We start from the raw sequence: 113,993 nt of genomic DNA, 5'->3' as shown, positions 1-113,993 counted from the left end.
GGTCAGCCAGGCGTGGTCGCGATCGCCGAACGCCTCCTCGGCGAAGCGTTCGGCCGCCCGGCTCAGTGCTGTCCACGGCGGCTCGCTGGCGGGCCGCTCGCGGATCAGCTGCAACAGCCTGTGCAGGCGCGTGGTGTCGCCGTGGAAGAGGGCCTCTTCCTTGTTGGAGAAGTAGTTGGAGAACGTCCGCCGGGAGACGTTCGCCGCGTCGGCGATCGCTTCGACTGTCACGGCGTCGGGCCCCTGTTCGGCGGCGAGGCGCAGGGCGGCCTCGTGCAGGGCGAGGCGGGTGGCCGCCTTCTTGCGCTCCCGTAGCCCGGTGGTCTCGTCCATCGCCCTCAGCGTACGTGGGGTGACGCGCTTCTCAATGGGCAAACTTGCCTGTTGTGCAAGATCGGTAGATGCTTGCTTGGGGCAACCAACAACCGGGGGTGGGAGCAGACGTGGACAACGCCGTTCGTGAGTTCGGCCTTCGACTGCACGGCCTGGTGCGGACTGTCCGGTTGCTGAGACAGCGTCGGGCTGACGAGCGGCCGGCCGTTCCACTGGGCCTGGTCGGGATTCTCCGGCATATCGACCAGCTGTCCAGCGGCTGCCACGCCCATGAACTGGCTCAGCGCACCCGGCTCGACCCGTCGACGGTCAGCCGCTCCGTCGCCGCGCTCGTCGCGCACGACCTGATCGAACGGCGGCCCGATCCGACCGACAAGCGGGCGAGCCTCCTGGCGATCACCCCCGCCGGCCGGATCGCCCTGGCCGACACCCACAGCTGGTACGGCGAGCTGCTCGAGCGGGCACTCGCCGACTGGACTCCCGGCGAGGTGGAGGCGCTGAGCGCCGCACTCGACCGGTTCACCCGCGACATCGAGGTCGCACTCGCAAACCACGACAAGCTGGAGGCCGCGCGATGAGCGCACCCACCACCATGACCGGCGCTGAGCCGATGACCCATCGGCGGACGCTCGAGGCGCTCAGCGGCCTGCTGTTGGTGCTGTTCGTCGCGATGTTGAGCAGCACCGTCGTCTCGACCGCTCTACCGAAGATCATCGGAGCGCTGAACGGCTCGCAGAACCAGTACACCTGGGTGGTCACCGCGACCCTGCTCACCGCGACCGCGACCACCCCGATCTGGGGCAAGCTGGCCGACCTGTTCAACAAGAAGATCCTCATCCAGGTCGCCATCGTGGTCTTCCTGCTCGGCTCCGTCGTTGCGGGCTTCTCGCAGAGCGCCGGCCAGCTCATCGCCGCCCGCGCGTTCCAGGGCATCGGGGTTGGCGGTCTGCAGGCCCTCGTCCAGGTGGCGATCGCCGCCATGATCCCGCCGCGCGAGCGGGGGCGCTACAACGGCTACCTCGGCGGCGTCATGGCGGTCGCGACGGTCGGCGGCCCACTGCTCGGCGGCCTCATCGTCGACACGTCCTGGCTCGGCTGGCGCTGGTGCTTCTTCGTCGGCGTGCCCGTCGCCATCATCGCGCTGATCCTGCTCCAGGCCACCCTGCACCTGCCCACCCTGCGGCGGGAAAACGTCAAGATTGACTATCTGGGTGCCAGCCTGATCGCCGCCGGCGTCAGCGTGCTGCTGATCTGGATCTCCTTCGTCGACGGTTCGTTCGCCTGGTTCTCCTGGCAGACCGTGGCCATGGTCGGCGGCGCGCTCATCCTGCTCGCCCTGGCGGTCTGGGTCGAGTCGCGGGCGGCCGAGCCGGTCGTCCCGCTCAGTATCGTGCGCCAGCACACCACCGCGCTGGCCATCCTCGGCAGCCTCGCGGTCGGCATGGCCATGTTCGGCGGCGCCGTCTTCCTCGGCCAGTACTTCCAGATCGGCCGCGGCTACAGCCCGACCGAGGCAGGCCTGCTCACCATCCCGATGATGGCGGGGGTCCTAGGCTCCTCGATCATCGCCGGCCGGTTGATCACCAAGACCGGGAGGATCAAGCCGTACATCGTCGCCGGTTCGATCATTCTGGTCGCCGGGTTCGCGCTGCTCGGCACCATCGACCACGAGACGTCGCTCGTCCTGGTCGGCGCCGCCATGTTCATCGTCGGCACCGGCGTCGGCATGACCATGCAGAACCTGGTTCTCGCCGTCCAGAACACGGTTTCCCTCAAGGACATCGGCGCGGCGAGCTCCAGCGTCGCCTTCTTCCGGTCGCTCGGCGGCACCATCGGCGTCTCGGTGCTCGGCGCCGTCCTCGCCCACCGGGTCACCGACCAGATCACCCGCGACCTCACCGCCGCCGGGATCCCCGCCTCCGACAGCGCCGGTGGCAGCAGCAATCTCAACATCACCGCTCTGCCCGAGGGGATCCAGCACATCGTCCGGGCCGCGTACGGCGACGCCACAGGACACATCTTCCTCATCTCCGCCGCCATCGCGGTGGTCGGCGTCATCGCCGCGCTCCTGCTCAAGCCGGTCACCCTGCGGACCAGCCTGGACCTGCCGGACAGCGCCACGTCGGCGGCCGTCGCCGCCGACGCGGTCGACGGCGCACCGGCCTTCGACCAGGTGTCCGTCGACGCCGCACGGAACGGAACGACCGACCGGCGCTGACGTCGGGCCGTACCACCCGGGGCCGCTGCCGTCCAAGGACGGCGGCGGCCCCGCCGCCATCTGGTCGTACCGGACGGGCAGACGAACACCGAGCTGACCGGCGAGCCGCGACACCGCCGACTCTCGACGACGGCGTGGCCTCCGACAGTGCCGCTCAGCGGGTCTTCTTCGTCGCCCGCTTGCGAGGGGGCGTCAGCAGTTCCGCGATCGTCGCGATCGCGGACGGCACCAGGCGGTAGTACGCCCAGACGCCGCGCTTCTCGCGCTCGAGCAGGCCGGCCTCGGTGAGGATCCTGAGGTGATGACTCACGGTCGGCTGGGAGAGCCCCAGCGGCGCGGTGAGGTCACTCACGGACGCCTCGCCCTCCGGCGCGGACTGGATCAGACTGAGCAGTCGCAGCCGGGCTGGATCGGCGAATGCCTTCAGCACCCCCGCGAGCCGCTCGGCATCGGCACGCTTGATCGGCTCGCCAGCCAGTGGCGAGATAGCAGGCATCGCAGTTTTCGCAGCTCCCACGCGTCCCATCGTTTCATCAACACCATCGACAGGTCGATGAATCGGGACGAAAACCCCGATGGCTACCCGAACTGACCAGAGGTCCGAGGGCGGTAAACCATCCATCTCACCAACCGTGACTGTCTGATTGCTGATCGCGCTGATCGGGCGCCCGGCCCTAACGTGATCGTCGCACCGCGCCCCGACCCACCTGCCAGGAGACACGATCGCAATGAGCCCGACCAGGCAGGCCGCCGGCGGCGGCGTCGAGGAGGATCTCGTCCGCCTGGCCATCCGGGCGGTGGCTCCGCAGGAGGAGCCGCTGCTGGTGTTTCTGCAACCGGCGTACCAGCGTCGGCCGTCGCGGTGGCGGGACGACCCGCGCGATCTTCTGCGGGTGGGGGGCGGCGAGGCCGGCGGCGGGGGCTTCCCGGAGGTCGTTGAGCCGCTGCTGCCGTACGTGATGGTGCTGACCGGCGTCGCGCTCGCCGGGTTGCGCGACGCGGTGCAGGCGCAGGCCACGGACGCGGTGCGCGGAGGGTTGCGCCGGCTCGGCCGGCGGTGGCGTGCCAGCCGCCCGGGCGAGGCGCCGCCGCGGACGGTGCGGCTGCGCCCCGGTCAGGTGCTGCGTATCGAGGAGGCGGTCACGGCCGCAGCGCGCGACCCGCGCTGGGCGCTCACCGAGGACCAGGTCGCGGTGCTGCGCGACGCGGTGCGCGAGGCGTTCGTCGCCCGGTTCGGGGTGGACGGCGGGAACATCGACGGTGAGTGACACGACAGCCGGCCCCGCCCTGGCCGGGGTGCCCCCTCCGCTGCCGTCACCGGCCCTCGGCCGGTTCGTCGCCGTGGTGACCGCGGTCGTCGGTACGAGCGTGTTCGGTTGGCAGACGGTGCTCATCGACGCGGCGCTCACCCGCCAGCGGGCCGAGTGCATCGACGGACTGCGCGGGCTGCCGGCCGCCGATCGACGTGCGGGCCGGCACGGTCAACGAGGAGTCGGTGGCGGCGGTGCGAAACTGTCTCGGCACGCTGCACGCCGACGCGGTCCGTCAGATGCTCGTCGGGATGGCCGTGCTGGCGGTGGTGACAGCCGCGATCTACCTGGCTGCGCCGTAGTGCGAACGCCGGCTGCGCGACCTGCGCCGCCTGGACCGGACGCCGGGCACGGAAGCGCTGCGGGCGGACCTGTCCGATCTGGTACGCGAGGCGGGGCTGCGCCGCGCGCCGACGTTCGTGGTGTCGCGTTCCGCACGGGTCAGCGGCAACACCTTCGGCGCGTTCCCCGTCCGCTACGTCCGGCTCGACCTGGGACTCGTGCACGCCCACCGGGTGGCCCCGGGCGTGTTCCGGGCGGTCGTACTGCACGAACTGGCCCACCTACGCAACGCGGACGTGACCCTGACCCGGCTGACCATCGCGCTGGCCTGGGCCTTCCCGCTGGCCGTGCTCGTGCCCGTCGCGGTCAACTACGCGGGCGCCGTGCCCGCCACGCACCTGCTTGGTGACGCCTGGCGGTTGGCGGCGTTCGCGCTGGTGGTGCAGGTCTCGGCCTGGTCCGTGCTGCGGGCCCGGGAGTTCGCCGCGGACGCCCGGCTGACCGGGGCCGACGCGGCGACCATCCGGGCGTTGCTCGCGACCAAACCCGTCCGCGACGGACGCTGGTCCCGCCTCGCCGCCATGTTCCGGTTCCAGCCGCTGGCCCGGGCGCGCGCCGACGAACTGGACCGACCGGTGCGTCGGGTCTCTGCCCGCCCTGTCGAGGCGTTGGGCGCCGGCCTGGCCGCCGGGATCGCCGCGCCACCGCTGACGGACCTGATGTCGCAACTGCCACGCACCCTCGGCGGTCCTGATCCGCTCACCGGTGGCGCGTTCCTGGTGGGGCTGCTGCTCGGCGTGCCGCTGGCCCTGGTCACCACCGGCGCGCTGTGGCGGTCGGCCTGGTGGGCGCGGCACGGTGGCGGCACGGCGGCCGGGGGCGGTCTGTTCGGCGCCGCACTGGCCGCCGGGCTGCTCGTGGGCCGCCGGCTGGCCTGGTCGGCGCGGTACGCCAGCGACCGGCCGGCCTGGTGGGTCGAGCTGGCGTGGGCCGTGCTCGGGATCGCCGGTGGGGTCCTGCTCGGCCGCTGGGTGGCCCTCGGCGCTCGGGCGCACCTGCGGCGGCTCCCGGTGACCGACGCGGGCCGTACCCGTCTGGCGTGGGCCGGCGCCGCCACGGCCACGGCCGTGCTCATCGCCGCGTTCGTGGCGTCGATCCTGGTTCTGGACGCGTGGTCGGTGGACGCCGAGGTGAGCATGCTCCGGGTGCTCGCCGCACGCGAGGGTCATCCCGAACACGTCACGGTACTCACCCTGGTGGACACCCTCGGCTGGTACGTGCGCATGCTGGCCGACCACGCCCCGTACCTGCTCGCGCTGCCACTGGCCGCCGCGCTGCATCCGGTCCTGGCCGACCGGCACGCGACCCGGCGGGCGTTGCGGCTCGGCATCGTCGCGGGGGCCGTCGGCGCGGCGGCGCTGCCTCTGGTGGTGGTCGGCATCGCGGTCGGGGCCCGGGACCCGGGGCTCGGGCCGGCGGCGCTGCGGAGTCTGGTCGACGGCCACACGCTGCTGCCGGTCACGCTGGTCGAGGCGACGGTCGCGACGGTCGCGGTGGCCAATCGGCGGCTGTCGATGTGGCACGTGCTACTCGCCGCCGGCGCGGCGGGGCTGCTTCTGCTACCGGTGCTGGTGGCCGTCACGGCGGCGCTGCCCTGCCTGGGCACCGCCGCGGGGCCCGGCTGCGTCCGCCCTACCGAGCAGGTCCTCGTGGTGCGGGCGATCAGTCACGCCCTGCTTGTCGCGCCGGTGTTCGCGACCGTCGCGGCGGCGCTCGGCGCCGCGGTGGCGGCGCTGTCCGCGGTCGGGCGCGCCCGACACCGCCGGTGGCTGATCTCCGGGGCCGCCGTCCTGACGCTGCTCGGCGCCTCCGCCGCCGTACACCGGAATCCTGGGCGGGCGGCAGCGACCGGACAAGATGGCTGCCTCGTCGGGGTGTGGCGGCTTGCCTCCGGTCGCTACCACCTGCCGGTCCCCGCCGACTCACCGCTGGGCACGATGGCCGGGCTGCGGCAGGACGCCAGCGTGGACCTCACCAGCGGTCCGGAGACCGGCTTCGCCAGCGCCTACCGGACGGACGGCACCGCTACGGACCTGTTCGACCTGGCCGTCGCCGAGGGCTCCCTCAACGGCCACACCGTGCGCAACGTCCGGCGGGGCATACAGACGTATCGGTGGACGGCCGAAGACGGTCGGTACCGGCAGCGTGACGGCGTGACGGCAGGTGACGTCAACGTGGTACGGGTCGGCGCCAGGGAGCTGGACATCAGCTCGGTGATGGCGGATTCGGAGGGGTCGTACCGCTGCGCCAGCGACCGGCTGATCATCCGGCTGGACGCTGACGACGGATCATGGGGCGAGGAGACCTTCGTGCGAAGCAGCGCCTGACAGCACGGAGTGCTCGCGGCCGGTGAGCTTTTCGAGGCGTCGGTTCGAGGACCCGCCGGAGCGTAGTCACTCGTCCGCGACCTGAATGATCGTCTTGCCGGGCATGCGGCGGTGGCGCGCGAACACGGACGCCGTTTCGGAGAGCGGTCGCACGCCGCCGACGATGGGGTTGAGCCGTCCGGTACGGAGGCGTTGGGCGAGGTCGGTCAGCCGGGCGCGATCCGGTTCGACGACGAAGAAGATGGCTCGCCCGTCCTTGGGCTGCACCGTGGGTGGCACGGCGATCGTGACGATGGTGCCGCCCGGACGCACCAGCTCGGTCGATCGCACGAGGATGTCGCCGCCGATGACGTCGAACACCACGTCCACCTCGCCGACGCGCCGCAGATCGTCGGCGTGCAGGTCGAGGAAGGTCTGCGCGCCGAGGCCGAGCGCGACGTCACGGTCGTCGGCTCGGCCGGTGCCGATCACGCGGGCGCCCACCTCCCGCGCAAGTTGAACGGCGATCGAGCCCACGCCGCCCGCGGCGCCGTGAATGAGGACGGTCTGGCCGGTCGTGAGATGGGCGTGGTCGAACAGTCCCTGCCATGCGGTCAGTCCGGAAATGGGCAGCGCGGCGGCCACGGTGTGGTCGATGTCGGCCGCGAGGGGAGCGAGGTTGCGAGCCTCCACCGCGGTGTATTCGGCCAGCGATCCGTTGCGGGCCCAGTCGGTCAGTCCGAACACCCGCTGGCCCACGGTGAGGCCGGTGGTTCCGTAGCCGAGCTCGACCACGACTCCGGACAGTTCGTGCCCGGGGATGGTGGGTGTCCGGTCCCGACCGGCCCGATCGGACCACGTTGCAGGCCAGTCGAGCTCTCCGGGTGTGAAGCCTGCGGCGTGCACGCGCACGATGACGTCGTTCTCCGCAGCGTGCGGGTAGGGCATGTCGGTCAGGGTGAGGCCGCCGACACCCGCGTCACGGTCTCTCACGGTGATCGCTCGCATGCTCGATTCCTTTCCAGGAAGGTTCGTCGGTATGGAGTGGTTGTGGGGGGCTCGGCTTGCTGATCGCCCGTCGTCGGTGCGCTGGTGAGCCGGTGTCCAATCAGCTCGGCCAGGGCGATCCGACGATTCGCTCGACCGTCGTCACGCGCTGAAAGCCGGGGATGAAGTGTTCGAGCACGTCGGAGTTCACGGTGCCGTTCGTGGTTTCGGGGCGGTTCTTCAGCCCGTCGACGTAGGCTCGCAGAAACTCGTTCTTGAAGTCCCCTCGCGGATGGACGGCGAGGATTTCGCCCAGCTGATCGTGTTCCAGTCCGTCCAGGCCCAGGCCGAGCACGTCGGTCAGGACACCGAGGTACGTGGTCGCGATTTCCGGGGCCATCCGGTCGGGGATGCCCGGCGTGGTGTGCAGCGCGATCGCCGTCCACACGGTCTCGGCCGCGGCCGTCGAGAAACCCCGTTCCAGGAGGAACGTGCGCGCGTGGTCGGCGCCATCGACTTCGAAGCGCTGCTCGACGTCGGAAAAGGGAGTCAGCAGGCCGGTGTCGTGGAACATGGCCGCCAGATAGAGCAGTTCCGGGTCCGGTTTCACGCCAAGCCGGTCAGCGTGAATCAGGCCGAAGAAGAAGACCCGTCGGGAGTGGTGGTAGATGAGGGGGCTGGTCGTCTCCTGGATACGCCTGGTCGCTTCGGCGACCGCCGCTGTCTCAGGAATCTCCAACCCCGCGATGACCTCTGACATGATCTCTGACCTTCCGCGGTATGTGTGCGGACCGTGTGTCTGACCTCCATGCTGCCCACCGATCGTCGTCGTCGCCGCCCTCGTCCGGCCAGGAATCACTCATATCCGGACCGGAATGCCGGGTTGGGAGCATGGGTCAACCGGGCATCGGTTGCGGGACGAGATTCCGCGGAGTTTGTTACCGGCAATAGTCGTGACGTGAGTTACCCCGCCCACGAGGATCCCCGTCATCTCCGGTAGGAGCGTGCTACCAATAGACGGTGCCCGGGCCTTCTGTTCCGCCGACCGGACTGAGGCCAGTGCCGCGGGAACGGATCGCTGACCCCGCGGATCCGGCTACAAAGGGACCGGAGCGGTGAACGCTGGCCCCCATCGCGTCGCGATCCTCGTCTACGACGGAGTGACGCTGCTGGACGTTGCCGGTCCCGCGCAGGTGTTCAAGGAGGCGAACCGGTTCGGCGCCGACTACCGGATCGTGCTGCTGTCGCCGGCCGGCGCGGACGTCACATCGAACCTCGGGGTCCGGATCGCGGTCGAGGGCGCCGTCTCCTCGGAACCGGCCTTCGACACGCTCTTCGCCAGGAGGATGTCGATCAGCCCCGCCGCCTACCAACGCCGGTTCAGCACGGCCCGTCGCGTCACCATGTGAAAACCGTTCCCGGTCCCGCCGAATGAGACCCGGATTCCACCGGCAACGCGCTGAACGCCGGATCCTTCGTGGTGAGCTCTGGGCCGGCGGTCGACGGCCGTCCGTACAACCTGATCTTCGTGCTTCGATGTTCGGCGATTCGGCTCCTGTCGAGAGCCCGGCGGATGACCAAGACTGAAGCGATGTCGCACGATGTCGGGAGTGTGCCGCGCACCCAGGTGGCAATCACGGTCCTGCTCGTCGTCGCCGGCGTGCTCATTCTCTTCGTTCCCGCCGGTGACGAGGGTCGAGTCCTCGTGCCGATCAGCGAGGGTCACGGACTGTCCGCGGTGGACGGGGTGGGCGCGGCACTGCTAGCGGTGGGCGGCACCTGGCTGGAAGTGCTCGTGGTGCGGCGCCTGCCGTACCTCGCGCTGCCCCCACGGGCCTTGTTCGGACTCGGCCTGCTGGCCGGCCTCGGCATTGGCCTTCTGATCGCCTCGGTCTTTTCGGGATTCTTCTGGTGGTGGGCTGTCGGAGCCGCCATGTTCGGCGTTGCCGTCCTCGTCCTCGTCACCCTGACGGCACGCCGTGGAGGTCGCTGACGGAACGTCCGCTTCTGGCTCCCCTCTGTGTCAAGCCATCGCGGGGAGCGGGGTTCTATCCTGGGTGGCGGCGGGTCCGGGAAGTGACTTCTCCGAAGAGCCGGCATGGGGATGTGAGCTGGTCACGCTGGAGTCAGTAGTCGTCTCCCGTTGTCCTTCCGGGCCCGCCGCCGTAGCCGTCGTGGCGTCGTTGATCATCTGTCGGTAGACGATGTCGGACAGGCGTCGTTTCAACGCGCGCATCGCTTCCATTGATGTCTTCCCGGAGGCTTTCTTCCGATCGAAGTAGGCGCGGCCTTCGGTGGGGTTGTGTAGCTGGACCGTGGCCATGATGTGCAGTACCCGGTTGATCTGTCGGTTCCCGGCGCGGGAGAGGCGGTGGCGTACTTGCTCGCCGGATGACGCGTCGATGGGGGCGGTGCCGTTCCAGGAGGCGAAGTGGGCTCGGTTCGGGAACCGGGTGATGTCGCTGATTTCGGCCAGCAGCCGGGCGGCGCCGGAGGGTCCGATGCCGTGCAGGTCCATGGTGTGGCTCAACAGAGGCGTGCTCAAGGACTTCTTCAAGTCAGGCTGCCCGCCACGGCGTTGTTCCTCATTCGCCTGGTGGAAGGAACCCCGGCCCTCCGTGCAGCCTCCTTGTCGACCAGCCGCTTGTCCCGCCGTGCTAAGTAAGACGCGTAGGCTGCTGGCCCTGAACGCATCGGGTGCTGCGGCTGGCCTACTTTCCCGAAGGGCTGGTGGTACCAGGTGAGAGCAGTCGTGTACGACCGGTACGGGCCTCCGGATGGGTTGCGAATCGAGAATCTCCCCAAGCCCTCCCCCGCTGCCCGACAGGTGCTCGTCAAGATTGCGGCGACCTCGGTGAATTTGAGCGATTGGGAGACTCTGCGAGGTTCGCCACTGTATTCGCGCATCGGTGGGCTGCGCTCCCCGGCACGCCGGACCCTCGGCTCGGACATCGCCGGATGGGTCGACGCGGTGGGCTCCGCCGTCACTCGGTTCCGACCCGGTGACGAGGTGTATGGCGACAACCTCATGCTCAAGGGCGGTTTCGCCGAGTACGCGATCGCGCCCGAATCGGTCCTGGCCCGCAAGCCCGCCGCCCTGACCTTCGCCGAGGCGTCGGCGATCCCACAGGCGGGCGTGATCGCACAGCAGGGCACCGCGGGCGCCGCAGCCGGCAACCGGGTCCTGATCAACGGCGCCGGCGGAGGATCCGGCGCATTCGCGATCCAGCTAGCCAAACGACTCGGCGCCCAGGTAACCGGCGTCGACAGCGCGGGCAAGCTCGACTTCATGCGGTCCGTCGGCGCGGACGAGGTGATCGACTACCGCAGCCGGGACTTCACCCGCAGCGGCCCGTACGATCTCATCCTCGATCTGGTCGCGCACCGATCGGTGTTCGCCTACCGCCGGGCACTGGCCCCCGGCGGCCGCTACCGGTGCGTCGGCGGATCGGTCTCGGCGCTGCTGCGCGTCCTGACGATCGGCGCGGTGGCCGGCCGGCTCACCCACCGCCGGCTGGGCGTGCTCGCCGTCCGGGAAGGGCCGACCCACTTCGAACCGGTGGCCGATCTCTGCGTGGCGGGTGACCTCGTCATCCACATCGACCGGGCCTTCACGCTCGACGAGACGCCCGAGGCGTTGGCCCACGTGGGTAAGGGACGCGCCCTTGGAAAGGTCGTCGTGAGCGTCAACTGACCAGCGACCGCAGATTTTCCGCGATCGGCGCCGCGAACAACCGGATCTGTCGATGAGCGGACGGACGCCTGCCGCCGCTGGCCGGTTCAGTTGTCCGCGGATCGGTGCGACGGGTGGGGCTGCGACGGCTCCGGCGTGGCCAGCTCGGCCCAGGCGTCCGCGTGGTCGGCTTCGGCGAGAAGCTGGGCGAGCCGGGCGTAGCTGTCGCCGCCATAGCCCGCCGCGGCGGCCCGGCCGATGATCCGTTGTACGGCTTGCAGCGGTGTGGTGTCGATGCCGCGAGCGGCGGCGGCGTCGATGACGTGGGCCACAGCGGAGCCTGCCGACGCGATACTGGAGACGTCGGCGGGAAAACCGCCGGCAGCAAGCTGATCGGCAAACCGGTCGGCCATGTCGGGCAGCAGGCCGCCGATCCCCTTGGCGAAGCGGGCGAACGCGGCAGGCTCGATGCCCTCGGCGATGGCCAGGGCGAAGGCGTGCGCGAGTCCGCCGACGGACATGGTGAACAGGTCGAGCAAGGCCATCTCGTACGCCGACGCGATACCAATGTCGTCGCCGAGGTAGACGCTGGTGCCGCCGAAGCTCTCCAGAAGGGCGCGGCTGCGATCGAACGGGGAGTGCGGGCCGCTGTAGAGGATCGTTGCCGCGGGTGTACCGATCGTGGGGGCCGGCGTCAGGATGGCGCCATCCAGGTAGTTGATGCCGCGCTGTGCGGCCCAGCCCGCCATGGCGCGTGCTTCTCCGGCGTGGCCACTGCTGAGGTTGACGAGCGTGCCCGTGGGCCACTCGGCGAGGTCGGCCACGCTCGCGCGGACGGCGCCATAGTTGATCATGCACGCGATGGTGATCGATGCCCCACGCGCTGCATCGGCTACCGTGGGCGCGAGCACGGCACCATGGGCCACGAGTGCTTCCGCCTTGTCCGGCGTGCGGTTCCAGACCACCGTGGGGTGGCCGGCGGCGAGCGCCGAGGCGGCGAGCGCCCGGCCCATCGGGCCAAGCCCCAGGATGGCAATAGCGGGGCGCTGTTCGTGCTCAACGTTGTTGTCTGTCACAGCGGTGACGGTAAACCTTCACGTTGACGTGAAGGTCAAGTCCTGATGTGCTCTGGACATGCGGATCAGCGAACTGGCCCGACAGACCGGCGCCACCCCCCGCGCCCTGCGCTACTACGAGGAGCAGGGCCTGTTGAAGCCCGCCCGTCGCGCGAGCGGCTACCGGGACTACGACGGGCAAGCCGTGCGCACGGTGCGGCACATCCAACTGCTGCTCTCCGCCGGCTTGGGCACCACCGCGATCGCCGAGATCCTGCCCTGCGTCCCCGACGACACGACGGTGCTCGCACCCACCTGCCCCGAACTCCTCGACGCCCTGGCCGAGGAGCGCACCCGAATCACCAGGTCCATCGAGACGCTCGCTGCGGCCCGTGACATCCTGGACCGCCTCATCCGAGGCACGCCCGACCCTTGCTGACCGAACCCGGGCAACCTGAACCTTCCGTGCTCATGCCATGAACCGGAGGGAGAGTCAGCCCAACCTGGCCAAGATCAGGTGCGCGCATCTGCCGCTGATAGCTCGCATGACCCGCGGCCCGGGGCTCTTCCTCGGTCATCCGACCGGCTCAGAACAAACCCCAACTGCGCTGAGCACTCACCCCTACCGGCGGCTTCCTGCTTTTGCGGGTACTAGTCTTCGCCGCATGGCCTTGCGACCGGACGAGTTCTATGACCACGCCGTCGCCGTCGCGGACGCCGAGCGTCGGCTCCCGTTGGCACGCATGACGGGTTGGGAGATCAGTCCGTTCGAACCGGATGGGCTCCGCGTTGCGCCGTTGCGCCCGCCGGTGCTCCCGGAACCCGCGCGGCACGGCGAGGATCCGTCGGACTGCAGCGCCTGTCGTGACCGGGACGAGGGGATCTGGTTCAACGATCACTGGCGGCTGGCGCGGATTTCGGGCGTGGGCGTTCCGCTGGTGCTCATGCTGTATCCGCGCGATCACTACGACATGGCGGATCTGCCCGACGAACTGGCCGCCGAGCTGGGGCTGTTGAGCACTCGCATCGTTCGCCACGTGCAGGCACTGCCGCACATCTCGCGGGCACACGTGTACCGCATCGGAGATGGTGGCGCCCATCTGCACGTCTGGTTCTTCGCCCGGCCCGAGGGGCAGGCCCAGTTGTACGGGTCGTGGCTGGTCGTCTGGGACGACCTGCTGCCGGAGTACCCGGCGGACGTCGCGGAGGCTGACGCTGACATCGTGGCGGACGCGTTGGTCGCGTGCCACGGCGGCCAGCGGTCGTCCACCAGGGAACCGGCCGTCTGACCGGCCTGATCCACGATCGGGTGTCACCATGGCGGCTGGAGGTGCGTCCTACCTGTCGTGCTGGCGGCGCATCATCTCGTTGATCCAGATGGGCGCGAACGGGGACGTGCAGCCCGGGGAAGTCGGGTAGTCCTTGAGCACCTCCAAGCGCTCACCGATGCCGATTGCACGGGCGCGGTGCTCGGCGTGCTCGATCCCGATCTGAGCCAGGCAGTGGTTCATGGCCCACTGGAGGCGATCCGGGGCGTCCTTCATCTCCGCCTCGATGACGTCGAGCAGCCCCGGTAGGTCGAGGGCTTCGGGCTTCTTCGTCACGCGTTCGGTGGTCAGCGCCCAGCCGGCACTCGCGACCACTGGATCCGGATCGGCGGACCAGGCCAGGCGCAGCTCTTCGGAGTGCGGATTCTTCTTCACCACATAGTTCACGAGCCAGTCGTGCACCTTGGGTGTGCGCGCCTCGCGCAACATGACGTCCAACTCGCCACGTCCGAACGCCTTCGGTCGGCAGATCAGAATCGCCAGCAGTCTCGCCGCGGTGTCACCCGTCGCCCAGAGCTGGCACGCGAGTTCCTGCTGCGTCTTCAGTCGCTTCGCGAGCGCGCGCAGACTGCCGAGGTGCACACCGTGATCGTCACCGTGTCTCTCGTTCACCTCGCGAGTCTTCGGGTCCTCGAGCTCGGCCAGCTCGGCCCTCACCTCGGCCACCATCGTCTCGGTCGGCGTCGTCTCGGCCACCGCAGCCTCCTGCTCGTCACATGCGAGATGCAGCGTACGACGGTAGTCGACCACTCGTTGCTGCCGCTCGTACTCGCGGGCGAACGCCAGGACATGATCCACACTATCCTCCGGGTCATGACTTCGATCTCATCCGACGGACGCGGCGTCGACTCCGCCCTGGACCCCTCGGCGGAGCAGATCCGGGACATGGGTGGCCGCGCCGTCGAGTGGATCGCCGCCCACCACGACTCGATCGGGGATCTGCCGATCAGCCCGCGAACCTCCGCAGCCGTGCTGAAGGAGCTACTCGCCGAGCCGCTGCCCGCCGAGGGCCGCGACTTCGCCGACCTGCTGAGGGTCTTCCGGGACGTGGTCGTGCCCGGCAGCCGGCACAACGGGCATCCCCGCTTCTTCGGGTACGTCTCGGCGCCGGGTACCGCCGTCGCCGTGGTGGCCGACCTCCTCGCGTCGGCGCTGAATGCGAATCTCCCCGCATGGCGCTCCGCACCGGCTCCCGTCGAGCTGGAGCACGTGGCCATCGACTGGATCAAGGAGGCCATCGGCTGCGATCCGAGCGCCGGAGGCCTGTTCATGAGTGGCGGCTCGATGGCCAACCTCACCGCGCTGGCCGCCGCCCGACACCGCCATTGCGGCGACACGGTCGCCACCCAGGGTATGGCCGCCCACCCGGCGCAACTGCGCGTCTACGCCTCCACCGACACCCACCACTCGATCCACAAGGCCGCCGCGCTGCTCGGCATAGGGCGGATGAACGTCCGCGAGATTCCAGTGGACGCCCGTTTCCGAATGGACGTCGGCGCACTAGTCCGTGCCATCGAGGAGGATCGGGCCGCCGGGGCGGAACCGTTCTGCGTGGTGGCGAACGCCGGCACCGTCGTCACCGGCGCGGTCGACCCGCTCGCCGACATCGCGGTGGTCGCGCGTGAGTACGGGCTCTGGATGCACGTCGACGCGTGCTACGGCGGCTTCGCGCGGCTCGCCCCGTCGGCCCGTGCGCTCTTCGACGGCTTGGCGGAGGCCGACTCCATCTCCCTCGACCCACACAAGTGGCTCTACCTGCCCGCAGACTGCGGCTGCCTCATCTACCGGGACCCCGAGGCGGTACGGCCCGCCTTCAGCCTGGACGCCGACTACATCCGGGTCATGCGGGCCGAGCCGGCCGAGGCCTTCGCGTTCTGGGACTACGGCCCCGACCTGTCCCGGCGATTCCGGGCGCTCAAGGTCTGGATGACGCTGGCGCACGCCGGGTCGCAAGCTGTCAGCGATGCGATCGAGAGCAACCTCGACTGCGCCCGCCACTTGGCCGAGCTCATCGACGACAGCGTCGACTTCGAGCTGCTCGCCCCGGTCGAACTCTCCATCTTCTGCTTCCGCTACCTGCCGCCGAGCGCGCAGGCCGGCTCGCGGTCGCAGACCGATGAGGAGCAACTCGACCGACTCAACGAACGAATCATGGTGTTACTGCAGCAGGCCGGCAGCTCGTACCTGTCGAACGCGACCATCAACGGCCGCTTCGCGCTGCGCGGCTGCGTGGTCAACTACCGCACCACCCGACGCGACATGCGGATCCTGCTCGACGACGTACGCCGTGCTGCCGAGCAGGCGACCGAGGAGACGCGCTGAAGAGCAGCGTGGCACCGAAGGCGTGTCGCACCCCGACCGACTGACGTAGGCCCCACCCGGGGAGATAGTGGGGCCCGACGATGGTGACCAGCTGAGCGGGGAACCGCGGGTCAGAGTTCCTTCAGGAGGTGGTAGTAGGAGCCCGCCCGGCTGCACAGGTAGTTTCTACCCGTCTGTGAGCGCAGGAAGCTCGCGTGGAATGCGCAGGCGGCCAACCCCATGGAGTTGCCCGGGTAGGAAGCGACGAAGGCCCAGCTCTGAGCCACCATGTCGCCCTCGGCGACGGCACTGACGGACGATCCTCCCGATGTCGTAGCGGCTGCCGCCGGGGATGCGATCCCCAGGACGCTGGCGCACGTCACCGTTGCCATCGCCGCGGCGGCGAAGCTGCGCCTCCGGCTTCTCGTTCCAGGTGACATTTCCAGGCTCCGTTCTGACGTGAATCGGTCTGCGTGAGCGCGCCGGCGCCCTCGGGCCTGGCCGCGCACCCCCGTTTGGCTCGTACAGATGTCACGGTCTCCCTCCCGGCGAGCCTTGGCTGACTACTGATGGCGCAGTCTTCCAGCAGAATGTTGGCTCGATGTTGGCCAGACCGCGGAGACGCCAACGGCGCCGGATGCGCCGGCGAGGGTGCGAAACACGCCCTCAAGCCTGCGGCGGTGACTGCCCGGCGGTGTCGTCGGAGAGCAACTCGGACAGCCGGGTGCGCATCTCGTCGAGGCGACGATCGCCCAGGGGTTCGAGGATCGTGACGGCTTCATGCAGGGCTGCGACGGCGGCCGGAAGGTCTCGTCGGGCCGCGGAGATGTCGGAGCATCCGTGCAGTGCCCATGCTCCCCGCATGCGGTCGCCGGTGCTCCGGGCGAGCCGGACCGCTGTGTCGTAGTGGTGTCCGGCCTGATCGAGGTTGCCCTGAAGGAGATGCAGGCGGCCGAGATTCGTGTGGACGCTCGCCGACAACCAGTCACGGTTGCTGGACCGCTCCGCGGCCGACAACGCCGACGTGTAGGCGTCGAGTGCCTCCTGCTGGCGGTCGGCCCGTCGATGCAGGTAGCCAAGGTTGAGTTCGACCTTGAAGATGAGATCGGGGTCGTTCAGCAGGGTCGCGAGATGCCGCGCCCGCAGCAGTGGTGGGAGTGCCTCGTCAAGTGCCCCGCTGTCAGCCAGCATCGCACCTAGGCTCGCCTCGACGTCGGCCTTGCCGGCATGGTCGCCGCTCTGCCCGAAGAGTGCGCTGGCGCGCTGGTACGCGGCCCGGGCCTCGGTACGTTGCAGCAGGAGGCAGTGTGCGACGCCCAGGCTTCCACGCAGGGTGGCCTCGCCGGTGCTGCTGCCGACCAGGGCGGCGGATCGGATGCCCTGCTCGATCACGGCGATCCAGGTGTCGCGGGGGGCCCGGCGTTGCAGCCAGCCGCGTATGTTGACGGCGAGGGGCCAGACGAGATCAGGGTGGATCCGGACGTGCTGGTCGATCAGCCCGATGATCGTTTCCGCCGCGGTGTCGACCCAGCTCACCGCTGCGACGGTTCCGGTCAGGTCAGGCAGGAAGAGGTGCTGCGCGTCAGGGACGGCACCACCGCCGGCTCCGCCTGCGGTCGGCCTGATGCTGTGCTGTGCTTGGCGGGTTGCGTGCCCATACCAGCGGAGCAGCTGCCGTTCGGCGGCTGCGCGATCGGCCGAGGTGTCGTCGAGCTGGCCCTGGCTGATGGGCGAACATGCGCGTCAGCTGATGGAGGCTGACCAGGCTGTCCGCTTCGACGGTGACGAGATTGGCCGCGGCGAGCGTGTCGACCAGGTCCGTCAGGACGGTGCCGCAGGAGATGCCGGCCAGTGCGGCCATGGCGCCGAGCGGGATCGCACCGGCGTCCAACAGGCCGAGGCGGCGTAACAGCCGACGTGCCGGTGCGTCCAGCCGGCGGTACGACACCGCGATGACGGCGCGCACACTCGCGTCGCCATCGGTGGTGGTGAGCCGGGCGAGTCGGGTGCGCTCATCGTGCAGGGCGTCGACCAGGGCGTCCGGCCGGGCTCCCAGCCGCAGGTGGGCGCCCACGATCCGGATGGCCAACGGCATCCCGTGGCACAGCGCCACCAGGGTACGGACGTCGTCGGTCGCGGAGTGGGACATCTCGGCGATCGCCCGGAGCAGACGGGTGGCCGGCTCGCCGTGCAGCGGGTTCAGCACCAGGAGGTGAGCGCCTTCGCGGGCGATGAGCCCGTCAAGCCGGTTCCGACTGATGATCACCAGCATGCTGTCACCGGCGCCGGGGAAGAACGGCCGGGCCTGCTGGGCGCTGCTCACGTTGTCCAGGACCATCAGCACCGTGCGGCTGGACAGCAGCGAGCGCAGCTGCGCGGCGCGTGTCTCTGCCTGCTGTGGCACGTCGTCGGGCGCGATGCCGAGATCGACGAGGGCCCTGGCCAGTGCCACCGTCGCCGGGATGTCATTGTCGAGATCGAGGTAGAGCTGCCCGCCAGGAAAGCTCTGCCGGTTCTGATCGGCCCAGTGCGTCACCAGAGCCGTCTTGCCCATGCCACCGGATCCCGTGACGACCACTGAGCCACTGGGACGCTGACCGGATCGGGATTTCGCGTGCACGGCGTCGAGGACCCCGAGCTCGTCGTAACGCCCGACGAAATCGCTGGGTGGAACGGGCAGCTGCGCCGGCCGGACCGCGGCAGCGGCGACGGATGGCACAACCGCTGGCGTGGGCCGCGCAGGATCGCGGTGTAGAGCTGCTGCAGGCGCGTACCCGGGTCCGCTCCAAGCTCGTCGGCGAGAATGCGCCTGGTCCGTTCGTAGACGGTCAGCGCCTCCGCCCGACGGTCACTGCGGACGAGCGCAAGCATCAGTTGCGCCTGGAGGCGCTCGCGCAGCGCGTTCTCCGTGGCCACGGCCGACAGCTCGGGGCACAGTTCGCGGTGGAGTCCGAGGCTGAGTTCGATGTCGACGCAGCGTTCGTAGGCGGTCATCCGCTGCTCGCCCAGGTGGTTTGCTGCCACCCGCACATGATCGGTATCGGCGGTGCCGTGGTAGGCGTCCGTTCCCCGCCACAGCCGCAGCGCCGCCTGGTAGCGCTGACGCGCCTCGGCGAGCCGGCCCTGCGCCTCGTCGTGCGCGGCCGCGTCGACCAGAGCGATGAATTCGTCGGCATCAAGCTGGTGGCCGGCCAGCGTGATGCGGTAGCCACCATCCGCGCGAATGATCGATCCAATGCCGAGGTTGCGGCGCAGATGATGGACGAGGACCCGCAGCGCCCCGTGCTTGTTGTTGCTCGGGTCGCGACCCCACAGGGCTTCCATCAACGTGCTGTCGGCGACCGTCTGGCCGCGGGCGGCAACGAGGCAGGCGAGTACGACCTGATGTTGACCTCTGCCGGCCGGCACCACTGACCCCGATGTGTTGACGGCTCGCAGTGGCCCCAGGACTTCGAACCGCATGATTTCTTCCTCGGGCGTGGCGTAACCGGTATGGGACCCGCCGATCGTGGCACGACGAACGTCGATCAGCGACACCCCGGTCGGTTGCGAAGGTCGGATTTCGGCCGGCCATCCGACGATAGGCTCCGGGCGTATGCGGACGAAGCCGGAGCTGAGCGAGGCCATCCGATGGGAGCGGCGCGCGGCGCTCGTGGTCAACACCCACTCCCGTCGCGGTCGTCGGCTCTACGAGCGGGCGCGGGATCGGCTCACGTCGGCCGGCTTCAAGCTGCTGGCCGCGTACCCGGTCGACGTGCCCGCCGAACTGGAGCAGAGCCTCGCCGCTGCCGCCGACCTCGGACCGGACCTGCTGATAGCCGGCGGCGGCGACGGCACGATCAGCACCGCCGCACGCCTGCTCGCGCACCGCGACATCGCGCTCGGTCTGCTGCCGCTGGGCACCACCAACAACTTCGCGCGCACCGTGGGCGTCCCCCTTCACCTCGACGCGGCCGTGGCGGTCCTCGCCGACGGCAAGGTGATCGACGTCGACCTCGGGCTCGTGGGCAGCCGGTGGTTCACCAACCACGTCGGTATCGGCCTGTCCGCCGACGTGATGCTCAGGACGCCGGCGCGCCTCAAGCGGGCCACCGGCCGGCTCGCGTATCCGGTCACCGCGCTGACGCTGCTGACCCGGCACCGCCCGCTGCGCGCCGTGGTGCGCGCCGAGGGACGGGAGCGCGAGGTGGTCACCCACCAGCTGTACGTGGCGAACGGCGGCTTCCACGCCGGGCGGCCGATCACCGCGGACGCGGACGCCGACGACCGGCTCCTGGTCGCCTATCCGGTGGGCGGCGCGCCCCGCCGTGAGCTGCTGCGGCACACGGCCCGTAACGCGGCGACCGGGCATCGCCGCACGCTCGGCGAGGAGCCGTTCCTCGCCGTCCACCAACTCTGGCTGGAGACCGACCGACCCGCGCCCGTGGAGGTCGACGGCGAGCTGTACGGCGAGACCCCGATCCGGATCGGCCTGGATCCCAACGCGCTCCGCATCATGGCTCCCGCCGACAGCCCGGATCGTTAGGCGTCAGCGCGTGCGGCGAGGGCGTCCACCAGTCGACGGGCGGAGCCGGCCAGGTTCCACGTGCCGGCCAGTTCGAGCAGCCGGTCCGGGTCGGCGGGGGCGGTCGGCAGGGCGGTGGGCAGCTCCGGCAGCGGCACGTCCAGCGCGACCCGGACCACCGTCGGCGCGACGGCCAGGTAGTCGCGGGCGGCGGCCAGCTTGGCCCGCAGGCCCGGTGCGAAGGACGAGTCCGAATCGTCCAGGGCGGCCAGGATGCCGGCGATGCTCCCGTACCGCTCGATGAGTCGGGCGGCGGTCTTCTCGCCGACGCCCGGCACCCCGGGCAGCCCGTCGCTGGGGTCGCCGCGCAACGCGGCGAAGTCGGCGTACCGGTCGGCCGGCACGCCGTAGCGGGCCCGCACGGCGGCGTCGTCGCAGTCGTCGAGCTTGGCCACGCCGCGCCCGACGTAGAGCAGCCGGACCGGCCGGACGTCGTCAACGAGCTGGAACAGGTCGCGGTCGCCGGAGACCACCTCGACCGGGCCCGGCTGGGTCACCGAGAGTGTGCCGAGCACGTCGTCGGCCTCGTAGCCGGTGGCGCCGACGGCGGTGATGCCGACCGCGGCCAGCACCTCCAGGATCTTCGGCACCTGCGGGGAGAGCGTGTCGGGCACGACCTCGCCGCCCTGCGGAGCCACCCGGTGCGCCTTGTACGACGGGAGCAGGTCGACGCGCCACGCCGGGCGCCAGTCGTAGTCCAGCGCGCAGACCATCCGGTCCGCGCCGCGCCCACGGATCAGGGTGGCGAGCATGTCGAGGAAGCCGCGCACGGCGTTGACCGGGGTGCCGTCCTCGGCGCGGGCGGCGGATTCCGGAATGCCGAAGTAGGCCCGGAAGTAGAGGCTGGGTGCGTCGATCAGCAGGATCGGGGATCGGTGTGCCACGCCCGACAGCCTGGCACAGCCCTCCGACGATCAGGGGTACGCCCGGCCGTCGTCCGCGTCAGCGCCGCTCGTCGTGCCGGTAGACGGTTGCCCTGCGGGCCAGGTACTGCACGACGTAGCTGGCCACCAGCAGCAGGATCGCGACGAGCACCTCGACCCAGGCCGCGACGCCGTCGGCCACGGTGAGGCCGATGATCAGCAGGACCAGGCCGACGAGGGCGAGGACCCCGGCCCACAGCTGCCGGCGACGGCGCGTCGCCGCCCGGTCCGCCTCGTTCGCTGCCACGTCGGTCCTCCCGGTCGCGGTGCCCGTACGGTAACCCTCTGTCCAGGCTATGACCCACGGCGCCGTCCGACCCGGGAAACCGCGGTGCGGCTGGGGCCCGACCGGCGCAGACTGCCGGTGTGGCGTTCCTTCCCGGTCTGACGCTCGCCCGCCGCTACCACGACGAGGTGGTCGCACCGGTCCTGCACCGTCGCTTCCCGGGTCTGCGGTACGCGGCCGGCCTGCTGGACGGCGGCTCGGAGTTGCTGGGCCTGGACACCGCGCGGTCCACCGACCACGACTGGGGGCCGCGCGTGCAGGTCTTCGTCACGGCCACCGACGCCGACCGGATCCTGGGGCTGCGTGCCGGGCTGGACGCCGACCTGCCGGCCGAGTTTCTGGGCTGGCCGACCCGCTTCGCCGGTGACGACGGGCGGCTGGGCGTCGCCGACCCGGCGGGCGGCCGGCTCGGCGTCCGCGTGGACGAGATGGCCGGTTGGTGGCGCGATCGGCTGGGCTTCGACCCCGCCGCCGGTGTCGCCGTGGCGGACTGGCTGGCCACCCCGACCCAGCGGCTGGCCGAGGTGACCGGCGGCGCGATCTTCCACGACGGCCTCGACGGCGCACTGACGGCCCGCCGGACGGCGTTGGCCTGGTATCCGCCGGACGTGTGGCGACACGTGCTCGCCGCGGCGTGGACCAGGATCGCGCAGGCGGAGCACCTGCCCGGCCGGTGCGCCGAGGTCGGCGACGAGTTGGGCAGCCGGGTCGTCGCCGCCGGCCTGGCCCGGGACCTGATGCGGCTCGGTCTGCTGCTGCGCCGGCGCTGGCCGCCGTACGACAAGTGGCTCGGTACGGTCTTCGGCGGGCTGCCCGACGCGGCGCCGGTGGTCGCGGCATTGAACGACGCGCTCGGCCCGGGCGACTGGACCCGACGCCAGGCCGGGCTGGTCCAGGCGTTGGAGGCGGTGGCCCGGTGGACCGACGAGACCGGGCTGGCGGCGCCGGTGCGCGCTCGCGTCCGGCCGTTTCACCACCGCCCGTTCCTGGTGCTGCACGCCGAGCGGATCGCCGCCGCGCTGCGCGCCGGCGTGCGTGACCCCGCGCTGCGCGACCGGCCGCCGCTGGGGGCGGTCGACCAGTACGTGCACAGCGTCGACGTGCTCACCCACGCCGACCGGGTCCGCCGGTTGGCCGACAGCCTCTGGCCGGGCGGCGTCGTCACCGACCTGCGACGGTGAGCGCCGGCGCGGCGGGGCCGGGCGGGTCGTCCCGGTCGTGGTCGGTGAGGTCACGCAGGTGCCGGACGGGGGAGAACAGCAGCGCCAGCGGCGCGCACACCACCGCCGTCGCGAAGACGAACAGGGTGGCCCGCGCGCCGAGGGGGCCGGCCAGCGCGCCGGCGACCAGCCCGCCGACCGGGATCGCGCCCCACGAGACGAACCGGACGGTCGCCATCACCCGGGAGAGCAGGTCGGGCGGGCTGGCGATCTGCCGGTACGTCCGGGTGGTCACGCTGAGCACCACCGTCCCGAGGGCGAAGACGACGTTGCCGGCGGCGAAGGCGGCGTACGCCGGCCAGCCGGTGCCCCAGGGGATCAGGAACGCCCCGGCGACCGTGGTGAACCCGGCGGCGATCAGGGCGCGGGCGGTGCCGATCCGTGCGGTGATCCGTGTGGTGAGCGCCGCCCCGACCAGCGCGCCGATCCCCTCGACGGCGAGCAGCACGCCGACCAGGCCGGCCGGGGCGTGCAGTTCGCGGACCAGGTAGAGCGGGTACAGCGCGTACTGCGCGCCGCAGACGAAGTTGATGGCCGTGGCGGCCCACATGCCGGGCCCCATCACGGGGTGGTGCGCGACGAAGCGCCAGCCCTCCCGGATCAGTTCGCCGACCGGCGGCCAGCGGTCCGGAGCGTCGTCGCGGCGGGCGGGCAGCGTGCGCAGCAGTGCCGCGGAGACGAGGTAGCTGGCCGAGTCCACGAGCAGGGTGGGCACCGCGCCCAGGGCCTGCACGGCGAGCCCGCCGAGGGAGGGGCCGCTGAGTTGGGTGGCGGCGTGCGTTGCCGAGGTCAGGCTGTTGCGGGACTGCAACTGCTCGCGGTCCACGATGCTGGGCAGGAACGTCGAGTTGGCCACGTCGAAGAGCACGTTGGCGAAGCTGACCACGAGCGCGGTGATGACGAGATGGGCGACGGTGAGGTGACCCCACCACCAGGCCAGCGGGATCGACGCGACGGCGACCGCGCGGGCCAGGTCGGCGCCCACCTGGGCGCCGCGCAGCGGCAGGCGTTGCACGATGACGCCGGCTGGTAGGCCGATCACGATCCAGGCGACGTAGCTGGCGGCGGCGATCAGGCCCATCTCGAACGCGGTGGCGTCGAGCACGGTGAGCGCGGTCAGCGGCAGGGCCACCGCGCCGACCGCCGACCCGACCATGCTGGTCGTGCCGGCGGTCCACCATCGCCAGAACACCCCGGCCCGATCGTCGACGTGCATGTCGTCCGCCCCCGTTCGCCGTGCCAGTGCGTTCCAATCTGAAACGGACTATAGTCGAGGGCGGAGCGGAGGGAGGTGACGGGTGCGGCGGGAAGATCTTGCCGACGCGGACTGCGGCATCGCGCAGGCGCTCGGCGTCCTGGGGGACTGGTGGACCTTCCTCATCGTGCGCGACGTCGCCGGCGGGACGACCCGCTTCGACGCCCTCCAACGCGAGCTGGGGGTGAGCCGGCGGGCGCTGGCCGAACGTCTCGCCGCGCTGGTCGAGCACGGCGTGCTCGAGCGCCGGCCCTACTCGCACCATCCGCCGCGCTTCGACTACCTGCTGACCGCCAAGGGCGAGGGGCTGCTTCCTGTGCTGATCGCACTGCAGGACTGGGGTACGAGACACCTGATGGGCGACGGTGACCTGACCGCGACCGCCGACCCCGACTCGGCCGAGGCACGCCGCGTGCACGAGCTGATCGGGCGGCGGCTGCCCGACGTCGTCCTGCCCGGGCCGGACGGCCAGCCGGTCGCGCTGACGGACGGCGATGCGTGGAGCGTCCTCTACTTCTTCCCCGGGGCGTACGCGCCGGGGACGCAGGGCTACCCGCCGGGGTGGGCCGACATTCCCGGCGCCCGCGGCTGCACCCTGGAGTCGAAAACCTACGCCGACCGGTACGCGGACTTCCAGGCTTCCGGCGCACGGGTGTGGGGGGTCAGCACGCAGCGGCCGGACCAGCTCGGCGACTTCGCCGCGTACGCCCGGCTGCCGTTCCCGCTCCTGTCCGACCAGGACGGTCGGCTCGCCGCCGGGCTGCTGCTGCCCACCTTCCGGGCCGGTGGGATCGCCCGGTTCAAGCGGTTGACGCTGCTGGTCGACCCGACCGCGGTGGTCCGCGCGGTGCAGTTCCCGGTCACCGATCCGGCCGGCTCGGTGGACGAGATGCTCGACGTGGTCCGCAAGCACCGCGCCGCCTGACCTGGGTGTAAGGAAGGGCCCCTTATTAACGCCGAGCGTTAATAAGGGGGCCCTTCCTTACACGTCAGGCCGGGAGGGTCCAGCGCTGGTTGGCGCCGGCGAAGCAGTCCCAGATCTGCAGCCGGGTGCCGTCGGCGGAGCTGTTGCCGGTGGCGTCCAGGCACTTGTTCGACTGCGGGTTGCGCAGCGTGCCGTTGGACTGGGCCTGCCAGACCTGGGCGCCGCTGCCGTTGCAGTCCCATAGCTGCACCTTGGCGCCGTTGGCGGTGGAGCCGCTGGCGACGTCGGCGCACTTGCCGAGGGCGCGCAGCGTGCCGTTGCTGGCCACGGTCCAGGTCTGCGCGTTGGTGCCGTTGCAGCCCCACAGCTGAACGGCCGTGCCGTTGGCGCTGCTCGCCGAGGCCACGTCGACGCACTTGCCGCCGATTCCGGTGATCTGTCCGGTGCGGCCGGTCGGCGGCGGGGTGGTGCCGCCCATGATGGTGTCGTACATGGCGCTGACCAGCGATGTCGAGCCGGTCATGTCCTGCGACAGCTCCCAGTTCATCACCCCGCCGGCGTTGGCCAGGGCCCACTGCGTCTTGCGCGTGACCGTCGGGACGCCGTTGTAGCACTGCTGGGCGCCGGCGACGGTGGTGCAGTCCCGGTTGGCGTTGGCCGGGTCCATCCCGACCAGCGCCGAGTAGGTGTAGTAGCCGGGGCGGCTGTAGAAGGGGATCCCGAGGACCGCCTTGCTGGCCGGCAGGCCGCGCGACTTCCACAGGTTGATGCTGGCGATCGACCAGTCGTAGTTGGCGTGCGGGCTGCCGCCGTCGTACGCCATGATGTTGAGCCAGTCGACCTGGCCGAACACGGCCGTCTGCACGCCCTGGACGCTGCCGCCCTCGGAGACCACGGCGGCGGTGAGCAGCTTGCCGCGGCTGTGCATGGCGCTGCCGAGCTGCGTCATGAGCTGGGTGTAGTTGTTCGCCGAGGCGCCCGGGTCCGGGTACTCCCAGTCCATGTCGACACCGTCGAGGTTGTACTGGTTGACGAAGTTGACCAGGTTGTTGACGAAGTTGGTCCGGCTGCCGGCGTTGGCCGCGAGGGCCTCGAAGGCGGAGTCGTTGCCGTCGTTCCAGCCGCCGACCGCGATCGACACCCTGACGTTGTTGGCGTGCCCGAGCGAGACCAGCGAGGAGAGCTTGCTCGGGTTCTCCACGGGGCGGAGGCTGCCGTCGTTGTTGGGCAGCACGAAGGCGTAGTTGATGTGGGTGAGCTTGTTGTACTGGATGGTGTTGACGTTGCCGGCCCAGGAGGGCATGTAGCCGACGCTCTTGAAGTTGTTCGGCAGCACCACGGCCTGCGCGGCGGTGGGCACGAGGGTGAGGGTGGCGCCGGCCGTGGCCAGCGCGAGCAGGCCGGCGGCGAGGGCGCGGCGCAGTGGTGAGGACATCGGGGGCCTTCCCGTGGGCGGGGGACGACAGCCGCCCGTGCAGGGTCGTCGCGGGCGGGGGTGCGGTTGCGGTACGCAGGGACGGGTGGCCTCGAGGCAGCCAAATCTTAAAGAGTGTTAACTGTCCGCGTCAATCAACGTCGGTGAATTTCCGGGCTGGCGCGCTGTTAAGAAGGGGCCCGTGCTCTACACCAGGCGTTAATGAGGTGCCCTTCCTTCGAGCAGTGCGCTGGCTGCCGGCGATCCCCAAACGACCGTTAAGCTGACCGGGTGGGAATCGACGAGTTGTACCCGCCCGACCGGCTGATCGCCGCGCAGCGCGCCACCGCGGCCGCCGGCCTGGACGCCCTGCTGCTCACCCCCGGCTCCGACCTGCGCTACCTGACCGGGTACGACGCCCGCGCGGGGGAGCGGCTGACCTGCCTGGTGCTGCCGGCCGAGGGCGAGCCGACGCTGATCGTGCCGACGCTGGAGCGACCGGCCGCGGAGGCGTCCCCAGCGCCGGCCACCGGGGTCCGCATCGTCGATCACGCCGACGGCACCGACCCGTACCCCCTGGTCGTCGCGGCCCTCGACGGCGCGCCAGCGGCGGTCGGGCTGGCCGACCGGATGTGGGCCGAGCAGGTCCTCGCACTGCGTGCCGCCCTGCCGGCCGCGGCGCAGCGGCTCGCCGGCGAGGTGCTGCGCGAGCTACGGATCCGCAAGTCCCCGGCGGAGGTCGCGGCCCTCGCCGAGGCGGGCGCGGCGATCGACGAGGTGCACCTGCGGATGGGGGAGTGGCTCCGCCCTGGGCGCACCGAGGCCGAGGTGGCCGCCGACATCGCCACTGCGATCCGGGCCGCCGGGCACGTCAGCGTGGACTTCGTGATCGTGGCGGCCGGGCCGAACGGGGCCAGCCCGCACCACGGCACCTCGGACCGGCCGATCGGCGCCGGCGAGCCGGTGGTGGTGGACATCGGCGGCACCATGACGTCGGGGTACCGCTCGGACTGCACCCGCACGTACGTCGCCGGCGGGCCGGCGCCGGCAGAGTTCCAGGCCTACTACGCGGTGCTGCGCGACGCGCAGCGCGCCGCGGTGGCGGCGGTACGGCCCGGGATCAGCGGCGCCGCGGCCGACGCCGCCGCCCGGGAGCCGATCGCCGCCGCCGGCTACGGCCCCGCGTTCCTGCACCGCACCGGCCACGGCATCGGCCTGGACGGTCACGAGGAGCCCTACCTGGTGGCCGGCAACGACCGGCCGCTGGAGGCCGGGATGGCGTTCTCCATCGAACCGGGCATCTATCTGGCGGGCCGGCACGGCGCCCGCATCGAGGACATCGTCGTCTGCACCACGGACGGCGTGCAGCGGCTCAACACCACCCCCACGGAGCTCATCGCGCTATGACTGTCGACCGGATCCTGCCCACCGACGAGGCCCACGACCTGCTGGACCTCGCCACCGAACTCGCCGATCGTGAGCTCGCGCCGAAGGCCGTCGGCTTCGAGGAACGCGCCGAGTTTCCCCGCGAGCTGCTGCGGACCCTCGGCCGGGCCGGCCTGCTCGGCCTGCCGTACCCGGAGGAGCACGGCGGCGCCGCACAGCCGTACGAGGTGTACCTGCAGGTGCTGGAGATCCTGGCCAGCCGCTGGCTCGCGGTCGCCGAGGCGGTCAGCGTGCACACCCTGTCCTGCTACCCGGTGGCCGCGTTCGGCAGCGACGAGCAGCGCAAGCTGCTGCCGGACATGCTCGGCGGCGAACTGCTCGGCGCGTACTGCCTCTCCGAGCCGCAGGGCGGCTCCGACGCGGCGGCGCTGAGCACCCGGGCGGTCCGCGACGGCGACGCGTACCTCGTCTCCGGCACCAAGGCGTGGATCACCCATGCCCGGACCGCCGACTTCTACAACGTCTTCTGCCGTACCGGCGGGCCCGGCCCGAAGGGCATCTCCTGCCTGCTCGCCGACGCCGGCACCGCCGGCATCACCCCGCAGGCGGCCGAGCGGACCATGGGGCTGCGCTCCTCGCCGGTGGCGCAGATCGCCTTCGACGAGGCGCGGGTGCCGGCCGAGCGGCTCATCGGCGGCGAGGGTGCGGGCTTCACCATCGCGATGTCCGCGCTGGACTCGGGTCGGCTGGGCATCGCGGCCTGTGCGGTCGGGCTGGCCCAGGCCGCACTGGACTACGCGATCGGGTACGCCCGGGAGCGGCAGCAGTTCGGTCGGGCGATCGTCGACTTCCAAGGGTTGGGCTTCATGCTCGCCGACGCGGCGACCCAGATCTCCGCCGCCCGCGCGCTGACCCTCGCCGCGGCCCGGCTGCGCGACGCCGGGCGTCCGTACTCGATCGAGGCGGCCAAGGCGAAGCTCTTCGCCACCGACATGGCGATGCGGGTGACGACCGACGCGGTGCAGGTGCTCGGCGGCGCCGGCTACGTGGCCGACCACCCGGTGGAGCGGTACATGCGCGAGGCCAAGGTGCTGCAGATCGTGGAGGGCACCAACCAGATCCAGCGGCTGGTCATCTCCCGGGCTCTGGCCAAGGGCTGAGCCCGGGTCGACGACGCGTGGTGGCGCGGCCGCGGTGGGTCCACCGTGGCCGCCGTCCGCACCCTGCGGTGGGAGCCTCGTCGCCGTCCGGCGTTTTTCCCGGTAGGTTGCTCGCCGTGGAGGAGATCGACCGCGCCATCGTCGCAGCGTTGACCGCTGACGGCCGCCTGTCGTACACCGACCTAGCCGACAGGGTCGGGCTGTCGGTGTCCGCCGTGCACCAGCGGGTGCGCCGGCTCGAGCAGCGTGGGGTGATCAAGGGGTACGCCGCCCGGGTCTCCTTCGAGGCGCTGGAACTGCCGCTGACCGCGTTCGTGGCGATCCGGCCGTTCGACCCGTCGCAGCCGGATGACGCGCCGGAGCGGCTGGCCCACCTGCCCGAGATCGACTCCTGCTACTCGGTGGCGGGGGAGGACTTCTACATGCTGCTGGTGCGGGTTGCCAGCCCGACCGACCTGGAGCGGGTGCTCCAGGAGATCCGTACGTCGGCGAACGTGACCACCCGGACCACGGTGGTGCTGTCCACCCCGTACGAGAACCGGCCGCCGAAGATCAGTGCCGGGCCACCGAGTCGGTCGCGGTCCCGGGTGCCGGAGGAGCCGGCTGGTTCCACCGCAGGATGACCTGCCGATCGTGCTCGTGACCGAGCACGCTGACCGTGGCGGTGTCCAACCGGAGCCGGCCGCCGGCGGACGGGGGCAGGCCGATCCAGCGGGCGCCGAGCACCCGCAGGCTGTGCGCGTGGCCCACCAGCGCCACGGTGCCCCTGTCCAGCAGTGGGGCGACCCGGGTCAGCACCCGGTCGAGGCGGGCCCCCACCTGCTCGGGTGACTCGCCGCCAGGGCAGCCGTCGGTCCAGATGTTCCAGTGCGGTTGGTCTTCGTGGATGTCGACGGTGGTGCGTCCCTCGTACTCGCCGTAGTTCCACTCGCTGAGGTCCTCGTCGACGGCGTCGACGGTGAGCCCGGCCAGCTGCGCGGTGCGCAGCGCCCGGGAGCGGGGGCTGGCCAGCACGGTGACGAATCGCCGGCCGGCCAGGAACGCGGCGAGGGTGCGGGCCTGCCGCTCGCCGTCGGGGGTCAGCTCCAGATCGGTGTACGACGTGTGCCGTCGGGTGGCGCTCCAGGTGGTTTCGCCGTGCCGGATCAGCAGGAGCTCTCCCATGCGGCCAGTTAACCATCGCGGACCCGGCGGCACCGGGTGGCCTCCGATGCCGCGCCCCCGGACACTCAACCTATCTTCCTAGGATGCCTTACCGGATGTGCCGACCGGCACCACCGGTTTCGGCACCCGGAGAGCGGGCAAGCGAGCCGGGAGAGACGCCAGACGGAGGAGGCGCGATGAGCTTCACCGACAAGGCACGAAACAAGGTCGAGCAGATGGCTGGTGCCGCGAAGGAGCGGATCGGCGACAAGACCGACAACGAGCAGATGCGGGCCGAGGGCGCCAGCCAGAAGAGCGACGCGCGCGCCAAGCAGGCCGGTCAGAACATGAAGGAAGCCGGTAGCAACGTGAAGGACGCCTTCACGAAGTGATCTGAGCGGTCCGACGGGTCCCCGGGCGACTGTGCGCCCGGGGACCCGTCGTGTGCTGCGGCTAGGGTCGCGGGGTGACCGTGCTCCGCTCCCTGGTGTTGTTCGCAGTGGCCGCGCTGGCCGAGATCGGCGGCGCCTGGCTGGTGTGGCAGGGCTGGCGCGAGCAGCGTGGCCTGTGGTGGATCGCCGCGGGCGTGATCGCGCTGGGCTGCTACGGCTTTGTCGCCACCTTCCAGCCGGACGCGCACTTCGGCCGGATCCTCGCGGCGTACGGCGGGGTGTTCGTGGCGGGCTCGTTGGCCTGGGCGATGCTCGTGGACGGCTTCCGCCCGGACCGCTGGGACCTGGCCGGGGCGGCGCTCTGCCTGCTCGGCGTCGCGGTCATCATGTACGCGCCGCGCGGCGCTACTGCCTAGCGCGGCGCGACTTCCCTACGCGCCGTCAGCGGTCGTCGTTCAGGCGGCGGAACGCTCCGGGACCGGTCGGCGGCGCAGGCCCACGCTCGAGATGGCCGGCGGTACGTAGGCCACGTCGTTGGGGCCGGCGTCGGTGCCGGGCGGGGCGATCTCGTCGATCCGGTCGAGGATTTGGTCGCTCAGGGTGACGTCGGCGCCGGCCAGGAGGTCGTCGAGCTGTGCCATGGTGCGCGGCCCGATGATCGCCGAGGTGACGCCCGGGTGCGCGATCGCGAACGCCATCGCGAGGTGGGTCATCGGCAGGCCGGCCTGCTCGGCGAGCGGGATGAGCTGCTCCACGACGTCGAGCTTGCGCTCGTCGCTGAAGTGCTGTGGGGTGTGGCCCGACCGGTGGCTGTCGAACTGCTGGCCCTTGCGGTACCGGCCGGTGAGCAGGCCCTGGCCCAGCGGGCTCCACACCAGCGCGCCCATTCCGTAGCGCTGACAGACCGGCAGCACCTCGCGTTCGATGCTCCGGTTGATGATCGAATACGGCGGTTGTTCGGTGCGGAAGCGTTCGAGGCCGCGTCGCTCGGCGACCCACTGTGCTTCGACGATCTCCGAGGTGGGGAAGGACGACGCGCCGATCGCGCGTACCTTGCCGCTGTGGATCAGGTCGGACAGGGCGGACAGCGTCTCCTCCAGGTCGACCGACGGGTCGGGGCGGTGGACCTGGTAGAGGTCGAGGTGGTCGGTCTGTAGGCGGCGCAGGGAGTTCTCGACGGCAGTGGTGATCCAGCGCCGTGAGTTTCCGCGGTGGTTCGGGTCGTCGCCCATCGGATAGTGCAGCTTGCTGGCGAGTACGACGTTGTCGCGGCGGCCCTTGAGCGCCTTGCCGAGGATCACCTCGGATTCGCCGGCGGAGTACACGTCGGCGGTGTCGACGAAGTTGATTCCTGCGTCGAGTGCTTTGTGGATGATGCGGATGGAGTCGTCGTGATCGGGGTTTCCCATGGCGCCGAACATCATGGCGCCCAGGCAGTACGGGCTGACTTCGATTCCGGTCCGGCCCAGGTTGCGGTATTTCACTGTTGTCCTTCGGAGTGGTTCGGTGATTGGTGGGCTATTCGGAGTGCGTCGAGGACGTGGTGCGCAGTTCCTCGTCGTCGAAGACGATTTCGACGAGCGGGCTGTGCGGGAACCAGTCGTCGAACGTCTGGCGCCGGCTGACCCGCGCAGCGATTTCGGGTCGGTTCTGCAGGTCGAGGACCGCGGTGATCACCCGCCGTCGTGTCGGCTCGTCGACCGGCACCGCGGTCGCGGGCAGGTCGGCCGTGACCCCGTGCTTGAGGTGCACCGTGAACCGTGGGTGGGCGCGCACGTTCGCGTACCAACTGCGGGGTCCGGGCATACCGGTCAGGTACCAGCGACCGTCGACGCGGTGGAACCAGATCTCGATGCGGCGGGGGACGCCGGTGCGTGCGCCCAGTGTGGTGATGTCTATGGTGCGCGCGGCCGCGGAGGAGTCCGGTCCGATGGCGAGGGCTCGTGCGATGGCGTCGTCCATTTCACCGGCCTTTCCCGCTTTTGTTCCGATGAGTCCATGAAAGCAGCGCCGGAGAGGCGGAACTAGCGGAATCGTCTCGTGTGGTTGCACAATCCTCTTCCCCGGAGTCAGGGGAGCGCGGCGCCGGCATTTCCGGCTCCGGCACGTATGCGCAGCGCGTCGATGCTGGGCGGAGCACCGAACAGCCGTCGGTACTCGCGGCTGAATTGGGACGGGCTGTCGTATCCGACGCGATGGGCGACGCGGGTGATGTCGTTGGGGCTGTTCGCCAGCAGCAGTCTCGCGGTCTGTAGGCGGATGTGCTTCTGGAACTGGATGGGGCTCATCGCCGTCACCGCCTGGAAGTTCCGGTGGAACGCGGAGACGCTCATCGCGGAAAGCTGTGCCACCTCGTCGACGCGGAAGGGCCGTGTGTAGTTTTCCCGGATCCACTGGACAGCCCGGGCGATGTGGCTCAGGCTGCTGTCCGCGAGGCCGATCTGCCGGACGACGTCGCCCTGTTCGCCGGTCATCAACCGCCAGAGGATCTCGCGCTTGAACAGGGGGGCCAGTGCCCGGCGATCCTGTGGCCGGTCGAGCAGCCGCAACAGCCGCACGATGGCGTCGAGCAGTTCGTCCGGGGCGTCACTGACCGCGATTCCGGGCCGCGCGGTGCCGGGGGAACGCGGCAGATCGCCCGGCCCGGCCTGGAGCAGCAGCTCCGCGATCGTGGCAGGGTCCAGGGTCATTCCGAAGCCGAGTACGGGGTGGCCCGGGGCGACGTTGATGACGTCCCCCGTCACCGGGAGGTCGACCGAGGCGACGAGGTACTGACCGGGGTGGTACTCGTAGACCTGGTCGCCGAGGGCGAGTCGCTTGCCGCCCCGGGCAATGACCGCCAGCACCTTGCCGGACATCGAGGAGACCGGGGAGGCGGTGTGCTCGATCCGGCAGACCCGTACGCCCTCGATTGCGGTGGCCAGGTCGCGGCGCACGTGTCGTTCCAACAGGTCGCGAAGCTCGTCCAGGGGCATGCCCCGAGTGCAACACGAGACCCGCGGTGACCGCTGGTCAGCGGCAGGATCGTGCAAGGACTCGCCAGTTTCATGAGAGCGTCCACTGGTACCACGGTGTGGGTCGGGGTGTGTCGGGCTGGCCGGCGAGTGGTTCGTGCAGGCCGCGTAGGTGCAGGGCCTGGATGATGCGTCCGACGAGGCCGTCGGCGCGGGGTGTGGTGTCTGGTTGGCGCGCTGGTCGAGGACGGTGTCAACCCAGGTTGTCATTCTGCGGGTGCCGGCTCGGTGGCCCGTGGCGCGAAGAAGCGGACGAGGTCGTCGGCTGCGGTGGGGGAGAGCATCATGGCCTGGACTCGTGCGGACATCTCGGCGATCGGGTGGGTTCTGGCGAACATCGCCTCCTCGTACGCCTGGATCGCCGGGTCGGGGTCGGCGGGGTTGGTGGCGAGGGCGGCGGCGAGTTCGGCGGCGTCGAGCATGGCCTGGTTGGCGCCCTCGCCGACCGGTGGCATGAGGTGCGCGGCGTCACCGATGAGGGTGATGCCCGGACGGTGGGCCCAGCGTGTGCCGGTGGGCATCGCCTCGATCCTGCGTGGGGTCGGTGGGCTGTCGGCGGCTTCGATGAGCGCGGTGAGGCTGGGGTTCCAGCCATCGAACATGTCCAGCAGGGCGCGCTTGCTGCGGTAGGTGTCCAGGTCGCGATCGTCCGCGCGCAGGGAGATCCCGACCCGGATGCTGCCGTCGCCGAGGCGTTGCGCGGCCAGGATCTGGTTGACGCCGACGCACCAGAGGTTTCCGGGGCCGACCAGCTCGGCGACGTCCGGGTGGCGCCGGTCGGCGTCGCTGATGTTCAGCTCGATCAGGGTGGCCACGTAGGAGAGTGTCGTGTCGGTCAGCAGCGACCGGACGACCGAGCGTGCGCCGTCCGCGCCGATGAGGACGTCGCAGTCGGCGCGGTGGCCGCCATCGAACGTCAGCCCGAACCCTCCGTCGGGTCGTGGCGTCGCGGCGACGAGCCGGTGCTGCCACGCGACCGTGTCGCCGGGGAGTGAATCAAGCAGGAGGTCACGCAGTGCGCTGCGGTCGATCTCGGGGCGTCCGGAGAATGAGCCGGGTTGGGGCGTGTGGTGCACGAGGGTGCGGCCGGCCGGGTCGAGGATGCGGTGTTCCTCGCCCTGTGGTCGTGCCTCGGATCGGAATCGGTCGGTGAGGCCCGCGTCGGCCAGGGCCTGTTGCCCGGACTCCGGGTGCAGGTCGAGCATTCCGCCCTGTGCTCGCGCGGATCGGCTTGCCTCGCGTTCGTACACCACCGTGTCGATGTCGTGCCGGTGCAGGATTCGGGCCAGGGTCAGGCCGCCGAGGCCGCCGCCGGCGATCGCGATTCGCATCGTCATGCCCCTTACCGTACGCTGTATCTTATGGAGACGCCGTACGGTAGCGTACCGCTGCCCGTCTGGGAACGGCCCGAGCCGCAGCCGCGGGCGGCGCCGGTGCCGCTGAGCCGCGCGAAGATCGCCGCCACGGCGATCCGGATCGCCGACGCGCACGGCCTCGACGGACTGTCGGTACGCAAGATCGCCAAAGAGCTCGGTGTCGGTCCGATGCGGCTCTACGACTACGTGATCAACAGATCGGAACTGCTCGATCTGATGGTCGACGCCGTCTATGCCCAGATCGCCGAGGCCGGCCAGCAATCCGGGTGGCGCGACACAGTGCTGGCCATCGTTCACCGGACCCGCGACGCCGCTCTCGACCACGAGTGGTTCGTCGACCTGCTCGGCGCAAGGCCACACCTGGGACCGCACGCGCTCGCCGTGGGCGAGTCGACCGCGGCGGCGCTCAGCCAGGCCCCTGGCGTTCGCGGTGTCGACGATCTCCAGCGGGCCCTGGGCGCCCTCAACGCGTTCATCGTCGGAGCGCTCCGCAGGGAGATCACCGAGCGACGCACCGCCCGTTCCACCGGCACCGACGTGTCCGTCTGGCAGGCCGCCCTCGGGCCCTACCTGACACGCATGCTCGAAACGGGCCGCTATCCCACCGTCGCCCGGCTCGTCATCGACGGCGCCCACCTCAACGCCGAGGAAACCTTCCAGGACAACCTGATCACCATCCTGGACGGCATCACCAGGGGACAGTGAGCCGCCCTCGCGTCTGGAATGATTGCCGGCGTGATCCGACCACGGCCGCGTTCGCTGCTCGGTGTGCTGGTCGCGGCGGCCGCGATCGGCGTCGCCGCGTCCGCCATCGTGCTCTCCACGACACCGGCGCCGCCCAGGTCGACGGCCGTCGCCGCGCCAGCCGGACCAGCCACGTCAGCCGGTCCCACCGCTGCCACGGAGCCGTCGGGTGAGGCCACTCCCGCTCCCACGCCGAGCGGGTCGGGTGGCGCCACTCCGACGCCGAGCGGGCCGGCAGCCACCGTTCCCGGGGCGACGCGGGTGGGGACCCGACCACCGGTGGTGGATCACGGACCGCGTACCGGTAACCGGGTGGCGTTGACCTTCGACGCGGACATGACCGACGGGATGCTGCAGAACCTGCGCACCGGCAAGGTCAGGTCCTACGCGAACCTGCGCGTCCTGGACCTGTTGGAGCGGGAGCGGATTCCGGCGACCTTCTTCCTGACCGGCAAGTGGGTCGAGCGGTATCCGCAGGTGACTCGGCGGCTCGCCGGCAACCCGCGCTTCGAGTTGGCCAACCACACGTACGGGCATGCGGCGTTCACCGGGGACTGTTACGACCTGCCCCGGGTGCGGGCGAGCGGGATGACCGACGACGTGGCGAAGACCTTCCGGGTGATCGAGCCGTACGGGGGCCGGCAGACCCGGTACTTCCGTTTTCCAGGGCTGTGTCACGACGCGGCGGCGCTGGCCGCGCTCGCGCCACTCGGCGTGACGGTGGTCGACGGGGACGTGGTGAGCGGCGATCCCTTCGCCACCGCGTGGGAGCCGCTGGTGCGGGCGGTGTTGGACAACGTCCGCCCCGGGTCTGTGGTGATCATGCATGTGACCGAGGCGAACGCCGCGATGACCGATGAGGCGTTGCCGCACATCCTGGCCGGGTTGCGCGAGCGGGGGCTGGTGCCGGCGCCGTTGTCTGAGGTGTTGGCCAGCGCCTGAGTGTCGGCCGAGGGGCCGGCATGAGGTCGGTGAGCGTTATACCGCAGAGTCATATCTATACCTGGGAGTCATAACGCTCCTGCGGGACCGACCGACCGACGCCCTGCCCTGGCGGTCGAGGTGCCGGTGAGGGACGCCGCAATGGGCGACACCCCCGGCAAGGGGATCCGCCGGGGGTGTCGTGGGTGGTGGGTCAGTCGTCGCGGTGGTCGGTCCACCACTGCTGCCCGCCCTCGGGCAGGGTGTCGATCGGGTCGTAGTAGGCGTAGCGCTTGTTGAGCGCCTCCAGGTCGGCCGACTCGATGGAGGTGCGGTAGTTCTTGGTCCAGTAGGAGATGCCGCGGTCACGGTCGTAGTCGGTGAGCATGTGCACCCACCGCTTGCCGACGAAGGGGACGTCGCAGACGATCCGCGGGGTGGCGTAGCCGGGCAGGTAGCCCATGATGTCGTGCTGGAGCTGCTGGGCGTGCCAGACCGGCACCCGCCAGTGTTCGGCGTTGGGGATCATGTCGCACATGTAGAAGTAGTACGGCAAAATGCCCGCCTCTCCCTGCAGGGCGAAGCAGAGGTCCAGCAGGTCGGGGGTGGTGGCGTTCACCCCGCGCATGAGCACGCCCTGGTTGCGCACGTCGCGGACGCCGACGTCGAGGGCGGTCTGGGCGGCCTTGGCGACCAGCGGGGTGAGCGACTGGGCGTGGTTGACGTGGGTGTGGATGGCGAGGTTCACGCCCCGGCGGGCGGCGGTGCGCGCGACGCGCTCGAGGCCCTCGACGACGTCGGGCTGCAGCCAGTGCTGGGGCAGGCCCATGAGGGCCTTGGTGGCGAGCCGGATGTCGCGGACCGTCTCCAGCTCCAGCAGGCGCATCAGGTACGACTCGAGGTTGCGCCACGGCACGTTGGCCACGTCACCACCGGAGACGACGACGTCGCGGACGCCGGGGTGCGCCTTGAGGTAGCTGATGTGGGCGTCGTAGCGCTCGACGGGCTTGAGGGTGAGTTTGAGCTTGTCGACGGCGGGGGTGGAGTTGCCGACGAGGTCCATCCGGGTGCAGTGCCCGCAGTACTGGGGGCAGGTGGACAGCAGCTCGGCGAGGACCTTGGTGGGGTAGCGATGGGTGAGCCCCTCGGCGACCCACATGTCGTGCTCGTGCAGCGAGTCGCGGCTGGCGTACGGGTGCGACGGCCAGTCGGTGCGTCGGTCGGAGGCGACCGGGATCATGTAGCGGCGGATGGGGTCGGCGAGCAGCGCCTCGGTGGTGAGGGGCGCGAACGGCACCATCGTGTTGATCATCTGGGGCGGCACCAGCATCGACATGGTGGCCAGGGCCTTCTGGTCGGCCTCGAGGTCGGCGTAGAAGCTCTCGTCGATGAGGTCGCCGAAGACGGTCCGCAGCTGCTTGATGTTCTTGACGCAGTTGACGCGCTGCCACTGGGCGGATTCCCACTGGTCTCGGGTGACGTGGCGCCAGCCGGGGAAGCGGGTCCAGTCGGGCTCGACCAGGGGCTGGCGGCGGTATTCGTACGGCTGCCCGGCGGTCGGTACGGCGACCGGGGCGTGACGGGGTTGAGCGATGGTCTCAACCGGTTGCGTCTGGGTCACGGCCCCTCCTCAGTGCTGCGGCTGATCAACGAAACCCGAAGGCTACTGGAAAATATCCGGTACAGAAACTAGTCTGCCGTAAGTTTTCCCGTTACGCGATCCCCCGACCGGGGCTTCGGGCGGATGGACAGGGGGAGGTCGGCGTGACGTCACCGGTGGGACTGCACCGCGTCGTGGAACCGGCGGGGGTGCTGCCGCAGGCGGCCTGGCGGTTGGACGCGTCCGCCGCGATCGCCCCGAACGAGGTGCGGATCCGGGTGCAGCGGCTGAACCTGGACGCGGCGAGCTTCCGGCAGTTGTCGGAGAAGCACGGCGGGAACGGCGACGCGGTCCGCGCCGAGGTCCTGGAGATCATTTCCACCCGGGGGAAGATGCAGAACCCGGTGACCGGGTCCGGCGGGATGCTGATCGGCACGGTCGAGGAGGCCGGCCGGCGCTCCCCGCTGGGCCTCAAGCCGGGCGAGCGGGTCGCCACCCTGGTGTCGCTGACCCTGACCCCGCTGGTGGTGACCGACGGGCTGGCCCGCTGGGACGGGCGCAGCGAGCAGGTGCCCTGCGACGGCTGGGCGATCCTGTTCGCCCGCTCCATCGCCGCGGTGCTGCCGGACGATGAGGACCCGCAGCTGTCCCTGGCGGTGCTGGACGTGTGCGGGGCGCCCGCGCTGACCGCGCGGGTGGTGTCGCGCTACGTCGAGGACCGGCACCGTGCGGGCGACCCGACGCCGGTGCGCGTCGCGGTGATCGGCGGCGCGGGCAAGAGCGGGTCGCTGTCGCTGGCCGCGGCGCGGCGGGCGGGCGCCGCGCGTACCGTCGGGGTGGTGCCGGTGGCGGCGGAGCGCGACGCGCTGACGGCCGCCGGCCTGGCCTCGGTGGTGGCGATGGCCGACGCCCGGGACCCGGTGGCGCTGTCCACGGCGGTGACCACCGCGCTGGGCAGCCCGGCGGACGTCACCGTGGTCTGCGTGGACGTGCCGGGCTGCGAGCACGGGGCGGTGCTGGCCACCGCCGACGGCGGCACGGTGATCTTCTTCTCGATGGCGACGAGCTTCTCCGCCGCGGCGCTGGGCGCCGAGGGGCTGGCCGCGGACGTGACGATGCTGGTGGGCAACGGGTACGTGCCGGGGCACGCGGAGCTGGCGTTGGGGCTGCTGCGCGCCGAGCCGGGGGTGCGTCGGCTGTTCGCGGCGCGGGTCGCGGCAGACTGAGGTCATGACGAACCCCTCGACCCTGTACCGCGGCGGCGTGCTGCACTGTCCCGCCGACCCGAGCGCGACGGCGCTGCTGGTCTCCGGTGGGCGGATCGCCTGGCTGGGGACCGACCGTGACGCGCCGCCCGCCGACCGGGTGGTGGACCTCGACGGCGCGTTGGTGACGCCGGCGTTCGTCGACGCGCACGTGCACGCCACGGACACCGGGTTGACGTTGTCCGGGCTGGAGTTGTCCGGGGTGCGCTCGGCGGCTGAACTGCTGGACGCGGTGGCCGCGTTCGCGGCCGGCCAGCCGGCGGACGCGGTGGTGCTGGGGCACGGCTGGGACGAGTCGGGCTGGCCGGACCCGACGCTGCCGGACGCGGCGGCGCTGCACCGGGCGGCGGGCGGCCGGCGGGTGTACCTGTCGCAGGCGTCCATCCACTCGGCGTTGGTGTCGACGGCGCTGCTGGCGGCGTGCCCGCAGGCGGCGGCCGAGGCCGGGTACGACGCGTCGGGGTGGTTGCGTCGTGACGCGCATCACGTGGTGCGGGCGGCCGCGCAGGGATCGGTCAGTCGGGCGCAGCGGGTCGCCGCGCAGCGGGTGGCGCTCGCGCACGCGGCGTCGCTGGGCATCGCCGCGGTGCACGAGTGCGGCGGACCGGACATCTCCGACGAGGAGGACTTCACCGGCCTGCTGGGCATCTCCGGCGCGGGGTTGCCGGAGGTGTACGGGTACTGGGGTGAGCTGGGTGGCGCGGCGCGGGCCCGGGAGCTCGGCGCGGTGGGCGCCGGCGGGGACCTGTTCGCCGACGGGGCGTTGGGTTCGCGTACGGCGCACGTGTCGCAGCCGTACGGCGACGGCGACGGCTGCGGGCACGGGTACCTGTCGGCCGAGCAGGTGCGCGACCACCTGCTGGACTGCGCGGCGCACGGCATGCAGGGCGGGTTCCACGCGATCGGTGACGCGGCGATCGGCACGGTGCTGGAGGGCTTCGCGGCGGCGGCGCGGACGCTGGGCGTGGAGCGGCTGCGCGCCGCCCGGCACCGCATCGAGCACGCGGAGATCATGAACAAGCGGATGATCGCCGGTTTCGTGGAGTACGGGGTCGTGGCGAGCATGCAGCCGGCGTTCGACCGGCTGTGGGGTGGCGCGGGCCGGATGTACGAGTCGCGGCTGGGTCTGGACCGGTCGTTGGAGTCCAACCCGATGGGCGCGATGCACGGGGTGGGGGTGGCGCTGGCGTTCGGGTCGGATTCGCCGGTGACGCCGCTGGACCCGTGGGGGTCGGTGCGGGCGGCGGCGGCGCACCACAACCCGGCGCAGCGGATGAGCGTGCGGGCGGCGTTCGCCGCGCACACCCGCGGCGGGTGGCGGGCGGTGCACCTGGACGTCGAGGGGGTCCTCGCGCTGGGCGCGCCGGCGACGTTCGCGGTGTGGTCGACGCCGGCCGGCGCGCAGCGGGGCCTGCCGGTGCTGCTGGCCGAGGACCCGGAGCTGCGGGGTCCGGACGACCCGACGCCGCTGCCGGTGTGCCGAAGCCTGGTGCTGCGCGGTGAGGTCATCTATCAGGAAGGGTCGTCGTGACCGGGAAGCTTGATCTAGATCCGGCGTTGGTGGCCAGGGCGCGGGAGTTGGCGCGCCGGGCCGGGCAGCCGGTGGTGGACCTGGCGCGCAGCCACACCACCGTGTCCGTGGAGCGGGCGGTGCTGCGCCTGGCCGGGGTGACCGGCGCCGACCCGGACGGCATTCCGTGGGTGAACCGGCTCGTCGACGCCGTCGTCGCGGACGTGGGGCTGGGCCACGGCGTGGCCGTGCCGGTGTTCGACGCCCTCGCGCGTGAGGGCGTCACGGACGTGACGCTGCTGGCGCAGAAGGCCGCCGCCGGTTCGGTGCGCTTCACCGTGCCCACCGGGCGGGCCGCCACGGCCGCCCGGTCGGCGGCGCGCAGGGCCGTCGGCGCGGGCATCCGCCGTATCGACCGGCGGCGCGCCGAACGCGACCGTCTCGTCAAGCGGCACGGGGACCCGGCGCAGCGGCCGTGGATCTACCTGATCGTGGCGACCGGGGACATCTACGAGGACATCCCGCAGGCGCAGGCCGCGGCCCGCGCGGGCGCGGACGTCATCGCGGTGATCCGCTCCACCGGGCAGTCGCTGCTGGACTACGTGCCCGAGGGCGCGACCCGGGAGGGTTTCGCCGGCACGTACGCCACGCAGGAGAACTTCCGGCTGATGCGCGCGGCGCTGGACGAGTCGTCGAAGGAGTTGGGCCGCTACGTGCGGCTGACCAACTACGCGTCCGGGCTGTGCATGCCGGAGATGGCGACCCTCGCCGGGTTGGAACGCCTCGACATGATGCTGAACGACTCGATGTACGGAATCCTGTTCCGCGACATCAACCCGATCCGCACCTTCGTCGACCAGCGGTTCTCCCGGCAGGTCCACGCCCGCGCCGGCATCATCATCAACACCGGTGAGGACAACTACCTGACCACCGCCGACGCCGTCGACGAGGCGCACACGGTGACCGTGTCGCAGCTGCTCAACGAGTTCTTCGCCCACGAGGCGGGGCTGGCGGACTGGCAGCTGGGCCTGGGCCACGCGTTCGAGATCAACCCGGAGGTGCCGGAGTCGTTCCGGTTGGAGCTGGCGCACGCGCTGCTGGCCCGCGAGCTGTTCCCGGACGCCCCGCTCAAGTGGATGCCGCCGACCAAGCACATGACCGGCGACGTGTTCCGGGGCAACCTGCTCGACGGGTTCTTCAACCTGGCGGGCGCGCTGACCGGTCAGGGCATCCTGCTGGTGGGGATGATGACCGAGGCCGTGGTGACGCCGTGGCTGTCCGACCGGGACATCGCCCTGCAGAACGTGCGGTACGTGCTGGGCGCGGCCGGTGGACTGCACGAGGACTTCGTGCCCGCGCCGGGCGGGTTCATCCGGCGGCGCGCCAACCAGGTCCTCGGTGAGGCGCTGGACCTGCTGGAGCGCATCGGGGAGCAGACGCTGCTGACCGCGATCGCCGAGGGCACGTTCGGGATCATGAAGCGGCCCGCGGACCGCGGCAAGGGCCTCGCCGGGGTCGCCGCGCACGAGGCCGACTACTGCAACCCGGCCACCGACATCCTGGAGGCGGCGGCGTGAGCAAGCAGATCGTGCGGCCGTACGGGGACACCACCGGCGACGGGATGGTGCAGGTGTCGTTCACCCTGCCGGTGTCACATGACAAGCGGGCCGAGGGCGCGGCGGTGCAGCTGGCCAACCGGATGGGCATCGACCCGGCGATGGTGGTGCACGCCAAGCCGATGGGCGACGGGTTCACCTTCTTCGTCGTCTACGGGCGGGTGAACCACCTGGTCGACCTGGACGCGGTGCAGGTGGTGGAGCGGGACTTCGCGCTGCTGTCGGCCAAGGAGGTCAACACGGTGGTCAAGCAGCGGCTGCGGCGCAAGCTGTCCGTGGTCGGCGCGTGCATCGGCACCGACGCGCACACCGTGGGCATCGACGCGATCCTCAACGTCAAGGGCATCGCGGGGGAGAAGGGCCTGGAGTACTACCGGGAGCTCAAGGTCACCAACCTGGGCGCGCAGGTCAGCGTGCCCGAGCTGGTGGAGGCCGCCCGGGCGGAGAAGGCCGACGCGGTGCTCGTGTCGCAGGTCGTCACCCAACGCGACGCGCACCTGCACAACACCCGGGAGATGTCCGCGGCGTTCCGTGAGGCGATGCCCGCCGGGCGGCGGCCGCTGCTGATCGTCGGCGGCCCCCGGTTCGACGAGACGATGACCGACGAGTTGGGCGTGGACCGGATCTTCGGTCGGGGCACCACGCCCGGCGAGGTGGCCAGCTACCTCGTGCACGCCCTGATCACCCAGCGGAAGGCGACGGCATGACGGACTCCAGGCTCGGGTTGACGGTGACGCACCGGCGGTACGTGCCGTACTCGCACGCCCACTACGCCGGCAACCTCGTCGACGGGGCGTACGCCCTCGGACTGTTCGGCGACGTCGCCACGGAGGTGTGCATCCGCACCGACGGCGACGAGGGCCTGTTCGCCGGGTACTCCGATGTGCGGTTCCTCGCGCCGATTCGCGCCGGTGACGTCGTCGAGGTGAGGGCGCAGGTGTCCAGGGTGGGCAGCCGCAGCCGCACCCTGGAGCTGAGCTGCGCGGTGGTGTGCCGGGGCCGACCGGACCGCTCCGAGTCCGCCGCCGAGGTCCTCGACCCGCCGATCGTGGCGGTCACCGCGACCGGCACCGTGGTCGTTCCCGCCGCGCCGTGACCCTGGCGGTCTGCGCGGACGTCGGCTCCACGTACACCAAGGCGGCCGTGGTGGACCTGGCCGCCGGCGTGCTGGTGGGCGCTGCCGCGGCGCCCACCACGGTGGGCAGCGACGTGCTGCACGGCCTGGACGCCGCGGTCGCGGCGGCCACCGCCGGGCTCGGCGCGCGAAACGTCCCGTGGTACGTGTGCTCGTCGGCGGGCGGTGGGCTGCGGCTGGCCGTGATCGGCTACGAGCCGCTGGTCACCGCGCAGGCGGGCCGGCGGGTCGGGTTGTCCGCCGGCGCGCACGTGGTGCACGTGGCGGCCGGGCGGCTCGGCGCGGCGGACCTGGCGGCGCTGCGGGCCGCCCGCCCGGACGTGGTGCTGCTGGTCGGCGGCACCGACGGCGGTGACACCGACACGATCACCCACAACGCCACCCGGCTGGCCCGGGCCCGCTGGCGGGTGCCGGTGGTGCTCGCCGGCAACGGCGACGTACGCGCGGAGCTGACCGGGCTGCTGGAGTCCGCCGGGGTGCCGGTGACGGCGGCGCAGAACGTGCTGCCCCGCATCGGGGTGCTCGCCCCCGCGTCGGCGCGGGCGGCGATCCGCGCGGTGTTCCTGCGCCACGTCATCGGCGGCAAGCGGCTGTCGCGGGGCACCCGGTTCGCCCGGCTGGTGCGCGCGGCCACCCCCGACGCGGTCCTCACCGGCGTGGAGGTGCTCGCCGACACCATCGGCGGGGACCTCGCCGTGGTCGACGTGGGCGGGGCCACCACCGACGTGTACTCGGTGCTCACCCCCGATGAACGGGCCACCGGGCCGGGCCGGGAGGTCGCCGGCAGCCTGTGGCGGGCCCGCACCGTGGAGGGGGACCTGGGCATGCGGTGGAGCGCCCCCGGTGTCGTCCGCGCCGCCGCCGGCGAGCGGCTCCTGGCCCCGGGTGAACAGGACGACCTGGCGGCGGCCGCGGCGCTGCGCGCCGCCGACCCGGCGTTCCTGGCCGCCGACGACGCCGAGCGGGCCGTGGACGCCCGGATCGCCACCCTCGCGGCGACGGTGGCGCTGCGCCGGCACGCCCGCGGCGCCTCCACCGGCGAACGCGCCGGCCGGGACCTGCGCGACGTTCGGCTGATGGTGGGCTCCGGCGGGGTGCTGCGGCACGCGCCGGCGCACACGGCGGGGCAGGTGCTGGCGGCGGTGCTCGGCGACCACGCCGGGGGATGGGCGCTGCCGCGCGCCGCCCGGCCGGTGGTGGACACCGACTACGTGCTGGCCGCCGGTGGGCTCCTCGCCGAGGAGCACCGGGCGGCCTCGGGGGCGCTGCTGCGCCACCATCTGACCACGCATTGAGACACGCCGACCCGACACGCCGTGGTGCAGCACACGACAGGCCGGGGGTGGGTTGACAGGGGGCGGGGTGCAACACGTACCGTCTTTGAGTCCTACCACGGGAAGCGGCTGTTGTTCGCTTCGTCCCTTCGTCCGCTGGCCGAGCGACAGTTTCAGCGTCATCGTCGCGGCGGCCAGGTCCAGCGGGCGGGGGTCGGCGGGGCGGCGCGAACCGGTCGCGGTTACCGGTGTACGGGCAGGGTGAGGTGCACGGCCAGTAGACAACGGCCCGGCGGGGGCAGCCAGTCCGCGTCCGGTCGGTCCGAAGGTCGGCGTGCCTCGTCCTCGCCGCACCGGCCGGGGAGGGCCTGGGAGCATCGGGGCGCGGCGCGAGCCGCGCCCCGATTTCATGTCCGCCGGGTGGTTCGTCCCCGGCGGCCCGATGCGGCCGACACACCCGCCGGCCAGGTAGCCTTCGCCCCGTGATCGAGGAACCGCGGTGACGACCCTGGACCGGGACGAGACGCGCGCCCCGGCGGCGCCGCCCCCGCCGGTCGTCGTCGGCCGCCCGCTGCCGCTGAAGGCCGCCGCGCCGATGGCCGTGGCCGCCGGGCTGGCCCTGCTGGTCGCGTTCCCGCCGTACGGGCTGTGGCCGCTCGCGCCCGTCGGGGTGGCGTTGCTGGCCGCCGCGGCGCACCGGCGCCGGTTGCGCGCCGGCGCCGGCCTGGGCTTCCTCACCGGGGTGGCGCTGTTCGCGCCGCTGCTGGCCTGGACGAACCTGCACACCGGCTACCTGCCGTGGGTGCTGCTGTCGCTGTTGCAGGCCGGCTACCTGGCGCTGCTCGGCGCCGCCACCGCCTGGGTGTCGCCGCTGGCCGACCGCAGCCGGTGGGCGTGGCCGGCGCTGACCGGGCTGCTCTGGGTGGGGCAGGAGGCGCTGCGCGACCGCACCCCGTTCGGGGGGTTCCCGTGGGGGCGCCTCGCGTTCAGCCAGGACTCCTCGCCGCTGCTGCGCCTGGCCGCGCTGGGCGGCGCGCCACTGGTCACCTTCGCGGTGGCCCTCATCGGTGGGCTGCTCGTCACCGCCGCGTGGCGGGGCTTCACCGCGCTCCGGGAGACAGCCCCGGGCGGCACGCCCGCGCGGCGCTGGCAGCCGGTGGCCGTACCGGCCGCCGCCGCCGTGGCGCTGGGCGCGGCGGGTCTGCTGGTGCCGGTCGCGTCCGCCGGATCGGGTGCCCCGGTGACCGTGGCGATCGTTCAGGGCAACGTGCCACGCCTGGGGTTGGACTTCAACGCCCAGCGGCAGGCGGTGCTGAACAACCACGTCGACGCCACCCTGGAGCTGGCCGCGCGGGTCGCCGCCGGCACGCAGCGCCAACCCGACCTGGTGGTGTGGCCGGAGAACTCCAGCGACATCGACCCGCTGCGCAACCCCACCGCCGGGGCCCGCATCGCCCAGGCCGCCGACACGATCCGCGCGCCCATCCTGGTCGGCGCGGTGCTGCTCGGCCCCGGCCCCGGCGAGGTCCGCAACGCGGGCATCCTGTGGCGGCCCGACACCGGCGCGGACCTGAGCCAGCTCTACACCAAGCGGCACCCCGTGCCGTTCGCCGAGTACGTGCCGCTGCGCGACGTCGCCCGGATGGTCAGCAAGCAGGTCGACCTGATCCGCAACGACTTCGTTCCCGGCAGCACCCCGGGCGTGGTACGCGCCGGCCCGGCGGTGCTCGGCGACGTGATCTGCTTCGAGGTCGCCTACGACGAGGTGGTCCGCGACACCGTCACCGGCGGCGCGCAACTGCTGGTGGTGCAGACCAACAACGCCACCTTCGACGTGGCCGAGGCCCGCCAGCAGCTGGCCATGGTGCGCCTGCGGGCGGTGGAGCACGGCCGTCCGGCGTTGATGGCCTCCACGGTCGGGGTGTCCGGGTTCGTCTCCCCCGATGGGCGGGTAAGCAACGCCACCGGGTTCAACACCCGGGAGGTCGTGGTGCGGGAGATGCGGCTCGACGACGGGCGCACCCTCGCCACCCGGCTCGGCTGGTGGCCGGAGTTGGCGCTCGCCGGGCTGGCCGCGGCCGCCCTGCTCGGCGCGGCGGTGCTGCGCCGACGGCAACGGGTCCTGGCCGGATAGCAACAGCCGGTACGCCGGCGGGAGCGGAGGCACCGTGATCCAGGCGACCGACACCATCCGACGTCCCGACGAGGTACCCGGCGTGGGCCGGGTGCTGGTGGTGATCCCCACCTACAACGAGGCCGACAACATCGCCGCGATCGTGGCCCGGGTCCGCCGGGCCGCCCCGGCGGTGCAGATCCTGATCGCCGACGACAACAGCCCCGACGGCACCGGCGCCATCGCCGACGCCCTCGCCGACTCCGACGCGCACGTGCAGGTCCTGCACCGCGAGGGCAAGCAGGGCCTCGGGGCGGCGTACCTGGCCGGGTTCGACTGGGCGCGCGAGCGCGGCTACCAGGCGGTGGTCGAGATGGACGCCGACGGCTCGCACGCCCCGGAGGACCTGCCGGCGCTGCTGCGGGCCGCCCTCGACGCGGACGTGGTGATCGGGTCGCGGTGGACCAACGGCGCGCGGGTGGTGAACTGGCCGCTGCGGCGGCTGCTGCTGTCGCGCTTCGGCAACCTGTACGCGCGCCTCGCGCTGGGCATGCCGGTCTCCGACGCGACCGGCGGCTACCGGGTGTACCGGGTCAGCGCGCTGGACGCCATCGACCTGGAGTCGGTGTGCTCACAGGGCTACTCGTTCCAGGTGGAGCTGTCCCGGCTCGCGCACCAGGCCGGGGTGCGGATCGTGGAGGTGCCGATCACCTTCGCCGAACGGGAGCGCGGGGACAGCAAGATGAGCCCGCGGATCGTTGCCGAGGCGCTGTGGCGGATCACCACGTGGGGGGTGCAGGACCGCCGGCAGGCGGTGCGTCGGGGCCTGCACGGCACCCCCACCGGTCAGGTGCGGTGGCCGTGAGCGCGGCCGTGTCATGCTGGATGGGCGGGACACGTTTCCGGTGTCGCGGGATGGCGATGAGGTGAGATGCGCCGAGGACTGAGGTTCGTACCGTTGGCCCTGTTGCTGGCGGTGGTGGTGGAGCTTGCGGTGTTCGTCCTGGTGGGGCGGGCGCTCGGGTTCGGTGCGGCGGTGCTGCTGGTGTTCGCGGCCTCGCTGCTCGGGCTGGCGCTGCTGCGCCGCGAGGGGATGCGCGCCTGGCGTGGCTTCCGCTCCGCCGCCTCGTCCGGGCAGCCGCCGGGGCGGCAGGTGACCGACGGGCTCGTCGGGTTGGGCGGTGCGCTGCTGCTGGCGGTGCCCGGTCTGGTCAGCGGGCTGGTGGGGTTGCTGCTGCTCGTGCCGCCGGTGCGGCGACTGGCCCGATCCGGGGTGCAACGCACCGCCGAGCGGCGGGTGTCGTCGATGGTCGCCGGTGACCTGTTCGGGCCGCGTACGGTGCGCGTGCGCCAGGGTGCGCCGCAACCGACACCGCGTCCGCAGACGGAGCAGCCGGTGGTGGTCGACGGCGGCCGGGCCATCGAGGGCGAGATCATCGAGCCTGGCCGCAACTGACCGCGCACGACAACACGACGGCGCCCTCGGGATTTTCCCGGGGGCGCCGTGTCGTGCGGGTTGCGGCTCAGGCGCGGCCGCGGCGGGTCCGAACCTCCTGGAGCCGTTCGGCGAGGATGTCCTCGAGCTCGGCGATCGAGCGCCGCTCCAGCAGCATGTCCCAGTGGGTACGCGGCGGCTTGGCCTTCTTCTGCTCCGGCTCGGTGCCGTCGACGAGTCGAGCGACGCTGCCGTCGAACTTGCACTCCCAGGTCGTCGGGACCTCGGCGTCGACGGCGAACGGCACCTCGAACTGGTGGCCCTTGGCGCAGAGGTACTCGCGGGTCTGGCGCGGCGCGAGCTCCGTGTTGCGGTCGGATTCATAGCTGACCGCGCCCAGGCGGCTTCCGCGCAGCATACGCTCGCCCATGATCGACTTCCCCTCGTTCGTGGTGCTGGTCTTCTGGGTGTAACGGTGGGTTCCCGTCGAGCCATTCCCGCCCGAGGGCGTGAGGCGTCCACGGGTGGGCCGGGACCAAGGGTAGCCGGCCGGGACGGTCACCCGGCCAGGTGATCCCCGGCCGGGTCGGAACGGTGGAGTGTTTCGGCCGCCACCGGGGATGTTAACCGCCCGAGTGCTGCGGAGGTTGCGATGGCCCATGACGTCCCGGTCGAGCGTCGCGCCCCCACCGGGCGGACGTTCTTCGGTCATCCCCGGGCACTGGCCACCCTCTTCCTCACCGAGATGTGGGAGCGGTTCAGCTTCTACGGCATGCGGGCGATCCTCGTGCTGTACCTCACGGCCGAGGCCGCCGACGACGGGCTGGGCCTGAGCGAGTCCGGCGCCAACGCCGTCTACGGCACGTACAACGCGATGGTGTACCTGATGGCGCTGCCCGGCGGCTGGGTGGCGGACCGCCTGATCGGTGCCCGGCGCAGCGTGCTGTGGGGCGGGGTGGTGATCGCCGCCGGGCACTACGTGATGGCGGTGCCCACGCGGTGGAGCGTCTTCGCCGGGATGACCCTCATCGTCCTGGGCACCGGCCTGCTGAAACCCAACATCTCCACCATGGTCGGCGCCCTGTACGACCGGGATTCGCCGCGCCGCGACGCCGGCTTCTCGATCTTCTACATGGGCATCAACCTGGGCGCGTTCATCGCCCCACTGATCACCGGCCTGCTCGGCGAGAAGATCAACTGGCATCTGGGGTTCGCCGTCGCCGCGATCGGGATGACCTTCGGCGTGATCCAGTACGTGCTGGGCCGGCGCAACCTGGGCGACGCCGGGGACCGCCCCGCCGACCCGCTGCTGGGCGCCGACCGCCGCCGGGCGCTCACCCGCGCCGGCGTGCTGGTCGCGGTGCTCCTCGTGCTCGTCGCAGTACTCGCGCTGGCCGGGCTGTTCACCGTCAACACGGTCGTGAACGCGCTCACCGCCGTCACCGTGCTGGTCACCATCGGCTACTTCACCCGGATCATGACCGACCGGGAACTGAGCGCGACCGAACGCAGCCGGATGAAGGCGTACCTGTGGCTGTTCGTGTTCGCCGCCGCGTTCTGGCTGATCTACGACCAGGCCGGGTCGGTGCTGAACCTCTTCGCGGCCGAGCGCACCGACCGGGACGTGGCCGGCTTCACGTTCCCGGCGTCCTGGCTCCAGTCGGTCAACCCCATCCTGGTCATCATCGGCGCACCGCTGTTCGCGCTGCTCTGGCTGCGGGTGGGCAACCGGGTGTCCACGCCGGTGAAGTTCGCCGTCGGCCTGGTGCTCAACGGCCTGTCGTTCGTGCTGATGGCCGCCGCCGCGCAGGCCGCCGTCGGCGGTGACCTGGTGTCTCCGTGGTGGCTGGTGGCGGTCTTCGCCGTCCAGGTCGCCGGTGAGCTGTCGCTGAGCCCGGTCGGCCTGTCCGCCACCACCAAGCTGGCGCCGGTGAAGTACGCCAGTCAGATGCTGGGGCTGTGGTTCCTCGCCACGGCCGTCGGCGACGCGATCGGTGGGCAGGTGGCGCGGCTCGCCGACACCTGGTCCGAGTCGACCTACTTCCTCACCTTCGGTCTGGCGTCGGTGGCGTTCGGCCTGGCCGCGGTGATGTTCGCCCGGCAGATCCGCGCCCTGATGGCCGGCATCCACTGACCGCCGCGTCAGCGGGTGCCGTCGTCGGGCGTGGCGGCGCCGAGCCGCGCCAACGCCAGGGCCAGGTCGCTGACCTGGTCGCCGAGCTGCGCCACCCGCCGCTGGGCCAGGTCACGGTCGGTCTCGGCGGCCTCCAGCCGTACCGTCAGGGCGGTGAGCCGGCCCTCGGCGGTGGCCGCGGCCTGCCGGGTGGCGGCCAGTTCGGCGGCGAGCGTGTCGCGCTGGGCGGCGGTGGCGGTCAGCTCCGCGCGTAGCCGCGCGGCCAGCTCGGCGGCCTCCTGCCGGGCGTTGTCGGCCTCGCGCGCGTCGGCCTGCGCGCGGTCGCGGGCCCGGTCGGCCTGCTCCCGGGCGCGGGCCGCGTCGGCGGCCTCCGTGCGGGTGCGGGCGGCGTCCGCGCGGGCCTGGTCGATCTGGCGCCGTACGTCCTGCACCTCGGCCTGCCACCGCCCGGCCCGCTCGGTCGCCTCGGCGGCGGCCCGGGTGGCCCGTTCGGCGTCCGCGCGCAGCGCGTCGCGCTCGACGGTCAGGTCGGCCACCCGCTGCCGCTCGGTGTCGCGGTCAGCGCGCAGGTCGCGCAGCTCGTGGCGGGCCTGATCACGGTCTCGCTCGGCCTGGGCCCGCAGGGCCTCGGCGGCGCTGGCGTCGTGCCGGGCCTCGTCGCGGGCGGCCTCGGCGCGCTGGGCGCGCTCGTCGGCCGCGGTGGCCTGCTGAGCGGCCCGCTCGGCGCGCTGGCGGGCTTCCTCGGCGGCGGCCACCGCCTCGCGGGCCTGCTCGCGGGAGCGCGCCGCGTCGGCCGCCGCGTCCTCGGCGTCACCGCGGGCCTCGTCGCGTTCGGTCTGCGCGGCCGCGATCTCGGTGGCGGCCTCGGCGCGGGCCTGGGCGAGCTGCCGCTGCACACCCACCGGGGACAGCTCGGCGTGCAGCGCCTCGGTCAACGTCTCGACGACCTGGTCGAGGCGGTCCACCGCCTCCCACGTGCGGGCCACCTGACCCGGCAGGCCGGGGGCGTTGCGGTGGCGCATCCGGCTGTTGCGGGAGGCGCGCTGGCAGGCGCCGTCGTTGTCCCGGCAGTAGCGGAACGGCCGGCCCGCGCCGACACGTTGCGGCACCGGCCGTCCACAGTGGGCACACGGACGGGTCTCGGCGGGGGCGGGCTGGGCGTCCATCGAGCGCGAAGTCTAGTGCCGGACGCCGGGCCGCGTCGCCGCGCCGTCAGCTGGCCGCGCGGGCGGTCGCGTCCAGGGTGTAGCGGCGTTGCAGCAGCAGCGCCGCGAGCATCGCCACCGCGGGCAGTAGCCCGAAGCCCCAGCGGACCGCCGCGAGCGCCGCGTCCGGCTGGACCGGCGTGTCACCGGCCGTCGAGGCCACGAACCCGCCGACGGTCAGGCACAGGGCGTACGCGTACGGGCCCAGGGCCGCGCCGGTGGCCTCGGTGGCCGTCCACACCCCGGTGTAGGTGCCCGCGCCGGTCGTGCCGGAAGCGCGGATCACGTCGGGCAGCATCGAGAACGGCAGCAGCTGCATGCCGGCGAACGCCACCCCGAGCACCGCCACCGCCCCGATCAGCACCGGCAGGCCGGCCGGTCGGCCCACCGCCAGCACCAGCGAGCCGACCGCGAACGCGCCCTGCGCGCCGAGCAGCGCCCGCTGCTTGCCGACGCGCCGGGCCGCCACCAGCCAGGCCGGAGTGACCAGCAGCGCCGGCGCGACAAACGCCGCCACCAGCACCGTGGTCAGGCCGGGTGCGCGCAGCTCGTACTCGGCGTAGTAGGGCACCCCGGCCAGCACCAGATGGGTGGTGGTGGACATGGCCAGGTAGGCGGCGACCAGCCAGCGGAACTGCGCATCGCGCAGCGCGGTGCGCAGCGCCCGCCACCCGCCGTGCCCGGCGGGACCGGTGGCCGCCGCCGAGCCGCGCAGCCGGGCGATGCCGGCGACGCCCACCAGCATGGCGGCCAGCATCCCCACGGCCAGGACCACGCCCATCCGCTGGTAGCCGGCGCGGGTCGCGTCGTCGCCGCCGGTGAGCAGCGGGGCCAGCAGCCCGGAGACGAGGATGCCCAAGGTCAGCACGACCATCCGGAACGCCATCAGCCGGGTGCGTTCGTGATACCCGATCCGCAGATCGGCCGGGGTGGCCAGGTAGGGGACCTGGTAGGTGGCGAAGAGCAGGTTGCCGGCGACGAAGAACACCGCCACCCACGCGGCGGCCGGTGCGCCCGTCAGCCCGCCCGGCACCGCGAAAAGCGCGGCGAACGCGAGCGGCAGGGCGCAGCCGAGCAGCAGCAGCCGTCGCCGGTCGCCCCTGCGGGTCTGCTCGACGTCGGCGCGGTGCCCGACCCACGGGTGCAGCAGCACGTCGGCGACCTTCGGCAGCAGCAGCGCGAGGCCGGCCAGCCACGGCGCGACGGCCAGCACGTCGGTGAGGAAGTAGAGCAGCAGCAGGCCGGGCACGGTCACCCAGACACCCATGCCGAGCGAGCCGGCGGCGAAGCCGGCCAGCGGGCCTCGGGGCAGCATCGCTTCCGTGGCGGCAGCGGGCCGCCGGTCGAGCCCGGTCATCGCCGCATCCTCTCCGCAATCCAACGGTTGCTGAATTCTAGGGGCAGAATGGCGGCCATGACCATGCCCCGACGCCGTCCGGGTCGGCCCCGCCGCGACGAGAGCCGGCCGACCCGCGAGGTGGTGCTCACCGCGGCCACCGCGCTGTTCGCCGAGCGCGGCTTCGACGCCGTCGGGCTGCGGGAGGTCGCCGCCGCCGCCGGCGTCGACGTCGCCACGGTCGCCCACCACACGGGTACGAAGACCGCGCTCTACGACGCCTGCTTCGCCCGGGTCTTCGCCGCCGAGCGGGACGTGCTGACCGAGGCCGCCGCGCAGGCCCGCTCGGCTCTCGACGCGGGGCCGGACGCGGCGCGACGCGCCCTGCACGACCTGGTCGACGTGTTCGTCGACTTCCTGGAGGACCGCCCGGAGACCACCGCGCTGTGGCTGCGTCGCTGGCTGGAACCGCAGCGGCACGCCGAGCTCGACCAGCGCTACGCCGAGCCGCTGTACCGGTTGGTGGCGGAGCTGCTCACCGCCGCGGCGGCGACCGGCGCGCTGGTCGAACCGACCCCGCACATCACCGTACGGAGCCTGGTCTGGGCCGCGCACGGGCACGTGGTGGCGCTGGCCGCGGGTGCGCCGGGCGCCCGGGAGCGGCGCGAGTTCCGAGTGTTCGTGCACCGCCTCCTGCACGGCCTGTACGGACCGCCGGGCCCTTGACGGGCCGGCTGCTCACGACAATTATCCATCAGACGTTGGATTAAGTGGGGGCAGCGATGGGCGTACCACCCAGGGCGGCGGTGATCGGCGCCGGCGCGGCCGGGCTCGCCGCGGTCAAGGCACTGCTCGACGCCGGCGTGCCGACGGTCTGCTTCGAGGCCACCGACCAGGTCGGCGGCCTCTGGGTGTACGGGGCGCCGGACTCGCCCGCGTACCGGACGCTGCACCTGAACACCAGCCGCGGCCGCACCCAGTTCGCCGACCACCCGATGCCCACCGACTGGCCCGACTACCCCGACCACCGACGGATCGCCGGCTACCTCGCCGACTACGCCGACCGTTTCGGGCTACGGGACACCATCCGCCTGCGCCACACCGTCGAGCAGGTCACCCAGGATCCCGCCGGCACCTGGACCGTCCGAGCGAACGGACCGGACGGGCCGGTCGAGGTCACCGTCGAGGCCGTGGTCGTCGCCAACGGCCACAACCGGGCGCCCCGGCTGCCTGACCCGCCGTACCCCGGCACCTGCACCGCCGAGCAGCTGCACAGCCACGACTACCGGGGCCCGGAACAGCTGGCCGGCAAGCGGGTCCTGGTCGTCGGGGGCGGCAACTCCGCGATGGACATCGCGGTGGACGCCTCCTACGCGTCCACCCGCACCCTGCTGTCGCTGCGCCGGGGCGTCTGGGTGGTGCCGAAGTACCTGCTGGGCCGCCCCTCGGACACCCTCAACGGGGCGCTGGCCCGCCGGCTGCCGTGGCGACTGCGCCAACGCATCAGCCAGGCGATGCTCAGCACCACCGTCGGCGGTCCCGCCCGCTACGGGCTGCCCGCGCCGACCCACGGCTTCCTGCAGGACCACCCGACGCTCTCCGACGGGCTGCTGTCCCGGCTGACCCATGGCGACATCGAGGCCCGACCCGGCGTCGCCGCCCTGCACGGCGACCGGGTCGAGTTCACCGACGGCCGCGCCGACAGCGTCGATCTGGTCATCTGGTGCACCGGCTACCGGGTGGAGATCCCGTTCCTCGACCCGGCGTTGCTCAGCGGGGGCGCGGACACCCTGCCGCTGTACCGGCACGTGTTTCACCCCGACGCTCCCGGCCTGACCTTCGTGGGGCTGATGCAGTCCACCGGGTCGGCGTTCCCGCTGGTGGAGGCGCAGGCCAAGCTGATCGCGGCGCAGCTCGCCGGCCGGTACGCGCTACCGGACCCGGACCGGCAGCGGGCCGTCTGCCGGGCCGAGCTGCGGGCCGCGACCGCCCGCTGGGGCCAGCGCCGCCCGGCGATGCGGGTCGACTTCGACGCCTACCTGGCCGAGCTGACCCGGGAGCTGACCGTCGGCGCCCGCCGCCGCCCCCGCGCGGGCACGCCGGTCGGAGCGGGGCAGTGAGGGGCCGGACGGTGAGCGGGCTGACCGGCCGCCGGGTGCTGGTGACCGGGGCGAGCGGCACCTTCGGCCGTCACCTCGGCGCCGCGCTGACCGCCGCCGGCGCCCGGGTGGTGGGGCTCGACCTGCACGCGCGGCCCGACGACGAGCTGCCGGTGCTCGGCTGCGACCTGACCGACCCGGCCGCCGTGCCGCCGGCGGTGCGGGCCGCCGTCGACCGGCTCGGCGGCCTCGACCTGCTGATCAACAACGCCGGAGTCGGTGGCCCCGCCCCGGCCGAGCTGCCGCCGGACGAGGTGGTCCGCCGGCAGCTCGAGGTCAACCTGCTGGCGGCCTGGCGGACCACCGCCGCGGCGCTGCCCGCACTGCTCGCCGCGCGCGGACGGGTGATCTTCGTGTCGAGCAGGATGGCGGTGCTGCCGCTGCCGCTCGCCGCCGCGTACGGGGTCAGCAAACGGGCACTGGTCGCCTACGCCGACGCGCTGCGCCATGAGGTGGGCACCCACGTCGGGGTGAGCGTCGTCTACCCGAGCATGGTGGCCTCACCGATCCACGACAGCACCGCCGAGGCTGGCCTGTCCCTGCGGGGCGTGTCCCGTCCGGAGCCCGTCGAGGGCGTCGTCGCGGCGATCCTGCGCGCCGCCACCGCCCGACGGGCACCTCGGGACGTGGCCACCACCACGCGCGGGCGGCTGGAGATGGCCGTCGGCCGGCACGCGCCCGCGCTGGCCGACCGGCTGGTGCGTCGTACCCTCACCGCCCGGCTCGCCGCCGGCGACCTGGACGCCGCGCCGCTGGCCGCCGGGATGGTCCGCCGCCACCGGGGACAGTGAGCGTCGGATCAGGGTGTGGCGATCGCGGCGCGGGAGCGGTCGGTGGCGATCCGGACGGCCAGCGCGGCGAGGGCCGTGCCGGTCACCCACTGCTGCACCCGCAGCCAGACCGGCCGGCGGGCGAAGAATCCGGCCAGCGCGCCGGCGCTGAGCACGATCAGCGCGTTCACGCTCAGCGCGACGGCGATCTGGGTCAGGCCGAGCAGCAGGCTCTGCGCCGCCACATGCCCGCGCCCCGGATCGACGAACTGCGGCAGCAGCGAGACGTAGAGGATGGCGATCTTCGGGTTGAGCAGGTTGGTGACCAGGCCCATGGTGAACAGCCGTCGCGGCCGGTCCGGCGGCAGCGGCGCGGGCGTGAACGGGGAGTGCCCACCCGGGCGCAGCGTCCGCCAGGCCAGCCAGAGCAGGTAACCGGCGCCGGCCAGCTTCACCACCGCGTACAGCGTCGGCACCAGGACGAAGACGGCGGCCAGGCCGGCGACCGCCGCGGCCAGGTAGACGCCGAACCCGGCGGCCACCCCGAGTAGCGAGACCATCCCGGCGCGGCGGCCCTGCGCCACCGAGCGGGAGACCAGGTAGACCATGTTCGGGCCGGGCGTGAGCACCAGCCCCAACGCCACCAGCGCGATACCCAGCAGCGCACCCGCACCCACCATGACGAACCCCCCCGTTCACTCCGACACCCGCACCGACCGTAGGCCGGGCGGCCATACCGGCCCAGGGCCACCTGCCAGGCCGTGGCCTGCTGCTGCGGAACCGGACGTCCCGACGGAAACCACCCCCCGCCGGGCGGCGACGGGAATGGCAGCCGGCCCGGGCGCGCTGACCCGTTGCGGTGCGCACCGCCGGCCGGAGGCGGCGCGTTACGGTGGCCAGGGAGGTGCCGCAGGGTGACCGAAGCGTGGGAAGCGGCCGTGGAGTCGCAGATCCGGAGCGCCGCACAACGCGGCGAGTTCGACAACCTGCCCGGCATGGGCAAGCCGATCCCCGGCCGCGGCGCGCCCTACGACGAATCGTGGTGGATCAAGAGCTTCCTGGAGCGCGAGGCGCTCCCCAGCGACCTGCTGCTGCCCACTCCGCTGCAACTGCGCCGGCGCATCGAGCAGGTTCCCGCCGAGGTCCGTGGCCTGCCCACCGAGCAGTCCGTGCGGGACTTCGTGGGTCAGCTGAACGCGCAGATCGTGGCCTGGCTGCGTAGCCCCGAGGGCCCCCGGGTGGTGGTGCGGCCGGTGAACGCCGACGAGGTTGTCCGCCGCTGGCGCGCGGAGCGCGCCTCCGCCGGATCCCGGACGTCCACCGACTCGCTGGCGCCCACCGGCGGGCCGGCGCCCGCCGTCGCACCGGTACGCCGGTCCTGGTGGGCGTGGCTGCCGTGGCGCCGCCGCCAGGCGACCTGATCCGCCCGGCGGCGGCGGTGAGCTGACCGGCCCCGGTCACTCGTTGTGCAGCACCTCCGCGATCGTCAGCCGCGCCGCCGACCGGGCCGGCAGGAGCGCGCCGAGGACGGTGATCGCGAGACCGGCGACGGCCAGCAACACGAGGCCGCCGGGCTGCCACACCTGAAGCATCGCCTTCGCGAGGCTCAGGTTCGCCGCATCCGCCGTGACGGGCACCACGACGCGGTGGGCGAGCACTCCCAGCGGTACGCCGAGCAGCCCGCCGACCACCCCCAGCGCCGCCATCGACGTCACCATCATCACGACCACCTGCCGGGGCGTCATCCCGATCGACTTGAGCATGCCCAGGTCCCGACGGCGGTCACGGGTGTTGAGCACCACGGTGTTGAAGACGCCGAGCGCCGCGACGAGCCCGAGCAGCAGCGTGAGCACCGTGGACAGCGCCACGACTGCCGTGGTGTACGAGTTCGAGCCGCTGTTGTCCCACGCGTCGAGCCCGGGATCGGCGGTGCGGATCGCGGCGAGGTACTGCCCGGTGTCGGTGCCCGGCGCCACGGCCAGCGCGTAGTACATCTCGTGCGGGAGGATCCGGTAGTCCGGCGCGAGGCGTTCGAACGTGTCCCAGCCGGCGACCAGCCTCGGCCAGCCGGGCGCGGTGGACATGATCTCACCGACGACGGTCACGGACCGCTGCCCGGCGCCGAATCGGATGGTGGCCCGATCACCGACGGACAGGCCGTGGTCGTGCAGGACGGTCGAGGGCGCGACGATCTCGTCCGGGCCGCGCAGCCAGCGCCCGGCGACGATCTGGTCCTGGAAGCCCATGGCCGGCACATCGCCCCGGACGAAGTAGACGGTGGCCGGCTCACGGTCCCCGACGATCGACACCTCCAGGTCCAGTCCGCCGGCCACCCGCGTCGTGCCCGGCACCGAGCGCAGCAGCTGCTCCACGTCCGGCACCGACCGCTGCGTCACCGGCTGATCCCCGTCCGGGCGTAATGGCCGTACCGCGATGGGGGTGTCGTTCAGATCGGTGAGATCGGAGTAGCGGCGCGCCGTCTCCGACATGCCTGTCGCGAACGTCACGGTGACCACACCGAGCACGACCGCCGCCATGGTCAGCGCCGTCCGGGCCGGGCGCGCGAACGGCAGGCCGAGGCCGAGGCTGACGGCGCGGGGCAGCCGGGTGCCGCCGAGCGCCCGCTGCACCCGCAGCGCGCGGCCGGGCCGCGGTGCGCTGCCGGCGCTGATCGCCTCCGCCGCCGACAGCCGGTACGCGCGCAGCGCCGGCACGAGCGCGGCCAGCAGGACGACCGCCGGTGCTCCCACCAGCGCGGCGACGTCGATCCACGGCGCGACGCCGACCTCGGCGCCGAAACCCAGCCCCAGGAACGCGGACCGCAGCAGCGGGCGGGTACCCAGATCGCCCAGCACCGTGCCGAGGACGCAGCCGACGACGGCCGGCACGGACACCATCGCGAGGTACACCGCCACGACCTGCCGTGGCGTGAACCCCATCGCCTTGAGAACGCCGATGTGCCGGTAGCCGGAGACCACCGCACCGCTGACGACGTTGCCGACGATGAGGACCGCCACGATCAGCCCCAGGACGCCGAAGGCGACGAGGAACGGCACGTACGCGCCAGGCCCGGCGGCGATGGCCTCCTTGACCACGAGGTGCGACTGGGCGGCGATCAGCGCGTCCGGCGGCAGCCCGGCCCGCAGCGCGGCGACGTGGCCGTCGACCTCGGTCGTGGTGCGGGCGTCGGCGAAGCGGTACAACATCTGGGTCGTCGTCGGGCGCAGCGCGGCGATCCGGTCCGGCGCCACCCAGGCGTCGGCGGTCCGGCTGATGCTGTAGGCCCGGCCAACCACGGTGAACGTCGTGCCGTCGGCCAGGGTGACCCGTTCGTCCTCGGGCCGGAACTGTGCCCGGTAGCCGGCGGCCGGCGGCGCCTCGTTCAGCACGATCTCACCCGGCCCGGTGGCCCAGCGCCCGTGCCAGACGTCCACGGTGTCGACCGGACCGCCCGGGTCGGCGCGTCCGACGACGGTGAGGGGGCGGCCCTGCAGGCGAGGTACGTTCCCGTCGCGGGACGTGTCGACGGTGGCCTGCCGGAACGGGCCGGCGACCGCCGTAACGTCCGGCCGGTGCTCGGCGAGCTGCGCGTCGGTGACAGCCGCCGCGTCGTACGTCGCGACGACGTGCGCGCCCCGGCGCTCCGCGAACGCCCGGTCGAACGGCGCCGACGAGGCGTCCAGCAGCGCCAGGGCGACCACGATGGACGCGGTGGAGAGCAGCACGACGAGGCCGATCACGAACGTCTGCAGCCGGCGGCGGCGTACCGCCGCGCGGGACGCCCGCCACACCGCGCTCATGCCTTCTCCAGGGTGCGCTCGCGGGCGATCCGACCGTCGGCGAGTTCCACCACGCGGCTCGCGCACCGGGTGGCGAGCCGCTCGTCGTGCGTGACGATCAGCAGCGTCTGCCCGATCTGGTTGAGGTCCAGCAGCAGGTCCATCACCTGCTCGCCGGCCCGACTGTCCAGCGCGCCGGTCGGCTCGTCGGCCAGCAGGAGCGCCGGCCGGTTCATCAGGGCCCGGGCGACCGCGACCCGCTGCCGCTCGCCGCCGCTCAGCGCTGCCGGGTACACGTTGCGCCGGTCGGCGATGCCCAACTCGTCGAGCAGTTCCAGGGCCCGCTTGCGCGCCGGTCCCGCCTTGCTGCCGGTCAGTTGGGCGGCGAGGGCGACGTTGTCCAGCGCCGGCAGGTCGTCGAGCAGGTTGAAGAACTGAAAAATCATGCCGATCCGGTGCCGGCGGAACAGCGCCAAGCCCGTCTCGTTCTTGCTTCCCAGGTCCTCGCCCTGGACGACGACCGTGCCGGTGGTGGGCCGGTCCAGCCCGGCGATCATGTTGAGCAGCGTCGACTTCCCGCAGCCGGACGGGCCCATCACGGCGACCGCCTCACCGGCCCGGACCGACAGCGACACGCCGTCGAGGGCGGTGGTGTCGCCGTACTCCTTGCGGACTCCGTCGAGCTGTACGACGGTCGCGTCTTTCGTCATGACAGGAAGCTACGGTCGGCGGCACCGGCCGGGCATCCCTCCCGGGATGCAACCCGCCGGGGTCGTCATCCGCGGGATGTACGGCGCTGGACATGGAGGATGATGCGGCACGCCACGGTGGTCTGCGAGGGTAACGGGGTGCGCACATCCGGGACGACGTGGCTGGCTGTCGCCCTCGTGCTGGTCTGCGCGGGCGCGGGATGGCTGTGGTTCGCGTTGGTTCGCGCGCGGCGGCTGCACCGGCGCGCTGTCGAGCGTCAGGGCTGGCTCCTGGAACGGGACCGGGAGGGGGTCGCCCGCGCCGCCGTCGACGTCGAACGCGCCCGGATCGCTCGCGAGCTGCACGACATCGTCAGCCACAACGTCAGCATCATGGTGGTGCAGACGGCCGCGGCGCGCGAGATCCTCACGACCATGCCGGGAGAGGCAGCCGCGGCCCTCGAAGCGGTCGAGGGCGCCGGGCGGGGTGCGATGACCGAGCTGCGACACCTGCTCGGCCTGCTCGCGCCGTCGGCCGACGGTCGGGAAGGCGCCGACGGTCCGGACGGTCGGGTGGGCGGTGGCACGCGGCTGGAGCCACAACCGAGCCTCAGCCGGCTCGGCGTGCTCGTCGATCGGATCGCGTTCGCCGGGCTGCCGGTGGAGGTGCGGATCTCCGGCGAGCCGCGTCCCCTGTTGCCGGGCATCGACGTGACCGCGTACCGGATCGTGCAGGAGGCGCTCACCAACGCGCTCAAGCACGGTGACGGCGGCAGGGCCGAGGTGACGATCCGGTACGCCGACCGTTCCCTGCGGGTCGAGGTGCTCAACGTCGGTCCGAGCGTCCTGGCCGGCACCGTGCCACGGGAGCGGCGTGGCGGTGACGGCGCCGGGCGCGGCCTGCTCGGGCTCCGGGAGCGGGTCGCGGTCTACGGTGGCGACCTCGACGCGCGCCGGCGCCTCGGCGGCGGCTACCGGGTCCGCGCGCGCATCCCGCTGGACCAGCCGTGACAGCACCCGAGACCACCGCCGCGCCCCGTGTCCTCATCGCCGACGACCAGGAGCTGATCCGCACCGGCTTCCGGCTGATCCTGACCGCGCGTGGCATCGACGTGGTCGGCGAGGCGTCCGACGGCGCCGAGGCGGTGGCCGCCGAACGCCGGCTGCGGCCCGACGTCGTGCTCATGGACATCCGGATGCCGGTCATGGACGGGTTGGAGGCCACCCGCCACATCCTGGCGCGGAGCCCGCATTGCCGGGTGCTCATGCTGACGACGTTCGACCTCGACCGGTACGTGTACACGGCACTCTCCCTCGGCGCGAGCGGCTTCCTGCTCAAGGACGTCACCGCCGAGCATCTCGCCAACGCTGTCCGGCTCGTCGACACCGGCGACGCGCTGCTCGCCCCAACTATCACGCGGCGGCTCGTGGAGCGTTTCGCCGCCGCCGAGCGGCGCCCGACCGAAGAGCCGGGACCCCGCCGCGAACTCGACGCGCTGACGCCCCGCGAACGTGAGGTGCTCACCCTGCTCGGCCGGGGCCTGTCCAACACCGAGCTGGCGCGGGTCCTGACCCTGAGCGAGGCGACGGTGAAAACGCACGTCGCCCGCATCTTCGCCAAGCTGTCGCTGCGCCACCGGGCGCAGGCGGTGGTCGTGGCCTACGAGGCGGGCCTGGTCACCCCCGGCGGGACATAGGCGTGCAGGCAGAATGTGCCCATGTCGATCGAGCTGCGAGCGATGGCCACCCCGTCGGCACCGGGCCTGGTCCTGCGGCCCTGGCGTGACGACGACCTGGAAGCGCTGCTGGAGGCGTACCGGGATCCGGTGCTGCACCGGTGGACGCAACACCCGTTGACCACCCCGGACGAGGGGCGTCAGTGGCTGGAGAAGGTACGGCAGGACTGGGACGACGGCCGGCGGTTCACCTTCGCCGTGCTGGAGGACGCCGCGGACGATCCACTGCTCGTGGCGTGCGTGGTGCTCAAGCGGGTCGCGCCCGGGCGCCCGGCGGCCGAGGTCGGGTACTGGACGGCGGCGTGGGCGCGCGGTCGGGGCGTCGCCCCGCGCGCGGTCACCGCGCTCAGCCGCTGGGCGTTCGCGCAGTTCACCGGGCTGGAGCGCCTCGACCTGCTGCACCAGGTGGACAACCCGGCCTCCTGTCGGGTGGCGGAGAAGAGCGGGTACGTCTTCCAGGAGGTGCTGCCCGCGTACCCGCCGTTCCCGCGCGACGGCCACCGGCACGCGCTCACCGCCCCCTCGATCGGCTGAGGGCCGGTCAGTCCAGCGCGGCGCGCCAGGTCCACGAGATGCGCCGTGCCCGGCCGGGCAGCTCACCGCGCCCGGTCAGCCACAGCAGCACCTCGGGCGCCGCGCCGGGCGGGGCGTCCGGGAACAGTCGTCGCAGCACCCGTGCGCTCAGCCGGTGCGGCGGCTGCCACGGCACGCCGAGGCCGAGGGTGATGTCGTGGGTGTGCAGCAGGGTCTCCGCCACCCCCATCGCGGCGAAGCCGGCCGGGTCGCACGGGCCGAAGTGCCAGGCCCGGGTCTCCGGCGGCGCCGTGTCGACCGCGGCGGCGAGCAGCCCGGCGCACGCCCGGACCACCGTGAGGACCTGCGCCGGCGTCGCGGTGGGGGAGACCCGCAGGTCGTACGGCAGGTAGGCGTCGTCCGGTCGGCCGGTGACCTGACCGGCGTATGCGAGCAGGTCGTGCGCGACGTGCGCGGCGGTGGTCCAGCAGCTCCAGCGCAACGTGCCGGCGGGCACCGCCCAGTCGTGGTCCCGGTGCGGGTCCAGGACCCGGGTCATCTCCTCGCCCGCGTCGCGCACGTCGGCGCCATCCATTGCTGGCATCCGTCGACCCTCGCAGTGCCCGCCGGCCTCCGCAACGCGATTCGACGCGAGGCCGTCCGTTCGCTTCGGGGCCGGCCGCCGCCAGTGCGTCCGGCCCCGGGCGAGCGGCTCAGGTGCGTGCGGGTGACCATCCGTCGGTGACGAGCCGGGAGGCATCGGCGCCCTCGCCGCGGAAGAGCACGCCGTACCGGTCCGTCGCGGCGATCCGGTCGACGTAGACGCCACGCCCCTGGCCCGAGCCGTCGGTGCTGCTGCTCCACCTCAGGTGCGTGGCCTGGTCGGGCAGCTCCACGGAGACCTGCCACCACACCCGGCCTCCGTAGCCGGTGACCGTGCCGTCGGCGCTCCACCGCCGGCCGGCCTCGCGCAGCTGCATGGTCGCCGGCGCCCAGGTCTGCCCACCGTCGGTGGAGACCTCGAATCGTGCGCTGTCGTAGCGGGGTTCGGTGTCGTACCAGAGCAGAAAACTCGCCGTGGCGCCCCGCGCGGGCCGGCGCAGCGGCGCCGTGAGCGTGCTCGTCGCGGAGTCACGTGGATCGGCTCGCCAGGCGCTGGCCGAGCGCGGCCGTACCGGCATCGCTTCGGCGAGGTCCCGCGCCACGGCGCGTCGGGCCACGTTGTTGCTGCCCCAGCCACGGTCAGGGTGCACCCGGTTGCTGAGCATGACGACGAACGAGTGCGACAGCGGGTCGATGACGATCGACGTCCCGGTGAAGCCCGTGTGCCCGAAGGCCACCGGCGAGGAGAGCCCCATCATGTACCAGTGCTTGTTCAGCTCGAAGCCGAGGCCGCGGTCGCTCTCCGGGTAGGCCGACTCCAGCGGCGCGTTGTAGTTGACCAGCATCGCGCGCACCGTCTCCGAGCGCAGGATCCGCCGGCCGCGGTACTCGCCGCCGTTGAGCAGTGACTGGCAGAGCACGGCCAGGTCGGCGGCGGTGGAGAAGACCCCCGCGTGCCCGGCCACCCCACCGAGCGACCAGGCGTTCTCGTCGTGCACCTCGCCCCAGACCATGCCGCGCCCGGCGTACGGCTGGTATTCGGTCGCGGCGATCCGCGACCGCCGCTCCGGGCCGGGGTTGTAGCCGGTGTCGGTCATGCCCAGCGGCCCGGTCACGCCGTCGCGGACCAGGTCGGCCAGCGGCCGGCCGGTGACCCGTTCCAGCAGCACGCCCAGCGCGATCAGCCCGAGGTCGGAGTAGACGTACTGGGAGCCGGGTGTGGCACCGGCCGCCAGTGGCGTGGCGAGGGCGGCGGCGAACCGCTCGGCCGGCGTCGGGTACCTGCTCCACAGTGGCACGAACGCGGGCAGACCCGACGTGTGGGTGAGCAGCATCCGGACGGTGACCGTCGCCTTGCCGCCAGCGGCGAACTCCGGGACGTACCGGGCGACCGGCGCGTCCAGCTCCACCCGACGCCGCTCCACCTGCTGCATGGCGACGATCGTGGTGAACAGCTTCGACACCGACGCCAGGTCGAAGATGGTGTCCGGCCGGGTCGCGATCTGCTGGTCGGCGGGGAGTTCCACGCCGACCAGGCCGGGCGGTGGCCCGACGGCGGAGTAGCGCACCGCGCTGCCGACGGCGGCGTGCTGAACGATCACGCCGTCCTTGGCGGCCAGGACCACCGCGCCGGCGTACGCCGGGTAGCCGGGATGGTCCGGCGTCGGCTGGAGATACGCGGCCAGGTCGGCGGGGAGGCGGTCCACGTGCTCCGGGAGCAGGCCGACCTGGCGGGCGTCGCCACGGCGCAGCGTGTCGTGCCGGAACTGGATGTCGGCGGGGGTGACGGTCGGCGGACCGGCCGGGGGCGACGCTGCCACCGGGCTGGCTGGCAGCGTCGTGCCCACGACCGCCAGGGCCAGGCCGATCGCGAGTGAGCGGAGCGGACGACGGGTCGACCTGGTCATGACCGCACTCCTCAGTAGAGCAGGTAGGGCCGGCGTTGCCGGTTGAAGGTGGCCAGCTCGTCGGCCCAGGCGCCGACGACGTCGTCCACGTCGGCTCCGGCGTCGATCTGGGTCCGCAGCCGGGGCGAGCCGGTGAGCTTGTCGATCCAGTACGGGCGGGCGGTGTCCCACGAGTCCTGCCGCCAGGCGAACGCCGGGTACTTGTGCGCCTCCACCAGCATCGCCACCCCGGTGCGGATCGGGTCGTACGCCGCCGGGTCGACGACCTTGACCTCCACGCCGGCGCAGAGCTTGTTGAGCAGCGCCGGCTTCTGCCCGGCGGAGGTCGGCGAGAAGTACGCCTCGCGGAACTCGACTCCGGGCAGGTTCCGGGCGTTGAGCCGGTCACCCCAGTGGTGGTCGAAGTCGGTCGCCAGCCCGCCGATCAGCTCGAACGGGCGGCACGTGCCGCGCCCCTCAGTGATCGACGCGACGCCCTCGAACAGGCCGGTGCCCGGGTAGACGAGCGCGGTGTCCGGGGTGGGCATGTTCGGGCTGGGCATCACCCACGGCACGCCCGTGTCGGCGGCGAGGTCGTCGCGCTTCCAGTGCCGGCACCGCACCACGTGCAGGTCGACCGGTCGCCCCGCCTCGGCCGGTAGGAAGGTGGGGTTGAAGTACCGGGCGAGCTCGCCGACGGTCATCCCGTGCTGCTGGATGATCTCCTTCAGACCCACCCCCGAGGTGTACGGCGAGGTCATCAGCGGCCCGTAGGCCCGCCCGCCGATCGGGTTGGGTCGGTCCAGTACGACGTAGCGTCTGCCGACCCGGGCCGCGGCGACCATCGAGGTGTACATCGTCCAGATGTAGGTGTAGAAGCGGACCCCGACGTCCTGGATGTCGAAGACGACCGTGTCCACCCCCGCCTCGGTGAACATGGCTTCCCACCGGGCCTGCGAGGCGCCGTACGCGTCGTAGACCGGGATTCCGGTGCGCGCGTCGACGCCGGTGCCCTCGCTGCCGCCGGCCTGCGCGGAGCCGCGGAAGCCGTGCTCGGGGCCGAACGCCGCGACCAGCTGCACTCGACCGGAGCCGTGCATCAGGTCGACGAGGTGCCGGTAGGCCGAGTCGACACCGGTCGGGTTGGAGACGACCCCCACCCGCTGGCCGGCGAGCTCGGCGAACCTGGAGGACACCAGCTCGTCCAGGCCGGTGCGGACCCGCCGGCCACCGGGGCTGGCGGCCGCGGGCGTCACGGCCGCGCCGACGCCGAGCGCTCCCGCGCCCAGTGCGCCCGTGCCGACCAGGAAATTCCTCCGCTGCATTGGTTGCCTCCTACCAGCTCAGGCCGTGGCCGTAGGGATAGAGCACGGAGCCCGCGCCCTCGGCCGTGGGGATCGTGACGGGCAGCCGCCCGCTCGGGGACAGCTCGCCGTGCAGCGCGCGGACGAGCGCGTCCATCGCCGCCCGGGTGTACGAGTAGGTCGCCAGGTAGGTGGTCACGCCCGGCAGGTACGCGATGTCGTAGGGATCGCGGACCGCCACGACGACCACCGGTTTGCCGGTGCCGACCAGCGCCGCGACGAGGCGCTGCTGGGTGGCGCGCGGGTCGGTGACCGTGGTGTCCCACGCCTTGTTCACCAGCACGACGGTGAGGTCGTGCTCGGCGGCCTGGGCGGCCGTCGCGGCGATCACCGCGTCCGAGGGCAGCGTCGCCGGTCGGGCGGTGGCTCGGGCGCCACGGGCCGTGAAGCCGGCGGCGACCGTCGCGACCGGGGCGAAGGCGGCGCTGTCCCAGCCGGTGACCAGGACCGACCGGTCGGCGCGGGGCAGTGGCAGCAGGCTGGCGTCGTTGCGGACGGCGGTGAGCGTCGGGTCGGTGACCCGGGTGACGGCGGCGAGGTGCTCCGGTGCGCCGACCGTCCGTACCGCCCGCTCGACGTCGACCAGCGGCGAGCGGGCCAGTCCCTGGCGGTACTTCATGCCGAGGATGCGCCGGACCGACTCGTCGATCCGCCGCTCGGTGAGCTCGCCGGTGGCGACGGCGCGCAGCACCGCGTCCCGGGCCAGCGCGAGGTCCGGTGGCATCAGGAGCTGGTCGGCGCCGGCCTTGAGGGCCAGTACGGGCACCCGCTCGTCGCCGTACTTTGCCCGCACGCCGGCCATGTTGAGCGCGTCGGTGACGATGACGCCCCGGAAGCCGAGTTCACCGCGCAGCACGCCGGTGAGGATCGTCGGCGACAACGTCGCCGGGTCGCCGGAGGGGTCGAGCGCGGGAACCACGATGTGCGCGGTCATGATCGATTCGACGCCGGCGCTGATCGCCCGCCGGAACGGTGGCGCGTCGACGCGGTCCCACTCGGCGCGGCTGTGGTTGATCACCGGGAGGCCGGTGTGGCTGTCGGTGGCCGTGTCGCCGTGCCCGGGGAAGTGCTTCGCCACGGCGGTCACCCGGGCGTCGTGCTGGAAGCCGGTGACCTGGGCGGCGGTGAGGTCGGCCACCAGGCGGGGGTCGGCGCCGAAGGACCGGACGCCGATCACCGGGTTGCCCGCGTTGACGTTGACGTCGGCGATCGGCGCGTACGGCTGGCGGATGCCGACGGCACGCAGCTCTCGCCCGGTGACGTCCGCCGCCGTCCGGGCGAGCCCGGGTGAGCGTGCCGCGCCCAGGGCCATCGCCCCCGGGAACTGGGCGGCGGGGGAGGGCATCCGCAGGACGGTGCCCTGCTCCTGGTCGGTGGAGACGAGCAGGGGCACCCGGCCCTTCGCGCCGTCGCTGAGGGCGGCCCGCTGGAGTCCGTTGGAGAGGGTGGCGATCTGGCGGGGACTGTCCAGGTTGTGCGACCAGGAGAAGTAGCAGACGCCGCCGAGGTGGTACCGCTGGATCACCTCGGCCGGCGTCTCCACGCCGAACGCGGCGAGGTTCGCGGCCCGGTCGGCGGCCGTCGGTTCGGTGGCATCACCACCGTAGACGTAGGTGGAGAAAAGCTGGCCCACCTTCTGTTCCAGGCTCATGTGCCGCAGCGTCGATGTGACCCAGCCGTGCTCGGCCGACGGGGGGTGGGCCGAGGTGGCTGCCTGGGCGGGGATGGGGGCGAGGGTGGCCGCCAGTGTGGCCACCCAGGCGGTCGCGGTAACGAGTCGGGTCTGCATAGACGCCTCTCAGTCCGGGTGACTGAAACTTAGCTACGCCATGACCGCCAGTCAAGAAGGTTACCTACAAACTGTGGTTTTCGGCGATGGGCCGAGATTCGAGGCGCTACTTGGTACTACCGAATACCGGTAGTCGGTGGTACGTTATAGCGGTACTCAGTGCTACGAGGTACCAGGGGGACCGAAGAGGAGCCGCCATGGAGGATCTGACGGAGATGTTGAAGGGCACGCTGGAGGGCTGCGTGCTCGAAATCATCGGCGGCGAGGAGACCTACGGGTACGCCGTCACGCGTCGGTTGAACGAGCTCGGCTTCGTCGACGTCATCGAGGGGACGGTGTACACCATCCTGCTGCGACTGGAGCGGAACGGACTTGTCCAGGTGACGAAACGACCATCCGAGGTGGGACCTCCGCGCAAGTTCTACACGCTCAACGACGCCGGGCGCGAGGAACTCGCACGGTTCTGGGCGAAATGGCAGTACGTCTCATCACGCATCGACAAGCTCAGGGAGGGGGCGAGATGAGCTTCTGGGAGACCATCACGGGCAGCGATCTCACCAGGGAATGGAAGGTGTTCGAAGCCCGGGCGGAGGCATTGCCGGCCGACTACCAGGCGGCGTGGGAACAGATCAAGGGCAACCTCTTCCCCTACGGGGGCTTCACGGGTCGCAACCTGATGCCGATCCTCGACGCCGCCCTGGGGCTGCTCGAAGAAGCATCGGCGGACGGGCAGAGCATCCACGAGGTGCTCGGCGACGACATCCCCGGCTTCTGCACGGCGTTGGTCGGCGGAGAGGGAGCCCGGACCTATCGCGACCGGTGGCGCGAGCAGTTGAACAGGACCGTCGCAAGGAAACTGGCCCGGCTAGGAGGCTGACGTGGGAGTCCAGGACATCATCGAGGGCAAGAAGCAGTGGCGGGCGCACGTGGCTCGGGTCAAGACACTCCCGCCGGATTACCAGATCGTCTACAAGGAGATGCAGAAGTACCTGTTCAAGGTCGGACCGGTCGACCTGGCTGACGGGCTCCTGCTCTCCGGGATCGTCGACTTCTTCGAGGAGGGCGCCGCGGCCGGCAAGGGGGTTCTGGAACTCACCGGCACCGACGTCGCCACCTTCTGCGACGACCTGATCAAGGACTCGCGCACCTACGCGGACGTCTATCAGGAGTCCATCCGCACGAACCCCGACACGGACAAGAAGTAACACCTGTCGGCACCATGCCAGCGGGCGTCAGCCCAACAGGTAGCTCTCTCACGTAGGTGAGCCGCATGGCCGAGGGCCTGGTCGGACAGTCCTTCGGCCATGCGGCGGCCGCTCCCGCTACTCCCGCACCGACTCCAAGGCTTCGGTGGCGTTGCGGATGCCGGCGCGGATCATCTCGCCGTACGGGTCGTCCGGCAACCGCCCGACGAAGCGCTCGGCCAGTGCCAGATGCTCCCGGGCCAGGGCGGTGTTGCCCAGGCGCCGGTGGTCGTCGGCGAGGTTGAGGTGCAGCGACGGAAGGAATCCCTGGACCTGCATCGAGTGGTGGTACTGCTGGGCGCGCTCGTCGGTGAGGTCGGCGACGGCGGCCAGTGCTCGCTCGTCCCAGCTGAGTTCAGCTTCGGTGCTCCCCTGAAGGTCGGCCAGATAATGCGCGAGAGTGCAGCGGTGGAAGGCGTCGCCGTCGGCGCCGATCTCGTCCCAGAGCGCGGTGAGGGTGTCGCGGGCCAGCGCCTGCTGTCCTGATCGACCGAGCTGTACGGCGTTGACGATGCGGGTCATGGTCGGGTCGGGCGCGGGTTGGTCGTCGTGGTCGTCCATGCCGCAGATGGTCGAGGCTCAACCTCGTCGAGGGTCAACGTCGCTTCTCGTGGATCGCCTCGCCCGTGCACCGATCCGGTTGATGCTGACAGACTGATCGCATGACAGGTCTGACCGCCGAACTCGTGGTCGATGGTCGTGACCCACAGACCCCGGCGCTTGCCCCGAACGGGCGCCTGCTCTGCTACGTCCTCGCTCCCGTCAGCCGGACCGATGACCACCTCGACACCGAACTCTGGCTCGTCGACACCGATGGCGCCGTCGCGTCGCGTCGGGCGACCGCCGACACCGCAACCGAGTCCCGGCCACGCTGGTCGGCCGACTCGGAGACGCTGTTCTTTCTGTCCGACCGCGCCGACCGTGGTACCCCGCAGCTGCACGGGCTCACGCTCGCCACCGGCACGATGACCACGTTGACCACCTGGCGCGCCGGGGTCATCGACCACCTGCCGCTCGCCGACCCCGACCTGGTCGCTCTGCTCGCCGAGGACGAACCCACCGAGCAGGACGCGCGCCGCGCCCGGGACCGGGAGGACGCCATTGTCGTCGGCGAGCGCGAACCGCGTGCCCGGTTGCGCCTGCTCGACCTGCGCACCGGGCGGGTCACCACCCCGGATGTGCTCGGTGACCGGCACGTCGTGGAACTGCGGCAACGTCCCGACGGCGGCCCACTTGCCGTGCTGACCGGGGCCAGCGCCGACAACGACTACGGCCCGCGCACCGGCCAACTGCACCTGTTCGACCCCACGAACGGGACTGCGGAGAACCTCGGACCGGTCGGGGTAGACGCACGATCCCTGGCCTGGTGGCCGGGCGAGGACGGTTGGCACCTCGGTTACATCGCGCTCACCCCACCGGTTCTGCAGGCCGGCACTGCCGTGTTCGACCTGGCCGTGGACAGCCGCGTCCCGCGCAACCGCACCGCTGGTCTCTCGATGTGCCCCACCACCCTCTGCCAGACCGATGCCGCCCCGCTGGTTGTGTTCGCCGACGGCCTGAACACCACCCTGGCCCGGCTCGACCCCAAAGACCTCACGACCCTGTCGCATCACCCTGGACGCCTCGACAACCTCACCACCACCCCTGCTGGCGAAGAGATCGCGGTACTTACCGGTACCCGCTATCAGCCCCCGAACGTTCACATCGGACCGCCAACCGGCCCGCTGCGAAGACTCACCAACACCCGCCCGGAACTGGACGGCACCGCGCTCGGCACGCAACAACCGCTGGCCTACCGCGCCGCCGACGGCCTCGACCTGGACGGCTTGCTCGTACTGCCGGTTGGAAAAACCGCATCGGATGGCCCGTTCCCGCTGGTCACGATCGTGCACGGAGGCCCGTACGATCGCTACGCCGATCGTTGCCAGTTGTTCTGGTTTCCCAGCGCGCAGTGGCTGGCCGCCGCCGGCTACGCGGTCCTGCTGCCCAACCCGCGCGGCGGCCAGGGCCATGGCCACCGGTTCGCCGCCAGCGTCGCCGGCCGGGTCGGGCAGCAGGAGTGGACCGACATCCTGACCGGCATCGACCTGCTGATCGACGAGGGCGTCGCCGACCCCGACCGGCTGGGCATCGCTGGCTGGAGCCACGGCGGCTTCATGTCCGCCTGCGCCATCGGCCAGACCGACCGCTTCCGCGCCGCGCTGGTCGGCGCCGGCATCATCGACTGGGGCATGCTCGCCGCGACCGGGGAGAACGGCCAGTTCGAAGCCGCGCTCGGTGGCAGCACTGGCTGGTCCGGCGTCGGCCCACACCCGCATGACGCGGTCAGCCCGATCTCCTTCGCCAGCCACATCCGTACTCCAGTGCTCATCATGCACGGCGCCGAGGACACCAACGTTCCCCTCGGACAGGCCGTGTACCTCCACCGGGCGCTGCGCCACTTCGACGTCGAGCACGAGTTCGTGATCTACCCGAGAGAGGGCCACTCGATCCGGGAACGCAACCACCAACTCGACGTCCTGCGCCGGACCCGCGCCTGGTTTGATCGCTGGCTCCGGCCCTGACCGGGGCGCGTGGACCAGATGTCGTTGCCCTCCAACCGGTCGTTACTGACCTGAGCTGACGTCAAGACCCCAGGCAGCCCTGGCCGAGTACGGGCGGATCGCCAAGACCCTGCACCTGCTGGCCATGGTCGACCCGGTCGACGAAACCTACCGGCGTACCGTGACCCGGCAACTGAACATCGGCGAGTCCCGACACTCCCTGGCCCGCAAGATCCTGTACGGACACCGCGGCGACATCATGCAGCCCTACCGCGCCAGACAGGAAGACCAGCTCGGCGCGCTCGGACTCGTCCTCAACGCGGTCGTGCTCTTCAACACCCGCTACATCGACCTGGCCGTCACCGCGCTCCGCGCCCAGGGCTACCAGGTCCGCGACGAGGACGCCGCCCGCTTGTCACCGCTCGGGTACGCGCACATCAACGTGCTGGGGCGTTACACCTTCCCCGCCCCGTCAAGCGCACAGCAGCTCAGGTCCCTGCGCGACCCGGATGCCGGTGTCGGCTGATGCCATGACGCAGGCGATCCGCGCCCGGCCTTAAGGGGGCGCCCGTCTGAGTGCGTGGCAGCGGTGTGTAACGGGGCGATAAGGCGCGGGTTCGGTGTCCGCGTCGCGGGCCGCGAGCGGAGGTGCTGTCCGGCCCCGAGGGTGGATGCGTTGCTCGCGAGGCGGGAGTAGTCGCTCAGGCGAGATGTCGCGGACAGCCAAGCGGAGGTCTTTGAAAGCACGGGATTCGCACGCAGGCATGTCCGTGCGGGCGAAGGCCGGCACATTCAAGTGAGCCGCCGCACGCTGGGCCGGCCCGCCGACCGCGACGGCCGGCGGGCCGGAAGGTACGGGCCGCCCCACGGCGCAGGTCATCGCGCCGTGGGGTGGCACCCTATGCCCGCTCAGGTGACAGCGGTGGGGCGGTGACGACCAGGAAGGTGAAGTCCTCGCGGGCCTTGGCGTCGATGGGCAGGGGCAGGCGGATGCGCCCGGAGTCGACCATGCCTCGCACGGCGGGACGGCTCAGGCCGAACCCGGCGGTGAGCAGCTTCTCGACCCGGATGGGTGCCGGGAGCTCGAACCTGATGATGACCTCGAGTGGCGCAGCATCCTCGCGCTGGAGGTCGTAGAACGGTATGTCGGTGTCCAGCTGCCAGGTGCCGGTCCAGTCAAGCTGGTAGGCGGCCTTGTGGGCGAGCGTCGCGTCCATGGTCAGCTGTCGCACCATGGCCGGATCGTTGTTCTCGAACATCAGTAGCCGCTCGTTGTCCAGCGCCCGCACGTTGATGCGCTCGTGGACGGGGATTTTCGATGTGCGGCCGCACAGGTCGCAGCAGATCAGCAGCCACACGTCGAGCAGCTTGTGGTTCGCGTTGACCCGGATCTTGCCGGTGGGACGGTGCCGCGTGGACCTGCATGACACGCAGGTTTTGACGATGGCGGGCAGTCCGAGCTCGCTGACCACCCACAGCGCTTTGCGGTCGATGCCGGGTCCGCGACCGTGGGCCGGCACACGGATATGGCGGGAACTATTCATGGCTTCAGCGATTCCAAGGTCTAGGCAGGAGGCGCCCGGCAGCGCGATGGCGTGCCGGGGGGTGCCTCCCGGATCCAGTGGCGGGCAGCCGGCGTCTCGGCGGGGAGCACGCCGGCTGGCGCGACGTCGCAGATCACGTCGCGTGAAGGAAGCCCGCACCGGTCACGCGGTGCGGGCTTCGAGTGGCACGGCGGACGGAGACGAGGAGGTGACTCGAACCCGTCTTCATCGCGCACGTGCGCCACTGGTCACTGATCCATGCGCGTCAGCATGGTCAACCCGTGGCCCGCCGAGCAACGGATTTTCCGCGTGGCCCCGCCGCCGGGGGTGGGGAAATCCGCTGTCGGTTGTCGGAGGGGGTGGTACAAAGCCGCGGTGGAAAAGACTCTGGAGTTCGCTGACCTGTTGCGGCTGATGGACGAACGATCGACCGCTTTCCGGGCGGCGGTCGCCGCGGCACCCAGCCTCGACGTGCGGGTGCCGACCTGCCCCGAGTGGACGTTGTTCGACCTGGTGCAGCACCTGGGCGAGGGGCGCCGCAAGTGGGCCGCCATCGTGGCCGCGGGGCCCGCCGACGCTCCGCCGGCGATGTCCGCCCCGGCGGCGCCCCGGGAGCGCGAGGCCCTGCTGGCCTGGTTCGCCGCGTCGACGGGGGAGCTGCTGGACGCGCTGCGGGAGGCCGGCCCGGATCGTGGTTGCTGGACGTGGTGGGGTCCGTCGCAGTCACCGCAGACGACTGGTGCCGTCGCCCGGCACCAGCTCCAGCAGGTCGCCGTGCACACCTACGACGCCCAGGTCGCCGTGGGCGCCCCGCAGCCGCTGCCGGACGAGGTGGCCCTCGACGGTGTCGACGAGTTCCTGACCACCTGCGTCGCGACGACGGCCGCGTGGCCGCACAAGCCCGCGGTCATCGACTACCACGCCACCGAGGGCCGTTCCTGGCGGCTCTGGTTCTCCGCCGACGGCGCCCGGACCGCCCGCCTCCCCACGCCGGTCGCCGGCGAGGGCCCGGAGGCGGCCTATGTCTCCGCCCGGGGCACGGCCAATGAGCTGGTCATGTTCTGCTACGGCCGCATTCCGATGGACTCGCTGCGGCTCGACGGCGACCGGCGCGTCTTCGACCAGCTGATCGCCTGGGAGCCGGAGGAATAGGACGCGACGACGGACCCACCGCCCTGCGCCGACCTCGGCCTCAGCGCACGGCGGTGGGTCCGCGGCCCGTCACTCGTAGCGGTATTTCAGCGAGTCCGCCTCCACCTGTTCGATGTCGGCGATCGTCAGCGCCGGCATCCGCAGCTGGGCCAGCGTCACCTCGGCCGAGGTCGGCTGGGCGTCCGCCGGCAGCCACTGCTCCGGCTTCCAGGCCCCGCCGCGCAGCAGCGCCTTGGGGCAGTGCGGGTAGACCTCCTCAATGCCCAGCACCAGCGCACTGGCCGGTGGCTTGCCCACGGCGGTCAGCTGCGACAGCAGCTCGGGGCGAGTGGAGACGCAGGCCCGGCCGTTCACCCTGAGTGTCGTGGTGCGCCCCGGGATGACGAACAGCAGCCCGGCCCGCCCGGTGGCGACGATGTTCTGCAGGCTGTCCAGGCGCTTGTTGCCCGTCGCGTCCGGTGTCGCCACCGTCCGCGCGTCCAGGACGGCGACGAACCCGGCGGGGCCGCCGCGCGGGGAGACGTCGCAGTTGCCCTCGGCGTCCACGCTGGCGACCAGGACCAGCGACGAGCAGCTGATCAACTGCCGGGTCTGCTCGGTGAGTTCGGTCATCTGCTTACGCACGGCGTCGCGGCTTGCGGCTGTGGTGACGGCGGCCGCCGAGCGGCACGGCAGCTACGGGTACGGCAACCCAGTGATGCTGGTGCACGCCGTCACCGCACCGAACGCGGTCATGCGCGTCCTGCCGGTTCTTCCCGAGGCGATGTGGCCGGCAAGTCTCGCCGCGGCCTGGGCGGCAACGGCTGCGGTCACTGCCGTATACGCACCGGCCGAACCGCGCCTGCTACCGCAGCCTCGCCCCGACCTCACCATCGCGGAGCTGGCCGACCGGGCGGTGGCGATCGGCGATCCGCACGCGATCAAATACGCCGACGCGGTCGCCGACGTACTCGCCGCCGCGCCCGACCCGGCGTTGCTCTCGGCGGCAGTACGCAGCGTTGATGAGCTGGCCGATTGACCGTGTCACCCCGAGTCCCGCGTGAGGTCTCGTAGCCGAATCTTCATGGTGATGACGTCCACGGCGGCCCGGTACATGTAATCACGTTCGTCGTACCGGGAGCTGCGGCCGCGGGCGGGCCGCTGCGCCACGCCGGGGGGCGGGAGACGTTGAGGATGCCGTCGACGTCGAGCAGCCAGCCCGGCCGGTTCACCGGGGCCCGCCTCTCGGTGCGGCGGTAGACGCGGTCGCCGTGGTGGGCCGCTCCGCGGTGTCAGTGCGGATGTTGCGGTAGATGGTCATGGGGGTGACGCCGCAGGAAGCGGCGATCTCGGCCATCGTGAACTGCTTCGAGCCGTACATGCGCTGCGCCTTGTTGATCAGGGCGGGGTCATCTTAGGTTTGCGACCGCCAGTGCGGCCGCGGGCACGGGCAGCGGCCAGGCCAGCGAGGGTGCGTTGCCCGAGTTTGACGCTAGATTGTCGGTTTACCAGTAACGATAATGCGATAATGCATCGCCACATAAGGGGCATAGCGCGCATGCATCATAATGACAGTTCTTGTGCGTAAGACTTCAGGATGGTGTCTGGGGTGCAGCACCGCGACTGTGCAGGAGTGCGCCTCTGACCTGCGGCGAAATCCGATCGCCCCGCCGGCGTGAGTCGTGCGATCGTCGCCGTATGCCGCAACCGATCTTGCGTACCGACCGTCTGCTGCTGGTTCCGCTCGCCGACCGGCATCTCGAGCTGGAGATCCAGCTCGATTCCGATCCGGAGGTGCTTCGCTACCTCAGCGGCCGGGCGCGGTCCAGGGACGAGGTGCTCGCGTCCCATGCGCAGAGGATGGCCCTGGCGCGCGTGGTGGACGGCCTGGGCTACTGGATGGCGTTCGGGTCTGCTGGCGGCGCGCGTGGCTCGACGTCGCCAGCACGTGAGGACGAGGGCGAGTTCGTCGGGCTCATGATGCTTCCGCCGGCGCATGGCCCCGACCAACCTGACGACCCCACCGTCACGGACCTGGGTTACCGCCTCGTTCGCCGGTACTGGCGCCAAGGCCTGGCCAGCGAGGCCTCCCGCGTCCTGCTGCGACATGCCTTCGACACCGTCGGGCAGAGCCGGGTGATCGCGCAGACCATGGCTGTCAACGCCGGGTCCCGGGGTGTGATGGAGGCCATCGGCATGCGGTACGTGCGCACGTGGGTTTCGGTCTGGGACGACCCGCTGCCGGGGGCGGACCTGGGTGAGGTCGAGTACGAGATGACCCGCGGGATGTGGGAGGCGTGTCGTGGTGCTCAGCCGAGACCGTCAGGCGCCGAACGGGCGTAATTCCCCTGCATTACGTACGGGTGAGGCTTAGCCTGCACGCCATGTTCCCTCCAGTGAAGATCACCTCCGACCGGTTGGAAATCCGCGAGTTCGGGCCGCAGGACACCGCGGCTGTGGCGGCGTTTGTGGCGGCGGGGGATCGAACGGCACTGCCACCCGGCTTCCCCGAGGCGGTCGCTGACGTGGACGCGTGGCTGGCGGATGCGGTGCATCAGCGGCGCTTGGGCGGCGAGGGCGTACACCTGGTGATCCTGGAGCGGGCCACCGGCGAGATCGTCGGCAGCACCGGGTTGCGGGACACCGACTGGGAGGCCGGTCGCACCGAGATCGGCTACGGCGTACACGCCAGTCAGCGAGGTCGCGGTTTCGCGAGCGAGGCAGCTCGGGCGGTGGGACGGTGGGCGCTCGCCGACGGCGGGATGCGACGGGTTCAGTTGCACTGCCGGGTCGACAACGTGGCTTCCCTACGGGTGGCCGAGAAGGCCGGGTACCAGCGCGAGGGCACACTACGGATGGCCGGGCAGGACGGGCGCGAGCCTCATGACCTGGCCGTCTTCGCGATGATCGCCGAGCGGGCCAGCGCCACCTCGGCGGCCTGACGCTCTCGCCAACGGCGCTGACTGTCCCGGTTGCAGGCGCGGCACGTCCGCCGGTACCGCCCCGTCGATTCGTCGACCTCGCGGTCGTGCCCGTTGCGGCAGGTCGACGGCTGCGCCCGGGTACGGCAGATCTCCGCGTGAGTGACCTGCCGCAGATGAGTGGGCTCCACGCAGTCCCGGGCGTCGCAGAGGTGGTCGACGTCCAGGTCGGGGTCGTAGCCCCCGACGAAGGCGGCGTAGGCGGCGATGTGTGCCCAGGCCCGGCCCGCGACCTTCTGGTACACGCCGCGCTGGGTGCCGTACCCGCGGATGATCAGGCAGCCGTCGGCCTGCCGGACCGAACGCTCCAGGAGATATCGGCGGAGGCTGTCCTCAGTGAAGTGGCGGGACAAGCCGTTGACCCTGCTGAGCACACGTCACTCTATCCGGGGGCTCGCACGTCAGGCGTCCGCCGTACCCCGGGTGAGCCGGTAGGCGGCGGCCCTTGAGACTGGTGAGACCGCCTATTCAACTGTCGCGGATTCTCGCCCCAGGGACGAGAAACTGCCACCTAGTGGTTGCCCTGCCTAGCCGAGACCGATAGTGGCGGGAAGTTTGGGGTTGGGCAGCATGTCGCGGCCGGCGCGCAGGATCTCGAGGTTGATGATCGTGGGCCGGCCGCCGATAGGGCCCTTGAGGAACATCGGAACGAGAAGTAACGCTAGCGATGATCTTGGCTGGAACAGCTTGCCCGGCTGCTACCGCTTTCGCAGAAACGGTCCATTTTGGGAACAGATCAGCATCCGGTCAGGAATCGCTGATCCGGACCCGGATCCGTTCTCACGCAAAAGTGTCGCTGTGATGTTCTGAGCAACGTTTGTGCGAGCATGCTGGGCATGGCTGGTGAAGAAGACCGCGATCCGGAGACCCGAGACGCCGATGATGTCGAGCGCACCCGTGCCCGCGCTGTCAGGCGCAGCCCGGCTCGCCGTGCCGATCGCGGTCCGGCGTGGTGGCCACCTCGTACCACACCGGCCGGTTGACCAAGGTCCGCCGACTGAGCAAGGCTCTGCGGGTGCTGACCCCGGCCGACCGCGGCCCCGGGCAGCTGCGGCGCCCGGGCACCCCGCCGCCGGCACCGCTGCCCGCCGACGCCCCGGCCGCGGACATCCGGATCGGGTACGCCCGATGCAGCACCCTGACCCAGGAACTCCAGTCACAGCTGGACGCCCTCGCCGCGCACGGCATCCCCCGCGACAAGATCTTCGCCGAGAAGATCTCCACCCGGGTCCGGATGCGACCGCAGTTCGAGGCGGCACTCGCGCTGGCCCGGCAGATCAAGGCCCACGCCTCGCACTGCCGGGTCATCCTGACCGTCAACGAGATGAAACGCCTTGGCCGTGACGCCGCCGAACTCACTGCGCTGGCCGATCATCTCAGCGCGCACGGCCTGGTCCTGGAGATGCTCGCCGGCCCGCTGCCCGGCCTCTACGACCCGGCCGGCTCCGGGCGCATGCTGTTCGCCTTCTTCGCCGCGATGGGCGACACCGAACGGGAAAACATTCGCGAGGCCACCCTCGAAGGCCTCGACGCCGCCGCCCGCAAAGGCAAACACGGCGGCCGCCCGGCCGTCATCACCGAGGACATGCTGCATACCGTGCTGCGCCGGCGTGCCAACGGTGAGACCGTCGAGCAGATCCGCCCTGACCTGTTCATCGCGACCGGTAAGCGCAAGGGCCGCAACCCGAGCGTGGCCAGCATCTACCGCGCGCTCGCCGCCCACGAGAAAACCCAGGCGTACCCAGCCGCCGTCGAGCAAGCCCGTATCCAGCATGCGCAGCGCACCGGCGCCGACCTTCCGGCGATCGTGCGCCCCCGGCCCGCCCGTGTCCTCGACCCGATCGACGCCGAGCTGGCGCCGAAAAACAACGCTTAGCCGTGCTGGCCCCACCTCGACATCGAGGGCGTGCCCGACACCGGAGCACGTCCCCTGGATCGACCCGACCCATCCGGCCTGGCGAACGACCCGGTGTCAGCGGCTTCACCGATCAGAAATCCTCCGCCACGTCGTCAGTTCTGTTAGCCCTCTCGCACCGGTGGAAGGATTAATGACCATGACCGACGCCAGACGGCTGGGCGCCGACGAGGCCACGTTCATCGCGGCGGTCCGCACGGAGGATTCCGGGCGGTTCGCGCTCCTGACCGAGCGCCACCGGCGTGAGCTGCAGGTGCACTGCTACCGGATGCTCGCGAACTACGAGGACGCTCAGGACATGACGCAGGAAACGTTCCTGCGAGCGTGGAACAAGCGGGAGTCGTTCAAGGGCCACGCGGCCCTGCGGACCTGGCTGTACCGGATCGCGACGAACGCCTGCCTCGACTTCCTGGAGAAGCGCACCAACCGCACACCCGTACCGTCCGAGCTGCCGGACCCCGACTCCGAGGTGCTGTACCTGCAGCCGTACCCCGACCGGATGCTCCCCGAGGACCCGCAGGAATCGGTGGTGGCACGGGAGACGATCGAGCTGGCGTTCATCGTCGCCGTCCAGCACCTGCCGCCGCGGCAGCGGGCGGTGTTCATCCTGCGCGACGTCCTCGGCTGGCCGGCGTCGAAAGCCGCCGACGCCCTCGATCTGACCGTCGCATCGGTGACCAGCGCACTGCAGCGGGCCCGTGTGACGATGCGCGAGCAGCTGCCCGACCGCCGCCTCGACTGGCGGAGCCCCGCCACCCACGAGCTGTCGAATGACGAGCGCGGCGCGGTGAAGTCGTACATCGAGGCCCATGAGCGCAACGACCTCGACGGGCTGACGTCCCTACTGCGCGACGACCTGCGCTTCGCGATGCTGCCCGATCCGGGCACCGTGACCACGACGGCCAAGGACGCGGTGGACGGCTGGGTCTCCGGTGGGCTCTTCCAGCGCGGCTACGACGACTGGCGCGGTATCACCACGACGGTCAACCGCATGCCTGCCGCCGTGCTGTACCTCCGCACCCCCGACGACCCGGAGTACCGGCTATTCGCCATCGCGGTCCTGCACATCGTCGACGGGAAGATCGCCGAGCTCACAGGATTCGACGCCGCCGACAAACCATGGCTGGACCTGCCACCGACACTGTGATCACACATGTCACCATCGTCGACGAGTACAGCGCACGCCGCCGTCACCGAAGTCGCCAGGGAATGAGCACCCCGACCGCCTGAACACCAAACGCGACAATGCGAACACCACCGCCCCGCCGGCGTTGCCGGCGGGGAATCTTGATGCCAGAAGATCATCGTTCGGAGCGCAGGGAAGGGCCCGGGGAAGGTTCCCTCAAGGCCGAGGGGTCACGGTGAGCACGCCAGGAAGGGATTTCGTCCTGGCGTCACGAGCCCAGGACCTGGCCCGTGCTCATCGCCTCGTCTCGTATCGGGTCAGTACCACGCCGCCGGGAAACGTCCGCGTCTCCACCAGGTTCAGGTTCACCCAGCTGTCCAGGGCCGTGAAGAACGGCGTGCCGCCGCCCAGCAAGGCCGGTGCGGTGAGCAGCACGTACTCGTCGATCAGCCCGGCCCGCATGGCCGCTGCGGCAAGTGTGGCGCCGCCGATGTCCATGGGGCCGCCGTCTTCGGCCTTGAGCCGGGTGATCTCGGTGACCGCGTCGCCGGTGACCAGGCGGGTGTTCCAGTCGACCGTGCGGGTCGTCGAGGAGAACACCACCTTCGGCATGTCCCGCCAGCGGCGGGCGTACTCGATCTCCGCCGGTGTGGCGCCGGGCTGCTGGTCGGCGGTCGGCCAGTGGGAGCTCATCGTCTCCCACAGTTTGCGCCCGTACAGCGCCAGGCCGGTCGCCCCCACCCGGTCGGACCACCACTGGAACAGCTCGTCGCTCGGTACGCTCCAGCCGAGGTCGTTGCCGGGCGCGGCGATGTAGCCGTCCAGGCTCAGGTTCATGCCGAAGATCAGTTTCCGCATCGTGCCAGCCTCTCGTAGTCGATCTCACACGTACAGACGGGCACGGCGCGCAAACCTAATCGGTGCGCGATCTGCGTCCGCAAATAGTCCTCGCGTTCCGGACTCGGCACGGCGTACTCGGGTGGGCTCGAGCACTACCCACCGAATCTCGACTTCACCCTCGTACGGGCAGCGGCGCACCCATGGCCCAGCTCTCTCCGGCCGCTACTGCCGACTGCCCGGACGGGAAGGCCTTCCACGGCCACCTGCAACAGAGGCTGTCTACTTTCGCAGAGGCGTTGCGGTAGCGCTCGACGCGCTCGCTGCGCGAGCGGGAGTGTGAGCGATCTGGGCCCCCGAACGCCTGATCACACAGCTAGAGCGCCAGCCAGGCCCCCTCACCGCGCTGGAGATCGCCAACCCGTTCCCGACGCTTGGGCATCTCGCTCGGCGACCAGCGGCCGCACGTGCCCGGCAAGATCCGCGAGTACCTACCTCTCCCAGCGCCGACGCAGCTAAGCGTTGTCTTTTCGGCGCCTACTACTGAAGGGACCCCTGAGGGGCAATGCCCCCGACGGCGAGTGCGCCCCGTGAGGGAAAAGAGGCCGGATGCTCCACGGGGGAAGAGCATCCGGCGCGATCACTATAAGGGTGGCAGCACCCGCTACTCGTCGTCGCCGGCGTCCGGGTCGCGCAGCGGTCGGTAGGTGCGTCCGCCCAGGTCGGGCAGGGTGAACGTGTAGTGGCCGTGGACCCGGATGTGGTGGCGAACGTAAGGCGAGAGCCGGGCGACGTCGGCATAGAGCACGGGATAGCCCTGGGCGCGCAGGCCGGCGAGGGCGAGGTCCAGGTAGAGGGTGTTCCACAGGGTGATGCAGTTGAGGACGAGGCCGAGCGCGCCGAGTTGGTCTTCCAGGCCTTCGTGGTAGGCGCGGTGCAGCTCGCCGCGACGGCCGTGGAAGACGTGCCGGGCCAGGTCGTGGCGGCCTTCGTTGAGGTTGCGCATGCCCTTGATCTGGCGCCGGTACGGTTCGTCGTCGACGAAGGTCAGCACGTGCAGGGTCTTGAAGATCCGCCCGTAGCCGGCCAGGGCTTCGCCGAGCTGGGTGAGGTTCCCACCGGTCAACAGCACCCGCAGCGCATCGTAGGCGGAGATCTGCCCGGTGTGGATGGATCCGGCAATGCGAAGCATGTCGGGCCAGTGCCGGCGGATCCGGTCGAGGTCGACGATGCCGCGGGCGGTCGCGTTCAGGGGGCCGTAGTCGGCGGTGCGGTTGATCCGCCACAGCTTGGCATCGGGCAGGTCGGCCAGCTGCGGCCGGTAGTCGAAGCCGAGCAGCTGCAGCAGCCCGAAGACGACGTCGGAGTACGAGCCGGTGTCAGCGATGACGACCTCGGGGCGGCGGCCACCGTCGCGCCGGTAGAGCAGGTCGATGAGGTGCATCGAGTCACGCGGGGTGCCCGACAGCACCATCCCGGCGGTGCCGACGGCCTGGTCGTTGACCGCGTTCAGCCAAGTCGCGCCGCGCCGCTGGCCGAAGTACTTCGGGTTCGGCCGGGCATGGATTGTACGGACCGGCACCACGAACCGCATCCCATCGGCCGCCGCGACCAGACCGCCGCCCCAGGCCCGGGCCAGGCCGATACCGTCCTGGACGTCGATCAGCACCGCGTTCGCCGCAGCGTAGGTCTCCGGCCGCAGGTAGGTAGCGTCGACATGGCTGATCCGGCCTCGGGTCAACCCGGGGATTCCGTCGGAGATCACCGGCCCGAAGCCGACGTTGAGCGCGTGCGCGGTTAACGTCGCGGCGACCGTCACGTGCAGGTCGTCCAGACGGGTGGTCGCCCCCGACAGCGCGGTGAACGCGCCGGCGAAGCCGGGATACCAGGCCATCACCTCCAGGATCAGCTCGCCCAGGTCGATGCGCGGCAGCATCGCCTCCACCCGGTTACGCAGGTCTACCAAGCTCGACGGGTCCGGCACTGCGGTGACCTTCTGCGCATGCAGCCGGCCCTCGTCGTCGAGCCGGGCCGCCGTGTCCACGGCCAGCCCGGCCGCGACCTGCCGCCACGCCTCGTCCAGCGCCGCGGCGTGCCCGCCAAGCAGCTCGCGCGGTTCCTCGGGCAGCTGCAGCGCGTTCAACGCGGGCGCCTTGGCCTGCTGCCAGGCCTCGCCGTCGAGCAGCCGGGCCCGCGGGTCGCCCCAGCGTTCGGAGACCGCGGCGAAGATGTCGCGGCGCTTGAGCCGCTGGTGGAACTGCTCGAGCACGCAGAACACGTACGCGGCCTTGTCCACCGTCTCGAGCAGATCCTCCGGCAGTCGGGCCTGAAAGGCCGACACCAGGTCGGACAGCCGCTGGTGGAGCCGGTCCGTTGCCTGTGCCCGGACCCGCGCGACCAGGCGGGCCAGAGTGCTCACCGCCGGGAGCAGCACCTTGCGCTCGCGCAGCCAGCCCACCGCCGCGTTGAAGAGCGCCTTCGGTCCGTCCCCGGTGGTCCACGCCCGGTCGTCGATCCAGCGCGTCAGGTCAGGCTCCGCCCCGGCGAAATCGGTGTACCCGTACGCCTGGGCGATCTCGCGCTGGTGTTCGAACCGAGTCGGCCGGCGCCGCAGATACTCCTTGGCTACCGACGGATCCGCCGCACCGACCTGCACCGCGACATAGTCGACCGCCTCGGTCGGCACATCCAGCGGATCCTCCAGAAACAGGCCCAGCGCCCGCACCGTGGCCACCTGCAAACCAAACCCGATCCGGTTCTCATCCCGTCGTCGCTCCGCGATCAGGTCCCGGTCCGCGTCATCGAGGAAGAAAAGGCCTTCCAGCTCCGTCGGCGTCAGCCCAGCCGGGAACCGGCCATACGCCGCCGCCTGCTCATCAGTGAGGAACTCAACCGGCACAGGCCGAAACGGTAGAAGATATCGAACATGATCGAAGACAGGTTAACGGTCAGTCGATCACGACAACCGACGTACCCCGAACGTGTCCACCCGGGAGCCCTGCCGATCAAGATCATCCCTAGCGTTACTTTCCGTTCCGATGCTCCTCAAGGGCCGATAGCGGCAGGCGTATCAGGCAAGCCTTAGAGCAGATCAAGACGGAGGCAGTGGCATGAAAATCTTCAGCTACGAGGACGAGCCTGAGATCACCATGGACCCCGAGACCCGCCGGGCCTTAGTCAGGCAGCTACTCGGCCCCGACGCGCCGCCTGCGTGGTGCGAGCTCGTCGAGGCCCTGGCGATCCTCGCCCCGGCCCACAACAACGACATCAGCCCGCTGCACTGCACGCCGGGTGAGCTGACCGTCTGTGCCCAGCCGGCTGGGGTACCCATTACCGAGATCGAGCGGCTGGAGGAGATCGGCTTCCATGTCGCCCATGACGAGGAGGACTTCACGTCGACCCGGTTCGGCAGCGCCTGAGCTTCCTCACTGATGAGCAGACGGCCACCTATGGCCGGTTCCCGCAGGCGTTGACGCCTGCGGCTACGACCCGAGGACCCGGCCGACACCAGCCCCGAAGGCGCAGCACGCGCGGACTGGCCGGACGCAGTTGCCTGCCGCCGCGCTCCGAAATCTCTTCGCCTTCCCGGCTCGCCGGGTGATGAGCAGGACAACGCGCCGGCAATCAGGGGCGGAGCCAGCGGTCGAACCACGCGCGGGTCCGACGCATGACGTCGAGCTGGTGGGTGCGTTCCTGGATCGAGTGGCCCTCTCTCGGGTAGGTCACGAACTCGTGCTCGACGCCGAAGTGGCGCAGTGCACGGTGGAGATACATGGCCTGCCCGAGGGGGACGTTGGTGTCCTCGGCGCCGTGCAGGATGAGCGCCGGAGTACGGATGCGGCTGGCGTAGGAGATCGGGCTGACTGCGTCATGGGGGTGCGGGCCGATGCCGGACCAGCCGGTGCTGCCTCCGAGCGCGGCTTCGAACTGGCCGTTCTCCCCGGTGGCGGCGAGCATGCCCCAGTCGCTGACGCCGGCGCCGACCAGCGCGGCGCGGAACCGTTCGGTTTGGCTGATGGCCCAGGCGGACATGAACCCGCCGTGGCTCCAGCCAGCGATGCCCAGCCGGTCGGAATCGGCGATGCCCTGGGTGATGAGCAGGTCAATGCCGGTCAGGATGTCGGTCCACTCCTGCTGGCCGACCCGGCCGGCGACGCTGGCAGCGAACTGGTGGCCGTGCCCCTGACCACCACGGGGGTTGGGCAGGAACACCGCGTAGCCGGCGGCGGCCAGCCACTGTGCGCTGGGGAACCAGAACAACTGGCAACGGTCGGCGTAGCGGTCGTACGGGCCGCCGTGCACGATCGTGACGAGTGGGAACGGGCCCTCGGACGCGTTCTTTCCGGCTGGGAGGACGAGCAATCCGTCCAAGTCGAGGCCGTCGGAGGCACGGTAGGTCAAAGGTTCTTGCGTGCCGAGAGTGATGCCGTCCAGTTCCGGGCGAGTATTCGTGATCTTCCGCAGCGGCCCAGCCGGTGGCCCGAGATGAACGTTGGCAGGCTGATAGCGGCTGCCGGTCAGCACCGCGATGGCCTCGCCGCTGCGCGTGGTGGTGAGGCCGTCGAGGCGCCCGGGGTGCCGCGACAGGATCGTAAGACCCGTGGGGTCGAGCCGGGCCAGGGTCGCGTTCAGGCCGTCGGCGAACACGACCAGTGGGACGGCATCGGTCTGGCGCAGCTCGGTGGGACACATCGAGAGACCGACTGTTCGATTGCGCTGGATGCGGTCGACCAGGGCCAGGTCGAACACGGCGGTGCCGGCTTGGAGGACCGGTGGAGTGAGTGCGATGTAGCCGAGGTGCCAACCGTCCTCGGCGAGCCACCAGGCCAGAGAGCGCGCTTCGGCCTCGGCCGGTCCAAGGTCCTCTGCTGTCCCAGTGACCGGGTCGAACAGGTGCAGCCGGCCGGTGCGGGGACCGTAGTCGTTGTCGGCGCTCGCTCGGGTGAGCACGGCGACGGGCCCGCCGTCGGGCCGTTGCTGCAGTTCTACGACGTGCCGGTCGCCGAACGCGTCCGGCGTGGCGATCCGGCCGGTACGTAGGTCAAGCAGGCGCAACCGGGCACACGGTTCCCGCTCGCCGACGACAACGGCGTCGTCGCGATCCCGGGCACGGCGCGCGTCCTGCTCGGTGGGTTCGTCCTCGGCGAGCAGAGCGACCAAGCCAGGGGCGGCCAGTGGTTGGTGGTCGATGATGCCGGAACGCCAGCTGGTCAACGCGGTCACCCTGCCATCGGCGGGGACAAGCCGGTGCAGCTGCGGGATACCGCGTTCGGCACGGTCCGAGAGGAAGAACAGCGTGTTCGAGTCCGCGGACCAGCGTGGCCGGGACTCCGTTGCGGTGTCGCCCGTCACCCTGCCCGCAGCGTCGGTGCCATCGATGTTGAAGAGCCAGACTTCAGTGTTGAGGTGGTCACCGGTCCGGCTGGTGGGAGCAAGGACGTAGCTGAGCAGATGCCCGCTGGGGGCGAGAGCCGGGGCCTGCGGGGTGCACCCATCAACAACAAGTTCGGCGGTCAGACCTGTCATGCGATCAGTCTGCCGACATCAACACCGCACTACGCGACCGAGTTGGCACGACGCGCCAGGTCAGCAGGAGTGCCGATAAGCAGCGGTAGCCTCAAGATCACCGTTAGCGCTACTTTTCATTCTGATGTTCCTCAAGGGCCGCGGCCTGTTCGGGCAGGTCGATGTCGGTGTCGTCGGCGACGTCGGCGCACGGCACCAGCCGCACGGCGTCACCCTGCGCCCGTAGGTAGTCCCGGGCGCCCCGGTCCCCGATCGCCGCCGCCGCGACGCTGGCCCAGTGGTGACGGCCGAGCAGCACCGGATGCCCGCGACGACCGTCCTGGTAGGTGGCCACCGCGAGGGAGTCGGCGGTGGCGTCGCGGGCGACCCGGCGTACCGCATCGGGGGTCAGGCCAGGCATGTCGACCAACGTGACCACGGTTGCCACGGCCGTGCCGGACGTCAGGGCGGACAGCCCGGCCCGCAGAGACGAGCCCATGCCCGTCTCCCAGTCGTCGTTGAGCACCACGGTGGGTAGCCGCGTCCGGGCGCGGATCCGGTCGGCCTGCGCCCCGAGCACCACCACGACCGGCCGGCAGCCGGCGGCCGTGAGGATCTCCGCGGCGTGCTCCACCAGGAGCCGCCCCCGGTACGACAGGAGAGCCTTCGGCATGCCGAACCGGCGGCCGGCACCCGCCGCGAGGAGCAGTCCCGCCGTAGCCATGCGCGGAGTGTAGCCCCGGCTCTCCTTCGGTTCTGGCTTCTCGGAGCCCGCCTGAACCAGGCCGCGAAGAGCTCCGGGGGTGATCCGGCCGGCCCGGAGGGCTAGCATGCATCTCGTATCTGCTGTCACGTGTTTGTGGTGAGGTGCCGGATGGCTGGGACGCGATAGTGGCACGTTCCGGTGACCGGCCGGGCCGGCGGCTGCGGGTGGCGGTCGACGCCGCCGGGGCGGATCTCGGCCCGGAGCCCGTCGTCGCCGGCGCGCTGGCCGCGGCCGCGACCGTGGACGTGCTGATGGTCGGCCCGCCGGCGCTCGTCCGTCCCCTGCTGCCCGGTGGAGTCCCGCCGCCCGGCGTACGACTGGTGGACGCCCCCGACGTGGTCGCGATGGCCGAGGATCCGGTGGCCGCGACGTACTCCAAGCGGCGCTCCTCACTCCTGGTCGCCGCTGGGGAGGTGGCGGCGGGTCGGGCCGACGCCATGGTGACCGCGGGCAACACCGGCGCGGCGGTGCTCGCCGCTGCCGTCCGGATGGGTCGGGTGCCGGGGGTGAGCAACCCGGCCCTGGCGATGGTGCTGCCGGTGCCCGGCGCCGGCCCGACCGTGCTGCTGGACATCGGCGCGACCGCCGCGGCCGTGCCCGAGTGGCTGGTCGAGTTCGCGGTGCTGGGCGCGGAGTACGCACGGGCTCGGCTGGGGCTGGCCCGACCGAGGATCGGCCTGCTGTCCAACGGCCACGAGGCGGTCAAGGGCGGGCCGGTACGCCGCGACGCGCACCTCCTGCTGGCCACGATGCCCGGTTACACCGGCCAGATCGAGGCGTACGACGTGCTCGGAGGCCGCGTCGACGTGGCGGTGACCGACGGATTCACCGGTGACGTGGCGCTGAAGACGTACGAGCGCACGTTGGACGCGACCGTCGGTTTGGCGCTGGACGCGGTGCGGGCGTTCTCGCCGATCGGCGTCCTGGCCCGGGACCGGCAGCGGCGGGTGACCCGGGCGGTGCGTGACGGGCTCGCGGCCGAGCCGGGCGGGGCGCTGCTCGGGGTAGGCGGTGTGTGCGTGATCTGTCACGGGACGGCCACGGCGGCCGACGTCGAGGCGAGCGTGGGAATCGCCGGGGAGTGTTTCCGCTCGGGTGTGGTGGGGCGGATCGCCGGGGCGTTCGCGGCGTCGTCCCGGCAGCGACTCCGGGGGCGACGCAGCCCCGTCGACGGCTGAACTATCCATTCTTGTATCTGGCTTTGCGAAGACGAGCGTTGATATGGTTCCGGGATTCCTGGCATGAGGGTGGTGCGATGTCACAACAGATGATCCAGGTCAGCGATCTGCGCCGGTCGTTCGGCACGACGGCGGCGGTCGACGGGGTGAGCTTCGAGGTCGCCGCGGGTGAGGTGGTCGGTCTGCTCGGGCCCAACGGCGCGGGGAAGACCACCACCATCCACTGTCTCACCACGCTGCTGAGGCCGGACGCCGGCACCGCCCGCGTCGCCGGCTTCGACGTGGTCGACCAGGGCTCCGAGGTGCGCCGCAGCATCGCGGTCACCGGGCAGTTCGCGGCGCTCGACGAACTGCTGACCGGCCGGGAGAACCTGGTCCTGTTCGGCCGGCTGCTCGGGCTGGGCCGGCGCGCCGCCGCCACCCGGGCCGACGAGCTCGTCGAGCGCTTCGACCTGGGCGAGGTGGCGGGCAAGGCGGTCCGCACGTACTCCGGTGGCCTGCGCCGCCGCCTCGACCTGGCCGCGAGCCTGGTGGTCGACCGGCCCGTGCTGATCCTCGACGAGCCGACCACCGGGCTGGACCCGCGCAGCCGGCGGGCGCTCTGGGAGATCGTCCGGGAGTTGCGCGACGCCGGCACCGCCGTCCTGCTCACCACGCAGTACCTGGAGGAGGCGGACCAGTTGGCCGGGCGGGTCCTGCTCATCGACCACGGCAGGGTCGTCGCCGAGGGCACCCCGGACGAGCTCAAGCGTCAGCTCGGCGGCGCGGTCTGCGAGGTGCGGGTGGAGGACCCACGGGCGCGGGCGGTCGCGGTCGAGCAGCTGCGTGCCGCCTTCCCGGGGCTGACCGAGGACGAGGACGTGCTGCGGCTCGCCGCCGGTTCCGGCACGCTGACCGAGGTCGTCCGGCGGCTCGAATCAGCCGGCGTGGAGGCCGACGACGTCACCGTCCGGCGGCCCATCCTGGACGAGGTGTTCCTCTCGGTGACCGGGTCCCTCGACGCGGACGCGGACCGGTCCAGGATGGCGCCGGGCGTGGCGGGGGCCGGCCGGTGAGCACCACGGCCAATGCCGGGGCCAGCCCGCTGCGGCAGTTCACCGTCCTGGCCGCCCGTAACCTCCAGCAGGCCCGCGCCGGCCGGTCGGTTGGCCTGACCGTCGTCTTTCCGCTCGCGTTCTTCGCCGGCTTCATGGTCGTCTTCCGACGGCTGATGTCCGACTACGGGATCGCCTACGAGCAGTTCCTCCCGCCGGCGATCGTTGTGCAGACCACCGCCCTGGTCGCCATGTCGGCCTGCTACATGATCGCCGGCGATGCTCGCAGCGGCCTGATCGCCCGCTACCGGACGCTGCCGATGAGCGCGGTCGTGGTGCCGGCGGCTCGGCTCGTGGTGGACGCTGCCCGGGCCGCCGTCGCGGTGGCGGTGATCCTCGTCGCCGCGGTGCTGGTCGGGTTCCGGTTCAGCGCGGGCGCGGCCGGCGCGGCGGGTTTCGTGCTGCTGGCGGTCGGCTTCGCGGTGGTACTTGCGGCTGGTTGCGCGGCCCTGGGGCTGGGCGCCCGTGACCCGGAGCAGGTGTACTCGGCGCTGACCCTGCCGTACCTGGTGCTCACCACGGTCTCCACCGCCTTCGTCCCGGTCGACGCTTTCCCGGGCTGGCTGCAACCGGTGGTGGAGGTGTCGCCGTTCTCCGCCCAGGTCGACGCGTTGCGCGCGCTGTCCACCGAGGGCGCCGAGCAGAGGGTGTGGCCGGCCCTCGTCTGGCTGCTGGTCCTGGGGCTGCTGTTCGGAGTGGCCGCGGCACGTTCGTTTCGGAGGAGCCGATGAGTACCGTCACGCAGGCCTCGCTGTTCGCCGGGCGCAACCTTCGCCGGTTCTTCCGGGCGCCGCCCGCGCTGGTCTACTCGTTCGCGTTTCCGGTGCTGCTCCTGCTCACCCAGTACGCGGTCTTCGGCCGGATCGTCGGTGACGGCGACCGGCAGCACTACCTGGAGCGGTTGGCCCCACTGGTGGTGCTGTCCACCGCCGCGTTCGGGTCGCCGTCGAGCGCCGTCGGGTTCCTGCGTGACCTGCGGGGCGGGCTGGTCGACCGGCTGCGCACCATGCCGGTGGCGCCGGGGGCGCTGCTGGCCGGCCGGGTCGCCGGGGACGTGCTGCGCATCGTCCTGATCGGAGCGCTCACCACGGGCGTGGCGATGTTGCTGGGTTTCCGGTTCCGGGAGGGGCCGCTGGCGGTCGTCGGCTTCTTCGCGGTGATCGCGCTGTTCGGCCTGATGTGGGCGGCGATCGCGCTGTGGCGGGGGTCGGGGCCCGGTGACGAGGAGTCGCTGCCGCCGTCACTGACCGGTCCGGCGACCCTGTTGTTCATCTTCTCCTCGGGTTTCGTGCCGGTGTCGGCGTTCCCGTCGGTGGTGCAGCCGGTGGTGCGGGCCAACCCCTTCTCGGTCGCCACCGAGGCGTTGGTGGGCCTGTCCAGCGGCGGGCCGGTCCTCGTTCCGGTGCTGCAGACGATCGCCTGGGTGCTTGGGTTGGGCACGGTCTGCCTGCTGGTGGCCCTGCGCCGGTTCGGCCGGCGCACGGCTCGCTGAAAGCAGTCGGAGCCGGTCAGACCGGGCTGGCCATCCGGTAGAGCATCTGTTGACCGCCGGTGGCGAGCAGCAGCCCGGTGTCCGACCAGACGCGGGCGCGGGCGCCGAGCACCCCGCCGGTGGCGGCGGCGGCTTCCCCCTCCACCAGCAGCCAGCCGGCGCCGTTGTCGCCGCCCTGGAAACCCACGTACAGGTCCATGCTCGGGGCCATGAAGGTGGTCCGCTCGAACGCCTGCACGACCGCCGGGAACTGCACCACGTCGACGGCGAAGACCAGCCGGGCCGCCGCCAGCCAGGGGCCGGCGTCGGCGGGTAGCTCCTCGTGCAACCGCAGCCAGCCCCGGATGGTCGGTACGCCGTCGCGTTGCGGCTCCCAGCCGCCGGCGGGCCAGCCGGCCAGGCGTACCTCGTAGCACCGCTCCCAGATCGGCAGCACGGGCAGGCCGTCGCGGCGCATGAGCTCGACCAGGGTGGGCAACTCGTCGGGCTTGGGCAGGTCCGGTGGCGGCATCCAGCGTCGCTCCGGGCCGAGCAGCCCGGCGGCGATGGTCCAGACGTGTGCGGTGAGCAGGGTCCGGCCGCGTTGCCGCAAGGTGACGTGCAGGGCGGCGGTGCGGCGGGTGCCGTGCACCCGGGTCACCTCGATGTCGACCTCGCCGTAGCGCGGTGGTGCGAGGAACTGGCAGTTCAGGCTCACCGGCAGCATGGCGCCGGCCTCCTCGCCCGCCGCGCGCAGCGCGATCGCGGCCAGGTAGCCGCCGTTGGGCCCCCACACCGACCAGTCCTCGGCCAGGTGGGCGCGGTACCGGCCCGGCGCGGTCTGCCGCACCGCGGCGTCGTCCGCGAGACTGGCCATCGAGGACCCCTTCCGGTGTTGGAACGCGTAAAAACAAGATACTGCAGATCAAAAGCAGATACGAGTACGATGCGGCGCATGGATCTGCATGACAGCGCCGAGGAGGCGGAGTTCCGGGCGGGACTGCGCGAGTGGCTGGCGGGCGCGGTGCCGGCGACCACCGGGCCGGACGGGGCCCCACCACAGGGGCGGTGGGGCGACATCGCCGCGGTGCGGTCGTTCACCTCCGCCCTGCACGCCGCCGGGTACGCCGGCCTGACCTGGCCGGCCGAGTACGGCGGGCGCGGGTTGGCCCCGGCGTACCAGGCGATCTACCTGGAGGAGACGGCCCGCGCCGAGGCCGCCGAGCACATCGGAGTCATCGGCCTCGGCATGGTCGGGCCGACGATCATCGCCTGCGGATCGCCGGAGCAGCGCGCCTGGTACCTGCCGCGGATCCTCACCGGAGAGAGCATCTTCTGCCAGGGCTTCTCCGAGCCGGAGGCGGGCAGCGACCTGTCCGCCGTGCGGACCGCCGCGCGCCACGAGGGCGACGAGCTGGTGGTGACCGGGCGCAAGGTGTGGTCGTCGTACGCGCACCTCGCCGACCACTGCCTGCTGCTGGCGCGCACCGATCCGCAGCAGCGGCGCCACCGGGGGCTGTCCTGCCTGCTCGTGGACCTGCGCTCGCCCGGCGTCACGGTCCGACCGATCCGCCAGATGACCGGTGCGGCGGAGTTTGCCGAGATCGAGTTCGAAGAGGTCCGGGTGCCGCTCGACGCGGTGGTGGGTGGGATCGGTGAGGGCTGGCGGGTCGCGATGACCACCCTCGCTCACGAGCGGGGCACGTTCGGGTTCACCCTGACCGCCCGGCTGGAGGTGGCGTTCCGGCGCCTGGTCGCGACCGCGCGGGCCCGGGGCCGGGACACCGACCCCCTGGTACGCGACCAGATCGCCGCCCGCTACGTCGAGCTGGAGGGTCTGCGTTGGACCAACCGGCGCGGGCTGGCCGAGCTGGCGCGTACCGGGGTGCCGGGCCCGGAGACCTCGGTGATCAAACTGCGCTGGTCGCAGGCGCACCAGCGGCTGACCACCCTGGCCGTGCAACTGCTCGGCGCCGGCGCCGAACCGGACGGCTGGGACCGCTACTGGCGGCACCAGATGCTGCGCAGCCGCGCCAACACCATCGAGGGCGGCACCTCCGAGGTGCTGCGCAACCTGGTCGCCGAGCGCGTACTGGGCCTGCCCCGGTCGTACTGACCCGCGCCTCGCGGCGACGCCCACGACGAGGAGAGACCCCATGGACTTCGCACTGACCGGCGAACAGGAGACGCTGCGGGACACCGCGGCCAAGTACCTCGCCGACGACCGGTCCCTGAGCGACGGCCGGGCCTGGACCGAGATGACCGACCTCGGCTGGCTGGACGCGGAGCTGGGCACGGTCGAGCTGGCGCTGCTCGCCGAGCAGCTCGGCTGGGCGCGCAGCCCGTCGCCCTGGTGGGCCACGATCGGGCTGGCCGGTCCGGCGCTTCGGGCGGCGGGTCGCCCTCTCTGCGCTCCCGCGACGCTGGCCTGGGCCGAGGAGAACGGCCCGGGCACTCTCGCCGGCGCCGTGGCCGCTGTCCGTCGGCCGGTGACCGACCCGGCGCTCGGCTGCGCCGTCGCCTCCGACGGGACACTGACCGGACGCAAGGTCCGAGTGCCGAACGTGACCGAAGCCGTGGACCTGGTGGTGACGGCGAGCGGCCCGCGCGGCGTCGAGCTGCGTCTGGTCGACGCGTCCGCGTTGCGGCCGGCGCCGGCCGGTGCCGGCGGGCAGGCGCTCGACCCGACCCGGCCCGTCGCGACGGTGGAGCTGACCGGCGTACCCTCGGCGCCCCTCGTGGCCGCGGACGCCGCAGCCGACGTGCTCGCGGTGACCCGACGGCGGAGCCTGGCGCTGCTCGCCGCCGAGGCCGTCGGCGTGGCGGCGAGAGCTCTGTCGTGGGCCAGCGGGTACGCCGCCACCCGGACCCAGTTCGGCCAGCCGATCGGTGCGAACCAGGCGGTCGCGCATCCGCTGGCCGAGAGTTACGGGCAGGTCGAGACGGCCCGGTCGCTGGCCTACCGGGCCGCGTGGTCGGTCGACGCGGAGCCGGGCCCGATCGCCGACCGGGCGGTGCTCACGGCCAGCGTGGCGGCCCGCGAGGCCGCGATGACCGCCTGCGAGGCGGCCATCCAGACCCACGGCGGCAGTGGCTTCACCTGGGAGCAGCCACTGCACCACTGGTACCGCCGGGCGTGGTGGTTGGCCACCTACGACGGGACGGTCGCGGACGTTCGGGGCGAGCTGGCCGGGCTGCTGCTCGACGGCTGAGCCCGCCGGCCGCGCGCCGGATCAGCCGGCGGGGATCAGGACGAGCCGGGTCGGTAGGAGCCGAAGCTCCACAGGTTGCCCTCGGCGTCGCGGACGGAGTATCCCTGGCCTCCGTAGTCCTCGTCGCGGAGCTTCTGCACGACCTCGGCGCCGGCGGCGACGACCCGCTCGTAGTGCGCTGCCACGTCGTCGATGACCACATAGGTCGCGGCGGGCCCGGTGTCCAGGACCATCCGGCCGTCGCTGCCGTCCGTCTGCGAACCGAGCATGATCATGCCGCTGCCCCAGGTGAGCTGTGCGTGACTGATGGAGTCGTCCGGACCGGGGACGACCAACTCCTCGCGGAAGCCGACGACGTCGACCAGCCACCGGATGGCGGCCGGAGCGTCGCGGTAGCGCAGGGTGGGGATGACTTCCGGGCCTCTACTCATACACGAGAGTCTAATGAAGAATCGCGGATAGCACATGTGATGCGTCCTGGCATGTCGTGTATTCGGCTAGGCTGACCCCATGCTTCGCTACGACTACGTGATCGTCGGCGCGGGTGCGGCGGGCGCGGTGCTGGCGGCCCGCCTGAGCGAGGACGCGGCCCGTTCCGTGCTGCTGTTGGAGGCCGGCCCCGACCTCGTCGGAGCGGCCGTGCCCGAGGCGTTGCGGACCGGCTCGGTGGAGGCCGAGGACGGCTTCGACTGGGACCTGCGGGCGACCGTCGTCGCCGGCCGGGAAGCGCCGCTGAGGCGCGGCCGGGTGGTTGGCGGTTCGACGCAGATCAACGACCGGGGCGCGATGCGTGCCCCGGCCGCCGATTTCGTCGGGTGGGGCGCCCGCGGCCTGCCGGAGTGGGACTGGCCGGCGGTCCTGCCGGCCTTTCGCCGACTGGAGAGCGACCAGCAGTTCGGCGAGCGCGACCACCACGGCGCCGACGGTCCCGTCCCGATCACCCGCTGGTCGCGCGGCGAGCTGACACCCGCGATGGACGGCTTCCTGCAGGCCGCGCTCAACCTCGGGCACGACTACCAGGACGACATGAACGCCCCCGACGCCGTCGGCATCGGGATGTATCCGCAGAACCGGCGCGACCGGCTGCGGATGTCGACCGCGCTCACCCACCTGGACCCGGCCCGGTCCCGGCCCAATCTGGTCGTCCGGGGCGACGCCGAGGTCGAGCGCGTGCTGCTGGCCGACGGGCGGGCGGTGGGCGTGCAGGTCGCGGGGGAGACCATCGGCGCCGGGGAGGTGATCCTCTGCGCCGGCTCGCCGTACAGCCCGGCCCTTCTGCTGCGCTCCGGGATCGGCCCCGCCGACGAGTTGCGCGCCGCAGGGATCACACCGCTGGTCGACGTGCCGGGCGTGGGCACCGACGTCATCGACCAGCCCGGCGCGATCATCCTGGTGGTGCCCGAGCCGGAGACGGTGGGCGGCGACTGGCCGCGTACGCAGCTCATCGCACGGCTCGCCGGCATCCCGGGGCACGAGGCCGACCAGGCGTTCTATTTGAGCCTGTTCACCGGCATGAGCACCTCCCGGGGCGCCGGCGCGGGTCTGGACCGGATCATCGGCGCCGACCTGGTCAACACCGTGATGATCGGCGACATGGCGATGGCGTCGCGGGGGCGGATCGCCGTGCGCGACGCCAGCGGAACGGCCCCCGTCGTGGGCCTCAACTTCTACTCCGCCGACGGTGACCTCGCCCGGATGCGCGACGCGTACCGGCACGCGTGGGAGATCGCCAACCAGGCCGCCTTCACCAAGACGGTCGCCCGGTTCGCGCTCGTCGACGACGCGGTCGTGGGCGACGACGAGCAACTGGACCACCTGCTGCGCGCCACCACGTACAGCCGGTTGAACCTGGTCGGTGGCGCCCGGATGGGCGCGGCGGACGACCCGGGCGCGGTCGTCGACGGCCGGTGCCGGGTGCGCGGCGTGGCCAACCTGCGGGTGGTGGACGCGTCCATCGTGCCAGTGCCGCTGCGCGCGCCCGCCGCGTTGACCAGCATCATGATCGGTGAGCGGGGCGCCGAGCTGATCGCGGGCGAGCGCTAACGGCGCAGCAGTGTCGACAGTGCCGCGCCCGGGTTGGCCACGACGGCCCGGGCGACGGTGACGTAGCCGTCGAGCAGCCGGACGGCGTCCGCCGGCGCCAGCCGTGGCGTGTGGAACAGCACCACCCGCAGCCCGTTCCCGCGCGGCGCGAGCGCCAGCTCGGTGCCGAAGCGGCTGCCGATCGCCTCCGGGACGAGCAACTCGAACTCGGTGTCGCCGACGCGGACGCGGTGCGCCAGCTCGGCCATCATCTGGAACACCACGTCGTCGACCCGGCCGCCCAGGTTGGCACTGCCGGTGGACACGGCCTGGTAGGGCTGCTCCTGGTTGGCGAAGGCGGCGGCGGTCGTCGCGTGGGTCGCCTGCACCAGGGCCTGGAAGGTGGCGAACGGCGGCAGCCGGGTGCGCAGCACCACCATGTTGGCGCAGAAGCCGACGGTGCCCTGGCTCTCCGGCCGGCTCCGGTTGGCGAACAGCGAGGCGACGGCGAGATCGCCCTGCCCGGTCACGCGGTGCAGGACCGCGTAGTAGACGGCCAGGGCCACGGTGAACAGCGTCGTGCGGTGGCGCCGGGCCAGGGCGCGCAACCCGTCGGCGACGCCGGTGTCGAGATCCCGGGCCAGCACGCCCGGGGTGGCCCCCGGTGGCGGCTCGCGGTACGGCAGGCGCGGCAGCCGCAGCCCGGTCAGCTGGTCGCGCCAGAACGCGCGTTGCCGTTCCAGCTCCGCGCCGGCCAGCCGATCCTCCTGCCAGGCCACGAACTGCGGGTACTGCCAGTGCACCGGGGGCAGCTCGGCGGGTGACCCGGTGCAGAGGGTGCGCAGCTCCTCGAAGAGCAGCCCGCACGACCAGGCGTCGGTGACCAGGTGGTGCATGGTGAAGCAGAGGATCACCTCGTGGTCGGTGACCCGCCAGGCGGTGGCCCGGGTCGGCCAGTGTGCGACGTCCACCCGGGTGGCCAGCTCCGCGGCGACGGCCGCGTCGGCCGCGGCGTGCGGATCGGGCTCGCCCCGCAGGTCGACCACGGTGAGCTCGACGGGCCGCGGCTCGTGCACCAGCTGGGACAGCCGTGGCCCCCGCCCCGTGAAGGTGGTCCGCAGCGCCTCGTGCCGCGCGGTCAGCGCGGTCAGCGCCCGCCGCACCGTAACCACATCGACGTCGCCGGAGAGACGGCACAGCAGTGGGCAGTTCAACGCCCCGTGGTCCGCCCGGTAGTGCTCGATGATGCCGAGCAGCCGCTGTCCCACGGAGGCCGGTACGGGTCGGGGAGCCACGGCACGACCGTACCGCCCGTCGTTGTATCTGTCATCAAGGGTCTGGCATCTTGTGTTGTCTCTCGGTACCTTGGGCGCATGTCTGGTCTGTCGGTGACCACCCCCGTGCGTGCGCAGCTGACGTGGCGGTACGAGTCCGAGATGCCCCGCGTGCTCTCCCTCTACGAACGGGCCAAGAGCGCGCAGTGGAACGCCAGCACGGATGTCGACTGGTCGATCGAGGTGCCGTTCGGTGCGCCGCTACCCGACGACTCCGCGTTCGCCATGGCGTCCTTCGAGTCGTCCCCGCTGGCGCGGCGGGGACGCCCGATGTGGGACACCTTCCGGTGGGAGCTGCAGTCGTGGATGGTGAGTCAGTTCCTGCACGGTGAGCAGGGGGCGCTGGTCGTCGCCGCGCGCCTGGTCGAGGTCGTGCCCGACCTGGACAGCAAGTACTACGCCGCGAGCCAGGCCGCCGACGAGGCCCGACACGTCGAGGCCTTCTCCCGTTACCTGCGCGAGAAGGTGCCGCACCCGTACCCGATCAACCCGGCGCTGTCCGAACTCATCAAGGACCTGCTGTCCGACTCCCGGTGGGACATCACGGCGCTGGGCATGCAGATCGTGGTCGAGGCCCTGGCGATGGCCGCGTTCCGGCTGGCCAACAGCACCTTTCACGACCGTCTCATCTGCGACATCACCCGGTTGGTCGCCCGCGACGAGGCCCGGCACGTGTCGTTCGGAGTGCTGTCGCTGGAGGGCATCTACCGGGAGATGACCAGCGCCGAGTTGGCCGACCGCGAGGAGATGGTGCTCGACTCGGCGAGCCTGATGCGACGCCGGTTCCTGCTCGAGGACGTCTGGGATCGCATCGAGGTCGACCGGAGCGAGGGCGTCGACTTCGCGTCGCACAACGAGCTGATGATCAAGTACCGGCAGGCCATCTTCGCCCGGGTGGTGACCGCCCTGGCCAACATCGGCCTGCTGACCCCCCGGGTCCGCGAGGGCCTGGAGCGACTGGACCTCATCGGGTTCGCCGACCGCTCGATCCGCGTCCCCCGTGCCTGACCTGTCGGGAGTAGACATGCCAGTGCTGACCACGCTGACCCTGGACGGCATGTGCGCCGACGTCGCGGCGCTGCTCGAGGAACCGGTGTCGCCCGACGACGACCTGCTGGAGCGCGGCCTGGACTCGATCGGGCTGATGCGACTCGCCGCCGGCTGGGCCGGCGCGGGGCTCACCTTCGCCCAGCTCATCGAGCACCGCACCGTTCGGCAGTGGCACGCGCTGGCCCACCCGGCGGACGGGGACACGCCGCCCGCCGGCGAGTCGGCCGAGGACGACGACGAGGTGGAGGTCGACCCGGACGAGCCGTTCGCCCTGGCCACCATGCAGCACGCGTACTGGGTCGGACGTGCCGGGGACCAGGCCCTCGGCGGTGTGGGTGCGCACTTCTACAACGAGTTCGACGGCCGGCAGGTGGACCCGGACCGGCTGCACCACGCGATCCGCGCGCTGGTCCGCCGCCACGACATGCTCCGGGCGCGCTTCCTCGACGACGGGCGGCAGCAGATCACCCCGGACGGCGCCTGGCCCGGCCTGACCGTGCACGACCTGCGCGACCTGCCGGAGGGCGAGCGGGACCGGCGGCTCGCCGACCTGCGCGCCACCCTGTCCCACCGCACCCTGCGGGTGGACCGCGGCGAGGTGTTCGACGTCCAGCTCTCCCTGCTGCCCGACGGGGCGAGCCGGGTGCACGTGGAGATCGAGATGCTGGTCGCCGACGCGCACAGCTTCCGGGTGCTCCTCGCCGACCTCGCCCGGCTCTACCGCCGGCCCGACGAGCCGCTGCCGGCGATCAGCTACAGCTACCCCCGCTATCTGGCCACCCACGAGCGGCGCCGGGCCGACGCCCGCGATGCCGCGGCCCGCTACTGGCGGCAGCGGGTGCCCGACCTGCCCGGCGGGCCCGACCTGCCGGTGGCCGTGGCCCCGGAACGCATCTCCGGCCACCGGGTGCTGCGGCACCACCATTGGCTCTCCGGCGCCGACCGGGACCGGCTCGCCGCCCGCGCGCGAGAGCACGGCGTCACCCTGTCGATGGTGTTCCTGACGGCCTTCGCCGAGGTCCTGGCCGCCTGGAGCAGCCGGCAGCGCTTCCTGCTCAACCTGCCGCTGTACGACCGGACGCCCTACCACCCGGACGTGCCGTTGCTGAGCGGGGACTTCACCAACCTGCTGCTGCTCGAGGTCGACGCCACCGACGAGGTGCCGTTCGTCGAGCGCGCCCGCCGGCTTCAGGAGCAGTTCGCCCGGGACGTGGCGCACAGCGCGTACTCCGGGGTGGACGTGCTGCGCGACCTGGCCCGCGCCCGGTCCGACCGGGGGGTGTTCGCCCCGGTGGTCTTCACCAGCGCGCTCAGCCTCGGCGACCTGTTCGGCGCCGACGTCCGCGCGTGCTTCGGCGACCCGGTGTGGACCTCCTCGCAGACCCCGCAGGTGTGGCTGGACAACCAGGTCACCGAGCGCGAGGGGGGCCTCTACCTCAACTGGGACCTGGTGGCGGAGCTGTTCCCGCCCGGTGTGTCGGAGGCGATGTTCGCCGCGTACGTCGAGTTGCTGACCCGGCTGACCGCCGACGACTGGACGGCGCCGGCGCCCGACCTGCTGCCCGCTGGGCAGCGGGCGGTCCGGCGGCGCGCCAACGATACGGCGGCGACACTGCCGGTCGGCCTGCTGCACGAGGGCTTCTTCGCGTGGGCGGGGCGGGAGCCGGGGCGGGTGGCGGTGCGGGGTGATGAGGTGGCGGTGTCCTACGGGGAGCTGGCCGGGCGGGCGTTGACGTTGGCTGGGGCGTTGACGCGGGCCGGGGTTGGTCCGGGGGACGCGGTGGGGGTGTGCCTGCCCAAGGGTGTCGACCAGGTCGTCGCGGTGTTGGGTGTGCTCGCCGCCGGCGGCGTGTACGTGCCGGCCGGCGTGGACCAGCCGGCCGCACGGCGCAGCCGGATCTGGCAGCGGGCCGGCGCGACGGTCGTGGTGGGCGACGGTGGGCTCGCCCCGGCCGGCGACGGCGGGCCGGCCCTGGACGGGTGCGTGCCGGTCGACGCGGACGCGTTGGCGTACGTCATCTTCACCTCCGGCTCCACCGGCGAGCCCAAGGGCGTCGAGGTGCCGCACGCCGCCGCCGGCACCACCATCGAGGCCATCCGCCGGCGTTTCCACATCGGCGCGGACGACCGGGTGCTGGCGGTGTCGGCGCTGGACTTCGACCTGTCGGTGTTCGACATTTTCGGGCTCCTCGGCGCCGGCGGCGCCGTCGTGCTGATCGGCGAGGAACAGCGGCGCGACGCGAACGCCTGGCGTCGGCTCGTCGCCGCGCACCGGGTCACCGTCTGGCAGTCGGTCCCCGCGCTGCTGGACATGCTGCTGACCGCGGCCGAGGCGGAGGAAGGGCTGGAGCATCTGCGGCTGGCCCTGCTCGGCGGCGACTGGGTCGGCCTGGACCTGCGCGACCGGCTGGTGGCTCTGCGCCCGGACGCCCGGCTCGTCGCCCTCGGCGGCACCACCGAGACCGCCATCCACTCCACCGTCTTCGAGGTGGGCGCGGTGCCCGCGCACTGGCGGTCCATCCCGTACGGCTTCCCCCTGCCCAACCAGCGCTGCCGCGTGGTGGACGGTCGGGGGCGGGACTGTCCGGACTGGGTGGTGGGGGAGTTGTGGATCGGCGGCGCCGGAGTGGCGGCGGGTTACCGGGGGGATCCGGAGCGCACGGCGCAGCGGTTCGTGGCGCAGGACGGGGTGCGGTGGTACCGCACGGGGGACCTGGGCCGGTACTGGCCGGACGGAACGGTGGAGTTCCTCGGCCGGGCGGACTTCCAGGTGAAGATCCGCGGACACCGTATCGAGTTGGGCGAGGTCGAAACGGCCCTGCTGGAGTGCCCCGGTGTGCGCGACGCGGTCGTGGTCGCCGTCGGCACGAGCACCCGCCGGCTCGCCGCCGCCGTCGTGCCCGAGACGCCCGACCTGGATCCCGAGGCGGTCCGGGCGTTCGTCGTCGACCGGCTGCCCGCGTACATGGTGCCGGAGCACGTCGCGGTGCTCGACCGGCTGCCGCTGAGCGGCAACGGCAAGATCGACCGGCCGGCGCTCACCCGCCGGCTCGCCGACCGCACCGACCGGCCCACCACCGTCGAAGCACCCGTCGGGCCGGTCGAGACGACGCTGGCCACCCTCTGGGCCGACCTGCTCGACGTGCCGACCGTCGGCCGCACCGACAGCTTCTTCGCCCTCGGCGGGGACAGCCTGCTCGCCACCCGGCTGCTCGGCCGGATGCGCGCGGCCGGGCTCGCCGGCGGCCAACTGCGCCGCCTCTTCGCCGAGCCGACGCTCGCCGGGTTCGCCGCCGGAGTCCGGCTCGACACGGGAGCCGGGCTGACCGGGACCTTCGTCGCCGACCCGGCGCACCGCCACGACCCGTTCCCCGCGACCGACGTGCAGCGGGCGTACTGGATGGGCCGGACCGGCGACTTCGCCCTCGGCGAGGTCGGGTCCCACTGGTACTGGGAGTTCGACGGCGCGGACGTGGACCTCGAACGGCTCACCGCGGCCTGGAACCGGCTGGTCCGGCGACACGAGATGCTGCGGGCCGTTTTCGACCCCGACGGGCGCCAGCGCATCCAGCCCGAGGCGCCCGAGGTGACCATCCCGGTCGGCGACGGCGAGGCCGCGCTCGCCGACCTGCGTGAGCGGCTGTCACACCGCGTCGCCGACCCGACGCGCTGGCCGCTGGTGGCCATCGAGGCTGTGCGGTACGGCGAGCGCCGGGTCCGGCTGGCGTTCAGCTTCGACTACATCGTGCTCGACGCGCTCAGCATCGTCACCGTCTTCGCCGAGCTGTCCGCCCTCTACGTCGACCTCGACGCGCCGCTGCGCCCGATCGGTGTGTCCTTCCGTGACTATGTGCTCACCGCCCAGCCCGACGAGGCCACCATCCAGGCCGACCAGCGCTACTGGTCGGCGCAGTCGGCCGATCTGCCGCCCGCGCCGCAACTACCGCTCGCCGTCGACCCCGAACGGGTACGCGCGCCCCGCTTCGTCCGCCACGAGGCTCGGCTCAATCCGGCGGCGTGGACCGCCCTGGTGGACGCCGCCCGCGCCCACGGGGTGAGCCCGGCCGCCGTGCTCGCCACCGCGTACGCCGAGGTGCTCTCGGCCTGGAGCGGGCGAGGCGACCTCACCCTCAACCTGACCCTCTTCGACCGCCGGGAGGTCCACCCCGACATCGACCACGTGCTCGGCGACTTCACCTCGCTGCTGCTCGTCCCGCACCGGCCCGGCGTCGACGACGACTTCCTGACCCTGGTCCGCCGCCTTCAGGAGCGGATGTGGGACGGCATGGAGCACAACGGGGTCTCCGCCATCTGGGTGCTTCGGGAGATCGCCCGGCGTACCGGCGCGCCCGCCGCCACCATGCCGGTGGTCTTCACCAGCGCGTTGGGCATCAGCGACGAACTGGTCAACATGTCCCTGCCGTTCGGTGAGCAGATCTGGGGCGCGTCGCAGACCCCGCAGGTGTGGCTGGACAACCAGGTCATGGAACGCGACGGCGGCCTGAGCGTCAACTGGGACGTGGTCGCCGAGCTGTTCCCGGCCGGCATGGTGGAGGCGATGTTCGCCGCGTACGTCGAGCTGCTGACCACCCTGGCCGCCGGCGACTGGGCACGAACCGCGCCGGTCGGGCTTCCCGAGGCGCAGCGGGCGGTCCGCCACCGGGTGAACGCGACCACCGCGCCGACCCCACCGGGCCTGCTGCACGACGGGTTCTTCGCGCGGGCGGGGCGGGAGCCGGGGCGGGTGGCGCTGCTGGGCGATGAGGTGGTGGTGTCCTACGGGGAGCTGGCCGGACGGGCGTTGACGCTGGCCGGGGCCTTGGGCCGGGCCGGTGTCGGTCCCGGGGACGCGGTCGGGGTGTGCCTGCCCAAGGGTGTCGACCAGGTCGTCGCGGTGTTGGGTGTGCTCGCCGCCGGGGGCGTGTACGTGCCGGTCGGCGTCGACCAGCCGGTGGTCCGCCGGGAGCGGATCTTCACCCGGGCCGACGTGAAGACGGTCGTCGGCGCGGACGGACTCGCCCCGGCCGGCGACGGCGGGCCGGCCCTCGACGGGTGCGTGCCGGTCGACGCGGACGCGTTGGCGTACGTCATCTTCACCTCCGGCTCCACCGGCGAGCCCAAGGGCGTCGAGGTGTCCCACGCGGCGGCCCTGAACACCCTCGCCGCGGTCAGCGACCGCCTGCGCCTCGGCGCGGACGACCGGGTGCTGGCGGTGTCGGCGCTCGACTTCGACCTGTCGGTGTTCGACATCTTCGGGCTCCTCGGCGTCGGCGGCGCGGTGGTGCTCGTCGAGGAGGAGCAGCGGCGCGACGCCCGCACCTGGCTGCGCCTCGTCCGCCAGCACGGCGTCACCATCTGGAACACCGTGCCCGCCCTGCTCGACATGCTGCTCACCGCGGCCGGCGACGAACCGCTCGGCGCGCTGCGGCACGCCCTGGTCTCCGGCGACTGGGTCGGCCTGGACCTGCGCGACCGGCTCGTCGCCCGCCGCCCGGACGCCCGGCTGACCGCCCTCGGCGGCGCCACCGAGGCGGCCATCTGGTCCAACGCGTTCGACGTGGACGTGGTCCCCGCGCACTGGCGGTCCATCCCGTACGGCTTCCCCCTGCCCAACCAGCGCTACCGGGTCGTGGACGGGCGGGGGCGGGACTGTCCGGACTGGGTGGTGGGGGAGTTGTGGATCGGTGGCGCCGGGGTGGCGGCGGGTTACCGGGGCGACCCCGAGCGCACGGCACAGCGGTTCGTGGCGCAGGACGGGGTGCGGTGGTATCGCACGGGTGACCTGGGCCGGTACTGGCCGGACGGGACGCTGGAGTTCCTCGGCCGGGCCGATTTCCAGGTCAAGATTCGCGGACACCGTATCGAACTGGGCGAGGTCGAAGCGGCCCTGCTGGAGTGCCCTGGGGTACGCGACGCGGTCGTGGTCGCCGTCGGCACGAGCACCCGCCGGCTCGCCGCCGCCGTCGTGCCCGAGCCGGACGTCACCCTCGACCCGGACGTCACCAGCACGTTCGTCGTCGACCGGCTGCCGGCGTACATGGTGCCGGAGCACGTCGCGGTGCTCGACCGGCTGCCGCTGAGCGGCAACGGCAAGATCGACCGGGGCGCGGTGGCCACCCTGCTGGCCAGCGGGGACAGCGGGCCGGCCGACGAGCCGCCCCGGCCCGGCCTGGAGAGCGACCTCGGCGCGCTCTGGGCCGACCTGCTGAGCTGCCCCGTCCCCGGCCGCACCCGGAACTTCTTCAGCCTCGGCGGGGACAGCCTGCTCGCCACCCGGCTGCTGGCCGTGCTGCGCGAGCGGTACGGCGTCGACCTGCCGATGCGGGGCCTGCTCGACCGGCCGACCATCGCGGACCTGGCCACCGCCGTGCAGCACGCCGCCGGCACGTACGAGGAAGGGGCGATATGAACGGGCAGGACCTGGTTGCCGAGCTGGCGCAGTTCGGGGTCCAACTCTGGGAGGAGGACGGCCAACTCCGCTTCCGGGCCCCCACCGGCGCCCTCACCGAACAGCGACGCGCCGCGCTGCGCCAGCACAAGGAACAGGTGCTGGCCGTGCTGCGCGACGCCGCCGCGCCCACCGCCGTGCCGCACCCCGAGCAGCGCCACGAGCCGTTCCCGCTCACCGACGTGCAGAGCGCGTACCTGCTCGGGCGGGGCGACGGCTTCGCCTACGGCGGCGTCGGCTGCCACGGGTACGGCGAGCTGACCTTCACCGAGCTGGACGTCGACCGGCTGGAACGCGCCTGGCACGAGGTCGTCGCCCGACACGACATGCTGCGGGCCGTCGTCAACCGCGACGGCTCCCAGCAGGTACGACCCGACGTGCCGGCGTACCGGATCGAGGCGCGCGACGCCGACGCGGCCGGCTTCGACGACGCGGTGGCCGCCACCCGGGCGGAGCTGGACCACCGCCGCTACGACCCGCAGCAGTGGCCGCTGTTCACGCTCCGGGTCACCCGCGGCCCGGGGCGCTGCGTCCTGCACTTCTCGATCGACTTTCTGATCTGCGACTTCGTCAGCATCAACATCCTGCTCGACGAGCTGGGCCGCCGGTACGCCGGTGACCCGCCCGCCGACGAGCTGACGCTGACGTTCCGCGACCACCTGCTGGCCACCGAGCCGCTGCGCGGCGGCCCCCGCCACCAGGCCGACCGGGACTGGTGGCTGGCCCGGCTCGACGACCTGCCCCCCGCCCCGGAACTGCCCCTGTGCGGCGACGGCACGGCCGCGCCGCCCCGTTTCCGCCGCCTCGACCTGCGGCTGGACCCGTCCGAGTGGGCCGGGTTGCGCCAGCGCGCCGGGCAGCACGGGATCAGCCCCTCCGGGGCGGTGCTCGCCGCGTACGTCGAGGTGATCGCCGCGTGGAGCGCGCACCCGCGCTTCACCGTCGACGTCACCCTGCTCAACCGGACGCCGACGCACCCGCAGGTGGATCGGATCGTCGGCGACTTCACCTCGGTCAGCCTGCTCGCCGTGGAGCAGAGCCCGGACGCGCCGGTCCAGGAGCGGGCCAAGCGGATCCAGGCGCAGCTTTGGTCCGACCTGGACCACCGCCGGTTCTCCGGCGTCGACGTGGTGCGCGAGCTGGCCCGCCGCCGGGGCGCCGACGCCGCGCTGATGCCCATCGTCTTCACCAGCGCCATCGGCCTGGGCGGCGACACCGGCGTGGAGGGCTTCGGCGAGCTGGGGTACGGCATCAGCCAGACCCCGCAGGTGTGGATCGACTGCCAGAACATCGAGCGTTCCGGCGGGCTGGCCACCAACTGGGACGTCCGCGACGGCGTCTTTCCCGACGGCGTGGTCGACGAGATGTTCGCCGCGTACGCCGCGCTGCTGCGCCGGCTGGCGCGCACCGACGAGGCGTGGGAGGAGCTGGCCCCGGTCGCGCTGCCCGAGGCGAGCGCCCGTCGCCGCGCCGAGGTCAACGCCACCGCCGCGACGCTGCCCGACGGGCTGCTGCACGAGGGCGTCCTCGCCCAGGCGCTGCGGACACCGGACCGGGTGGCCGTGGTGGCCCCGGACGGCACGCTCACCTACCGGCAGCTCACCGGCCGTGCCGCCGCCGTGGCCGCCCGGCTGGCAGAGAAGGGCTGCCGGCCCGGTGACCTGGTCGCGGTGGTCGCCGACAAGGGCTGGCGGCAGGTGGTCGCGGTGTTCGGGGCGCTGCTGGCGGGCGCCGCGTACGTGCCGATCGACACCAACCAGCCGCCCGCCCGTCGTGACCTGATCCTCGCTGGCGCGGGGATCCGGCACGTCCTCACCGAGTCTGCCCGGGTGGACGGCGACTGGCCGGCGGGGGTGCAGTCGATCGCGGTGGACGACTGCGACGGTCCGGCGCCGACGGAGCTGCCGGCGCGGATGGTCGGCCCGGACGACCGGGCGTACGTCATCCACACGTCCGGGTCGACGGGCACGCCGAAGGGCGTGGTGATCACCCACCGGGCGGCCCTGAACACCGTGGTGGACATCAACAGCCGGTTCGACGTGACCCCGGACGACCGGGTGCTCGGCCTGGCCAACCTCGGCTTCGACCTGTCCGTCTACGACCTGTTCGGCCCGCCCGCGGTCGGCGCCGCGCTGGTGCTGCCGGCGCCCGAGCGGCGGAGTGACCCCACCCACTGGGCCGAACTGGTCGCCGAGAACGAGGTGACCGTCTGGAACTCGGTGCCGGCGCAGCTGCAGATGCTCGCCGACTACCTCGCGGCCGCGCCGATGGTCCGGATCCCCTCGCTGCGGCTGGCCCTGCTCAGCGGCGACTGGATTCCGGTGACCCTGCCGGACCAGATCCGCGACCTGGTCCCCGGCCTGGCCGTGGTCAGCCTCGGCGGCGCGACCGAGGCCGCCATCTGGTCGATCATCCACCCGATCGGCCGGGTCGACCCCGCCTGGCGCAGCATCCCGTACGGGGTGCCGCTGACCAACCAGACCTGGCACGTGCGTGACGCCGCGCTGCGACCCCGACCGGACTGGGTCACCGGGGAGTTGTACATCGGCGGGGCGGGGCTGGCGCTGGGCTACCTCGGCGACGAGGCGCGCACGGCCGAGCGGTTCGTCACCGACCCGGCCAGCGGCGAGCGGCTGTACCGCACCGGTGACCTCGGGCGCTACCTGCCCGACGGCACCATCGAGTTCCTCGGTCGGGAGGACTTCCAGGTCAAGATCCGCGGCCATCGGATCGAGTTGGCCGAGGTCGAGTCGGCGCTGCTGACGCACCCCGCGGTGGGCGGGGCGATCGCCGTGGTGGACGGTGACCGTCCACTGGAGAAGCGACTGGCCGCCGTCGTCCAGCCCGCCGCCGTCGAACCCGGTCCCGGGCAGCCGGTCGACTCCGCCGGGCCCACCGCGGCCGGGACCGCCCTGGTCGCCGGCACCGACCTCGGCGTGTACCACGCGTACCTGCGCGAGCTGGACCGCCTCGGCCTCGCCGCCATGCTGGACACCCTGCGCGCCGCCGGGCTCGCCCTCGACGACCGCCCGCACAGCCTGGCCGAGGTGTACGCCGCCACCCGCGTCGCGCCCCGGCACCGCCGGCTGCTGCGCCGCTGGCTGCGGGCGCTCACCGACTCCGGGGTGCTTCGCCACGACGACGGCTACCGGCTGGTGGCAGCGCCGCCGCCCGCCGCGCGCGCCTGGGACGCGGCGGCCGAGCGGGCCGCGTCGGTCGGGGAGTCTCCCGAGCTGGTCCGGTACTTCCAGGCCAGCGCCGCCGCGCTGCCGGCGCTGCTGCGCGGCGACGAGGACCCCCTCGCGCTGCTCTTCCCCGGCGGCGAACTGTCGGTGTCGGACAACCTCTACGCCGACGCCCTTTTCAACCGGTGGGCCAACACGGTCGCGGCCGCGACCGTCCGCGCCCTCGCCGAGCGGCTGACCGGGCCGGTGCGCATCGTCGAGGTCGGCGCCGGGTCCGGCGGCACCACCGCGGCCGTGCTCGACGCGCTGGACGGCCTCGACGTCGACTACCTCTACACCGACCTGTCCGCGTTCTTCCTCGGTGCCGGCCGGCAACGCTTCGCCGACCGGCCGGGCATCCGCTTCGCGCAACTGGACCTCGACGCCGACCTGGCCGGGCAGGGGATGCCGCCGAACAGCGCCGACATCGTGATCGCCGGCGACGTCCTGCACGCCACCCGGGACGTACCGGCCACCCTGGCGCGGCTGCGCGGCCTGCTCGCCCCCGGCGGGCACCTGGTGCTGCTGGAGATGACCCGGGAGCACTACCAGATCATGACGTCGCTGGAGTTGCTGGTCCGGCTCGACGACGACCTCGGGGACTTCGCCGACCTGCGCCACGGCACCGACCGGACGTTCCTCACCGGCGACGAGTGGCGCAGCCTGCTCGCCGCCGCCGGCGCGTCCCCCGTGCTCGACCTGCCGGCGGCCGGCGATCCGATGGCCGGGCTCGGCATGCGGATCATCGCCGCCCGGGTCAAGGCCAACCGGCGGCGGGTGGTACCTGATGAGCTGCGGACACACCTGGCCGAGCGGCTGCCCGACTACATGATTCCGGGCGTGGTGCGGGTGGTCGACGAGCTGCCCCGCACGGCGAACGGCAAGCTGGACCGCACGGCCGTACGACGGCTGGTGGCGGCCACGACGGCCGGTCCCGAGGTGGCCGCCGCGGCGCCGCTCACCGAGTTGGAGGAGCAGATCGCGGCCGTCTGGGCCGACGTGCTGCGGGTGGATCGGGTCGGGCGGGACGCGGACTTCTTCGCCCTCGGCGGTGACTCGCTGCTCGCCGCGAAGCTCGCCGGCCAGCTCGCCGAGCGGGTGCCGGCCGCCGCCGACGTCTTCTTCGACGAGTTGCTGCGCCGGATCCTGGAGCACCCGACCGTGGCCGACCTCGCCGACCACCTGGCTGCCGTCGGCAGCGTCCGGCCCGACGAGCAACCGGCGGGCAGCGACACCGGCGAGGTGGTGTCGCTGGCCGGCGGGGTCCCGCCCCGGTACGTCCTGGTCCACGACGGTAGCGGCGGCCTCGACGGGTACGCCGGGCTGGCCGAGCGGCTGGCCGGCTCGGGAGCCGTGTGCGGGATCGCGGACACCGGCCTGCACCGCTACGCCGGCCTGGACCCGGCGCCGCTGGTGCAACGCCTCGCGGCCGACTACACGGCGGCGCTGGCCGAGCACCTGTCGACCGGGTCGCTGACGCTGGTTGGCCGGGGCGAGGCCGGGGTGCTGGCGTTGGAGCTGGCTCGGCAGCTCACCGAATCGGGGGTGGACGTCGTCGGGCTGGTGGTCGCCGACCCGGTGACTGGCGACGGTTACGGCAGTTCCCCGTACGCGGGAGACGTCACGCTGCTCTGCCCGTCCGAGCCGGACCCGACGAGCGTCGACTGGTGGCGCGACGTGTGCCTGGGCGAGCTGACCGTGCGCCGGGTGCCGGACGATCCGGGCGCCTGGGCCGGCCCGATCGCCGGGGACGGCTGACGTGCCCGGGACGGTGGCCCTGGTGGGCGCCACCGGCGGGGTGGGCCGGCACGCGCTGGCGCACCTGCTGGCCTGGGGCGTCGACACCGTACGGGCCGGCGCCCGCGATCCCGCCCGGCTCGTCGCCGACGACCCGCGGGTCCACGTGCGGGCGGTGGATGTCACCGATGCCGCCAGCCTGGACGCGTTCTGCGCCGGCTGCCACACCGTCGTCAACTGCGCCGGGCCGGCCGCCTCGATCGGTGACACGGTGGCCCGCGCGGCGGCGCGCAGCGGTGCAGGCTACGTCGACGCGGCCGGCGACGACCCGCTGCACGCGGCGGTGTCCGCCCTGCCGGCAGCCGCGGACCGGGTCGCGGTGCTCTCCGCCGGGTTGATGCCCGGCCTGTCCGGGCTGCTTCCCGCTTACCTCGCCGCGCAGCTGCCGGCGGCACGGCGGATGACCGGGTACGTCGGTGGCCGCGACGGTTTCACCTTCGGCGCCGCCCTGGACTTCATCGCCGCCGGGAACGCCGACTACGGCGAGCCGCTGGCCGCGTGGCGTAACGGTGGGCGGCACAGCCGAGTCCTCGCCGCCCGCGCCGACGTGGCGGTGCCGTTCTTCGACGAGCCGGTGCTGCTGCAGCCGTACCTCAGCACCGAGACCGAGCGGGTCGCCCGCCGGCTCGGCCTCACCGACGTCGACTGGTGGTCGGCGTTCGCCGGCAGCCGGTTGCCGGCCGCGCTCGCCGCCGGCGCCCGGCGAGCGCGTGACGGCGCGACGGCGGCGCAGCTCGCCGACGCGGCAGCCGAGCTGTGCCGGGCGGCCGAGCTGGACGCCTTCGGTCGGCTCCGCTACCAGCTGCTGGTCATCGAGGTGACCTGCCCGGCGGGCAGCCGCGTGCTGGCCTGCCGGGGGGTCGGCGCGAACGCGCTCACCGGCGCGGCGGTCGCCCTCGGCGCCCTGGCGGTCGCCGCCGGCGCCGTGCCACCCGGCGTGCACCACCTCGCCGAGGCGGTGGACCCGGGATGGGCGGTGGACCTGCTGCGCACCAGCCCGGCGGTCACGTCGCTGACCATCGACGACGTCCCGCTGGGGTCACACGACCTGATCGAGGAGGGGGTGGCGTGAAACCGAGAGTGCTGGTCGCCGGCACCAAGTTCGGCCAGGTGTACCTGCAGGCCTTTCGGCAGCCCGACTTTCCGTTCGAGCTGGCCGGGATCCTCGCCGGGGGCAGCGCCCGTTCGGTCGCGTGCGCCCGGCACTACGGGGTGCCGCTGTGGACCGACGTGGCCCAGGTGCCCGCCGACGTCACGCTGGCCTGCGTGGTGATCCGCGGCGGTCTGCTCGGCGGACCGGGCGGCGAGGTGGCCCGGGCGCTGATGCAACGAGGGCTGCACGTGCTGCAGGAGCATCCGCTGCACCACGACGAGCTGGTCGAGTGTCTGCGGACCGCCGGTCGGGCCGGGGTCGTCTACCACCTGAACTCGTTCTACGTGCACACCGCCCCGGTGCGCCGGTTCCTCGCCGCGGCCCGGGCGCTGCTGGCCCGGCAGCCGGCGCGCTACGTCGACGCGGCCTGCGGCTTCCAGGTCGCGTACGCGCTGCTGGACATCCTCGGCCAGACCCTCGGCGGGGTACGCCCGTGGGGCCTGGCCCCGGTGGTCGAACTGCCCGAGCAGGTACGCCGGCTGTCCCGGGTGGACGTGCCGTTCCGAAGCCTCGACGGGGTGCTCGCCGGGGTGCCGCTGACCCTGCGGGTGCAGAACCAGATGGACCCGGCGGACCCGGACAACTACGCGCACCTGCTGCACCGGGTCACCATCGGCACCGAGGCCGGCAACCTGACCCTCGTCGGCACACACGGACCCACCGTGTGGAGTCCTCGGCCGGACTTTCCGCAGCAGGTGCAGGACCGGGGGGTGGGCCGGCCGCACTTCGCCGACGGGGAGGGCGCCGAGCCCGACCACCTGGACGTGCCGAGCGCGCAGCCGCTGGCCGACACGGTCGCGCCCAGCTATCGCACCGTGTTCGAGGAGGTCTGGCCGGCCGGCGTCGGGTACGCCCTGGGCAACCTGCACCGGGCGGCGCTGGGCGGGGAGAAGCTGGCCCGACACGGCCAGTACCACCTGAGCCTGTGCCAGTTGTGGCAGGACGTCACCACCCGGTTGGGGCCGCCCGACCTGGTGCACTCCGTACCGCCGCGGATGCTCGTCGCGTCCGACGTGGCGGAACTGGCCGAAGCTGCCGCCGGGGCGGTCGACACGCCGGAGCCGGTGCGGATCGGGGCGCGACCGTGACGCCCGCCGGCCGTACCTGGCTGCGCTGCCCCCGGCCGTTGCGCTGGCCGGCGCTGCGCCTCGTCTGCTTCCCCCACGCCGGCGGCAACGCCGCCTTCTACCGGCCCTGGTCCGGTCAGGTGCCCGACGACGTCGAGGTGCACGGCGTGCAGTATCCGGGTCGCATGGACCGGGCCGGGGAACCGTTCGCCGCCGACCTGCCGACCCTGGCCGAGGGGGTCGCCGCAGCGGTGCGGGCGCTGCCGGCCGACGCCCCGGTCGTCCTGTTCGGGCACAGCCTCGGGGCGTCCGTGGCGTACGAGACGGCACGCCGGCTGGACGGCCCCGGCAGCGTGCTACGGGCGTTGGTGGTCTCCGGCCGCCCGGGGCCGGACCGGTTGCGGGCCACCAGCGTGCACCTGGCCGACGACGACGCGCTGTGGGCGGAGACCGGGCGGCTCGGCGGCACCGGCCGGGAGGCCCTCGAACACGAGGGGGTACGCGCGATCGCCCTGCCGGTGCTGCGCGCCGACTACCGGATCGCCGAGACCTACCGTCCGCGGCCGCCGGTGCCGCTACGGACGCCGGTGCTGGCCTGCGTCGGCGCGGACGACCCGGAGGTCACCGCGGACGAGGCCGGCGACTGGGCCCACCGCACCCGAGGTGGCTTCGCCCTGCACACGTTCCCCGGCGGCCACTTCTACCTGCTCCCGCGCCGCAACCAGCTCATCGAGACCATCCTGCGCGCCACGCACCGCAGCCCGGTGCCCACCTGGTCGGCGGCCGGCCCGTGATCCCGGCGAACCTGCACTACCACCGGGCCCGGGACCTGACCGAGGCGCTGGAGCTGCGCGAGGCGTACGG

At 72.2% G+C, this 113,993-nt stretch carries 104 protein-coding genes and 1 pseudogene (2 of these 105 running past the window's edge); 63 read left to right on the top strand and 42 right to left on the bottom strand.

Annotated features, from left to right (window positions below; genetic code table 11):
• Positions 1-333: the 5' portion of a TetR family transcriptional regulator gene (locus tag ABZU69_RS17335; RefSeq protein ID WP_354965327.1), read on the bottom strand. The gene continues 279 nt to the left of window position 1, outside the view; only the first 333 of its 612 coding nucleotides appear in the window; the start codon lies at positions 331-333; the stop codon falls past the left edge of the window.
• A gap of 110 nt (positions 334-443) precedes the next feature.
• Here ABZU69_RS17335 and ABZU69_RS17330 point away from each other — a divergent pair, with 110 nt between their 5' ends.
• Complete coding sequence (locus tag ABZU69_RS17330; protein WP_354965326.1) at positions 444-911, top strand: MarR family winged helix-turn-helix transcriptional regulator; 468 nt, start codon at positions 444-446, stop codon at positions 909-911.
• Positions 908-2,551 carry an MDR family MFS transporter gene (locus ABZU69_RS17325; RefSeq protein ID WP_354965325.1) on the top strand — a complete coding sequence of 548 codons (1,644 nt, stop codon included), beginning with the start codon at positions 908-910 and terminating at the stop codon, positions 2,549-2,551. Before ABZU69_RS17330 ends, ABZU69_RS17325 begins: the two co-directional genes overlap by 4 nt.
• 154 nt (positions 2,552-2,705) lie before the next feature.
• Here ABZU69_RS17325 and ABZU69_RS17320 read toward each other — a convergent pair whose 3' ends face one another.
• On the bottom strand, positions 2,706-3,047 hold the full coding sequence (locus ABZU69_RS17320) for a metalloregulator ArsR/SmtB family transcription factor (protein WP_354965397.1): 342 nt from the start codon (positions 3,045-3,047) through the stop codon (positions 2,706-2,708).
• A gap of 232 nt (positions 3,048-3,279) precedes the next feature.
• Between ABZU69_RS17320 and ABZU69_RS17315 the strand changes: the two genes are divergently transcribed.
• Positions 3,280-3,819: a hypothetical protein gene (locus ABZU69_RS17315; RefSeq protein ID WP_354965324.1), complete on the top strand. Its 540-nt coding sequence runs from the start codon at positions 3,280-3,282 to the stop codon at positions 3,817-3,819.
• A gap of 46 nt (positions 3,820-3,865) precedes the next feature.
• On the opposite strand, the gene ABZU69_RS17310 is transcribed toward ABZU69_RS17315, so the two are convergent.
• Positions 3,866-4,036: a hypothetical protein gene (locus ABZU69_RS17310; RefSeq protein WP_354965323.1), complete on the bottom strand. Its 171-nt coding sequence runs from the start codon at positions 4,034-4,036 to the stop codon at positions 3,866-3,868.
• Positions 4,037-4,175: 139 nt separating this feature from the next.
• Between ABZU69_RS17310 and ABZU69_RS17305 the strand changes: the two genes are divergently transcribed.
• Positions 4,176-6,530, top strand: a complete 2,355-nt coding sequence (locus tag ABZU69_RS17305) for a M48 family metalloprotease (RefSeq protein ID WP_354965396.1) — start codon at positions 4,176-4,178, stop codon at positions 6,528-6,530.
• Positions 6,531-6,596: 66 nt separating this feature from the next.
• On the opposite strand, the gene ABZU69_RS17300 is transcribed toward ABZU69_RS17305, so the two are convergent.
• Together ABZU69_RS17300 and ABZU69_RS17295 are read right to left on the bottom strand one after the other, a co-directional pair.
• Entirely contained in the window at positions 6,597-7,457 is an 861-nt protein-coding gene (locus ABZU69_RS17300) for an NADP-dependent oxidoreductase (RefSeq protein ID WP_354965395.1), read from the bottom strand.
• Positions 7,458-7,617: 160 nt separating this feature from the next.
• A complete protein-coding gene (locus ABZU69_RS17295) occupies positions 7,618-8,256 on the bottom strand; it encodes an HD domain-containing protein (protein WP_354965322.1) in 639 nt (212 codons plus the stop codon).
• A gap of 355 nt (positions 8,257-8,611) precedes the next feature.
• Between ABZU69_RS17295 and ABZU69_RS17290 the strand changes: the two genes are divergently transcribed.
• Complete coding sequence (locus ABZU69_RS17290; protein ID WP_354965321.1) at positions 8,612-8,905, top strand: hypothetical protein; 294 nt, start codon at positions 8,612-8,614, stop codon at positions 8,903-8,905.
• A 164-nt stretch (positions 8,906-9,069) separates the two neighbouring features.
• Positions 9,070-9,489: a hypothetical protein gene (locus tag ABZU69_RS17285; protein ID WP_354965320.1), complete on the top strand. Its 420-nt coding sequence runs from the start codon at positions 9,070-9,072 to the stop codon at positions 9,487-9,489.
• Positions 9,490-9,519: 30 nt separating this feature from the next.
• Here the strand turns inward: ABZU69_RS17285 and ABZU69_RS17280 are convergent, their stop codons facing one another.
• Complete coding sequence (locus ABZU69_RS17280; RefSeq protein WP_354965319.1) at positions 9,520-10,053, bottom strand: transposase; 534 nt, start codon at positions 10,051-10,053, stop codon at positions 9,520-9,522.
• A gap of 183 nt (positions 10,054-10,236) precedes the next feature.
• Between ABZU69_RS17280 and ABZU69_RS17275 the strand changes: the two genes are divergently transcribed.
• Positions 10,237-11,190: an NAD(P)-dependent alcohol dehydrogenase gene (locus ABZU69_RS17275; RefSeq protein WP_354965318.1), complete on the top strand. Its 954-nt coding sequence runs from the start codon at positions 10,237-10,239 to the stop codon at positions 11,188-11,190.
• Positions 11,191-11,276: 86 nt separating this feature from the next.
• On the opposite strand, the gene ABZU69_RS17270 is transcribed toward ABZU69_RS17275, so the two are convergent.
• Positions 11,277-12,245: an NAD(P)-binding domain-containing protein gene (locus ABZU69_RS17270; protein ID WP_354965317.1), complete on the bottom strand. Its 969-nt coding sequence runs from the start codon at positions 12,243-12,245 to the stop codon at positions 11,277-11,279.
• A gap of 58 nt (positions 12,246-12,303) precedes the next feature.
• On the opposite strand from ABZU69_RS17270, the gene ABZU69_RS17265 reads away from it, so the two are divergent.
• Entirely contained in the window at positions 12,304-12,663 is a 360-nt protein-coding gene (locus tag ABZU69_RS17265) for a MerR family transcriptional regulator (RefSeq protein ID WP_354965316.1), read from the top strand.
• A gap of 37 nt (positions 12,664-12,700) precedes the next feature.
• Positions 12,701-13,513 carry a hypothetical protein gene (locus ABZU69_RS17260; protein ID WP_354965315.1) on the top strand — a complete coding sequence of 271 codons (813 nt, stop codon included), beginning with the start codon at positions 12,701-12,703 and terminating at the stop codon, positions 13,511-13,513.
• Positions 13,514-13,561: 48 nt separating this feature from the next.
• Here the strand turns inward: ABZU69_RS17260 and ABZU69_RS17255 are convergent, their stop codons facing one another.
• A complete protein-coding gene (locus ABZU69_RS17255) occupies positions 13,562-14,221 on the bottom strand; it encodes a DNA alkylation repair protein (RefSeq protein WP_354965394.1) in 660 nt (219 codons plus the stop codon).
• A 144-nt stretch (positions 14,222-14,365) separates the two neighbouring features.
• On the opposite strand from ABZU69_RS17255, the gene ABZU69_RS17250 reads away from it, so the two are divergent.
• The gene (locus ABZU69_RS17250; protein WP_354965314.1) at positions 14,366-15,874 is read left to right on the top strand and encodes an aminotransferase class I/II-fold pyridoxal phosphate-dependent enzyme; all 1,509 of its coding nucleotides are present in this window, start codon (positions 14,366-14,368) and stop codon (positions 15,872-15,874) included.
• A gap of 645 nt (positions 15,875-16,519) precedes the next feature.
• On the opposite strand, the gene ABZU69_RS17245 is transcribed toward ABZU69_RS17250, so the two are convergent.
• From ABZU69_RS17245 to ABZU69_RS17235, 3 genes are read right to left on the bottom strand one after another with little or no spacing between them, the layout of a single operon-like run.
• Positions 16,520-17,389 carry a tetratricopeptide repeat protein gene (locus tag ABZU69_RS17245; RefSeq protein ID WP_354965313.1) on the bottom strand — a complete coding sequence of 290 codons (870 nt, stop codon included), beginning with the start codon at positions 17,387-17,389 and terminating at the stop codon, positions 16,520-16,522.
• Positions 17,390-17,435: 46 nt separating this feature from the next.
• Positions 17,436-18,407 (bottom strand): NB-ARC domain-containing protein, encoded by a 972-nt coding sequence (locus ABZU69_RS17240; protein WP_354965312.1) that lies wholly within the window; start codon positions 18,405-18,407, stop codon positions 17,436-17,438.
• The gene (locus tag ABZU69_RS17235; protein WP_354965311.1) at positions 18,386-19,390 is read right to left on the bottom strand and encodes an AfsR/SARP family transcriptional regulator; all 1,005 of its coding nucleotides are present in this window, start codon (positions 19,388-19,390) and stop codon (positions 18,386-18,388) included. Before ABZU69_RS17235 ends, ABZU69_RS17240 begins: the two co-directional genes overlap by 22 nt.
• 58 nt (positions 19,391-19,448) lie before the next feature.
• On the opposite strand from ABZU69_RS17235, the gene ABZU69_RS17230 reads away from it, so the two are divergent.
• Positions 19,449-20,378, top strand: coding sequence for a YegS/Rv2252/BmrU family lipid kinase (locus ABZU69_RS17230; RefSeq protein ID WP_354965310.1), 930 nt, complete (start codon positions 19,449-19,451; stop codon positions 20,376-20,378).
• On the opposite strand, the gene ABZU69_RS17225 is transcribed toward ABZU69_RS17230, so the two are convergent.
• Both ABZU69_RS17225 and ABZU69_RS17220 read right to left on the bottom strand, forming a co-directional pair.
• Entirely contained in the window at positions 20,375-21,301 is a 927-nt protein-coding gene (locus tag ABZU69_RS17225; RefSeq protein WP_354965309.1) for a 5'-3' exonuclease, read from the bottom strand. The genes ABZU69_RS17230 and ABZU69_RS17225 overlap by 4 nt on opposite strands.
• A gap of 58 nt (positions 21,302-21,359) precedes the next feature.
• On the bottom strand, positions 21,360-21,587 hold the full coding sequence (locus ABZU69_RS17220; protein WP_354965308.1) for a hypothetical protein: 228 nt from the start codon (positions 21,585-21,587) through the stop codon (positions 21,360-21,362).
• 119 nt (positions 21,588-21,706) lie between these two features.
• Between ABZU69_RS17220 and ABZU69_RS17215 the strand changes: the two genes are divergently transcribed.
• Positions 21,707-22,807: a DUF4037 domain-containing protein gene (locus tag ABZU69_RS17215; protein ID WP_354965307.1), complete on the top strand. Its 1,101-nt coding sequence runs from the start codon at positions 21,707-21,709 to the stop codon at positions 22,805-22,807.
• Here the strand turns inward: ABZU69_RS17215 and ABZU69_RS17210 are convergent.
• Positions 22,788-24,062, bottom strand: coding sequence for an MFS transporter (locus tag ABZU69_RS17210; RefSeq protein ID WP_354965306.1), 1,275 nt, complete (start codon positions 24,060-24,062; stop codon positions 22,788-22,790). The genes ABZU69_RS17215 and ABZU69_RS17210 overlap by 20 nt on opposite strands.
• 82 nt (positions 24,063-24,144) lie before the next feature.
• Here ABZU69_RS17210 and ABZU69_RS17205 point away from each other — a divergent pair, with 82 nt between their 5' ends.
• The gene (locus ABZU69_RS17205) at positions 24,145-25,026 is read left to right on the top strand and encodes a winged helix-turn-helix transcriptional regulator (protein WP_354965305.1); all 882 of its coding nucleotides are present in this window, start codon (positions 24,145-24,147) and stop codon (positions 25,024-25,026) included.
• Positions 25,027-25,090: 64 nt separating this feature from the next.
• Here the strand turns inward: ABZU69_RS17205 and ABZU69_RS17200 are convergent, their stop codons facing one another.
• A complete protein-coding gene (locus ABZU69_RS17200; RefSeq protein ID WP_354965304.1) occupies positions 25,091-26,461 on the bottom strand; it encodes a glycosyl hydrolase family 18 protein in 1,371 nt (456 codons plus the stop codon).
• A 270-nt stretch (positions 26,462-26,731) separates the two neighbouring features.
• On the opposite strand from ABZU69_RS17200, the gene ABZU69_RS17195 reads away from it, so the two are divergent.
• The 3 genes from ABZU69_RS17195 (at position 26,732) to ABZU69_RS17185 (ending at position 29,609) form a co-directional block, all read left to right on the top strand.
• Positions 26,732-27,847, top strand: a complete 1,116-nt coding sequence (locus ABZU69_RS17195) for a Xaa-Pro peptidase family protein (protein WP_354965303.1) — start codon at positions 26,732-26,734, stop codon at positions 27,845-27,847.
• The gene (locus ABZU69_RS17190; protein WP_354965302.1) at positions 27,844-28,986 is read left to right on the top strand and encodes an acyl-CoA dehydrogenase family protein; all 1,143 of its coding nucleotides are present in this window, start codon (positions 27,844-27,846) and stop codon (positions 28,984-28,986) included. Before ABZU69_RS17195 ends, ABZU69_RS17190 begins: the two co-directional genes overlap by 4 nt.
• 116 nt (positions 28,987-29,102) lie before the next feature.
• The gene (locus ABZU69_RS17185; RefSeq protein ID WP_354965301.1) at positions 29,103-29,609 is read left to right on the top strand and encodes an Lrp/AsnC family transcriptional regulator; all 507 of its coding nucleotides are present in this window, start codon (positions 29,103-29,105) and stop codon (positions 29,607-29,609) included.
• On the opposite strand, the gene ABZU69_RS17180 is transcribed toward ABZU69_RS17185, so the two are convergent.
• Complete coding sequence (locus ABZU69_RS17180) at positions 29,539-30,150, bottom strand: histidine phosphatase family protein (protein ID WP_354965300.1); 612 nt, start codon at positions 30,148-30,150, stop codon at positions 29,539-29,541. The two genes, ABZU69_RS17185 and ABZU69_RS17180, sit on opposite strands and share 71 nt — an antisense overlap.
• 176 nt (positions 30,151-30,326) lie before the next feature.
• Between ABZU69_RS17180 and ABZU69_RS17175 the strand changes: the two genes are divergently transcribed.
• Entirely contained in the window at positions 30,327-30,521 is a 195-nt protein-coding gene (locus tag ABZU69_RS17175) for a CsbD family protein (protein ID WP_354965299.1), read from the top strand.
• Between the two features lie 74 nt (positions 30,522-30,595).
• A complete protein-coding gene (locus tag ABZU69_RS17170) occupies positions 30,596-30,937 on the top strand; it encodes a YnfA family protein (protein ID WP_354965298.1) in 342 nt (113 codons plus the stop codon).
• Between the two features lie 39 nt (positions 30,938-30,976).
• On the opposite strand, the gene ABZU69_RS17165 is transcribed toward ABZU69_RS17170, so the two are convergent.
• From ABZU69_RS17165 to ABZU69_RS17150, 4 genes are all read right to left on the bottom strand, one after another.
• Positions 30,977-32,005: an aldo/keto reductase gene (locus ABZU69_RS17165; protein ID WP_354965297.1), complete on the bottom strand. Its 1,029-nt coding sequence runs from the start codon at positions 32,003-32,005 to the stop codon at positions 30,977-30,979.
• A 34-nt stretch (positions 32,006-32,039) separates the two neighbouring features.
• Positions 32,040-32,483 carry a nitroreductase/quinone reductase family protein gene (locus ABZU69_RS17160; RefSeq protein WP_354965296.1) on the bottom strand — a complete coding sequence of 148 codons (444 nt, stop codon included), beginning with the start codon at positions 32,481-32,483 and terminating at the stop codon, positions 32,040-32,042.
• A 107-nt stretch (positions 32,484-32,590) separates the two neighbouring features.
• A complete protein-coding gene (locus ABZU69_RS17155; protein WP_354965295.1) occupies positions 32,591-33,496 on the bottom strand; it encodes an AraC family transcriptional regulator in 906 nt (301 codons plus the stop codon).
• Between the two features lie 245 nt (positions 33,497-33,741).
• Complete coding sequence (locus ABZU69_RS17150) at positions 33,742-34,872, bottom strand: FAD-dependent monooxygenase (protein ID WP_354965294.1); 1,131 nt, start codon at positions 34,870-34,872, stop codon at positions 33,742-33,744.
• On the opposite strand from ABZU69_RS17150, the gene ABZU69_RS17145 reads away from it, so the two are divergent.
• The gene (locus ABZU69_RS17145; RefSeq protein ID WP_354965293.1) at positions 34,801-35,616 is read left to right on the top strand and encodes a TetR/AcrR family transcriptional regulator C-terminal domain-containing protein; all 816 of its coding nucleotides are present in this window, start codon (positions 34,801-34,803) and stop codon (positions 35,614-35,616) included. The genes ABZU69_RS17150 and ABZU69_RS17145 overlap by 72 nt on opposite strands.
• 30 nt (positions 35,617-35,646) lie before the next feature.
• Positions 35,647-36,597: a polysaccharide deacetylase family protein gene (locus ABZU69_RS17140; protein WP_354965292.1), complete on the top strand. Its 951-nt coding sequence runs from the start codon at positions 35,647-35,649 to the stop codon at positions 36,595-36,597.
• 193 nt (positions 36,598-36,790) lie between these two features.
• Here the strand turns inward: ABZU69_RS17140 and ABZU69_RS17135 are convergent, their stop codons facing one another.
• On the bottom strand, positions 36,791-38,197 hold the full coding sequence (locus ABZU69_RS17135) for a lysine 2,3-aminomutase (RefSeq protein WP_354965291.1): 1,407 nt from the start codon (positions 38,195-38,197) through the stop codon (positions 36,791-36,793).
• Between the two features lie 155 nt (positions 38,198-38,352).
• Between ABZU69_RS17135 and ABZU69_RS17130 the strand changes: the two genes are divergently transcribed.
• The 9 genes from ABZU69_RS17130 (at position 38,353) to ABZU69_RS17090 (ending at position 48,545) form a co-directional block, all read left to right on the top strand.
• Positions 38,353-39,402: a zinc-binding alcohol dehydrogenase gene (locus tag ABZU69_RS17130; protein WP_354965393.1), complete on the top strand. Its 1,050-nt coding sequence runs from the start codon at positions 38,353-38,355 to the stop codon at positions 39,400-39,402.
• Positions 39,403-39,406: 4 nt separating this feature from the next.
• Positions 39,407-40,972, top strand: a complete 1,566-nt coding sequence (locus ABZU69_RS17125; protein ID WP_354965290.1) for an amidohydrolase family protein — start codon at positions 39,407-39,409, stop codon at positions 40,970-40,972.
• Complete coding sequence (locus ABZU69_RS17120; RefSeq protein WP_354965289.1) at positions 40,969-42,528, top strand: lysine 5,6-aminomutase subunit alpha; 1,560 nt, start codon at positions 40,969-40,971, stop codon at positions 42,526-42,528. The genes ABZU69_RS17125 and ABZU69_RS17120 overlap by 4 nt, the downstream gene beginning before the upstream one ends.
• Positions 42,525-43,274: an OAM dimerization domain-containing protein gene (locus ABZU69_RS17115; protein WP_354965288.1), complete on the top strand. Its 750-nt coding sequence runs from the start codon at positions 42,525-42,527 to the stop codon at positions 43,272-43,274. The genes ABZU69_RS17120 and ABZU69_RS17115 overlap by 4 nt, the downstream gene beginning before the upstream one ends.
• Positions 43,271-43,663: a hotdog domain-containing protein gene (locus ABZU69_RS17110; protein ID WP_354965287.1), complete on the top strand. Its 393-nt coding sequence runs from the start codon at positions 43,271-43,273 to the stop codon at positions 43,661-43,663. The genes ABZU69_RS17115 and ABZU69_RS17110 overlap by 4 nt, the downstream gene beginning before the upstream one ends.
• Positions 43,660-44,997: a glutamate mutase L gene (locus ABZU69_RS17105; protein WP_354965286.1), complete on the top strand. Its 1,338-nt coding sequence runs from the start codon at positions 43,660-43,662 to the stop codon at positions 44,995-44,997. Before ABZU69_RS17110 ends, ABZU69_RS17105 begins: the two co-directional genes overlap by 4 nt.
• A 574-nt stretch (positions 44,998-45,571) precedes the next feature.
• Positions 45,572-47,110: an apolipoprotein N-acyltransferase gene (lnt, locus tag ABZU69_RS17100; RefSeq protein ID WP_354965392.1), complete on the top strand. Its 1,539-nt coding sequence runs from the start codon at positions 45,572-45,574 to the stop codon at positions 47,108-47,110.
• A gap of 34 nt (positions 47,111-47,144) precedes the next feature.
• On the top strand, positions 47,145-47,954 hold the full coding sequence (locus ABZU69_RS17095) for a polyprenol monophosphomannose synthase (protein WP_354965285.1): 810 nt from the start codon (positions 47,145-47,147) through the stop codon (positions 47,952-47,954).
• Positions 47,955-48,020: 66 nt separating this feature from the next.
• Entirely contained in the window at positions 48,021-48,545 is a 525-nt protein-coding gene (locus ABZU69_RS17090) for an FxsA family protein (RefSeq protein WP_354965284.1), read from the top strand.
• A gap of 67 nt (positions 48,546-48,612) precedes the next feature.
• Here the strand turns inward: ABZU69_RS17090 and ABZU69_RS17085 are convergent, their stop codons facing one another.
• Positions 48,613-48,954, bottom strand: coding sequence for an RNA polymerase-binding protein RbpA (locus ABZU69_RS17085; protein WP_007070998.1), 342 nt, complete (start codon positions 48,952-48,954; stop codon positions 48,613-48,615).
• Positions 48,955-49,176: 222 nt separating this feature from the next.
• On the opposite strand from ABZU69_RS17085, the gene ABZU69_RS17080 reads away from it, so the two are divergent.
• A complete protein-coding gene (locus ABZU69_RS17080; protein ID WP_354965283.1) occupies positions 49,177-50,658 on the top strand; it encodes a peptide MFS transporter in 1,482 nt (493 codons plus the stop codon).
• A gap of 8 nt (positions 50,659-50,666) precedes the next feature.
• Here the strand turns inward: ABZU69_RS17080 and ABZU69_RS17075 are convergent, their stop codons facing one another.
• Both ABZU69_RS17075 and ABZU69_RS17070 read right to left on the bottom strand, forming a co-directional pair.
• Positions 50,667-51,824, bottom strand: coding sequence for a hypothetical protein (locus ABZU69_RS17075; protein ID WP_354965282.1), 1,158 nt, complete (start codon positions 51,822-51,824; stop codon positions 50,667-50,669).
• Between the two features lie 46 nt (positions 51,825-51,870).
• Positions 51,871-53,220 (bottom strand): MFS transporter, encoded by a 1,350-nt coding sequence (locus ABZU69_RS17070; protein ID WP_354965281.1) that lies wholly within the window; start codon positions 53,218-53,220, stop codon positions 51,871-51,873.
• A gap of 57 nt (positions 53,221-53,277) precedes the next feature.
• On the opposite strand from ABZU69_RS17070, the gene ABZU69_RS17065 reads away from it, so the two are divergent.
• From ABZU69_RS17065 to ABZU69_RS17055, 3 genes are read left to right on the top strand one after another with little or no spacing between them, the layout of a single operon-like run.
• Positions 53,278-53,925 carry a TetR/AcrR family transcriptional regulator gene (locus ABZU69_RS17065; protein ID WP_354965280.1) on the top strand — a complete coding sequence of 216 codons (648 nt, stop codon included), beginning with the start codon at positions 53,278-53,280 and terminating at the stop codon, positions 53,923-53,925.
• A gap of 56 nt (positions 53,926-53,981) precedes the next feature.
• Positions 53,982-55,319 carry an NAD(P)-binding domain-containing protein gene (locus ABZU69_RS17060; RefSeq protein WP_354965279.1) on the top strand — a complete coding sequence of 446 codons (1,338 nt, stop codon included), beginning with the start codon at positions 53,982-53,984 and terminating at the stop codon, positions 55,317-55,319.
• A gap of 11 nt (positions 55,320-55,330) precedes the next feature.
• Positions 55,331-56,149, top strand: a complete 819-nt coding sequence (locus ABZU69_RS17055; RefSeq protein WP_354965278.1) for an SDR family oxidoreductase — start codon at positions 55,331-55,333, stop codon at positions 56,147-56,149.
• An 8-nt stretch (positions 56,150-56,157) separates the two neighbouring features.
• Here ABZU69_RS17055 and ABZU69_RS17050 read toward each other — a convergent pair whose 3' ends face one another.
• Positions 56,158-56,808, bottom strand: coding sequence for a LysE family translocator (locus tag ABZU69_RS17050; protein ID WP_354965277.1), 651 nt, complete (start codon positions 56,806-56,808; stop codon positions 56,158-56,160).
• Between the two features lie 234 nt (positions 56,809-57,042).
• Here ABZU69_RS17050 and ABZU69_RS17045 point away from each other — a divergent pair, with 234 nt between their 5' ends.
• On the top strand, positions 57,043-57,549 hold the full coding sequence (locus tag ABZU69_RS17045; protein WP_354965276.1) for a DUF1992 domain-containing protein: 507 nt from the start codon (positions 57,043-57,045) through the stop codon (positions 57,547-57,549).
• A gap of 36 nt (positions 57,550-57,585) precedes the next feature.
• On the opposite strand, the gene ABZU69_RS17040 is transcribed toward ABZU69_RS17045, so the two are convergent.
• Complete coding sequence (locus ABZU69_RS17040; protein ID WP_354965275.1) at positions 57,586-59,928, bottom strand: ABC transporter permease; 2,343 nt, start codon at positions 59,926-59,928, stop codon at positions 57,586-57,588.
• Positions 59,925-60,617 (bottom strand): ABC transporter ATP-binding protein, encoded by a 693-nt coding sequence (locus tag ABZU69_RS17035; RefSeq protein WP_354965274.1) that lies wholly within the window; start codon positions 60,615-60,617, stop codon positions 59,925-59,927. Before ABZU69_RS17035 ends, ABZU69_RS17040 begins: the two co-directional genes overlap by 4 nt.
• A 204-nt stretch (positions 60,618-60,821) precedes the next feature.
• Here ABZU69_RS17035 and ABZU69_RS17030 point away from each other — a divergent pair, with 204 nt between their 5' ends.
• From ABZU69_RS17030 to ABZU69_RS17020, 3 genes are read left to right on the top strand one after another with little or no spacing between them, the layout of a single operon-like run.
• Complete coding sequence (locus ABZU69_RS17030; RefSeq protein WP_354965391.1) at positions 60,822-61,607, top strand: histidine kinase; 786 nt, start codon at positions 60,822-60,824, stop codon at positions 61,605-61,607.
• Entirely contained in the window at positions 61,604-62,293 is a 690-nt protein-coding gene (locus tag ABZU69_RS17025) for a response regulator transcription factor (protein ID WP_354965273.1), read from the top strand. Before ABZU69_RS17030 ends, ABZU69_RS17025 begins: the two co-directional genes overlap by 4 nt.
• A gap of 21 nt (positions 62,294-62,314) precedes the next feature.
• Complete coding sequence (locus tag ABZU69_RS17020; protein ID WP_354965272.1) at positions 62,315-62,866, top strand: GNAT family N-acetyltransferase; 552 nt, start codon at positions 62,315-62,317, stop codon at positions 62,864-62,866.
• Between the two features lie 7 nt (positions 62,867-62,873).
• Here ABZU69_RS17020 and ABZU69_RS17015 read toward each other — a convergent pair whose 3' ends face one another.
• From ABZU69_RS17015 to ABZU69_RS17000, 4 genes are all read right to left on the bottom strand, one after another.
• Positions 62,874-63,440, bottom strand: coding sequence for a maleylpyruvate isomerase N-terminal domain-containing protein (locus tag ABZU69_RS17015; RefSeq protein WP_354965390.1), 567 nt, complete (start codon positions 63,438-63,440; stop codon positions 62,874-62,876).
• 118 nt (positions 63,441-63,558) lie between these two features.
• Positions 63,559-65,355 carry a serine hydrolase gene (locus tag ABZU69_RS17010; RefSeq protein ID WP_354965271.1) on the bottom strand — a complete coding sequence of 599 codons (1,797 nt, stop codon included), beginning with the start codon at positions 65,353-65,355 and terminating at the stop codon, positions 63,559-63,561.
• An 11-nt stretch (positions 65,356-65,366) separates the two neighbouring features.
• Complete coding sequence (locus ABZU69_RS17005) at positions 65,367-66,659, bottom strand: DUF1343 domain-containing protein (RefSeq protein WP_354965270.1); 1,293 nt, start codon at positions 66,657-66,659, stop codon at positions 65,367-65,369.
• Positions 66,660-66,669: 10 nt separating this feature from the next.
• Positions 66,670-68,487: a glycoside hydrolase family 3 protein gene (locus ABZU69_RS17000; RefSeq protein WP_354965269.1), complete on the bottom strand. Its 1,818-nt coding sequence runs from the start codon at positions 68,485-68,487 to the stop codon at positions 66,670-66,672.
• A 197-nt stretch (positions 68,488-68,684) separates the two neighbouring features.
• Here ABZU69_RS17000 and ABZU69_RS16995 point away from each other — a divergent pair, with 197 nt between their 5' ends.
• Genes ABZU69_RS16995 through ABZU69_RS16985 form a run of 3 tightly spaced genes read left to right on the top strand, consistent with a single transcriptional unit; the run spans position 68,685 to position 69,692 of the window.
• Positions 68,685-69,011, top strand: coding sequence for a PadR family transcriptional regulator (locus ABZU69_RS16995; protein WP_354965268.1), 327 nt, complete (start codon positions 68,685-68,687; stop codon positions 69,009-69,011).
• A complete protein-coding gene (locus tag ABZU69_RS16990; protein ID WP_354965267.1) occupies positions 69,008-69,364 on the top strand; it encodes a DUF1048 domain-containing protein in 357 nt (118 codons plus the stop codon). Before ABZU69_RS16995 ends, ABZU69_RS16990 begins: the two co-directional genes overlap by 4 nt.
• Position 69,365: 1 nt before the next feature.
• Positions 69,366-69,692, top strand: a complete 327-nt coding sequence (locus ABZU69_RS16985) for a DUF1048 domain-containing protein (RefSeq protein WP_354965266.1) — start codon at positions 69,366-69,368, stop codon at positions 69,690-69,692.
• Positions 69,693-69,809: 117 nt separating this feature from the next.
• Here ABZU69_RS16985 and ABZU69_RS16980 read toward each other — a convergent pair whose 3' ends face one another.
• A complete protein-coding gene (locus ABZU69_RS16980; RefSeq protein ID WP_354965265.1) occupies positions 69,810-70,292 on the bottom strand; it encodes a hypothetical protein in 483 nt (160 codons plus the stop codon).
• Positions 70,293-70,393: 101 nt separating this feature from the next.
• Between ABZU69_RS16980 and ABZU69_RS16975 the strand changes: the two genes are divergently transcribed.
• Both ABZU69_RS16975 and ABZU69_RS16970 read left to right on the top strand, forming a co-directional pair.
• Complete coding sequence (locus tag ABZU69_RS16975; protein ID WP_354965264.1) at positions 70,394-72,295, top strand: prolyl oligopeptidase family serine peptidase; 1,902 nt, start codon at positions 70,394-70,396, stop codon at positions 72,293-72,295.
• A 73-nt stretch (positions 72,296-72,368) separates the two neighbouring features.
• A pseudogene (locus ABZU69_RS16970) lies at positions 72,369-72,800 on the top strand (Tn3 family transposase); the annotation flags it as partial.
• A 373-nt stretch (positions 72,801-73,173) separates the two neighbouring features.
• On the opposite strand, the gene ABZU69_RS16965 reads toward ABZU69_RS16970, so the two are convergent.
• Complete coding sequence (locus ABZU69_RS16965) at positions 73,174-73,794, bottom strand: DUF1062 domain-containing protein (protein WP_354965263.1); 621 nt, start codon at positions 73,792-73,794, stop codon at positions 73,174-73,176.
• Between the two features lie 399 nt (positions 73,795-74,193).
• Between ABZU69_RS16965 and ABZU69_RS16960 the strand changes: the two genes are divergently transcribed.
• A complete protein-coding gene (locus tag ABZU69_RS16960; RefSeq protein WP_354965262.1) occupies positions 74,194-74,970 on the top strand; it encodes a maleylpyruvate isomerase family mycothiol-dependent enzyme in 777 nt (258 codons plus the stop codon).
• A gap of 69 nt (positions 74,971-75,039) precedes the next feature.
• Here ABZU69_RS16960 and ABZU69_RS16955 read toward each other — a convergent pair whose 3' ends face one another.
• Positions 75,040-75,582, bottom strand: a complete 543-nt coding sequence (locus tag ABZU69_RS16955; protein ID WP_354965261.1) for an MSMEG_1061 family FMN-dependent PPOX-type flavoprotein — start codon at positions 75,580-75,582, stop codon at positions 75,040-75,042.
• Between ABZU69_RS16955 and ABZU69_RS16950 the strand changes: the two genes are divergently transcribed.
• The 3 genes from ABZU69_RS16950 (at position 75,569) to ABZU69_RS16940 (ending at position 77,891) form a co-directional block, all read left to right on the top strand.
• Positions 75,569-75,988 (top strand): hypothetical protein, encoded by a 420-nt coding sequence (locus ABZU69_RS16950; protein ID WP_354965260.1) that lies wholly within the window; start codon positions 75,569-75,571, stop codon positions 75,986-75,988. The genes ABZU69_RS16955 and ABZU69_RS16950 overlap by 14 nt on opposite strands.
• A 659-nt stretch (positions 75,989-76,647) precedes the next feature.
• Complete coding sequence (locus tag ABZU69_RS16945; RefSeq protein WP_354965259.1) at positions 76,648-77,292, top strand: GNAT family N-acetyltransferase; 645 nt, start codon at positions 76,648-76,650, stop codon at positions 77,290-77,292.
• Between the two features lie 41 nt (positions 77,293-77,333).
• Positions 77,334-77,891, top strand: coding sequence for a GNAT family N-acetyltransferase (locus ABZU69_RS16940; protein WP_354965258.1), 558 nt, complete (start codon positions 77,334-77,336; stop codon positions 77,889-77,891).
• On the opposite strand, the gene ABZU69_RS16935 is transcribed toward ABZU69_RS16940, so the two are convergent.
• Entirely contained in the window at positions 77,831-78,283 is a 453-nt protein-coding gene (locus tag ABZU69_RS16935) for an HNH endonuclease (RefSeq protein WP_354965257.1), read from the bottom strand. The two genes, ABZU69_RS16940 and ABZU69_RS16935, sit on opposite strands and share 61 nt — an antisense overlap.
• A 599-nt stretch (positions 78,284-78,882) precedes the next feature.
• Between ABZU69_RS16935 and ABZU69_RS16930 the strand changes: the two genes are divergently transcribed.
• Both ABZU69_RS16930 and ABZU69_RS16925 read left to right on the top strand, forming a co-directional pair.
• Positions 78,883-79,806: a recombinase family protein gene (locus tag ABZU69_RS16930; protein WP_354965256.1), complete on the top strand. Its 924-nt coding sequence runs from the start codon at positions 78,883-78,885 to the stop codon at positions 79,804-79,806.
• Between the two features lie 178 nt (positions 79,807-79,984).
• Positions 79,985-80,992: an RNA polymerase subunit sigma-70 gene (locus ABZU69_RS16925; RefSeq protein WP_354965255.1), complete on the top strand. Its 1,008-nt coding sequence runs from the start codon at positions 79,985-79,987 to the stop codon at positions 80,990-80,992.
• Positions 80,993-81,265: 273 nt separating this feature from the next.
• Here ABZU69_RS16925 and ABZU69_RS16920 read toward each other — a convergent pair whose 3' ends face one another.
• Positions 81,266-81,829 carry a dihydrofolate reductase family protein gene (locus tag ABZU69_RS16920; protein WP_354965254.1) on the bottom strand — a complete coding sequence of 188 codons (564 nt, stop codon included), beginning with the start codon at positions 81,827-81,829 and terminating at the stop codon, positions 81,266-81,268.
• A 643-nt stretch (positions 81,830-82,472) separates the two neighbouring features.
• A complete protein-coding gene (locus ABZU69_RS16915) occupies positions 82,473-84,707 on the bottom strand; it encodes a Tn3 family transposase (RefSeq protein ID WP_354965253.1) in 2,235 nt (744 codons plus the stop codon).
• A gap of 211 nt (positions 84,708-84,918) precedes the next feature.
• Here ABZU69_RS16915 and ABZU69_RS16910 point away from each other — a divergent pair, with 211 nt between their 5' ends.
• Positions 84,919-85,227, top strand: a complete 309-nt coding sequence (locus ABZU69_RS16910; RefSeq protein WP_354965252.1) for a hypothetical protein — start codon at positions 84,919-84,921, stop codon at positions 85,225-85,227.
• 205 nt (positions 85,228-85,432) lie between these two features.
• Here the strand turns inward: ABZU69_RS16910 and ABZU69_RS16905 are convergent, their stop codons facing one another.
• Together ABZU69_RS16905 and ABZU69_RS16900 are read right to left on the bottom strand one after the other, a co-directional pair.
• Complete coding sequence (locus ABZU69_RS16905; RefSeq protein ID WP_354965251.1) at positions 85,433-87,334, bottom strand: prolyl oligopeptidase family serine peptidase; 1,902 nt, start codon at positions 87,332-87,334, stop codon at positions 85,433-85,435.
• Positions 87,335-87,443: 109 nt separating this feature from the next.
• A complete protein-coding gene (locus ABZU69_RS16900; RefSeq protein ID WP_354965250.1) occupies positions 87,444-88,037 on the bottom strand; it encodes a nucleotidyltransferase family protein in 594 nt (197 codons plus the stop codon).
• A gap of 167 nt (positions 88,038-88,204) precedes the next feature.
• Between ABZU69_RS16900 and ABZU69_RS16895 the strand changes: the two genes are divergently transcribed.
• The 4 genes from ABZU69_RS16895 to ABZU69_RS16880 all read left to right on the top strand — a co-directional run bounded on the left by ABZU69_RS16895 (position 88,205) and on the right by ABZU69_RS16880 (position 91,843).
• Positions 88,205-89,257, top strand: coding sequence for a phosphate acyltransferase PlsX (locus tag ABZU69_RS16895; RefSeq protein ID WP_354965249.1), 1,053 nt, complete (start codon positions 88,205-88,207; stop codon positions 89,255-89,257).
• Between the two features lie 77 nt (positions 89,258-89,334).
• Positions 89,335-90,312: an ATP-binding cassette domain-containing protein gene (locus tag ABZU69_RS16890; RefSeq protein ID WP_354965248.1), complete on the top strand. Its 978-nt coding sequence runs from the start codon at positions 89,335-89,337 to the stop codon at positions 90,310-90,312.
• Positions 90,309-91,082 (top strand): ABC transporter permease, encoded by a 774-nt coding sequence (locus ABZU69_RS16885; RefSeq protein WP_354965247.1) that lies wholly within the window; start codon positions 90,309-90,311, stop codon positions 91,080-91,082. Before ABZU69_RS16890 ends, ABZU69_RS16885 begins: the two co-directional genes overlap by 4 nt.
• A complete protein-coding gene (locus tag ABZU69_RS16880; RefSeq protein WP_354965246.1) occupies positions 91,079-91,843 on the top strand; it encodes an ABC transporter permease in 765 nt (254 codons plus the stop codon). The genes ABZU69_RS16885 and ABZU69_RS16880 overlap by 4 nt, the downstream gene beginning before the upstream one ends.
• Positions 91,844-91,859: 16 nt before the next feature.
• Here the strand turns inward: ABZU69_RS16880 and ABZU69_RS16875 are convergent, their stop codons facing one another.
• Positions 91,860-92,699, bottom strand: a complete 840-nt coding sequence (locus ABZU69_RS16875; RefSeq protein ID WP_354965245.1) for a thioesterase family protein — start codon at positions 92,697-92,699, stop codon at positions 91,860-91,862.
• A 78-nt stretch (positions 92,700-92,777) separates the two neighbouring features.
• On the opposite strand from ABZU69_RS16875, the gene ABZU69_RS16870 reads away from it, so the two are divergent.
• Together ABZU69_RS16870 and ABZU69_RS16865 are read left to right on the top strand one after the other, a co-directional pair.
• Positions 92,778-93,938 carry an acyl-CoA dehydrogenase family protein gene (locus ABZU69_RS16870; RefSeq protein ID WP_354965244.1) on the top strand — a complete coding sequence of 387 codons (1,161 nt, stop codon included), beginning with the start codon at positions 92,778-92,780 and terminating at the stop codon, positions 93,936-93,938.
• 40 nt (positions 93,939-93,978) lie between these two features.
• A complete protein-coding gene (locus ABZU69_RS16865; protein ID WP_354965243.1) occupies positions 93,979-95,034 on the top strand; it encodes an acyl-CoA dehydrogenase family protein in 1,056 nt (351 codons plus the stop codon).
• A 35-nt stretch (positions 95,035-95,069) separates the two neighbouring features.
• On the opposite strand, the gene ABZU69_RS16860 is transcribed toward ABZU69_RS16865, so the two are convergent.
• Positions 95,070-95,465, bottom strand: a complete 396-nt coding sequence (locus tag ABZU69_RS16860) for a VOC family protein (RefSeq protein WP_354965242.1) — start codon at positions 95,463-95,465, stop codon at positions 95,070-95,072.
• A gap of 79 nt (positions 95,466-95,544) precedes the next feature.
• Here ABZU69_RS16860 and ABZU69_RS16855 point away from each other — a divergent pair, with 79 nt between their 5' ends.
• Positions 95,545-97,077 carry a GMC family oxidoreductase N-terminal domain-containing protein gene (locus ABZU69_RS16855; protein WP_354965241.1) on the top strand — a complete coding sequence of 511 codons (1,533 nt, stop codon included), beginning with the start codon at positions 95,545-95,547 and terminating at the stop codon, positions 97,075-97,077.
• On the opposite strand, the gene ABZU69_RS16850 is transcribed toward ABZU69_RS16855, so the two are convergent.
• Complete coding sequence (locus ABZU69_RS16850) at positions 97,074-98,351, bottom strand: condensation domain-containing protein (RefSeq protein ID WP_354965240.1); 1,278 nt, start codon at positions 98,349-98,351, stop codon at positions 97,074-97,076. The two genes, ABZU69_RS16855 and ABZU69_RS16850, sit on opposite strands and share 4 nt — an antisense overlap.
• A 78-nt stretch (positions 98,352-98,429) precedes the next feature.
• Here ABZU69_RS16850 and ABZU69_RS16845 point away from each other — a divergent pair, with 78 nt between their 5' ends.
• The 7 genes in view from ABZU69_RS16845 to ABZU69_RS16815 are tightly spaced (at most 16 nt apart) and all read left to right on the top strand, a layout consistent with a single transcriptional unit that may run on beyond the window.
• On the top strand, positions 98,430-99,398 hold the full coding sequence (locus tag ABZU69_RS16845; RefSeq protein WP_354965239.1) for a ferritin-like domain-containing protein: 969 nt from the start codon (positions 98,430-98,432) through the stop codon (positions 99,396-99,398).
• 16 nt (positions 99,399-99,414) lie between these two features.
• Positions 99,415-105,849, top strand: a complete 6,435-nt coding sequence (locus ABZU69_RS16840; protein WP_354965238.1) for an amino acid adenylation domain-containing protein — start codon at positions 99,415-99,417, stop codon at positions 105,847-105,849.
• On the top strand, positions 105,846-110,870 hold the full coding sequence (locus ABZU69_RS16835; RefSeq protein WP_354965237.1) for an amino acid adenylation domain-containing protein: 5,025 nt from the start codon (positions 105,846-105,848) through the stop codon (positions 110,868-110,870). The genes ABZU69_RS16840 and ABZU69_RS16835 overlap by 4 nt, the downstream gene beginning before the upstream one ends.
• Before the next feature lies 1 nt (position 110,871).
• Positions 110,872-111,981: an NAD(P)H-binding protein gene (locus tag ABZU69_RS16830; protein WP_354965236.1), complete on the top strand. Its 1,110-nt coding sequence runs from the start codon at positions 110,872-110,874 to the stop codon at positions 111,979-111,981.
• Positions 111,978-113,150: a Gfo/Idh/MocA family oxidoreductase gene (locus tag ABZU69_RS16825; RefSeq protein ID WP_354965235.1), complete on the top strand. Its 1,173-nt coding sequence runs from the start codon at positions 111,978-111,980 to the stop codon at positions 113,148-113,150. Before ABZU69_RS16830 ends, ABZU69_RS16825 begins: the two co-directional genes overlap by 4 nt.
• A complete protein-coding gene (locus ABZU69_RS16820) occupies positions 113,147-113,923 on the top strand; it encodes an alpha/beta fold hydrolase (RefSeq protein ID WP_354965234.1) in 777 nt (258 codons plus the stop codon). Before ABZU69_RS16825 ends, ABZU69_RS16820 begins: the two co-directional genes overlap by 4 nt.
• Positions 113,920-113,993, top strand: the 5' portion of a protein-coding gene (locus ABZU69_RS16815; protein ID WP_354965233.1) for a xanthine dehydrogenase family protein subunit M. The gene runs 754 nt beyond the window's last position; only the first 74 of its 828 coding nucleotides appear in the window; the start codon lies at positions 113,920-113,922; its stop codon lies beyond the right edge, outside the window. The genes ABZU69_RS16820 and ABZU69_RS16815 overlap by 4 nt, the downstream gene beginning before the upstream one ends.

Origin of the sequence: Micromonospora sp. NPDC005206, from assembly GCF_040608175.1 — a bacterium.
Lineage (GTDB): Bacteria > Actinomycetota > Actinomycetes > Mycobacteriales > Micromonosporaceae > Micromonospora.
The sequence above is the reverse complement of the archived record's forward strand: the minus strand, read 5'-3'. Positions and strand labels throughout refer to the sequence as shown.

Coding starts and splice junctions, on each gene's coding strand:
- ABZU69_RS17325 (WP_354965325.1), top strand. CDS start 908: ATGAGCGCACCCACCACCATGACCGGCGCTGAGCCGATGACCCATCGG.
- ABZU69_RS17320 (WP_354965397.1), bottom strand. CDS start 3,047: ATGCCTGCTATCTCGCCACTGGCTGGCGAGCCGATCAAGCGTGCCGAT.
- ABZU69_RS17315 (WP_354965324.1), top strand. CDS start 3,280: ATGAGCCCGACCAGGCAGGCCGCCGGCGGCGGCGTCGAGGAGGATCTC.
- ABZU69_RS17300 (WP_354965395.1), bottom strand. CDS start 7,457: ATGCCCTACCCGCACGCTGCGGAGAACGACGTCATCGTGCGCGTGCAC.
- ABZU69_RS17295 (WP_354965322.1), bottom strand. CDS start 8,256: ATGTCAGAGGTCATCGCGGGGTTGGAGATTCCTGAGACAGCGGCGGTC.
- ABZU69_RS17285 (WP_354965320.1), top strand. CDS start 9,070: ATGACCAAGACTGAAGCGATGTCGCACGATGTCGGGAGTGTGCCGCGC.
- ABZU69_RS17265 (WP_354965316.1), top strand. CDS start 12,304: ATGCGGATCAGCGAACTGGCCCGACAGACCGGCGCCACCCCCCGCGCC.
- ABZU69_RS17260 (WP_354965315.1), top strand. CDS start 12,701: ATGAACCGGAGGGAGAGTCAGCCCAACCTGGCCAAGATCAGGTGCGCG.
- ABZU69_RS17255 (WP_354965394.1), bottom strand. CDS start 14,221: ATGGTGGCCGAGGTGAGGGCCGAGCTGGCCGAGCTCGAGGACCCGAAG.
- ABZU69_RS17250 (WP_354965314.1), top strand. CDS start 14,366: ATGACTTCGATCTCATCCGACGGACGCGGCGTCGACTCCGCCCTGGAC.
- ABZU69_RS17240 (WP_354965312.1), bottom strand. CDS start 18,407: ATGGGCAAGACGGCTCTGGTGACGCACTGGGCCGATCAGAACCGGCAG.
- ABZU69_RS17230 (WP_354965310.1), top strand. CDS start 19,449: ATGCGGACGAAGCCGGAGCTGAGCGAGGCCATCCGATGGGAGCGGCGC.
- ABZU69_RS17210 (WP_354965306.1), bottom strand. CDS start 24,062: ATGCACGTCGACGATCGGGCCGGGGTGTTCTGGCGATGGTGGACCGCC.
- ABZU69_RS17200 (WP_354965304.1), bottom strand. CDS start 26,461: ATGTCCTCACCACTGCGCCGCGCCCTCGCCGCCGGCCTGCTCGCGCTG.
- ABZU69_RS17190 (WP_354965302.1), top strand. CDS start 27,844: ATGACTGTCGACCGGATCCTGCCCACCGACGAGGCCCACGACCTGCTG.
- ABZU69_RS17180 (WP_354965300.1), bottom strand. CDS start 30,150: ATGGGAGAGCTCCTGCTGATCCGGCACGGCGAAACCACCTGGAGCGCC.
- ABZU69_RS17175 (WP_354965299.1), top strand. CDS start 30,327: ATGAGCTTCACCGACAAGGCACGAAACAAGGTCGAGCAGATGGCTGGT.
- ABZU69_RS17160 (WP_354965296.1), bottom strand. CDS start 32,483: ATGGACGACGCCATCGCACGAGCCCTCGCCATCGGACCGGACTCCTCC.
- ABZU69_RS17155 (WP_354965295.1), bottom strand. CDS start 33,496: ATGCCCCTGGACGAGCTTCGCGACCTGTTGGAACGACACGTGCGCCGC.
- ABZU69_RS17150 (WP_354965294.1), bottom strand. CDS start 34,872: ATGACGATGCGAATCGCGATCGCCGGCGGCGGCCTCGGCGGCCTGACC.
- ABZU69_RS17125 (WP_354965290.1), top strand. CDS start 39,407: ATGACGAACCCCTCGACCCTGTACCGCGGCGGCGTGCTGCACTGTCCC.
- ABZU69_RS17110 (WP_354965287.1), top strand. CDS start 43,271: ATGACGGACTCCAGGCTCGGGTTGACGGTGACGCACCGGCGGTACGTG.
- lnt (WP_354965392.1), top strand. CDS start 45,572: ATGGCCGTGGCCGCCGGGCTGGCCCTGCTGGTCGCGTTCCCGCCGTAC.
- ABZU69_RS17090 (WP_354965284.1), top strand. CDS start 48,021: ATGCGCCGAGGACTGAGGTTCGTACCGTTGGCCCTGTTGCTGGCGGTG.
- ABZU69_RS17085 (WP_007070998.1), bottom strand. CDS start 48,954: ATGGGCGAGCGTATGCTGCGCGGAAGCCGCCTGGGCGCGGTCAGCTAT.
- ABZU69_RS17080 (WP_354965283.1), top strand. CDS start 49,177: ATGGCCCATGACGTCCCGGTCGAGCGTCGCGCCCCCACCGGGCGGACG.
- ABZU69_RS17075 (WP_354965282.1), bottom strand. CDS start 51,824: ATGGACGCCCAGCCCGCCCCCGCCGAGACCCGTCCGTGTGCCCACTGT.
- ABZU69_RS17070 (WP_354965281.1), bottom strand. CDS start 53,220: ATGACCGGGCTCGACCGGCGGCCCGCTGCCGCCACGGAAGCGATGCTG.
- ABZU69_RS17065 (WP_354965280.1), top strand. CDS start 53,278: ATGACCATGCCCCGACGCCGTCCGGGTCGGCCCCGCCGCGACGAGAGC.
- ABZU69_RS17060 (WP_354965279.1), top strand. CDS start 53,982: ATGGGCGTACCACCCAGGGCGGCGGTGATCGGCGCCGGCGCGGCCGGG.
- ABZU69_RS17050 (WP_354965277.1), bottom strand. CDS start 56,808: ATGGTGGGTGCGGGTGCGCTGCTGGGTATCGCGCTGGTGGCGTTGGGG.
- ABZU69_RS17040 (WP_354965275.1), bottom strand. CDS start 59,928: ATGAGCGCGGTGTGGCGGGCGTCCCGCGCGGCGGTACGCCGCCGCCGG.
- ABZU69_RS17035 (WP_354965274.1), bottom strand. CDS start 60,617: ATGACGAAAGACGCGACCGTCGTACAGCTCGACGGAGTCCGCAAGGAG.
- ABZU69_RS17020 (WP_354965272.1), top strand. CDS start 62,315: ATGTCGATCGAGCTGCGAGCGATGGCCACCCCGTCGGCACCGGGCCTG.
- ABZU69_RS17015 (WP_354965390.1), bottom strand. CDS start 63,440: ATGGATGGCGCCGACGTGCGCGACGCGGGCGAGGAGATGACCCGGGTC.
- ABZU69_RS17010 (WP_354965271.1), bottom strand. CDS start 65,355: ATGACCAGGTCGACCCGTCGTCCGCTCCGCTCACTCGCGATCGGCCTG.
- ABZU69_RS17005 (WP_354965270.1), bottom strand. CDS start 66,659: ATGCAGCGGAGGAATTTCCTGGTCGGCACGGGCGCACTGGGCGCGGGA.
- ABZU69_RS17000 (WP_354965269.1), bottom strand. CDS start 68,487: ATGCAGACCCGACTCGTTACCGCGACCGCCTGGGTGGCCACACTGGCG.
- ABZU69_RS16995 (WP_354965268.1), top strand. CDS start 68,685: ATGGAGGATCTGACGGAGATGTTGAAGGGCACGCTGGAGGGCTGCGTG.
- ABZU69_RS16990 (WP_354965267.1), top strand. CDS start 69,008: ATGAGCTTCTGGGAGACCATCACGGGCAGCGATCTCACCAGGGAATGG.
- ABZU69_RS16980 (WP_354965265.1), bottom strand. CDS start 70,292: ATGGACGACCACGACGACCAACCCGCGCCCGACCCGACCATGACCCGC.
- ABZU69_RS16975 (WP_354965264.1), top strand. CDS start 70,394: ATGACAGGTCTGACCGCCGAACTCGTGGTCGATGGTCGTGACCCACAG.
- ABZU69_RS16955 (WP_354965261.1), bottom strand. CDS start 75,582: ATGACCGAACTCACCGAGCAGACCCGGCAGTTGATCAGCTGCTCGTCG.
- ABZU69_RS16945 (WP_354965259.1), top strand. CDS start 76,648: ATGCCGCAACCGATCTTGCGTACCGACCGTCTGCTGCTGGTTCCGCTC.
- ABZU69_RS16940 (WP_354965258.1), top strand. CDS start 77,334: ATGTTCCCTCCAGTGAAGATCACCTCCGACCGGTTGGAAATCCGCGAG.
- ABZU69_RS16925 (WP_354965255.1), top strand. CDS start 79,985: ATGACCGACGCCAGACGGCTGGGCGCCGACGAGGCCACGTTCATCGCG.
- ABZU69_RS16920 (WP_354965254.1), bottom strand. CDS start 81,829: ATGCGGAAACTGATCTTCGGCATGAACCTGAGCCTGGACGGCTACATC.
- ABZU69_RS16910 (WP_354965252.1), top strand. CDS start 84,919: ATGAAAATCTTCAGCTACGAGGACGAGCCTGAGATCACCATGGACCCC.
- ABZU69_RS16905 (WP_354965251.1), bottom strand. CDS start 87,334: ATGACAGGTCTGACCGCCGAACTTGTTGTTGATGGGTGCACCCCGCAG.
- ABZU69_RS16900 (WP_354965250.1), bottom strand. CDS start 88,037: ATGGCTACGGCGGGACTGCTCCTCGCGGCGGGTGCCGGCCGCCGGTTC.
- ABZU69_RS16890 (WP_354965248.1), top strand. CDS start 89,335: ATGTCACAACAGATGATCCAGGTCAGCGATCTGCGCCGGTCGTTCGGC.
- ABZU69_RS16880 (WP_354965246.1), top strand. CDS start 91,079: ATGAGTACCGTCACGCAGGCCTCGCTGTTCGCCGGGCGCAACCTTCGC.
- ABZU69_RS16875 (WP_354965245.1), bottom strand. CDS start 92,699: ATGGCCAGTCTCGCGGACGACGCCGCGGTGCGGCAGACCGCGCCGGGC.
- ABZU69_RS16870 (WP_354965244.1), top strand. CDS start 92,778: ATGGATCTGCATGACAGCGCCGAGGAGGCGGAGTTCCGGGCGGGACTG.
- ABZU69_RS16865 (WP_354965243.1), top strand. CDS start 93,979: ATGGACTTCGCACTGACCGGCGAACAGGAGACGCTGCGGGACACCGCG.
- ABZU69_RS16860 (WP_354965242.1), bottom strand. CDS start 95,465: ATGAGTAGAGGCCCGGAAGTCATCCCCACCCTGCGCTACCGCGACGCT.
- ABZU69_RS16855 (WP_354965241.1), top strand. CDS start 95,545: ATGCTTCGCTACGACTACGTGATCGTCGGCGCGGGTGCGGCGGGCGCG.
- ABZU69_RS16845 (WP_354965239.1), top strand. CDS start 98,430: ATGTCTGGTCTGTCGGTGACCACCCCCGTGCGTGCGCAGCTGACGTGG.
- ABZU69_RS16840 (WP_354965238.1), top strand. CDS start 99,415: ATGCCAGTGCTGACCACGCTGACCCTGGACGGCATGTGCGCCGACGTC.
- ABZU69_RS16835 (WP_354965237.1), top strand. CDS start 105,846: ATGAACGGGCAGGACCTGGTTGCCGAGCTGGCGCAGTTCGGGGTCCAA.